The 115,343-nt window shown below is 63.6% G+C and carries 97 protein-coding genes (1 of these 97 only partly in view); 39 read left to right on the plus strand and 58 right to left on the minus strand.

Annotated features, from left to right (window positions below; all coding sequences use genetic code 11):
- The 3 genes in view from QQL28_RS10705 to QQL28_RS10715 are tightly spaced (at most 15 nt apart) and all read right to left on the minus strand, a layout consistent with a single transcriptional unit that may run on beyond the window.
- Window positions 1–592: the beginning of a xanthine dehydrogenase family protein molybdopterin-binding subunit gene (locus QQL28_RS10705; protein WP_284264611.1), read on the minus strand. 1,541 nt of this gene lie to the left of the window's left edge; 592 of the gene's 2,133 nt are visible here — the first part of the coding sequence; it begins with the start codon at window positions 590–592; the stop codon falls past the left edge of the window.
- Window positions 589–1,059 (minus strand): (2Fe-2S)-binding protein, encoded by a 471-nt coding sequence (locus QQL28_RS10710; RefSeq protein WP_284264613.1) that lies wholly within the window; start codon window positions 1,057–1,059, stop codon window positions 589–591. The genes QQL28_RS10705 and QQL28_RS10710 overlap by 4 nt, the downstream gene beginning before the upstream one ends.
- 15 nt (window positions 1,060–1,074) lie before the next feature.
- The gene (locus QQL28_RS10715; RefSeq protein ID WP_284264615.1) at window positions 1,075–2,049 is read right to left on the minus strand and encodes a tripartite tricarboxylate transporter substrate binding protein; all 975 of its coding nucleotides are present in this window, start codon (window positions 2,047–2,049) and stop codon (window positions 1,075–1,077) included.
- Between the two features lie 223 nt (window positions 2,050–2,272).
- On the opposite strand from QQL28_RS10715, the gene QQL28_RS10720 reads away from it, so the two are divergent.
- Complete coding sequence (locus QQL28_RS10720) at window positions 2,273–4,363, plus strand: molybdopterin-dependent oxidoreductase (protein ID WP_284264617.1); 2,091 nt, start codon at window positions 2,273–2,275, stop codon at window positions 4,361–4,363.
- Here QQL28_RS10720 and QQL28_RS10725 read toward each other — a convergent pair.
- Complete coding sequence (locus QQL28_RS10725) at window positions 4,360–5,739, minus strand: caspase family protein (protein ID WP_284264619.1); 1,380 nt, start codon at window positions 5,737–5,739, stop codon at window positions 4,360–4,362. The two genes, QQL28_RS10720 and QQL28_RS10725, sit on opposite strands and share 4 nt — an antisense overlap.
- Before the next feature lie 175 nt (window positions 5,740–5,914).
- On the opposite strand from QQL28_RS10725, the gene QQL28_RS10730 reads away from it, so the two are divergent.
- Window positions 5,915–6,697: an enoyl-CoA hydratase/isomerase family protein gene (locus QQL28_RS10730; RefSeq protein WP_284264621.1), complete on the plus strand. Its 783-nt coding sequence runs from the start codon at window positions 5,915–5,917 to the stop codon at window positions 6,695–6,697.
- A 427-nt stretch (window positions 6,698–7,124) separates the two neighbouring features.
- Here QQL28_RS10730 and QQL28_RS10735 read toward each other — a convergent pair whose 3' ends face one another.
- Together QQL28_RS10735 and QQL28_RS10740 are read right to left on the minus strand one after the other, a co-directional pair.
- A complete protein-coding gene (locus QQL28_RS10735) occupies window positions 7,125–7,553 on the minus strand; it encodes a GlcG/HbpS family heme-binding protein (protein ID WP_254111541.1) in 429 nt (142 codons plus the stop codon).
- The gene (locus QQL28_RS10740; protein WP_284264625.1) at window positions 7,546–10,554 is read right to left on the minus strand and encodes an FAD-binding and (Fe-S)-binding domain-containing protein; all 3,009 of its coding nucleotides are present in this window, start codon (window positions 10,552–10,554) and stop codon (window positions 7,546–7,548) included. Before QQL28_RS10740 ends, QQL28_RS10735 begins: the two co-directional genes overlap by 8 nt.
- Window positions 10,555–10,735: 181 nt before the next feature.
- Between QQL28_RS10740 and QQL28_RS10745 the strand changes: the two genes are divergently transcribed.
- The 6 genes from QQL28_RS10745 to QQL28_RS10770 all read left to right on the plus strand — a co-directional run bounded on the left by QQL28_RS10745 (window position 10,736) and on the right by QQL28_RS10770 (window position 16,993).
- Window positions 10,736–11,935: a pyridoxal-phosphate-dependent aminotransferase family protein gene (locus QQL28_RS10745; RefSeq protein WP_284264627.1), complete on the plus strand. Its 1,200-nt coding sequence runs from the start codon at window positions 10,736–10,738 to the stop codon at window positions 11,933–11,935.
- 35 nt (window positions 11,936–11,970) lie between these two features.
- Window positions 11,971–12,768, plus strand: a complete 798-nt coding sequence (locus tag QQL28_RS10750; protein WP_284264629.1) for an enoyl-CoA hydratase/isomerase family protein — start codon at window positions 11,971–11,973, stop codon at window positions 12,766–12,768.
- Window positions 12,769–12,955: 187 nt separating this feature from the next.
- Complete coding sequence (locus QQL28_RS10755) at window positions 12,956–13,897, plus strand: Bug family tripartite tricarboxylate transporter substrate binding protein (RefSeq protein WP_284264972.1); 942 nt, start codon at window positions 12,956–12,958, stop codon at window positions 13,895–13,897.
- A gap of 66 nt (window positions 13,898–13,963) precedes the next feature.
- A complete protein-coding gene (locus QQL28_RS10760; protein WP_284264631.1) occupies window positions 13,964–14,506 on the plus strand; it encodes a tripartite tricarboxylate transporter TctB family protein in 543 nt (180 codons plus the stop codon).
- Between the two features lie 12 nt (window positions 14,507–14,518).
- Window positions 14,519–16,036, plus strand: coding sequence for a tripartite tricarboxylate transporter permease (locus QQL28_RS10765; RefSeq protein ID WP_284264633.1), 1,518 nt, complete (start codon window positions 14,519–14,521; stop codon window positions 16,034–16,036).
- A 126-nt stretch (window positions 16,037–16,162) separates the two neighbouring features.
- Window positions 16,163–16,993, plus strand: a complete 831-nt coding sequence (locus QQL28_RS10770; protein ID WP_284264635.1) for an outer membrane protein — start codon at window positions 16,163–16,165, stop codon at window positions 16,991–16,993.
- Between the two features lie 149 nt (window positions 16,994–17,142).
- On the opposite strand, the gene QQL28_RS10775 is transcribed toward QQL28_RS10770, so the two are convergent.
- Entirely contained in the window at window positions 17,143–18,336 is a 1,194-nt protein-coding gene (locus QQL28_RS10775) for a CaiB/BaiF CoA transferase family protein (RefSeq protein ID WP_284264637.1), read from the minus strand.
- A 121-nt stretch (window positions 18,337–18,457) separates the two neighbouring features.
- Complete coding sequence (locus QQL28_RS10780; protein ID WP_284264639.1) at window positions 18,458–18,760, minus strand: hypothetical protein; 303 nt, start codon at window positions 18,758–18,760, stop codon at window positions 18,458–18,460.
- Window positions 18,761–18,950: 190 nt separating this feature from the next.
- On the opposite strand from QQL28_RS10780, the gene QQL28_RS10785 reads away from it, so the two are divergent.
- From QQL28_RS10785 to QQL28_RS10810, 5 genes are all read left to right on the plus strand, one after another.
- Complete coding sequence (locus QQL28_RS10785) at window positions 18,951–22,199, plus strand: M10 family metallopeptidase C-terminal domain-containing protein (protein ID WP_348522487.1); 3,249 nt, start codon at window positions 18,951–18,953, stop codon at window positions 22,197–22,199.
- 244 nt (window positions 22,200–22,443) lie between these two features.
- Entirely contained in the window at window positions 22,444–23,388 is a 945-nt protein-coding gene (locus QQL28_RS10795; RefSeq protein WP_284264641.1) for a glycosyltransferase family 2 protein, read from the plus strand.
- Window positions 23,389–23,396: 8 nt separating this feature from the next.
- The gene (locus QQL28_RS10800) at window positions 23,397–24,188 is read left to right on the plus strand and encodes a class I SAM-dependent methyltransferase (protein ID WP_284264643.1); all 792 of its coding nucleotides are present in this window, start codon (window positions 23,397–23,399) and stop codon (window positions 24,186–24,188) included.
- 444 nt (window positions 24,189–24,632) lie between these two features.
- The gene (locus QQL28_RS10805; RefSeq protein ID WP_284264645.1) at window positions 24,633–25,496 is read left to right on the plus strand and encodes a right-handed parallel beta-helix repeat-containing protein; all 864 of its coding nucleotides are present in this window, start codon (window positions 24,633–24,635) and stop codon (window positions 25,494–25,496) included.
- A gap of 154 nt (window positions 25,497–25,650) precedes the next feature.
- Window positions 25,651–26,181: a tetratricopeptide repeat protein gene (locus QQL28_RS10810; protein WP_284264647.1), complete on the plus strand. Its 531-nt coding sequence runs from the start codon at window positions 25,651–25,653 to the stop codon at window positions 26,179–26,181.
- Here QQL28_RS10810 and QQL28_RS10815 read toward each other — a convergent pair whose 3' ends face one another.
- Both QQL28_RS10815 and gspD read right to left on the minus strand, forming a co-directional pair.
- Complete coding sequence (locus tag QQL28_RS10815; RefSeq protein ID WP_284264649.1) at window positions 26,182–26,784, minus strand: prepilin peptidase; 603 nt, start codon at window positions 26,782–26,784, stop codon at window positions 26,182–26,184.
- A 5-nt stretch (window positions 26,785–26,789) separates the two neighbouring features.
- On the minus strand, window positions 26,790–29,177 hold the full coding sequence (gene gspD, locus QQL28_RS10820) for a type II secretion system secretin GspD (protein ID WP_431309590.1): 2,388 nt from the start codon (window positions 29,175–29,177) through the stop codon (window positions 26,790–26,792).
- 135 nt (window positions 29,178–29,312) lie between these two features.
- Here gspD and QQL28_RS10825 point away from each other — a divergent pair, with 135 nt between their 5' ends.
- The 9 genes from QQL28_RS10825 (at window position 29,313) to gspM (ending at window position 36,914) form a co-directional block, all read left to right on the plus strand.
- Complete coding sequence (locus tag QQL28_RS10825) at window positions 29,313–31,001, plus strand: GspE/PulE family protein (protein ID WP_431309591.1); 1,689 nt, start codon at window positions 29,313–29,315, stop codon at window positions 30,999–31,001.
- A 4-nt stretch (window positions 31,002–31,005) separates the two neighbouring features.
- Window positions 31,006–32,217: a type II secretion system F family protein gene (locus tag QQL28_RS10830; protein ID WP_284264655.1), complete on the plus strand. Its 1,212-nt coding sequence runs from the start codon at window positions 31,006–31,008 to the stop codon at window positions 32,215–32,217.
- Between the two features lie 77 nt (window positions 32,218–32,294).
- Window positions 32,295–32,753, plus strand: a complete 459-nt coding sequence (gene gspG, locus QQL28_RS10835; protein WP_284264658.1) for a type II secretion system major pseudopilin GspG — start codon at window positions 32,295–32,297, stop codon at window positions 32,751–32,753.
- Window positions 32,716–33,210, plus strand: coding sequence for a prepilin-type N-terminal cleavage/methylation domain-containing protein (locus QQL28_RS10840; RefSeq protein ID WP_284264659.1), 495 nt, complete (start codon window positions 32,716–32,718; stop codon window positions 33,208–33,210). Before gspG ends, QQL28_RS10840 begins: the two co-directional genes overlap by 38 nt.
- A gap of 16 nt (window positions 33,211–33,226) precedes the next feature.
- Complete coding sequence (locus QQL28_RS10845) at window positions 33,227–33,688, plus strand: prepilin-type N-terminal cleavage/methylation domain-containing protein (protein WP_284264660.1); 462 nt, start codon at window positions 33,227–33,229, stop codon at window positions 33,686–33,688.
- A complete protein-coding gene (locus tag QQL28_RS10850; protein WP_284264661.1) occupies window positions 33,685–34,383 on the plus strand; it encodes a general secretion pathway protein GspJ in 699 nt (232 codons plus the stop codon). The genes QQL28_RS10845 and QQL28_RS10850 overlap by 4 nt, the downstream gene beginning before the upstream one ends.
- A 5-nt stretch (window positions 34,384–34,388) precedes the next feature.
- On the plus strand, window positions 34,389–35,300 hold the full coding sequence (locus tag QQL28_RS10855; RefSeq protein WP_284264976.1) for a type II secretion system minor pseudopilin: 912 nt from the start codon (window positions 34,389–34,391) through the stop codon (window positions 35,298–35,300).
- A 1-nt stretch (window position 35,301) separates the two neighbouring features.
- Window positions 35,302–36,351 carry a PilN domain-containing protein gene (locus QQL28_RS10860; RefSeq protein ID WP_284264662.1) on the plus strand — a complete coding sequence of 350 codons (1,050 nt, stop codon included), beginning with the start codon at window positions 35,302–35,304 and terminating at the stop codon, window positions 36,349–36,351.
- The gene (gene gspM, locus QQL28_RS10865) at window positions 36,348–36,914 is read left to right on the plus strand and encodes a type II secretion system protein GspM (RefSeq protein WP_284264664.1); all 567 of its coding nucleotides are present in this window, start codon (window positions 36,348–36,350) and stop codon (window positions 36,912–36,914) included. Before QQL28_RS10860 ends, gspM begins: the two co-directional genes overlap by 4 nt.
- Before the next feature lie 7 nt (window positions 36,915–36,921).
- Here the strand turns inward: gspM and QQL28_RS10870 are convergent, their stop codons facing one another.
- A complete protein-coding gene (locus QQL28_RS10870) occupies window positions 36,922–40,476 on the minus strand; it encodes an autotransporter domain-containing protein (protein WP_284264666.1) in 3,555 nt (1,184 codons plus the stop codon).
- Between the two features lie 371 nt (window positions 40,477–40,847).
- Between QQL28_RS10870 and QQL28_RS10875 the strand changes: the two genes are divergently transcribed.
- Window positions 40,848–41,561, plus strand: coding sequence for a hypothetical protein (locus tag QQL28_RS10875; RefSeq protein ID WP_284264668.1), 714 nt, complete (start codon window positions 40,848–40,850; stop codon window positions 41,559–41,561).
- 2 nt (window positions 41,562–41,563) lie between these two features.
- Here QQL28_RS10875 and rffA read toward each other — a convergent pair whose 3' ends face one another.
- Entirely contained in the window at window positions 41,564–42,706 is a 1,143-nt protein-coding gene (gene rffA, locus QQL28_RS10880; RefSeq protein WP_284264670.1) for a dTDP-4-amino-4,6-dideoxygalactose transaminase, read from the minus strand.
- Between the two features lie 187 nt (window positions 42,707–42,893).
- Here rffA and QQL28_RS10885 point away from each other — a divergent pair, with 187 nt between their 5' ends.
- Window positions 42,894–44,474 carry a lipopolysaccharide biosynthesis protein gene (locus QQL28_RS10885; RefSeq protein WP_284264672.1) on the plus strand — a complete coding sequence of 527 codons (1,581 nt, stop codon included), beginning with the start codon at window positions 42,894–42,896 and terminating at the stop codon, window positions 44,472–44,474.
- A gap of 15 nt (window positions 44,475–44,489) precedes the next feature.
- On the opposite strand, the gene QQL28_RS10890 is transcribed toward QQL28_RS10885, so the two are convergent.
- From QQL28_RS10890 to QQL28_RS10970, 17 genes are all read right to left on the minus strand, one after another.
- A complete protein-coding gene (locus QQL28_RS10890) occupies window positions 44,490–45,698 on the minus strand; it encodes a glycosyltransferase family 4 protein (RefSeq protein WP_284264673.1) in 1,209 nt (402 codons plus the stop codon).
- Complete coding sequence (locus QQL28_RS10895; protein WP_284264675.1) at window positions 45,695–46,465, minus strand: class I SAM-dependent DNA methyltransferase; 771 nt, start codon at window positions 46,463–46,465, stop codon at window positions 45,695–45,697. The genes QQL28_RS10890 and QQL28_RS10895 overlap by 4 nt, the downstream gene beginning before the upstream one ends.
- Window positions 46,462–47,583: a DegT/DnrJ/EryC1/StrS family aminotransferase gene (locus QQL28_RS10900; protein ID WP_284264677.1), complete on the minus strand. Its 1,122-nt coding sequence runs from the start codon at window positions 47,581–47,583 to the stop codon at window positions 46,462–46,464. The genes QQL28_RS10895 and QQL28_RS10900 overlap by 4 nt, the downstream gene beginning before the upstream one ends.
- Window positions 47,580–48,104, minus strand: coding sequence for a cupin domain-containing protein (locus QQL28_RS10905; protein WP_284264979.1), 525 nt, complete (start codon window positions 48,102–48,104; stop codon window positions 47,580–47,582). Before QQL28_RS10905 ends, QQL28_RS10900 begins: the two co-directional genes overlap by 4 nt.
- A gap of 42 nt (window positions 48,105–48,146) precedes the next feature.
- Window positions 48,147–49,322, minus strand: a complete 1,176-nt coding sequence (locus tag QQL28_RS10910; RefSeq protein ID WP_284264679.1) for a CgeB family protein — start codon at window positions 49,320–49,322, stop codon at window positions 48,147–48,149.
- 5 nt (window positions 49,323–49,327) lie between these two features.
- Window positions 49,328–50,635, minus strand: a complete 1,308-nt coding sequence (locus tag QQL28_RS10915) for a hypothetical protein (protein WP_284264681.1) — start codon at window positions 50,633–50,635, stop codon at window positions 49,328–49,330.
- A gap of 31 nt (window positions 50,636–50,666) precedes the next feature.
- Window positions 50,667–51,629: a UDP-glucuronic acid decarboxylase family protein gene (locus QQL28_RS10920; protein ID WP_284264683.1), complete on the minus strand. Its 963-nt coding sequence runs from the start codon at window positions 51,627–51,629 to the stop codon at window positions 50,667–50,669.
- A 166-nt stretch (window positions 51,630–51,795) separates the two neighbouring features.
- Entirely contained in the window at window positions 51,796–52,545 is a 750-nt protein-coding gene (locus QQL28_RS10925) for a glycosyltransferase family 2 protein (RefSeq protein WP_284264685.1), read from the minus strand.
- A 15-nt stretch (window positions 52,546–52,560) separates the two neighbouring features.
- Entirely contained in the window at window positions 52,561–53,964 is a 1,404-nt protein-coding gene (locus QQL28_RS10930) for a capsular polysaccharide export protein, LipB/KpsS family (RefSeq protein WP_284264687.1), read from the minus strand.
- Window positions 53,961–55,355 carry a surface carbohydrate biosynthesis protein gene (locus tag QQL28_RS10935; RefSeq protein WP_284264689.1) on the minus strand — a complete coding sequence of 465 codons (1,395 nt, stop codon included), beginning with the start codon at window positions 55,353–55,355 and terminating at the stop codon, window positions 53,961–53,963. Before QQL28_RS10935 ends, QQL28_RS10930 begins: the two co-directional genes overlap by 4 nt.
- A gap of 24 nt (window positions 55,356–55,379) precedes the next feature.
- Window positions 55,380–56,312: a hypothetical protein gene (locus QQL28_RS10940; RefSeq protein ID WP_284264691.1), complete on the minus strand. Its 933-nt coding sequence runs from the start codon at window positions 56,310–56,312 to the stop codon at window positions 55,380–55,382.
- Window positions 56,309–57,196: a class I SAM-dependent methyltransferase gene (locus tag QQL28_RS10945; protein ID WP_284264693.1), complete on the minus strand. Its 888-nt coding sequence runs from the start codon at window positions 57,194–57,196 to the stop codon at window positions 56,309–56,311. The genes QQL28_RS10940 and QQL28_RS10945 overlap by 4 nt, the downstream gene beginning before the upstream one ends.
- A 24-nt stretch (window positions 57,197–57,220) precedes the next feature.
- On the minus strand, window positions 57,221–58,744 hold the full coding sequence (locus QQL28_RS10950; protein WP_284264698.1) for a lipopolysaccharide biosynthesis protein: 1,524 nt from the start codon (window positions 58,742–58,744) through the stop codon (window positions 57,221–57,223).
- Between the two features lie 3 nt (window positions 58,745–58,747).
- Window positions 58,748–59,569 carry an SDR family oxidoreductase gene (locus QQL28_RS10955; protein WP_284264701.1) on the minus strand — a complete coding sequence of 274 codons (822 nt, stop codon included), beginning with the start codon at window positions 59,567–59,569 and terminating at the stop codon, window positions 58,748–58,750.
- Between the two features lie 10 nt (window positions 59,570–59,579).
- On the minus strand, window positions 59,580–60,281 hold the full coding sequence (locus tag QQL28_RS10960; RefSeq protein WP_284264703.1) for an acylneuraminate cytidylyltransferase family protein: 702 nt from the start codon (window positions 60,279–60,281) through the stop codon (window positions 59,580–59,582).
- The gene (locus tag QQL28_RS10965) at window positions 60,278–61,186 is read right to left on the minus strand and encodes a Gfo/Idh/MocA family protein (protein WP_284264705.1); all 909 of its coding nucleotides are present in this window, start codon (window positions 61,184–61,186) and stop codon (window positions 60,278–60,280) included. The genes QQL28_RS10960 and QQL28_RS10965 overlap by 4 nt, the downstream gene beginning before the upstream one ends.
- Window positions 61,183–62,232 (minus strand): nucleotidyltransferase family protein, encoded by a 1,050-nt coding sequence (locus QQL28_RS10970; protein ID WP_284264707.1) that lies wholly within the window; start codon window positions 62,230–62,232, stop codon window positions 61,183–61,185. Before QQL28_RS10970 ends, QQL28_RS10965 begins: the two co-directional genes overlap by 4 nt.
- A 196-nt stretch (window positions 62,233–62,428) precedes the next feature.
- Here QQL28_RS10970 and QQL28_RS10975 point away from each other — a divergent pair, with 196 nt between their 5' ends.
- The gene (locus QQL28_RS10975; RefSeq protein ID WP_284264709.1) at window positions 62,429–63,040 is read left to right on the plus strand and encodes an acetyltransferase; all 612 of its coding nucleotides are present in this window, start codon (window positions 62,429–62,431) and stop codon (window positions 63,038–63,040) included.
- On the opposite strand, the gene neuB is transcribed toward QQL28_RS10975, so the two are convergent.
- The 19 genes from neuB to QQL28_RS11070 form a co-directional block, all read right to left on the minus strand.
- Complete coding sequence (neuB, locus tag QQL28_RS10980; protein ID WP_284264710.1) at window positions 63,037–64,110, minus strand: N-acetylneuraminate synthase; 1,074 nt, start codon at window positions 64,108–64,110, stop codon at window positions 63,037–63,039. The two genes, QQL28_RS10975 and neuB, sit on opposite strands and share 4 nt — an antisense overlap.
- The gene (gene neuC / locus QQL28_RS10985) at window positions 64,107–65,276 is read right to left on the minus strand and encodes a UDP-N-acetylglucosamine 2-epimerase (protein ID WP_284264712.1); all 1,170 of its coding nucleotides are present in this window, start codon (window positions 65,274–65,276) and stop codon (window positions 64,107–64,109) included. Before neuC ends, neuB begins: the two co-directional genes overlap by 4 nt.
- Window positions 65,269–66,453: a LegC family aminotransferase gene (locus QQL28_RS10990; RefSeq protein WP_284264714.1), complete on the minus strand. Its 1,185-nt coding sequence runs from the start codon at window positions 66,451–66,453 to the stop codon at window positions 65,269–65,271. Before QQL28_RS10990 ends, neuC begins: the two co-directional genes overlap by 8 nt.
- Before the next feature lie 19 nt (window positions 66,454–66,472).
- Window positions 66,473–67,492, minus strand: a complete 1,020-nt coding sequence (locus QQL28_RS10995) for an NAD-dependent 4,6-dehydratase LegB (protein ID WP_284264716.1) — start codon at window positions 67,490–67,492, stop codon at window positions 66,473–66,475.
- Window positions 67,493–67,637: 145 nt separating this feature from the next.
- Window positions 67,638–68,840: an HAD-IIIA family hydrolase gene (locus tag QQL28_RS11000; RefSeq protein WP_284264718.1), complete on the minus strand. Its 1,203-nt coding sequence runs from the start codon at window positions 68,838–68,840 to the stop codon at window positions 67,638–67,640.
- 25 nt (window positions 68,841–68,865) lie between these two features.
- Window positions 68,866–69,723: a hypothetical protein gene (locus QQL28_RS11005; protein ID WP_284264721.1), complete on the minus strand. Its 858-nt coding sequence runs from the start codon at window positions 69,721–69,723 to the stop codon at window positions 68,866–68,868.
- 56 nt (window positions 69,724–69,779) lie between these two features.
- Window positions 69,780–70,535 (minus strand): class I SAM-dependent methyltransferase, encoded by a 756-nt coding sequence (locus QQL28_RS11010; protein WP_284264723.1) that lies wholly within the window; start codon window positions 70,533–70,535, stop codon window positions 69,780–69,782.
- 195 nt (window positions 70,536–70,730) lie between these two features.
- Complete coding sequence (locus QQL28_RS11015; protein WP_284264725.1) at window positions 70,731–72,140, minus strand: DUF6418 domain-containing protein; 1,410 nt, start codon at window positions 72,138–72,140, stop codon at window positions 70,731–70,733.
- The gene (locus tag QQL28_RS11020) at window positions 72,137–72,790 is read right to left on the minus strand and encodes a hypothetical protein (protein WP_284264727.1); all 654 of its coding nucleotides are present in this window, start codon (window positions 72,788–72,790) and stop codon (window positions 72,137–72,139) included. The genes QQL28_RS11015 and QQL28_RS11020 overlap by 4 nt, the downstream gene beginning before the upstream one ends.
- A 217-nt stretch (window positions 72,791–73,007) precedes the next feature.
- Window positions 73,008–75,575 (minus strand): hypothetical protein, encoded by a 2,568-nt coding sequence (locus tag QQL28_RS11025; RefSeq protein WP_284264729.1) that lies wholly within the window; start codon window positions 75,573–75,575, stop codon window positions 73,008–73,010.
- 180 nt (window positions 75,576–75,755) lie between these two features.
- The gene (locus tag QQL28_RS11030) at window positions 75,756–77,483 is read right to left on the minus strand and encodes a hypothetical protein (RefSeq protein WP_284264731.1); all 1,728 of its coding nucleotides are present in this window, start codon (window positions 77,481–77,483) and stop codon (window positions 75,756–75,758) included.
- Between the two features lie 19 nt (window positions 77,484–77,502).
- Window positions 77,503–78,342 (minus strand): SDR family oxidoreductase, encoded by an 840-nt coding sequence (locus tag QQL28_RS11035; RefSeq protein ID WP_284264733.1) that lies wholly within the window; start codon window positions 78,340–78,342, stop codon window positions 77,503–77,505.
- 14 nt (window positions 78,343–78,356) lie between these two features.
- A complete protein-coding gene (locus QQL28_RS11040) occupies window positions 78,357–79,118 on the minus strand; it encodes an SDR family NAD(P)-dependent oxidoreductase (protein WP_284264735.1) in 762 nt (253 codons plus the stop codon).
- Window positions 79,115–79,963 carry a sugar phosphate isomerase/epimerase family protein gene (locus QQL28_RS11045; protein WP_284264737.1) on the minus strand — a complete coding sequence of 283 codons (849 nt, stop codon included), beginning with the start codon at window positions 79,961–79,963 and terminating at the stop codon, window positions 79,115–79,117. The genes QQL28_RS11040 and QQL28_RS11045 overlap by 4 nt, the downstream gene beginning before the upstream one ends.
- Window positions 79,960–80,721, minus strand: coding sequence for an SDR family oxidoreductase (locus QQL28_RS11050; protein ID WP_284264739.1), 762 nt, complete (start codon window positions 80,719–80,721; stop codon window positions 79,960–79,962). Before QQL28_RS11050 ends, QQL28_RS11045 begins: the two co-directional genes overlap by 4 nt.
- Window positions 80,714–81,403, minus strand: a complete 690-nt coding sequence (locus QQL28_RS11055) for an acylneuraminate cytidylyltransferase family protein (protein ID WP_284264742.1) — start codon at window positions 81,401–81,403, stop codon at window positions 80,714–80,716. The genes QQL28_RS11050 and QQL28_RS11055 overlap by 8 nt, the downstream gene beginning before the upstream one ends.
- Complete coding sequence (locus QQL28_RS11060; protein WP_284264744.1) at window positions 81,403–83,322, minus strand: N-acetylneuraminate synthase family protein; 1,920 nt, start codon at window positions 83,320–83,322, stop codon at window positions 81,403–81,405. The genes QQL28_RS11055 and QQL28_RS11060 overlap by 1 nt, the downstream gene beginning before the upstream one ends.
- A gap of 13 nt (window positions 83,323–83,335) precedes the next feature.
- Window positions 83,336–84,718, minus strand: coding sequence for a GHMP family kinase ATP-binding protein (locus tag QQL28_RS11065; RefSeq protein WP_284264746.1), 1,383 nt, complete (start codon window positions 84,716–84,718; stop codon window positions 83,336–83,338).
- A 207-nt stretch (window positions 84,719–84,925) separates the two neighbouring features.
- On the minus strand, window positions 84,926–86,149 hold the full coding sequence (locus QQL28_RS11070) for a phenylacetate--CoA ligase family protein (RefSeq protein WP_284264747.1): 1,224 nt from the start codon (window positions 86,147–86,149) through the stop codon (window positions 84,926–84,928).
- 84 nt (window positions 86,150–86,233) lie between these two features.
- Between QQL28_RS11070 and QQL28_RS11075 the strand changes: the two genes are divergently transcribed.
- A complete protein-coding gene (locus QQL28_RS11075; RefSeq protein ID WP_284264749.1) occupies window positions 86,234–87,385 on the plus strand; it encodes an AGE family epimerase/isomerase in 1,152 nt (383 codons plus the stop codon).
- Between the two features lie 97 nt (window positions 87,386–87,482).
- Here the strand turns inward: QQL28_RS11075 and QQL28_RS11080 are convergent, their stop codons facing one another.
- The 6 genes from QQL28_RS11080 to QQL28_RS11105 all read right to left on the minus strand — a co-directional run bounded on the left by QQL28_RS11080 (window position 87,483) and on the right by QQL28_RS11105 (window position 94,750).
- Complete coding sequence (locus QQL28_RS11080; RefSeq protein ID WP_284264751.1) at window positions 87,483–88,319, minus strand: ABC transporter ATP-binding protein; 837 nt, start codon at window positions 88,317–88,319, stop codon at window positions 87,483–87,485.
- Between the two features lie 164 nt (window positions 88,320–88,483).
- A complete protein-coding gene (locus QQL28_RS11085) occupies window positions 88,484–89,767 on the minus strand; it encodes an ABC transporter substrate-binding protein (protein ID WP_284264753.1) in 1,284 nt (427 codons plus the stop codon).
- A 43-nt stretch (window positions 89,768–89,810) separates the two neighbouring features.
- Complete coding sequence (locus QQL28_RS11090) at window positions 89,811–90,884, minus strand: branched-chain amino acid ABC transporter permease (protein WP_254104706.1); 1,074 nt, start codon at window positions 90,882–90,884, stop codon at window positions 89,811–89,813.
- A 2-nt stretch (window positions 90,885–90,886) separates the two neighbouring features.
- Complete coding sequence (locus QQL28_RS11095) at window positions 90,887–91,780, minus strand: branched-chain amino acid ABC transporter permease (protein WP_027528551.1); 894 nt, start codon at window positions 91,778–91,780, stop codon at window positions 90,887–90,889.
- A gap of 220 nt (window positions 91,781–92,000) precedes the next feature.
- Entirely contained in the window at window positions 92,001–93,932 is a 1,932-nt protein-coding gene (locus QQL28_RS11100; RefSeq protein ID WP_284264757.1) for a long-chain fatty acid--CoA ligase, read from the minus strand.
- Window positions 93,929–94,750 carry an ABC transporter ATP-binding protein gene (locus QQL28_RS11105; protein ID WP_284264760.1) on the minus strand — a complete coding sequence of 274 codons (822 nt, stop codon included), beginning with the start codon at window positions 94,748–94,750 and terminating at the stop codon, window positions 93,929–93,931. The genes QQL28_RS11100 and QQL28_RS11105 overlap by 4 nt, the downstream gene beginning before the upstream one ends.
- Window positions 94,751–95,087: 337 nt before the next feature.
- Here QQL28_RS11105 and QQL28_RS11110 point away from each other — a divergent pair, with 337 nt between their 5' ends.
- Window positions 95,088–95,762 (plus strand): Crp/Fnr family transcriptional regulator, encoded by a 675-nt coding sequence (locus QQL28_RS11110; protein WP_284264762.1) that lies wholly within the window; start codon window positions 95,088–95,090, stop codon window positions 95,760–95,762.
- A gap of 19 nt (window positions 95,763–95,781) precedes the next feature.
- Here QQL28_RS11110 and QQL28_RS11115 read toward each other — a convergent pair whose 3' ends face one another.
- A complete protein-coding gene (locus QQL28_RS11115; RefSeq protein ID WP_284264764.1) occupies window positions 95,782–97,044 on the minus strand; it encodes an MFS transporter in 1,263 nt (420 codons plus the stop codon).
- Window positions 97,045–97,394: 350 nt separating this feature from the next.
- Here QQL28_RS11115 and QQL28_RS11120 point away from each other — a divergent pair, with 350 nt between their 5' ends.
- From QQL28_RS11120 to QQL28_RS11130, 3 genes are read left to right on the plus strand one after another with little or no spacing between them, the layout of a single operon-like run.
- Window positions 97,395–100,718 carry an adenylate/guanylate cyclase domain-containing protein gene (locus tag QQL28_RS11120; RefSeq protein WP_284264981.1) on the plus strand — a complete coding sequence of 1,108 codons (3,324 nt, stop codon included), beginning with the start codon at window positions 97,395–97,397 and terminating at the stop codon, window positions 100,716–100,718.
- A gap of 21 nt (window positions 100,719–100,739) precedes the next feature.
- Window positions 100,740–101,420, plus strand: a complete 681-nt coding sequence (locus QQL28_RS11125; protein WP_284264766.1) for a redoxin domain-containing protein — start codon at window positions 100,740–100,742, stop codon at window positions 101,418–101,420.
- Between the two features lie 31 nt (window positions 101,421–101,451).
- Window positions 101,452–102,132 carry a redoxin domain-containing protein gene (locus QQL28_RS11130; protein ID WP_284264769.1) on the plus strand — a complete coding sequence of 227 codons (681 nt, stop codon included), beginning with the start codon at window positions 101,452–101,454 and terminating at the stop codon, window positions 102,130–102,132.
- Window positions 102,133–102,248: 116 nt separating this feature from the next.
- On the opposite strand, the gene QQL28_RS11135 is transcribed toward QQL28_RS11130, so the two are convergent.
- Entirely contained in the window at window positions 102,249–103,091 is an 843-nt protein-coding gene (locus QQL28_RS11135) for a uroporphyrinogen-III synthase (protein ID WP_284264771.1), read from the minus strand.
- Between the two features lie 141 nt (window positions 103,092–103,232).
- Between QQL28_RS11135 and purU the strand changes: the two genes are divergently transcribed.
- Window positions 103,233–104,096, plus strand: a complete 864-nt coding sequence (gene purU / locus QQL28_RS11140; RefSeq protein ID WP_284264772.1) for a formyltetrahydrofolate deformylase — start codon at window positions 103,233–103,235, stop codon at window positions 104,094–104,096.
- Between the two features lie 68 nt (window positions 104,097–104,164).
- On the opposite strand, the gene QQL28_RS11145 is transcribed toward purU, so the two are convergent.
- Window positions 104,165–104,458, minus strand: coding sequence for a hypothetical protein (locus QQL28_RS11145; protein ID WP_284264774.1), 294 nt, complete (start codon window positions 104,456–104,458; stop codon window positions 104,165–104,167).
- Window positions 104,459–104,945: 487 nt separating this feature from the next.
- Between QQL28_RS11145 and QQL28_RS11150 the strand changes: the two genes are divergently transcribed.
- From QQL28_RS11150 to QQL28_RS11180, 7 genes are all read left to right on the plus strand, one after another.
- Window positions 104,946–106,124, plus strand: a complete 1,179-nt coding sequence (locus QQL28_RS11150; protein WP_284264775.1) for an ABC transporter substrate-binding protein — start codon at window positions 104,946–104,948, stop codon at window positions 106,122–106,124.
- Window positions 106,125–106,380: 256 nt separating this feature from the next.
- Window positions 106,381–107,250 (plus strand): branched-chain amino acid ABC transporter permease, encoded by an 870-nt coding sequence (locus QQL28_RS11155; protein ID WP_284264776.1) that lies wholly within the window; start codon window positions 106,381–106,383, stop codon window positions 107,248–107,250.
- A 9-nt stretch (window positions 107,251–107,259) separates the two neighbouring features.
- Complete coding sequence (locus QQL28_RS11160) at window positions 107,260–108,288, plus strand: branched-chain amino acid ABC transporter permease (RefSeq protein WP_284264777.1); 1,029 nt, start codon at window positions 107,260–107,262, stop codon at window positions 108,286–108,288.
- Window positions 108,285–109,040 carry an ABC transporter ATP-binding protein gene (locus QQL28_RS11165; protein ID WP_284264779.1) on the plus strand — a complete coding sequence of 252 codons (756 nt, stop codon included), beginning with the start codon at window positions 108,285–108,287 and terminating at the stop codon, window positions 109,038–109,040. Before QQL28_RS11160 ends, QQL28_RS11165 begins: the two co-directional genes overlap by 4 nt.
- Window positions 109,033–109,749, plus strand: a complete 717-nt coding sequence (locus QQL28_RS11170) for an ABC transporter ATP-binding protein (RefSeq protein WP_194403340.1) — start codon at window positions 109,033–109,035, stop codon at window positions 109,747–109,749. The genes QQL28_RS11165 and QQL28_RS11170 overlap by 8 nt, the downstream gene beginning before the upstream one ends.
- Before the next feature lie 18 nt (window positions 109,750–109,767).
- Window positions 109,768–110,886, plus strand: coding sequence for a cobalamin-independent methionine synthase II family protein (locus tag QQL28_RS11175; protein WP_284264784.1), 1,119 nt, complete (start codon window positions 109,768–109,770; stop codon window positions 110,884–110,886).
- Window positions 110,887–110,916: 30 nt separating this feature from the next.
- Window positions 110,917–112,053 carry a flavin-containing monooxygenase gene (locus QQL28_RS11180; protein WP_284264786.1) on the plus strand — a complete coding sequence of 379 codons (1,137 nt, stop codon included), beginning with the start codon at window positions 110,917–110,919 and terminating at the stop codon, window positions 112,051–112,053.
- On the opposite strand, the gene QQL28_RS11185 is transcribed toward QQL28_RS11180, so the two are convergent.
- Entirely contained in the window at window positions 112,054–113,772 is a 1,719-nt protein-coding gene (locus QQL28_RS11185) for a caspase family protein (RefSeq protein WP_284264788.1), read from the minus strand.
- Between the two features lie 171 nt (window positions 113,773–113,943).
- Here QQL28_RS11185 and QQL28_RS11190 point away from each other — a divergent pair, with 171 nt between their 5' ends.
- Window positions 113,944–115,299 carry a hypothetical protein gene (locus tag QQL28_RS11190; protein WP_284264984.1) on the plus strand — a complete coding sequence of 452 codons (1,356 nt, stop codon included), beginning with the start codon at window positions 113,944–113,946 and terminating at the stop codon, window positions 115,297–115,299.
- Window positions 115,300–115,343 lie beyond the last annotated feature (44 nt).

Below are 115,343 nucleotides of genomic sequence, written 5' to 3' on the forward strand. Positions count from 1 at the left end.
GCACGCGGCCGTGCAGCATGTTCGCCAGCGGCGTATCGTGAATGAAGCGCGGCCGCGCGAACACCTTGTCGGGAATGTCGATCCGTTGAACGGATTGCCCGGCCATGCCGCGCGCGGCGGCGGGCTTCGCGACCGCTTCCGCTGTCGCGATGCGATCGAGCGAGACCTCGCCGGCGAGCTCCCAATAGCTGGTCCGGACATTGCCCGGCCCGGACATCGTGCCGTCGTCGATCTCGAGCGTTGATGCGTCGACGCCGAGCCGGTCCGACGCCGCTGCGAGGAACAGCCGGCGCACCTCGGCGCAGATCTGGCGAAGCGCGCGGCCCGATTGCTGGATCGAGAGGCTGCCTGAGGTGACGCCCTCGTTCGGGCTCGCGGCCGTCGAGGCGCGGATCATCGCGATCCGGCCGATATCGACGTCGAGCTCGTCGGCGGCGATCTGCGCCAGCGCCGTGACGATGCCCTGGCCGATCTCGACCTTGCCCGGCGAGATCGCCACGCGTTCGTCGGGCGTGAACTTCACCCAGGACGATAGCCTTGGATTGGTGGCCAGGCTGGGCGGCAGTTGCGGAGCAGGGGGCGGCGTGCTCATGGCGCGGCCATCTCCGACGCTGCGCGCAGCACCGCCCGCACCATGCGGTTCTGCGAGCCGCAGCGGCAGAGGTTGCGATCGAGCGCTTCCCTGACCTCCGCCTCGGTCGGCGATGGCTTGCGTTGCAGCAGTGCCGCCGCGCTGATCAAAATGCCCGGCACGCAATAGCCGCACTGCATCGCCTGCTCGGCGATGAAGGCACGCTGCAGCGGGTGCGGATGTTCGGGGGTGCCGAGACCTTCCACGGTCGTGACCTCCTTGCCGGCCACCGACCACAGCGGCATGTCGCAGGAGGCGAGGGCGCGGCCGTCGACCATCACGTAGCAGGCGCCGCATTCATTGGCGCCGCAGCCGAAATGGCTGCCCGTGAGGCCGAGCCTGCCACGCAGCACCGCGAGCAGCGTCTGATCGGAATCGGCGTCGATCGCGGTGTCGGAGCCGTTTAGGCGAAATCGAATGGTTGGCATTTCCGGATGACGACCTCAGGACTTGTCGAACTTCTTGACGACATCGGCCCATTTCACGATGTCGCTGCGCAGGAATGTTTCGAACTCATTCGGCGTCATCGCCATCGGCACGGCACCTTGTTCGGTCCAGAGCTTGACGATGTCGGGTCGCTTCACAAGGGCTGTGACGGCGGCGTTGAGCTTGTCGATGACCGGTTTCGGCGTGCCCGCCGGCGCCATCAGGCCGAGCCAGATGGTCGCCTCATAGCCGGGTACGCCGGCTTCGCCTGCGGTCGGGACGTTCGGCAGCACCGCGGAGCGCTGCTTGCCCGTGGTCGCGAGCGCACGTACCTGGTTCTCCGTCACATTGGGTGCCATCGCCGGCACCGCATCGATCATCATCTGCACTTGTCCGCCGATCACGCCGCTGCGCGCCTCGCCGCTGTTGCGATAGGGGACGTGCACGACGTCGATATCAGCCATGGCTTTGAACAGCTCGCCGGCCATGTGATAGGGCGTGCCCTGTCCCGATGACGCGTAGTTCAGCTTGCCCGGCTGCGACTTGGCGAGCGCGATGAACTCGGAAAGCGACTTCGCCGGCACGGAAGGGTGAACCACGATGACGAGATCGGAATAGTTCACCGGTGCGATCGGCGCGAGGTCGCGCATCAGATCGTATTTGCGCTGCGCCGGCGTCAGCAGCGATTCGTTCGCGGTCTGGGTGTTGGACATCATCAAGAGCGTGTAGCCGTCGGCCTGCGACTTCGCGGCCTCCAGCGTGCCGATGACGCCGCCGGCGCCGGTGCGGTTCTCGATCACGAAGGGCTGGCCAAAGCTCTCCTGAAGCACGTTTCCGATCAGTCGCGCTGCAACGTCGGCGGGTCCCCCGGCCCCGAAGGGGACGATGATCCGGACCGCATGCGTGGGATAATCCTGCGCGAAGCAGCGCGGCGCGGAGAATAGGGTGAGCAGCCCGGCGGCCAATGCCAGCGCGAATTTTGGGCCCGTCATGCCCGCCTCCCTCTGTCGTTCTTGTTGGCGCGCACTCTAGCGACAAGCCAAGCCGGCTGTCGACGCCTCACAAAGTCGACCTGGCTGGGAATACCTTGCTGGGAATATTGCGCGGTTTCCGGTGTGGCCGCCGGAACAGGCCGGGTCAGCCCCAGCTATTTGCATGGGCAATCCCGGATAAAGGGGCTCGGCTGGCCGATCCTTTGGTGTTACGAATTTGGCCATGAACCAGCACGCCAAGATTGCGATCCGCCATTCCACCTGTCCGCACGACTGCCCGTCGGCCTGCGCGCTCGATGTCGAGGTCATCGAAGGCCGCAGCATCGGCCGCGTACGCGGCTCGAAGCAGCAGACCTATACGGCGGGTGTCGTCTGCGCCAAGGTCGCGCGCTATGCCGAGCGTATCCATCACCCCGAGCGGCTGATGTATCCGATGCGCCGCACCGGGCCGAAGGGCTCGGGCCAGTTCGAGCGGATCTCCTGGGACGAGGCGCTGGACGAGATCGGGCATCGCTTCAACGCCGTCGAGCGCGAATTCGGCGCCGAGGCGGTCTGGCCCTATTACTACGCCGGCACCATGGGACTGGTGATGCGCGACGGCCTCAACCGCCTCACGCATGTGAAGAGATATTCGCGCTTCTATTCGACGATCTGCGCCAACGTCGCGCGCGTCGGCTTTGCGGTGGGCGCCGGCAAGATCGCCGGCGTCGATCCGCGCGAGATGGGAGTCTCAGACCTCGTGGTGATCTGGGGCACCAACCCCGTCAACACCCAGGTCAACGTGATGACGCACGCCTCCCGTGCCCGCAAGGAGCGTGGCGCGAGGATCGCCGCCGTCGACATCTACAACAACGACACCATGAAGCAGGCTGACATCAAGATCATCCTGCGTCCCGGCACCGACGGCGCGTTCGCCTGCGGGGTCATGCATGTCCTGTTCCGCGACGGTTATGCCGACCGCACCTATATGGACAAGTACACCGATTGTCCCGCCGAGCTCGAAGCGCATCTGGAGACGCGCACGCCGGAATGGGCGTCCGCGATCTGCGGCGTTCCGGTCGCCGAGATCGAGGCCTTCGCGAAGGCGATCGGCGAGACCAAGCGGACGTTCTTCCGCCTCGGCTATGGCTTCAGCCGCAGCCGCAACGGTGCTGCCCAGATGCATGCCGCGGCCTGCATTCCCGCGGTGACCGGCGCCTGGCAATATGAAGGCGGCGGCGCCTTCTTCAACAATTACGCGCTGTGGCACTTCGACGAATCCATCATCGAAGGCCACGAGGCGATCGATCGCTCGACGCGCGCGCTCGACCAGTCCAAGATCGGCCGCATCCTGACCGGCGATGCCGAGGCCCTGCACGGCAAGGGGCCGGTCAAGGCGATGCTGATCCAGAATACCAACCCGGTGACGGTTGCGCCGGAGCAGGTGCTGGTGCGCCAGGGCTTTGCGCGCGAGGACCTGTTCGTGGCGGTGCACGAGCAGTTCATGACCGAGACGGCGCAGATGGCCGACATCGTTCTGCCGGCGACCATGTTCATGGAGCATGACGATCTCTATTACGGCGGTGGCCATCAGCACATCTCCGTCGGGCCCAGGCTGATTGATCCGCCCGGAGAATGCCGCTCCAACCACGAAGTGCTGCAGGCTTTGGCGCCGCGCCTCGGCGCCAAGCACCGGGGTTTCGAGATGTCGCCGCGCGAACTGATCGATGCGACGCTGAAGCTGAGTGGCCACGGCGATATCGCGGCGCTCGAAGCGGACATCTGGCGCGATCTCCAGCCGGATTTCCGCACGTCGCACTTCCTTGACGGCTTTGCGCATGCCGACAAGAAATTCCACTTCAAGGCCGACTGGGTGCATCCGCCGTTCGGCCTGATGATGGGCGATTTCGACAAGATGCCGTCGCTGCCGGATCATTGGGCCGTGATCGAAGAGGCCGATCGGGACCATCCGTTCCGGCTTGCGACGAGCCCATCGCGCAGCTTCCTCAACACGACCTTCAACGAGACGCCGTCCTCGCAGGCGCGCGAGGGCAAGCCGAGCGTGATGGTCCATCCCCTGGATGCGGCCGCACTCGACATCGCCGAGGGCGATGCCGTGACGCTCGGCAACACCCGCGGCGAGACGACGCTCATTGCGACGCTGTTCGACGGCGTGCAGCGCGGCGTGCTGATCGCGGAGTCCGTCCATCCGAACAAGAACCACATCGGCGGCCGCGGCATCAACGTCCTGACCGGTGCGGACACGATCGCCCCGATCGGCGGCGCGCCGTTCCACGACAACAAGGTCTGGCTGAGGAAGGCGGCGAACGCCTAAGGCGCGCACTCCGTCACACCATAGCCGGCGAACTCCTTGGCGATGTTCGGGTCCAGCGACTTGGCGAGAGCTATGTCCTTTGCACCATCGCCGCCGCTGCGCTTGGTGGCGATGCCGCGGCCGAACAGCGAAGACGATGCGCGCGGGTTGCGCTGGATGGCGTCCGAATAATCCTTGATCGCCTCAGTCGTCTTGCCGAGCTTGAGGTTGACGAGCCCGCGGCTGTCCAGCGCATCGGTCAAGCCGGGATCGATCTGAAGCGCCTGGTCGCAATCGGCGAGCGCGGATTGCAGATCGCCGATCGCGGCCCGTGTCCAGCAGCGGTTGTTGAGGGCTTCCGCATCCTTGGGATCGAGGCCGAGGACGGCATCGAAATCCGCAACCGCGAGCACATAGAGATGCCGGATCGCATAGACCTGTCCGCGCTGGTAGCGCGCAACCGCGTCGTTGCCATTGGCGGCGATCTTGCGGCTGAGGTCCGCGATCACGGGATCCCTGGCGAGATCTTCCGCGCTCGCCCCGCTGTCCGGCTGAGCTGCCTCGCAGGCGGGCTTTGGCGGCTCTGTCTTTTGCGGCTCGGGCTTCGCGGGAGTTTGATCTGCGGGCTTGTCGGGCGGACGCGCCGCAGGGCCAGTGAACGAAAACTCTGACGTCAGCGACGACGACAACCAGGGCACCTGCTCCTTGTTGGTCGCGTTGACCACGCCATCCTTCGTGTTCGTCAACGCCTGCTCGGCGCTGACGCCGGGCACTGACATCTCGCGCAACAACTCGGTGACGAACAGGCCGTGGTCGTTCTTGCTGTTGGTCACGACCGAGCCGAGCCCGGTCGAGTAGAGCACGAGCGAATTGGCGGGCGTGACGACCGGCGCAAGGCCCGCCGAGTAGCGGCGGAAGCGCCGCTCGAACGGGTTGCGGCGCGAAGCCTCGATCAGCGCGATCTTGATTGCTGCGCCGCGGTTGTGCATCTCGCCCAGGATGGCTTCGAGTGCGAAGCCCTCGCGCGACACGTCCGGCTCGGTCCAGATCTGGGCGTCGACCGGCAGCAGGTAGGTCTGCCGGTTGGACTGCACCCCAAAACCGTCGAAGAAGATCAGCGCGACCGATCCCTGTGCGATCCTGCCATAGAAGCGATCGAGTGCCTTTCGCATGGCGTCGCCGGTCAGGTTAATCGCCTTGTCGACGACGAACCCGTCGTGCATCAGCTCCTCCGCCAAATCATTGGCATCGTTTGCCGCGTCGTTCAGCACCAATTCGTTGTCGGGGTATTTGGCGTTGCCGATCACGAGCGCGATTTTCGCAGGGTCGGCGGCCAGGCCTTCGCCGGCAAAAGCAATGATCAAACCTGTCAGCAACAACGCGACGGTGGCGCGCATGAATTGCTCTTCGGTGATGAAATCTCCTTTCAGGATAGCGGGCATCTCCCATATTTCAATCGCCAAGCGCAGTTGCGCCAAGGCGCTATGACGATTTCATGCCCGAGATTGTCCTTGCGCTCGACGTCCGACCTGCCGCAAATGGTTGGCAACGGGAGCAACGAGCGAGCGGGCCATGACCGACACGAGCAGCGTCATCACCGAGAAGCGCGGGCAGGCGTTCTGGATCACCATCAACCGCCCGGAGAAGCGCAATGCGCTCAACGGCGAGGTGATCGCCGGCATCGCCAAGGGTTATCGCGATGCGCATGACGACAAGGACGTCCGTGTCATCGTGCTCACCGGGGCGGGCGACAAGGCGTTTTGCGCCGGCGCGGACTTGCAGAATTCCGGCGCCGCCTTCGCGATGGACTTTTCCAGGCCCAACGTCGACTACGCCGATCTGTTGCGCCTGTCGCAGGATGCGACGAAACCTGCGATCGCGCGCCTCAGTGGCGTCTGCATGGCCGGCGGCATGGGCCTGTTGTGCATGACCGACATGGCGGTCGCCGCCGATCACGTCATCTTCGGCCTGCCCGAGGTGAAGGTCGGCGTGTTTCCGATGCAGGTGCTCAGCCTGCTCCAGAACATCGCGCCGCCGCGGCTCGTCAACGAATGGGCACTGACGGGCGAGCCGTTCGATGCCAAGGCTGCGCAAGAGGCGGGCCTGCTGAACTACGTGGTGCCGGCGGCCGAGCTCGACGCCAAGGTCGACTGGTTGATCGGCCGCATCGTCGACAAGTCACCGACCGCGATCCGCCGCGGCAAATACGCCATGCGCGCCATCGCTTCGATGTCGTTCGACGAGAGCATCGCCTATACCGAGAGCCAGATCGCGCTGCTTGCGATGACCGAGGACGCCAAGGAAGGCCTGAAAGCCTTCAGCGAGAAGCGCAAGCCATCCTGGACGGGGCGGTGAGGGGAGGAGCTGGAGCCCTCACCACATCACTACCGTCATTCCCCGCGAAAGCGGGGAATCCAGTACGCCGCGGCCTCTCCGTATTCATCACCGCCTCTGGAATACTGGATCGCCCGCTTTCGCGGGCGATGACAGCGAGTAGGTGAATGGCACTTGCCGCAAGCTCGTCATTGCGAGCGAAGCGAAGCAATCCAGGTTCTTACCGCGGCGTAGCCCAATGGCGGCTTGCAGCTTGTTCGATGATGGCATTTTGCCCCTGATTTGCCCGACGCGTCAAGAGAATTCGTAAAATCAGCAATGCTGCGGGCGGTCGTCGCCGACTCCTTTGCATGGGGTTGTTTTTCAGATTTTGTTCTGGCGTCACGGAAGCAAGTCCGTAGGGTGGTTAGCCGAGGGCGTAACCCACCCTACGTCCTGATTTGGCGTCTCAGCCCGCGTTCGCCTTCAGCCCGGCCGCTGTGATGCCCGCGACGGCGCAGGCTTCGTCATTGTCCGAGGTGTCGCCGGAGACGCCGACCGCGCCGAGGAGCGTGGTGCCGTCCTGGATCAGCACGCCGCCGGGGACCGGGACCAGCGCGCCCTTGGCGATGGTGTTCACGGCGTCGATGAAATAGGCCTGCTCCTGCGCTCGCTGGAACAGCGCGCGCGATCCCATGCCCATCGCGAGCGCGCCATAGGCCTTGCCGTGCGCGATCTCGGCGCGCATCAGGCTGGTGCCGTCCTGCGCCGCCGCGAGCTTGAGGACGCCGCGTGCATCCAGGATGGTGACGACGAGCGGCTTCAGCTTCAGCTCCGCGGCCTTCGCGAAGGCGGCGTCGAGGATCTTGCGGGCGGTGTCGAGGGTGAGTTCAGCCATTTGGAATGTCCTTGTGTGATGAGGTCGTTGGATTTGCTTTGGCGCGATCGAGGCTCATGGCGAGCACGCGCGCGACATGCAGGGCGTCGCGCGCGCTGCCGTCATGGATCTGATGCCGGCACGAGGTGCCGTCGGCGACCACCAGCGTTGCCTGGTCCGCACGGCGCACAGCGGGCAGCAGCGACAGCTCGGCCATCTCGAGCGAGGCATCATAAGTGTCCGCGCCATAGCCGAAGGCTCCGGCCATGCCGCAGCAGCTCGACTCGATGGTCTCGACTTTCAGGCCGGGAACGAGGCGCAGCACCTGCTCGACCGGCTTGAAGGCGCCGAAGGATTTTTGGTGGCAATGGCCGTGCACGAGCGCCTTCTCGCCGACCGCTCCGAGCGGCAGTTGCAGGCGTCCAGCTTCCGCCTCGCGTATCAGAAACTCCTCGAAGGTGAGGGCGTGGGCACTGACGGCCTTGGCGTCGTCGTCCTTGCGCAGCGACAACAGCTCGTCGCGCAGCGTCAACAGGCAGCTCGGCTCGAGCCCGATGATCGGTACGCCCCGTGCGGCAAACGGTGCGAAGCTCGCAACGAGACGGTCGAGCTCGGCCTTCGCCTCGTCGACGAGACCTGCGGACAGGAACGTGCGGCCGCAGCACAGCGGCCGGGTGCCGCTGACGGGCTTTGGCAGATGCACGCGATAGCCGCCTGCGACGAGCACACGCAGCGCGGCGTCGAGGTTTTCCCGCTCGTAGATCCGATTGAACGTATCGGCGAACAGCACGACCTCGCAGCCATCCACGGGTCCAACCGCCTCCGTAGGCGGCGCAAACACGTCGCTGCGGAACGCAGGCAACGCGCGGCGCGCGCTGATGCCCGCAAAACGCTCGAACAGCTTTCGCAGCAGAGCGCTGCGGTTGCGCAGGTTCGCGAGCGGCGCGAAGCGCGAGGCGATACCGGCATAGCGCGGCAAATAGCCGACCAGCCGGTCGCGCAGCGTCAAACCGCGAGACGCGACGCGCGCCGCCAGCACCTCGATCTTCATCTTGGCCATGTCGACGCCGGTCGGGCATTCGTGGCGGCAGGCCTTGCAGGAGACGCAGAGTTTCAGTGTCTCCATCATCTCGTCGGAGGACAGCGCATCAGGGCCGAGCTGGCCGGAGATCGCGAGCCGCAGCGTGTTGGCGCGGCCGCGGGTGACGTCCTTCTCGTTGCGCGTCGCGCGATAGGACGGGCACATCACGCCGCCCTCGAGCTTGCGGCAGGCGCCGTTGTTGTTGCACATCTCGACTGCGCCCTGGAAGCCGCCGCCCGCACCGGGCCAGGCAGACCAGTCGAGCCTGGTCTTGAGCTCAGTGATGCGATAGTCCGGCCGGTAGCGGAACAGCGCGCGGTCGTCCATCCTGGGCGCGTCGACGATCTTGCCGGGGTTGAGGACGTTCTCGGGATCAAACCGCCGCTTCACTTCCATGAAGTCCGCGACGAGACGCTCGCCGAACATCGCTGCGTGAAACTCCGAGCGCACAATGCCGTCGCCATGCTCGCCGGAATGCGAGCCCTTGTACTCGCGCACCATGGCGAAGGCCTCTTCGGCGATGGCGCGCATCGCCTTCACGTCCTTCTCCAGCTTCAGGTTCAGGACCGGACGCACATGCAGACAGCCCTCGGAGGCATGAGCGTACATCGTGCCGCTGGTGCCGTGCTTCGCAAAAACCTCGTTGAGCCGCGCGGTGTAGTCGGCGAGATGCGGCAGTGGCACCGCGCAGTCTTCGACGAAGGAGACCGGCTTGCCCTCCTGCTTCATCGACATCATGACGTTGAGGCCGGCGGCGCGGAAATCGGCGATGCCACTCTGCAAGGCAGGCTCGGTGATCTCGACCACGCCGCCCCATTTGCGCTTGTCGTTGGTCCAGCCGAAGCCGAGATCGCCCATCAGCTCGGTGAGCTGCTTGAGCCGCTGCAAATTGGTCGCCTGGTCCTCTTCGGCGAACTCCACCACCAGCACCGCATCCGGATCGTCCCTGATCGCAGCGCCGATAATGGGGCGAAACATCGCGATGTCGCGGCCGAGCGCGATCATGGTGCGGTCGACGAGCTCGACCGCGATCGGCTTGAGCTTGACGAGATGCTGGGCCGCATCCATCGCCTCGTAGAAGCTGCCGAAATGGCAGACGCCAAGGGCCTTGTTGCGGATGACGGGCCACAGCTTCAACTCGACCTTGGTGGTGAAAGCGAGGGTGCCTTCGGAGCCGACGAGCAGATGCGCCATGTTGTTCGGCGCATTGCGCGGTGTGAGCGCATCGAGATTGTAGCCGCCGACGCGGCGCTGCACTTTCGGAAACCTGTCCGCGATCTCGTCGGCCTCGCGCGCGCCGAGATCGAGCATGTCGCGGAACAGGGCCAGCGTCGTCGCGCTTGCTTTGACGTCGGAGAGATCGCGCGGCACGTCGCCGAAGCGCGCTAGGGCGCCGTCGGCAAGTGCGGCTTCCATCGACAGCGTGTTGTCGCGCATGGTGCCGTAGCGCAAGCTACGGCCGCCGCAGGAATTGTTGCCGGCCATGCCGCCGATGGTGGCGCGCGACGCCGTGGAGACGTCGACCGGGAACCACAGGCCGTGCTTCTTGAGCTGGCGGTTGAGATCGTCGAGCACGATGCCGGGCTCGACCACGCAAGTCCGGTTCTCGATGTCGAGCGAGAGGATGCGGTTCAGGTGTTTCGAGACATCGATGACGAGACCGTCATTGACGGTCTGGCCGCATTGCGAGGTGCCACCGCCGCGCGGGGTGACCTTCAGGCCCTCGTCGCGGGCAATTGCCAGCGCCCGCAGCGCCTCGTCCATGCTGCGCGGCACAACCACGCCCAGGGGCATGATCTGGTAGAAGGAGGCATCCGTAGCGTAGCGGCCGCGGCTGAAGGCATCGAACAGGACGTCGCCCGTGATTTCACGGGCCAGACGCCCGGCCAGGCCGCTGTTTTGCGCCGATTTTATCGATTTTTCGGCCACGTCAGCCGCCATGATCCGCTCTCGCTCTTTCGTCGGTGACGTCTTGCCTAGGGTCGGCCGGATTGGCAAGGCGAGCCCTGCTTCTTGCGCATTGGCGGGCCTTCTTAGGCGGGGGACAAGCCCGGCGAATAGTGATATTCGAGCGGCTCGCCGAGACCCCTCGGAAAGACTCTCAAGACCGGGAAGGACGCCGATGACCGTGCACACTGGAAGGCATTTTCTCCAGATTCCAGGACCGACCAATGTGCCCGACCGGGTGCTGCGGGCGATGGACATGCCGACGCTGGACCACCGCGGTCCGGAGTTCGCCGAGATCGGTTTTGCCGTCCTGGCCGCGATGCAGCGGGTTTTCCGCACCAAGCAGCCCGTGATCATCTATCCCTCCTCCGGAACCGGCGCCTGGGAAGCGGCGATGGTCAATGTGCTCTCGCCCGGCGACAAGGTTTTGATGTGCGAGACCGGCCAGTTTGCCGTGCTGTGGCGCGGCATCGCCGACAAGTTCAAGCTCGACGTCGACTTCATCCCGGGCGACTGGCGTCATGGCGCCGATCTCGCCGAGATCGAACAGCGCCTGTCCGCCGACAAGCAGCACAAGATCAAGGCGGTCTGCGTCGTGCATAACGAAACCTCGACCGGCTGCGTGACGCCGCCCTCGGAGGTGCGCAAGATCCTCGACCGCGTGAAGCATCCGGCCTTGCTGATGGTCGATACCATCTCGGGCCTCGGCTCGATGGAATATGAGCACGACGCCTGGGGCATCGACGTCTCGGTCGCAGGCTCCCAGAAGGGCCTGATGCTGCCGCCGGGCCTCGGCTTCAACGCGGTCTCGGAGAAGGCGCTAGCCGTCGCCAAGGCCAACCAGGGCATGCGCTCCTATTGGGACTGGCAGGAGGTCATCGCCTTCAACAAGGCCGGCACCTTCCCCTACACGCCCGCGACCAACCTACTCTTCGGCCTGCGCGAGGCGGTCAAGATGCTGGAAGAGGAGGGGCTCGAGAACGTCTGGACCCGCCACAAGCGCCATAGCGCCGCGACGCGCGCGGCGATCAAGGTCTGGGGCCTGGAGACGCAGTGCGCCGATGCCAACGCGCATTCGCCGGCGCTCACCGGCGTGCGCATGCCCGAGGGCCATGACGCCGACAATTTCCGCAAGGTGGTGCTGGAGAATTTCGACATGTCGCTCGGCACCGGCCTGAACAAGGTCAAGGGCAAGGTGTTCCGGATCGGCCATATCGGCCATTTCAACGATCTGATGCTGATGGGCACACTGTCCGGCGTCGAGATGGGCCTGGATCTTGCAAAGGTCCCGCATCGGAGCGGCGGCGTGCTGGCGGCCATGGACGTCCTCAAGGGACGCGACGTGGTGCCGATGACCAAGGCTCAGGTCGCCTGAACCAACTCGAGTGAAGTGAATAAAGAGAGCGCGCGATGAACGCACCCGTGACTGCCAGTGAAGACCTGCTCTATTCCGTCACGGACGGCATCGCGCGCATCACCTTCAACCGTCCGCAGGCGCGCAACGCGCTGACTTTCGCCATGTACGAGCGCATGGCGGAGATCTGCCTGGCCATCAACGACGACCGTTCGATCAAGGCGCTGATCCTGACCGGCGCCGGCGACAAGGCGTTCGCGTCGGGTACCGACATCTCGCAGTTCCGTGCCTTCAAGACCGCGCAGGACGCGCTCGACTACGAAGCGCGGATCGATCGCGTGCTCGGGACGCTGGAGCAGTGCCGCGTCCCCGTCATCGCGGCGATCGCGGGGGCCTGCACCGGCGGCGGCGCGGGGATTGCCGCCTGTTGCGATATCCGCATCGGCACCGAATCGACCCGCATCGGCTTTCCGATTGCGCGCACGCTCGGGAACTGCCTGTCGATGTCGAACATCAGCCGCGTCGTCTCGCTGGTGGGACCTGCCCGCACCAAGGACCTGATCTTCAAGGCGCGCCTCGTCGAGGCGCCGGAGGCCCTGGCGCTCGGCCTGCTCAACGAGGTCGTGCCTGACGTCGAGACGCTTCGGCGTCGCGCCGACGAGACTGCCAAGCTCGTCGCGAGCCATGCGCCGCTCACGCTCGAAGCCACCAAGGAGGCGGTGCGCCGCATCCGTCGCACGCTCTCGCGTGAAGAAGGCGAGGATCTGATCCTCAAGGCCTATATGAGCGAAGATTTTCGTGAAGGCATGGACGCCTTCCTCAACAAGCGCGCGCCGAACTGGAAGGGCAAGTAAGGCCTGCGAACGCGCCGTCCGTCAGCCGAAAGTCATATGCGGCCGAATGCCCGACTGCTTGAACTCGCCAGCATTCCTCCGCACAATGCGCCGATAAATTTCCCGGCATCACAAAGCCAATAAAAACCAGGGGACGAAACTCGTGCGTATTCCAGTGAAGGCCGTCGGCGCTGTGGCGGCCCTGTTGATGAGCGCGCCGGCCTTGGCCGGCTGGGAGCCGACCAAGCCTGTCGAGATCGTGGTCGCAGCCGGTGCGGGCGGTGCCTCCGACCAGATGGCGCGCATGATGCAGGCCGCGATCCAGAAGAACAATCTGATGAAGCAGCCGATGGTGGTATCGCTCAAGGGCGGTGCCTCCGGCGCCGAAGCCCTGATGTACATGAAGTCCAGCGAGGGCGATCCGAACAAGGTGCTGATCGCCTACTCGCTGATCTACATGCTGCCGCTGTCCGCCAAGATCCCGTTCAACTGGCGCGAGCTGACGCCGGTCTCGGTGATCGCGCTCGACCAGTTCGTGCTATGGGACAACGCGGCGGGTCCGAAATCGGTGAAGGAGTTCATCGAGGCGGCGAAGGCCGCAGGCTCCCCGTTCAAGATGGGCGGCACCGGTTCCAAGCGCGAGGATCACGTGCTGACCGTCTTCCTCGAGCAGAAGACTGGCGCGAAATTCTCCTATCTGCCCTACAAATCAGGCGGCGAGGCCGCGACCCAGCTCGTCGGCAACCACACCGAATCCAACGTCAACAACCCAAGCGAAAATCTCGAAGTCTGGCGCGCAGGCCAGGTGCGGGCGCTCTGCGTATTCGACAAGGAGCGCATCTCCTACACCACCAAGGTGACGGAGACGCAGTCCTGGCACGACATCCCGACCTGCAAGGAGGAGGGGCTGGACATCCAGTACCTGATGCTGCGCGCGATGTTCCTGCCCGGCAAGGTCACGGCGGAGCAGCAGGCTTTCTACACCGACCTCTTCCAGAAGGTGACGCAGACTGCGGAGTACAGGGATTACATGGAGAAGCAGGCGCTCAAGCCGATCTTCCTCACCGGCAAGGACATGGTGCAGTTCCTCGAGGAGGACGACGCGCTGAACAAGTCGCTGATGACGGAAGCCGGTTTCGTTGCGAAGTAGCTGCTCCTCCCTCTCCCCGCAAAGCGGGGAGAGGGAGAATTGACCGCAATCCGTCCCGAACAGCTCATGTCTCAAACCGATATCGAAATCGTCGTCGATGATCCGACGGCACCGGACGAAAATTCACCTGCCGTCGTCGGCACGGGAACGATCGAGATCATCGTCTCGATCGTGCTGCTGCTGCTGGCTGTCACGCTCGGCTACGACAATTGGCGAACCGGCGCCTCCTGGGATTCGACCGGGCCCGAGCCCGGCTACTTCCCGTTCTATCTGTGCGTCGTCCTCGCCGGTGGAAGCCTCTACGGCCTCGTCGCGGCGCTGCTTGCGCGGCGCGCCGGGGGCGAACCCTTCATCACCCGCGCGCAGGCGCGCCGCGTCATGGCGGTGTTCGCGCCGACCCTTCTGTTCTGCCTGGTGACGCAGTTCCTCGGGCTCTATGTCGCGAGCTTCCTTCTGATCGCGGGCTTCATGCGGCTGATCGGCAAGATTGCGCTGTGGAAGTCGCTGCTCACCGCCTTCCTGTTCACGGCGATCATGTTCGTCACCTTCGACATCGCCTTCGACGTCATCATGCCGAAGGGGCCGCTCGAAGCGGCCTTCGGTTTCTAGGACGGACCGGCGATGGAAGCGTTCGGTCTCCTGGTCCACGGCTTTGCCGTCCTGCTCACCTGGAAGACGCTGCTGCTGATGATGGTCGGGCTCGTGCTCGGCATCTTCGTCGGCGTGTTGCCGGGGCTCGGCGGCCCCAACGGCGTCGCTATCCTGCTGCCGCTGACCTTCACGATGGATCCGACCTCGGCCATCGTGATGCTGTCCTGTATCTATTGGGGCGCGCTGTTCGGCGGCGCCATCACCTCGATCCTGTTCAACATCCCCGGCGAAGCCTGGTCGGTGGCGACCACCTTCGACGGCTACCCGATGGCCCAGCAGGGCAGGGCGGCGGAAGCACTCACCGCGGCGTTTACCTCCTCCTTCATCGGCTCGCTGGTCGCGGTGCTGCTCATCACCTTCCTCGCGCCGATGATCTCGTCCTTCGCGCTCAAATTCGGCCCGCCCGAGTTCTTCGCGGTGTACCTGTTGACCTTCTGCTCCTTCGTCGGTCTCGGCCGCGAGGCCAAGCACAAGACCGTCATTTCGATGTCGCTTGGCCTTTTGCTCGCCGGCATCGGCATGGACACCGTATCGGGCCAATTGCGCATGACGTTCGGCTCCGCCGAGCTGCTCCGCGGCATCAACTTCCTCGTCGCCGTCATCGGGCTGTTCGGCATCAGCGAGATCCTCCTGACGATGGAGGAGCGGCTGGCGCTGCGGGGGCACGCCGCGAGCATCTCGCTGCGCGTCGTGCTGTCGGTGTGGAAGGATCTGCCGAAATACTGGGTGACGCTGCTACGCTCCTCCTTCATCGGGTGCTGGCTCGGCATCACGCCGGGCGGCGCGATCGCGGCTTCCTTCATGGGCTACAATCTCGCCAAACGCTTCGCCAAGGATCCCCAAAGCTTTGGCAAGGGGCGCATCGAGGGCGTGTTCGCGCCGGAGACGGCCGCGCACGCCTCCGGCACCTCGGCGCTGCTGCCCATGCTCGCGCTCGGCATTCCCGGTTCGGGGACGGCGGCCATCCTGCTTGGCGGGTTGATGGTGTGGGGCCTCAATCCGGGGCCGCTGTTGTTCGTAGAGCACAAGGATTTCGTCTGGGGCCTGATCGCCTCGATGTATCTCGGTAATGTCGTCGGCCTCGTGCTGGTGCTGACCACTGTGCCGATCTTTGCCTCGATCTTGCGCGTGCCGTTTGCCGCGGTCGCGCCGATGATCGTGGTGTCCTGCGCGATCGGCGCCTACGCCATCCAGAACGCGATGTTCGACATCTGGCTCATGCTGGGCTTCGGCGTCGTCGGCTACGTCTTCAAGAAGATCGGCATTCCCCTGGCGCCCTTCACGCTGGCGCTCGTGCTCGGCAACCGCGCCGAGGACGCCTTCCGCCTGTCGATGATCGGCGCCGGTGGCGACCTCAGGGTGTTCTGGTCGAACGGGCTGGTCGGCTCGATCACGACGCTGGCGATCCTGCTGCTGTTCTGGCCCATCATCGATGGTCTGATCAGGCGTGTCGGGTTGGCACGGGGTGGGGCGTCAACTTCTCGATAAATGGCGCCACAAGCATCAGCGCGTCGTAATTGACAGCACTCCTCGATCGCCTTGTTGCCGATGCGCAACAGCCATCGGGAGCTGACGCGAGTACTCTGATCGCGAATTTGTGCAGAGAGGATTCACATGAAGCGGATGGCGATTGGTGTGGCGACGGTTATTTCGCTGCTTGCAACGAGCGCGATGGCCGCCGACCTGACGGCGCCCAAGCCCTACGTCAAGGCGCCGCCAGTTGTCGCGACTGTCTATAGCTGGACCGGTTTCTACGTCGGCGGCAATATCGGTTATGGCTGGGGCCGGTCGCGCAACTCCGAAACCATTTCGAATCTGGCAACGGGCGCCGCGCTGTTCACCAACACGTCGAGCAACGATGTCAATGGCGTGATCGGCGGAGGTCAGGTCGGCTATAATTGGCAGGTCCAGAACTGGGTGTTCGGCATCGAAGCCGACATTCAGGGCAGCGACCAGAAGGGCTCCAGCAATCTTGTCTGTGTGGGCTGCGCGAACGACGGCTCCGATATCACGTCTACCCTGACTCAGAAGCTGTCTTGGTTCGGTACCGTACGCGGCCGCGCCGGTGTTCTCGTCACTCCGAACGTCCTGCTCTATGGGACCGGCGGCCTCGCCTACGGCGAATTCAAGACCGGCGGTAGCATCACCGGAAACGGCGTAGGCGGCGTTCCCGTCACGGTGGTCTTCCCGGGCGCTTCGTCGACGCAAGTCGGTTGGACCGTGGGCGCTGGCGTTGAAGGCAAGATCGGGGGCAACTGGACGGCGAAACTCGAGTACCTTTACATGGATCTCGGCTCAGTCAGCGCCGGACCGATTGCGACGACCATCCTGGTCCCGCGGCGGACCGACGCCGGCGTTTCCTACTCCTCGGCGTTTCGCGACAACATCCTCCGTGTTGGCGTCAACTATCAGTTCGGTGGCGGCCCGGTCGTAGCGAAGTACTGATTCCGTTCTGAAGTCCTGCTGCAAAGCCCGGCCCGCGCCGGGCTTTGTCACTTGAGCCGTTGCATCTCGCGCCGCCGCGCGCATGCGTGCTCGCGGGTGGGCATCAAGATGCTGGTGGGTTCAGTTGATGTGTCGAGCCCATATGGCCTTCACACGACTTTTGCCTGGCGCAGCCCAGCAATCTCATCGGCGCTGAACCCGAATTCGGCGAGCACCTCGTCGGTTTGCTCGCCGAATTCCGGCGGCCGCGCCACCATCGTGCTCGGTGTGCGCGACAGCGTGACGGGCTGGCCGACCAGGCGAATGTGGCGGTTCTCCGCATTCGGCACGTCCTGCGCGATGCCGAGATGGCTGACCTGCGCATCAGAGAACATCTGGTCGATCGAGTAGATCGGCCCGCAGGGCACGCCGGCCTCGTTGAGCTCCCTGACCCAGGTCTCGGTCGGTTTCGCCACCGTGCGCTTCTCGATCTCGGCGTTGAGCGCATCGCGGTTCTTCGAGCGCGCGGGCGCGGTCGCGTAGTCCGGATTGGCGACGAACTCGGGCGCGCCGATCGCCTGCGCGCAGCGCTCCCAGATCCGTCCGCCGGTGGTGGCGATGTTGATGTAGCCGTCGGAGGTTTTGAATACGCCGGTCGGAATGCTGGTGGGATGATTGTTGCCGGCCTGCTTGGCGACGTCGTTCTCCATCAGCCAGCGCGCGGCCTGGAAGTCGAGCATGAAGATCTGCGCCTGCAACAGCGAGGTCTGCACCCACTGGCCCTCGCCGGAGACGTCGCGCTCGAGCAGCGCGGTGAGAATGCCGATGGCACAGAACAGCCCGGCGGCGAGATCGGCGACCGGAATACCCGCCCGCATCGGACCGCCGCCTGGCGCCCCCGTGATCGACATCAGCCCGCCCATGCCCTGCGCGATCTGATCGAAGCCCGGCCGCTTGTGGTAGGGCCCGTCCTGGCCGAAGCCGGAGATGCTGCCATAGACCAGGCGCGGGTTGATCGCGCGCAGGCTCTCATAGTCGATGCCGAGCTTCTTCTTCACGTCGGGGCGGAAATTCTCGACCACGACGTCGGCCTTGGCGGCGAGGCGCTTGAACACCTCGAGCCCCCTCGCGTCCTTCAGATTGAGCGCCATCGCCCGCTTGTTACGGTGTAAATTCTGGAAGTCCGCCCCGTACCGCGGTCCACCCGGCTGCTCGCCGCCGACCTCCTCCGTGAGGGCGTCGATCTTGATGACGTTGGCGCCCCAGTCCGCGAGTTGTCGCACGCAGGTGGGACCGGACCGGACGCGGGTCAGATCGAGCACGGTAAAGCGCGACAGGGCCTGTGAGGCATGCGGGAATGGCATTTGTGCGAGCTCCGGAGCGAATTGCGCGCCTACCATAGTGCCCAACGATCAGGCGGCAAGCCTCGCAGGGCGCTGGTGTCGTCGGCGAAAAACGTGGGGCGGACGTGCGATGGCGCCCGGCTCAGCGCGACAGGCGCTTCAGGTCGGCGCGAGCCTTCTGCGCGAGCGGGTCATCCCCGTGGCGGGCAATGAAGAGTTCCAGCGCCTCGGCCGTTCCCTTTCGCCGAGCAAGCTCGTACTCCTCGGCGACGGCAATGGAGGGATCGCGCGCGGGCGGCATGATCGCTGCGCGCCCGGGTTTCCCTGCTTCCTGCGCCTCGGCTTTGCGAACCATGACAGGCTGTCCTTCCAGGAGCAGGTGATCCGGGCTGACGAGCGCGGCAAGGGCTACGAAAAGGCCGGCCGCAGGGCGGAACGGTCCCATTGGTTACCTCAAAATTGCTGCAGCAGTCTCGTCCGACCCCCTGTAAACACAGGGAGACGAATTAACAAGTCGTTATCAGGGGGGCTTCGCGCAACCTACCCAAATTAAACTAAACGTATAAAAACAAGGCCTAGAATCGGCGGGGCACCCCCGAATCGGGCATGTGCTCGGCGTTCCCGGGAGAGGATCATTGGCTACCGCGGTCACTATCGGCGCAACCGGCAATGCCGACATCGATGGCATGCTGTCCGGTTATGAATGGACCGGCACGATCACCTACAGCTTTCCGGAATCCTCGAGTGACTATGCGGCCGGCTACGGCAGTGGTGAGCCGACCACCTCGGGTTTCTCGCAGGCGCCAAGCCAGATGCAGGCGGCGATCAACTACGCGATCGGCCTGATCCAGGGTTACACCAACGCCACCATCAGTTACGCCGGCACCAACGGCGCGGACATCATGGTTGCGCAGTCGCCGGCCGCCAATCCGACATCGTACGCCTACTACCCCGGAAACTACGTCGAAGGCGGCGATGTCTGGTTCGGAACAGCCTACAATTATTCGCTGGCTTCGCTCGGCAACTATTATTTCACGACTGCGCTGCACGAGCTCGGTCACGCCTTCGGCCTGAAGCACAGCCAGGAGACCGGCGGCCCCGCCAATGTCGCGGTGCCGACTGCGCATGACGATTCCGAATACACCGTCATGAGCTATCGCAGCTATGTCGGCGGCCCGCTGACCGGGTACACCAACGAGGCCTATGGGTTTCCGCAGACCTATATGGCGAACGACATCCTCGCGCTGCAAACGATGTACGGCGCGAACTACACGACCCACAACGAGAACACCGTCTATACCTGGAGCCCGACCACCGGCCAGGAATTCATCAACGGCGTCGCGCAGCTTGCGCCGGGCGGCGGAGCCGGCGGTTCGGCCAACCGCATCTACGAGACGATCTGGGATGGCGGCGGCGTCGATACCTACGACCTGTCGAATTATACGACGAACCTGACCATCAATCTCAACCCCGGCGCATCGTCGGTGTTCTCGACCACGCAGCTGGCCTATCTCGGAAACGGCCACTACGCGGCGGGCAACGTCTACAACGCCTATCTCTACAACAACGACGCCCGGTCCTACATCGACAACGCAATCGGCGGCACCGGCAACGACACGCTGATCGGCAATGCGATCGCGAACACGCTCAATGGCGGTTCGGGCAACGACACTATCACCGGCGGCGGCGGCAACGACACCATCATCGGCGGCGCCGGCACCGATACCGCGGTGTATTCGGGCAACGAGTCCAACTACGCCATCACGTACAATTCGACCACGCAGACCTTCACGATTAGCGATCAGCGTTCCGGCACCCCCGACGGCACTGATACCGTCACAGGTGTCGAATATCTCCAGTTCGGCGACGGCACGGTCGCCAGCTCCACGCTCACCACGAGCATCATTGAGGTTCGTGGCGCGACCGAGCTGTTCCAGTCCGGTAATGAGTACTTTCTCAATCCGGTTGCCGGGGGTACGGGACCGACGCTTCAACGCGGCGGAGTCGCCGTTTCTGCCGGGCAGTTCGCGCCTTGGACGCCGATCGGTGCGGAGAAGACCTCAACAGGCTACGACATCGCCTGGAAAGTGCCGGGTGCGGATCAATACACGGTCTGGAGCACCGACAACAGCGGCAACTACATCGCCAATATCATCGGCGTGGTTTCGGGCTCCAGCTACGCGCTGGAATCGCTTGAGACCACGTTTCAGCAGGATTTGAATGGCGATGGCGTGATCGGCGTCGTGACCAGCGTGATCGAGGCATCCGGCGCAACCAGCCTGACGCAAGTCGCCAACAACTACTTCCTCTATCAATCGGGCTCAGGCCCTGAACTGATGCGCGGCGGTGCGCCAGTCTATTCTGGCCAGTTTGCATCGTGGGTGCCGATCGGCTCCGAACAGACGTCAACTGGTTACGACGTGGCTTGGAAGGTCCCTGGCGCGGATCAGTACACGGTTTGGAGCACCGACAGCAGCGGCAACTACATCGCCAACATCATCGGCGTGGTATCCGGATCCAGTGACGCGCTTAAGTCCCTCGAATACACCTTTCACCAGGATCTCAATGGTGACGGCGTTGTCGGCTATCCGAGCATTGACTCGGCCGGCACCACCAGTTTGACGCAGGTCGGCACTAATTATTTCCTTTACGACAACGGCGTTGGTCCAGAGTTGCTGCGCGGCGGCAGTCCCGTCGTCGTCGGACAGTTCGCGCCGTGGGTTCCGATCGGCGCCGAACAGACTTCAAGCGGCTACGATGTGGCTTGGAAGGTGCCGGGCGCGGATCAGTACACGGTTTGGAGCACCGACAGCAGTGGCAACTACATCGCCAACATTATCGACGTGGTGTCGGGCACCAGTGTGGCCCTGGAATCCCTGGAGACCACCTTCAATCAGGATTTGAATGGCGACGGGACCATCGGTGTGGTGACCGCGGTGATCGAGCCGAACGGCGCAACCAGCCTGACGCAGATCGCCAACAACTATTTCCTCTACCAGTCAGGCGCGGGGCCCGAATTGCAGAAGGGGGGGGTCGCGGTGGTCGCCGGCCAGTTTGCGCCGTTCGTACCCATCGCTGCCGAGAAGACCGCAACCGGCTATGATGTGGCTTGGAAGGTGCCAGGGTCAGATCTTTATACCGCCTGGAGCACCGACAACAGCGGCAACTATGTCGCCAACATCATCGGCGCGGTGTCGGGATCCAGCGTTGCACTACAATCGCTGGAAACCACTTTCCACCAGGACTTGAACGGTGACTCCATCATAGGAGTCGTGCTCGAGTCCGCCGGCGTTACGAAGTTAACTCAGGTCGATAACAACTACTTCCTTTACAACAGCAGCGGCGTGGGGCCAGAGTTGCAGAAGGGAGGTACGGCCGTTGTTGTGGGGCAGTTCTCTCCCTTTGTTCCGATCGCCGCGGAGCAGACGTCGACTGGTTATGACGTGGCGTGGAAAGTTCCGGGTTCGGACCTGTACACGGCCTGGAGCACTGACGCCAACGGCAACTACACCGGCAATATTATCGGAGCCGTGTCGGGATCGGACGCCTCGTTGGAAGCACTTGAGACGACGTTCCACCAAGACATCAATGGCGATGGCGTGATCGGTGCTCCCACTGCTACCTCGCCGGCTTATGTCGCAGCCGTGGGCGCTGACGGATTTGTATTTGCGCCACAACCGACTGTTGCTCCGACCAACAACTCAGCGGTTGAATTATTGCTGGATCAGCAGAGTTCTTTCGCGTCTCTTTCAGCATGGGAATTCGCGCGTGAAAGTGCACAGGCGACTGTTGCAAGCGTTACCGACGTCCATCTGGATGCGCTCTTCCACGATTGGGCCGCCAAGTTCGCTGATCTGCATGTGAATGGCTTCTTGCTGCGCTGAGCCAGCGCGTTGCGCGAGCTAAGTCGCGGCTTCTCCTCAGCTTTCGGCCTAAGCCGGGGCTTGCCTTGCTGGACAGCCGGATTGCGATGATCTAAGCAAGGGGCCTCGCTCCTGCAGCGTGGGATGAGGAGCCGTTAGCTTCGGATGCTGAACAACTTGGTCGGAGGGATCCGGTGAAGTTGACGGGCAGCACGTCGTAGCTGCCGCGCTTCGGTCTTCGTCTCGAGATTGATGTGGCTGGATCGTGCCAGAGATTTCCGTCGTCGCCCCCGTCTACAATCAACGCGCGCAGACGCTCATCGAGCTCGTCCGAAGACTTTCGCTTGTAATTTCTTCCATCACCGACGATTTCGACATCATCCTGGTCGATGATGGGAGCGAGAACGACGCTTGGTCGACGATCGGGGCAATGGCGAGCGCCGATCCGAAGGTAAGGGGCGTTCATCTTTCGCGGAACTTCGGCCAACACGTCGCCATCACAGCGGGTCTGGACTACGCCGACGGCAATTGGGTGGTAGTGATGGACGCCGACCTCCAGGATCGGCCAGAGGTCATACCCGAGCTCTATGCGAAGGCGCAGCAGGGTTACGATGTCGTGTTTGTCAATCGCGCGCGGCGTCCGGAGTCTTTGTTGTACCGGTCGCTGGCCGCGACGTTTTATCTCGTGCTCAATGCGCTGTCGGGGCAGGACTACAATCGTCTACAAGGCAATTTCTCGATCGTCTGTGCCGACGCAGTTCGTGCATTCAGGCGGGTGCGCGAGCCCGGCCGATTCTATGGCGGCATTCTGCGCTGGGTCGGCTTCAGGCATGCCAGCATCACGGCCGAGCACGCGGCTGCGGATGGCGGCCAGACCAGCTACAATTTTCGCAAGCGGGTTCGTTTTGCCACCAGCCTGATCGTGAGTTTCTCGACGCGACTTCTCTATATTTCGATTTTGATCGGTCTCATGATGGCGATATGCAGCTTCATTGCAGCGGCCATCATCGTCATCGAAAAGATACGCTACCCGGACTATCCGTTGCAGGGTTGGCCCAGCGTGATGACAGCCATATTCTTCACCGCGGGTGTCACCAACGTGGCAATCGGATTCACTGGAATCTACATCGGGCAGATTCTTCAGCAAACCAGAGGCAGGCCGCTCTACGTCGTTGCCGCAACGACGTCAGGGGTGGCGCCCATACGGTGACAACGATCATGAAATTCAGCGACGACCAAATACGCGAGTTCTGGCGTAACCAAGCGGTCAGCTATGGCGACGACCATCGCGCCTCCTGGACGGACATCCATGCTATCAACCTCGAGATCGGGGAGATCTCCAGGCGGTTGCGCGACGGCATCCGTGTGATCGACATCGGCTGCGCAAACGGTTTCTCTACCATCAGCTACGCTCAGCGCTTCCGGATCGACATCAAGGGAATTGACTACATTCCCGAGATGATTGCGGCCGCCAAGGATCGCCTTGGCGCGCAGTCGAAGCCTCTGGTGGGCACGGCCGCGTTCTCCGCCGGAAACATTCTGGCATTGGAGGAGCCGGATGAATTCTATGACACCGCCGTCGTGACACGTGTCATCATCAATCTGGGCCATCGTGACAAGCAGATCGCCGCGATTCGCGAGGCCGCAAGAGTGGTTAAGAGCGGCGGAACACTGCTAGTGTCGGAAGCGACGCGGGAAGGGTTGCAGCGTTTGAACGCCTTTAGAGCGGAATGGGGCCTCGGTGCCATCCCGGAGCCGCAGTTCAATAATTACGTGGACGAGGAGTTGATGCGCACGGCGGCGTCCGACCTCGTCGATCTTGAGGAGATATCGAATTTTTCCAGTACCTATTTCGTCGGCACTCGCTTATTGAAGCCGCTGCTCGCCGGGCTGCTCGGCGACAGGGTTGATCCGTCGCTGCCCGACACGGAATGGAATCGCTTTTTTTCGCTTCTGCCGGCGGGAGGCGACTACGGCACTCAAAAACTGTTCGTTTATCGTCGAAAATAGAAGTGGCGGAATTCGGCGACCTTCCAACCACTTCAGCAGATGTCCCTGTGCGGCACGTCGTCCCGTCTCGCGAACAGCTCGACGGAAATGCAAATAAATCGAAAACTGAATGAACCTCCCTCCGGTTGCGTCGACGAATGTTAGCGCTACACTAATTGTCGGAAGGTGATGGCGATCGTCGTGGAAGGCAAAACTTGCAATTCGTAGTGCCTGGCGCGACTAGTTGTAGTTCTGATAGCGATTGCTGCGGGGGGAGAATCAGACGATTTTCGAGTGATGTAGCTTGGGTGACCAGACTTGGTCACCCGAGAGTGTACGTGCGCAAACAATTCCAATCACAGCCTTCCAATCACAGTCATCGTCAACAATCACAGTCATCGTCAACAATCACAGTCATCGTCAAATTGTCGCTCCGTCTTTTTCGGCGAATTCAGGAGATTGATCATGCGTCGGATCGCTTGGCTAGCTATGGCCGTAGCACTGTTACTTCCCGTTTTTGCGTCCGCACCCGCCCACGCTCAGGCCACCAGAACCTGGGTCTCGGGCGTCGGCGATGATGCCAACCCTTGTAGCCGCACTGCTCCGTGCAAGACCTTTGCCGGCGCTATCTCGAAGACTGCGGCCGCCGGTGAGATCAACTGCCTGGATCCGGGCGGCTTTGGTGCGGTGACCATCACCAAGTCGATCACGATTTCCTGCGAGGCGGGCACGGCCGGCGTGCTGGTCTCGGGGACTAACGGCATCGTCATCAATGCGGCAACGACGGACTTTATCTATTTGAAGGGCCTGGACATCGAAGGTCTCGGCACCGGTCTGGTCGGAATCAAGTTCTTCACGGGCGCCGGCCTCGTCGTCGATAACTGTGTCATCCGAGGCTTCCAGGCAGGATCGGCGCTTGCCATCGGCTTCAATCCCACCTCGAACGCGACGTTGACCGTGACCAACACCGTCATTGCCAAGAACGGAATTTCAGGCACCGGCGGTGGAATTCAAGTTGCTCCGGGCAACGGCACCGCGACCGCCAACGCGATGTTGAGCCATGTGACGCTTGAGAAGAACAATGTCGGAGTCGCCTCCGTCGGCGCTGGCGCCGCCTCGAACGTTCAAATCTATGAGTCGACGATCAACGGCAGCCTGAACACCGGCATCGTAGCCGCTGGCACCGGCGGTGTGGTTCGGATCGGCCGTTCGGCCATCACGGGAAGCGGCGGTGCTGCGACGAGCGGCAACGTGCTGTCCTATCTCGACAACCAGATCAATGGCAACAATCCGGATACCACGCCGGGTACGGCGGGCGGATACCACTAAGTTCGGCCTACTCTGGGAGAGCTCCGGGCGAACGTCGCCCGGAGCTTTTTTGTGCGAGTGAATTTGTACCCGGCTGTCCGTGAGCCTTGCATGCACTATGGATTCCGCGCTTTCCACGGACTAGTCTTGGTCGTGCATGCAGGGAGCGGGTGGGATGGTGACCGTTGAAGGGCGCAACGCGGGGCTGCACCGTGCGTTTCCATGGCTGTCGACTTTGATGATGGCGCTGGTGCTAGTGCTGCCTGACCCCGCCCAGGCCCAATCGCTTGGTCAAGGTGTCTCCGCGTTCAAGCGTCAGGATTATGTAGCGGCCTCGCGTGTTTTCATCCCGCTGGCCGAGCGTGGCAACGCGGCCGCGCAGTCGCATCTCGGCTACATGTTCGAGACCGGCCGCGGCGTGCCGCAAAACTATGCGGAAGCGGCGATGTGGTACCGGCGGGCGGCCGAGCAGGGTGACAGCCTCGCGCAATACTCTCTTGGGCTGCTCTATGACCGCGGGCTCGGCGTGCCGCGGAACATCATCGAAGCGTCCAAATGGCTCAACCTGTCGACCGTTGCCGCACCGCCACAGGCGCGCGACGCGCGCGCCCGGATCCGTGATGCCGTCACCACCAAGATGACGCGTGGGGAAATCGCCGAGGCCCGCCTGCGGGCCCTGGAATGGGCCCCCAGCCGCGAGCGCTAGCTAGCCGGACCAGAGCGCCAGTCGATCGGACAGCCAAGCCTGGCCCAGCCAGCCGATCCAGATCGCCGGCGCGAGGAAGAGGCCGAACGGCAGGTAAGCGGTTGTGCGCAATGGTTTCTTTTGCAGTGCAGCATTGACGGCATAGGCCGCGATGGCGGATAGCGCCGCCAGCTCGATCACCACGACCACCGTGGTGAATTCGAGCCAGGCGCCAGCGACGGCGGCGAGCTTGACGTCGCCGAGCCCTAGCCCGTCGCGGCCGCGCCAGTGCCGGTACAGCAGCAGCAGGAGCAGGAACGGCAGCGCCACGGTGGCGGCCCGAATGCCCGCCCAGAACACGGCGCTGGCGCCGGTCCCGGCGTCGGGCGGAAGCGCTCCGGCGCGCACCAGGGCGAGGGCAAAGGCTGCAGCCGTCAGCTCGTTGGGAATGAGATAGCGTTGCGCATCGGTCGCTGCGATCGCCAGCATCAGGACGGCGAGAGAAGCGCCGAAGAGGCCTTCCCCGCCGGGCGCGGCGACGAGGCTCGCGATCACGGCGGCGCAGAGCGTCAGGCTGACGAGGAGCCGCAGGTCGCGTGGACCGTTCGCAAGTTCCCCGGTCACGTCCTTCAGCGGGCCGTCTTCGGCGGGACGACGACGACGGGGTCGCTGGTGCCGACCAGGCGGCTGTTCATCTTGGTGCGCATCTCCTCGGCGATGACGTGCGCGTCGACGCCGTCCTTGATGACGGTCGGCCGGATGAACAGGATCAGCTCGGTACGGGCACGGGCGTTGGTCTGGTGCGAGAAGGCGTCGCCTACGCCGGGAATCGAATCGAGGATCGGAAGGCCCTGGCGCTGCTTGTTCTCGGTCTCGCTGATCAGGCCGGCGAGCAGCACGGTCTGGCCGCTCGTCACCGCGATCGAGCTCTTGACGCGGCGCTGCGAGATCGTCGGCGTCAGTGTCGCGCTGCCGGCCGCGACGCTCGAGATTTCCTGCTCGATGTCCAGCACCACGTTGCCGTTGGCATTGGAGCGCGGCAGCACGCGCAGGATGATGCCGGTGTTCTTGTAATCGATGGTGTTGACCACTGTGTTGTTCGCGGTCAGCACGGTCGCGGTGCCCGTCGAGAACGGCACCTGGTCGCCGACCTGCAACGTCGCGGTCTGATTGTCGAGCACCACCAGCGACGGATTCGACAGCACCTTGACGTCGGTGACGTTATGCAGCGCATCGAGGACGACGCGCGGGGAGTTTTCCGAGCCGATCAGGAAATTGAATCCAGGCAGCGCGCGCCCGAGCAGGGCGCCGGCTGCGGCATTGACAGCGTTGCTCTGCGGCTCGATGTTGCTGCCAATCGTCGCGCTGTTGCTGATACCCGAGATGGTGTTGGAAACCGAACCCTTCTGGCTCGCCAGGAAGAACTGCACGCCATAGTTCAGCTGATTGTTCAGCGTCACCTCGGCGATGGTCGCCTCGATCGCGATCTGGCGCTGCGGCCGGTCGATCTGACGGATGGTCTGCTCGACGACGCGCTGGGATTCCTGGTTGGCATAGACCAGCACGGCGTTGTTGGTGACGTCGGCAGTGATCCGCACGTTTTGCAGGACGGCGCTGCCGGGCGGCTTCGAGCCGGAGCCGAGCAGCGAGCCGGAGGTGTTATCCTGGCCAGGCACGCCGCTGGCCGCGGGTGCCGGACGGGCGCTCAGCGAGGAGCCGGCAGGACCGGTGACCGGAGTTGCTGCGCCTGCGGCGGCCGTCGGAAGCGCGCTCAGTGAGGCCACCGGATTGGTGCCTGGACCGGACGAGGACATCGAAACGCCGGAGCCCGGCGAAATCTGGCTCGACGAATTGTCGAGCGAAGAGCTGCTCGTCCCGCTCTGGCTGAAGAGCATGTCGTTCAACAGCGCGACCACGACCTTCGCGTTGCCGTAGCGAAGCGGGTAGGCCTTCATGTTCACGCCGTCGGTATCGGAGCGATCGAGCCGCGCGATCCACACCTGCGCGCGCTTGAGATATTCCGGCTTCTGGCTGACGACGAGGATGGAGTTGAGGCGCGTGATCGGCTGGAACTTGATCATGCTCTGGCTCAGGCCGCCTTCGCCCGAATCCATGATCTTCTCGATCTCGCTGATGACCGGCTCGGGCGAGGAGTTGCGCACCGGGATGATGCCGACCGATTGCCCGCGCATCCAGTCGGCATCGAAGGAGAGAATGGTGTCGATCGCCGACGCGCGATCCGTGCCGCTGCCGGTGACGATCAGCGTGTTGCGCGCGTTGTCGGGACGCATGGTCGACGCCTTCGCGCCGAACGCGTCGAGCAGCTTGAAGATGTTCTGCGCCGAGACGTAGCGTAGCGGCACGACGCTGATGCCCTGGCCGGCCTCGGCCGAAACCGAGCGGTCGATGCCGCCGGGGCCTGCTTCCGGCGCGGGGATGAGGCGATAGCTCGCGCCACGATCACGCACCAGCGCAACGCCGGACATGCGCAGCGCATTCTCCAGCACATAGAGCGCATCGGCCTTTGGAACCGGGCGCACCGAGGCCAGGGTGATGGTACCCTGCACGCGCGGGTCGATCGTGTAGCCGACGTTGAGGACGTCGCCGAGGATGACCTTGGCGACGGTTGCGACCGGCGCGTTCTCGAAATTCAGATCGTAGCCGCCACCACCTCCATCGTCGCGTTCCGCGAGCGCGGTGCCCTGCGGTGTCGATCCGTCGCTGAGATAGATGGCAGGCTTTGACGCCTTGGGCTGGGCAATGCCGCCCGCGCCTGCATCCGTAGTTTGCCGGGGCTCCAGATCCAGCGACCGGATCTTGTCAGCGATGTCCTGGGCGCGCGGGTCCTTGGGGCTGCCCTCGATCGATTGATCGGCGGTGACGATGCACGCCGTCAGCAGGAACGCAGATGACAAAAGGATGAACGTTCCAGGCAACGCTGAACGCAGGCGCGAAAGCGGCTGGACCACTTTGAACAAAGTACGCCTACCAACAGCAAGAGTGACTGGAAATAGCATCCGACCCCCCATGGTCCGGATGCGCAATTGTTTGCGCCACGATTATGTTTTTGCTAAGAAATAAGTCAAGGGTAAAGGCCTTCCGTTACCAGCGGAAGCTGTTGCTTTCTAGTAACAAGGCAAGCTGTGAACGCGATGCGAGACCTTTCCGCAGAGAGCTTCCGGCAGCATCTTCTGGAAAAATATTCACTGCCGCCGCGGGCGCGCGCCCGGGTCGAAAAGTCGACCAATCCGGCGCTGACGCGCCCCTTGCGGGAGCTGTGGGAAGCGACCGATCTGTCCGCGGCCGATTTCGCCGACGAGGTCTCCGACTATTTCGGCCTTGCGCGGCTGGGCCTGCCGCAACTGCTCGCGGCGACGCCGTCGCTGGACGGCTTCTCGCGCCGGTTTCTGCGTGAATCCACCATCTTCCCGTTCCGCGCGCCGAATGGGGGTTATCGTCTGGTGGTCGCCGACCCCTCCGATACTGCCGCCATTCGCGCCGCCGAAATCGTGTTCGGCGCTGCGGTCGAGGTCGTCGTGGCCTCGTATGAAGATATTACGACAGTCCTCGATCAACGCGCTGATGCGGACGATGCGAGCGCCGATGGCGCTGCCAAGGGCGCAGTGCAACAATCCGATGACGACATCGAGAGCCTGCGCGATCTCGCCAGCGGCGCGCCGGTCGTGCGCGCGCTCAACGATCTGCTGGAGCGCGCGGTGGAGCTGCGCGCCAGCGACATCCACATCGAGCCGTTCCGCACCGGGCTCGTGATCCGCATGCGCGTCGATGGCCTCTTGCGCGCGCTGCCCTCGCCGCAGGGAATTCCGCCGCAAGCGCTGATCTCGCGGGTGAAAATTCTAGCCGGTCTCAACATCGCCGAGCGACGGTTGCCGCAGGATGGCGCGGCGCGCGTGCGCGTCGGGCGCAGCGAGCTCGACGTCCGCGTCGCGACCATGCCGACGCAATATGGCGAGAGCGCCGTCATCCGCCTGTTGCCGCGCGATCGCGGCCTGCTCGAGATGAGCAAGCTCGGTCTTGCCGCGCGCGATGAGCAGATAATGACGCGGCTGCTCGCCATGCCGCACGGCATGATCGTGGTCACCGGGCCGACCGGCAGCGGCAAGACCACGACGCTTGCCACCATGCTGTCGATCCTGAACGAGCCGACACGAAAAATCCTCACCATCGAGGATCCCGTCGAATACGAAATTCCCGGCATCAACCAGTCGCAGGTCAAGCCGTCGATCGGGTTGACCTTTGCCTCGGCCATGCGCGCCTTCGTGCGTCAGGACCCCGACGTCATCATGGTCGGCGAAATCCGTGACGCCGAGACCGCGCATATCGCGATTCATGCGGCACTCACCGGCCACCTCGTGCTGACGACGCTGCACACCGAGACGGCGGCCGCCGCCGTGCCGCGCCTGATCGATCTCGGCATCGAGGGGTTTTTGCTGAAGTCGACGCTGCGTGCAGTGGTCGCGCAACGCCTGGTGCGCGTGCTGTGCGACCGTTGCAAGGTGCCGCATGCGCTGACCGAGACGGATATTGCCAGGGATCCGCGCTTTGCCGTGATCGGCTTCAGGGCGGGCGAGGTCGTGCACGAGGCCGGCGGCTGCGAACGCTGCGGCGGCACCGGCTATCGCGGCCGCAACGGCGTGTTCGAGATCCTGGAAATGTCCGACGATGTGCGCCGCCTGATCGGGCCGCAAACCGATTCCCACTCCATCGACGCCGCCGCGATGCAGGGCGGCATGACGACGATGCTGGAAGATGCTGTCGCAAAATGCCGCGCCGGGCTGACGACCGTGCCCGAGGTCTTCCGCGTCACGACGGTCCGCTGATCCGATGCCGAACTATCGCTACCGCGCGCTCAATGCCAACGGCGAGCTGGTCTCCGGTGCGATCGCCGCGCCTGCACCCGGCGACGTCGCGCAGCGGATCGAGCGGCTCGGCCTCGTGCTGGTCGATAATGTCACGCTGGAGGAGGGCGGTTCGGGCCGCAGCGCCTTCAGTGTCTTCAACAAGCCCAAGCCCGCGGACGTCACGATCTTCACGGCGGACCTTGCGCTGCTGCTTCGCGCCGGAGCCCGCATCAATGACGGTCTGGAGCTGCTCGCGGCCGACCGCGATCTCGGACGGCTGCGGCCCGTGGTCGCCGACATCCGCTCGCGCGTGCTCGCCGGGGAAAGCTTTGCCGAGGCGCTGCTCCGGCACGGCACGTTGTTCCCGCCGATGTATGTAGCGCTCGTTCGGGTGGGCGAGGCATCGGGTTCGCTCGACCAGGTGCTGGAGGTGCTGGCCAACGAGAGGACGCGAACCGAGGCGCTGAAGCGCAAGCTCGGCGATGCCATGCGCTATCCGGTTTTCGTGCTGGGCGCTGCCTGCTGCGTTCTCCTGTTCTTCCTTACATTCGTGCTGCCGCAGTTCGCCAGCGTGTTGCAGGATTTCGGCGCCAAGGTCGATCCGATGATCCTGGTGTTCCTGAACATGTCGACCTTCCTGCACGACAATTCCGACGCGGTGCTCGCGGGGCTTGCCGCCACCATCGCGGCCCTGTGGCTGCTGTTGCGGCAGGAGCGGGTCCGCCACGGCATCACCGGTGCGATCACGCGGCTGCCGGCGATCCGGGGCATCGTGAGCTCGTACCGCACCGCGCTGTTCTGCCGGAACCTCGGTGTGCTGCTCGGCAGCGGCGTCAATCTGACGACCACGCTGCGAATCCTCGTCGACATGATGGAGACCGCGGGCCCCTCGACGGTGTGGAGCGAGGCCGCCGACCGCGTCCGTCACGGCACGAAACTGTCCGATGCGCTGGCCGAGACGGACGCGTTGCCGGCAATGGCGGTGCGCATGCTCAGGCTCGGCGACGAGACCGGGCAGTTGCCGATGCTGTCCGGCCGTGTCGCCGATTTCTACGAGGCCAAGCTGCAGCGCACGCTCGACCGTGCCGTCGGCATCGCGGGCCCTGCCGCAATCATCGTGATTTCGGTTGTGGTCGGCGGCCTGATCGTGTCTGTCATGACCGCGTTGATGTCGGTCAGTCAAATTGTCGGCTAGAGCATGATCCGGAAAAGTGCGAAGCGGTTTTCCGAAGAGAGCTGCGCAAACAATAGGGCGGTTACGGAGGGGTTGAAGTGACCAGAAATACAGTCGCACTCGCCAAGCGCGGGCGGCGCGCGCGCCGAGGGGAGGCTGGCTTCACGCTGGTCGAGATCCTCGTCGTCATCACCATCATCGGCCTGATCATGGCGCTGGTCGGCCCGCGGGTGCTGAACTATCTCGGCGAATCCAAGGCGAAGGCGGCCAAGATCCAGATCGAGAGTTTCTCGAGCGCGCTCGACCTCTATTACCTCGACCTCGGCCGCTATCCCACGACCAACGAGGGTCTCGCCGCGCTGACGCGCAGCAACAATGTGCCGGGCTGGAACGGGCCTTATTTGCGCGGCGGCGTCGTGCCCAACGATCCCTGGGGACACGGCTATGTCTACCGTGCGCCAGGCGAGCGCGCGCCCTATGACATCATCTCGCTCGGATCGGACGGGCAGGAAGGCGGCAGTGGAACGGCAGCCGACATTGCCAGCGGCACGCGCTAGGGGCGCGCTCGATACGCGCGGGTTCGCGCTGATCGAGATCCTGTGCGTGCTCGCCATCATCGGCCTGCTCGCGGCGATCATCCTGCCGGCGATCCCGCGTACGACGACGCGCGCCAAGCTGGAGAGCTATGCGGTCGCGACCGCGGCGCTGCTGAAGGCCGATCGCAGCACGGCGCTGCGTCGTCAGGTCAGGGTGGCGACGCAGGTGGATGCCGAAGCTCGTGCGATCCGCTCCGGCGTCACCGGGCGGGTTCTCCGCCTGCCGAACGACGTGACCGTACAGGCGATGCTGGCTGCGCGCTGCGCCGACCGTGCCGCCGGGCGAACGATCGATTTCTTCCCGTCGGGAATGTCGTGCGGTGGCGTAATCGCGCTGGCACGGCCCGGCATGGGTTACGAGGTGCGCGTGAACTGGCTGACCGGAGGCGTCGAGATTGTCGCGCAGAAGCTGCTCTAGAGCGTTTTCCAGCGAAGTGGACACCGGTTCGCGTGGAGAAAACGCGTCAAAACAAGAATCCAGAGCCCCGTTCCGATTCAATCGGAACGGAAACGGCTCTAGAGGTACGGCCGGCTTCACCCTGATCGAGGCGCTGGTCGCGCTTGCGATCATCGCGGCCGTGCTCGGCACGATCGGGACGGTCATCGCCACGACGGTGCAGGGGACCCGCTCGATCGATCAGCACCTGGCGCTGGCCGGAACGGCGGAGACGCTGCTGGCGCAATTGCCGCCGCGCGCGCTGTTGAAGCCGGGACGGCAGAGCGGGGAGCTCGCGGGCAGCCGCTGGCGCATGGAAGTCTCGCCGATGAGCGTGCCCGGCGGCGATCCCGCGACCGACCGCTTCGTGCCCCTGTCGGTCAATCTCAGGCTGCAACGTGCCGACGGAGCTGCGTTCCAGATCACGACCGTGAAGCTGGTGCCGAGGGCCGCGCAATGAGGGCGCTGCGCCGCGCATTGGCCGAGGAGGCGGGTTTCACGCTGCTCGAAGTGCTGCTGGCGACGCTGTTGATGACGGTCATTCTCGCGGCGCTTGCGACGGTCACCGCGCAATGGCTGCCGAACTGGAATCGCGGCATCGCGCGCGTGCAACGGGCCGAGCGCGTTGCCACCGGGTTTGATCGCATCGTCGCCGATCTGTCGGTCGCCGAGCAGCTCCCGATGAATGCCGACAGCAAGACCCCGCTGTTCGAGGGTTCCGAGCTGGCGGTGACCTTCGTGCGCACGGCGCTCGGTGCCAACGTGCGCCCGGGGCTCGAGATCGTGCGCCTGATCGAGAAGGCCGATGCGCAGGGGCTCGCGCTGGTGCGCGAGCGCGCGCCATTCGCACCGATGCCGTCCGACGGTCAGATTCGTTTCGTCGACCAGGTGGTGCTGCTGCGCGCGCCGTTCCGCGTGACCTTCTCCTATTCCGGACCGGATCAGGTCTGGCAGCCGACCTGGCGCGACCAGCCGCAGCTGCCCGAGCGGATTCGCCTCACCGTGCGTGACAGCACGACGGGACAGGTGCTCGCGGTTTCAGGCGCGGTGATGCCTCACATCACAACGCCTGCCGAATGCGCGCGCGCCAAGAACCCCGCGACATGCGTGACCGCGCGCGCAAGACCGGAGCAGAAGCAGGAGCAGCAGCTGTGACGCTCATGGCGATCACGCGCCGCCGCCCGAGCGCGGCCGGGGGAACGCGCGGCTTCATCGTCGTCGCGGTGCTCTGGATGTTGGCTGCGCTGGCGGCGCTCGTCCTGATCTACCTGACCTATGTGACCAACACTGCCGTCACGGTGGCCGCCAACACCGATCATGTTCAGGCCGACGCGCTGGTGAATTCCGCGGTCGAGCTTGCGGCCTACCAATTGACGGCAAAGGGCGAGGCGCGCCCCACCAGTGGAACCTTCGACGCCCGCATCGGTGCAGGACGGGTGTCGGTGACGTTCCGCTCCGAAGCCGCGCGCATCGATCTCAATGCCGCGCCCAAGGGGCTGTTGTCCGGATTGATGATCGGGCTTGGCATCAGTGAGACAGACGCGGCCCGCTATGCCGACCGGATCATCGCCTGGCGGGCATCAATCGAGGCAGGCAGCGATGATCCGGAAAATTCCTACTACCGCACGCTCGGCTCGGCCTATCTGCCGCGGCATGCGCCATTTCCGCATGTCGACGAGCTCTGGCTGGTGCGTGGCATCCCGCCGGCGGTGATCGAGCGCATGCTGCCCTTCGTCACTGTCTTCAGCAACATGCGGACCGTGAATCTGCTCGACGCCGCGCCCCAGGTGCTGGCGGGGTTGCCGGGCATGACACCGGAGGCGTTGCAGCAGCTCTTGAGGGACCGGGCCGATCCCAACGTCAATCCGCGCTCCCTGCTCGGTATTGCCGGCGCTGGTAGTGCCACGCTGGAAGGCTCCAAGGCCTACCGGCTGACCGTTGCGGTCGAGTCGGCGCTACGCCGGCGCAGCTCGGCCGAAATCGTCATTCTGCTTCTCGAGGGCACGGACGAACCCTATCGTGTATTGTCGTGGCACAACGACCTGGACGGCTCCGCCGGAAAGCCTCTGTGAGATGAATCTGCTGCAATCGACACGCGCCATCCTCGACGCCTGGACCGGCACCGTCGCCGCGACCATCGTCGCCGGCTTCGAGCGCATGGTGTCGCCGCGCCTCGTCCGGCTCGTCGAGGACGAGACCGGAGAGTTCGCGCTGGAGGCTGCCAACAAGCCGGACAACGTTCCGGCCGGGATCGCCTTTCGCGACGGCGAGTTCGCCGCGGCCAATCTGGCACCGGTGCTTCGCGGAAGCCGCATCGAGATCGTGTTGCGGCCGACGCGCTTCCTGTTCCGCCCGCTCGAACTGCCGGCCCGCGCCGCCGATTTCCTCGATGGCATCGTGCGGGCGCAAATCGACCGGTTGACGCCGTGGAGCGCCGGCGATGCCGTATTCGGCTGCGGTGCGCCGTCGGCAAGTGGCAGCGAGACCATTACAACGGTGATCGCCGCGGCACCGCGCAAGCTCGCGATGGGCTATGTCGACGCGGTGTCCGCCTTCCATCCCTCCGCAATCGCGATCTGTGCCGATGCGGCCGAACCGGACCAGGGCCGGATCAAGGTGTTCGAGCAGAAGTCCCGCGGTGCCATCGACCGGGCTCGCCTGAGCCGTATGCTCCAGATCGTGCTCGGTGTCGCCGCCGTCGCGGCAGTCGTCGCCTCCGTTCTCGCGAGCTATCTGGCCGACAGCCTCGGCGCGCAGGAGAGCGAGCTCGAGCGCCAGATTACCCAGCGCCGCGCCGCGCTTCGCATGGGCACCGATGGCGGCGAACGTTCGCCGCTGGCGCGTCTGGAGCGGCGCAAATACGAGACGGCTGCGAGCGTGATCGTGCTGGAGTCGCTGAGCCGCGTGCTGCCGGACCACACCTATGTCACGGAGCTGCATCTCTCCGGCAACAAGCTGCAGATCGCGGGCATCACGCATGATGCGCCGTCGCTGATTCCGCTCATCGAGCAATCCCAGCATTTCACCCGCGCGACCTTCTACGCCCCGACCACGCGTTCGCCCTCGGATCCCGGCGAGCGCTTTCACATCGAGGCACAGATCGAGCCGAGGAACGTGCCATGAGCGCCCAAAGCACCCTCACTCGCGCTCTGACCACCTCGCCGTTGATTGCGGTGACGCTCTATGCCGCCGTGACCGGCGGTCTTCTGCTCATGGCGGGGCTCTCGGTCGCTGACGTCTTTGCCCATCGCCAGGCGCTGGCGCAGACCTCCGATCTGCTCGACCAGTTGCGCGGCCGCAAGACCGGCGCCGCCGGAAAGGCCGTGTCGTCGGCCGACCATCCGGGCACGCCCTTCCTGGAAGGACCGACCGTGACGGTTGCGGGCGCCAATCTCCTGCAGCGCGTGGCGTCCGCGGTGACCAATGTCGGCGGCTCGGTCCAGTCGTCGCAGGTCGACGTCTCCGGCGTGCAGGCCAAGGACGGATTAGTCGGCCTCGTCGTCAGCTGCGAATTGGAGCAGTCCAGTTTGCAGAAGCTGCTCTACGATCTCGAAGCCGGCATGCCGTTCCTGTTCGTCGACCAGCTCGATGTCCAGGTGCCGCAAACGACGACGCTGAACGATGCCGGCACCGGCCGCGTCAGGGTGATCCTCGGCGTCTCCAGCCAGTGGCAGGCAGGAAAGTAGATTTAATTCACCAGCTGTACTTCACCACGCCCTTGCCGGTGTAGGTCGTGACGTTGCCAGAGAATTCGCCGTCGAAGGTTGCGGCGACGGAGAAGCCGCTCAGCCACTTCATTTCGGCGCTGCCGCTGACGAGCGCGGAATCGGCATCGGGCTTTGCGCCGTTCACTGCGAAAGCGGCGCCGGGCAGGGCGGTGAACAGCGCGGTGACGGCCCGGCTCGGGTTGTAGTCATGCGCCCAGGCGGCGCGGCCGCGCAGCGTCAGCACGCCGTCCTGCATCGCGAAGGATTTGTCGGTGCGCAGACCGAGCTCGCTGCGGGTATCGGTCGTCGTCTGGGCCGCATAGTTCAACGCAAACAGCCCGCCGCCCGTGAGGCTCGTCTCGGTATAGTTCGGCAGGTTGAAATTCGTGACCTGCGCGGCCGCATAGGGCGTGATCCCGATCCAGGGTGTCGCAAAGCGGTAGCCGCCTTCGAACCGAGCGGAGAATGTGTCGGCCTTGAAGCGCGCCTGGAGCTGGTCGATGCCGGCAAGCGCCACGGTGCGGTTGGTGGTGACGTCGTGCCAGCCATAGGCCAGCGCAGCCGCGACATAGGCCGGTCCGAAATTATGCCGGCCGTAGACGCCCGCCTGGAACAGGTCGGCCGAGCCAGAGCCCATGGCGTTGGCAAGCGAGTAGTTCAGTCCGCCGCCGGCGAGTGCAAAGCCGAGCAGTGTGTCGGCGGTGACCCGGTAGTCGGCGCCCGCCGCCGCGCCCCAGATGCGCGAGGTGAGATCCTGCGAGCCCACGGTCGCATTACCGCCGACAGATTCCGAGCCGCCGTAACCAGCCGCCCAGACATTCCAGCGGCTCGCGGGCAGCGAGGCCAGCAGCGGCGCCTTGGTCGCCATTGCATAGGCCTCGCGTTCGCGGGCCGTAGCCGGCCGCATCGATGCATAGGCCGCCATGTCGTCACCGTCCGCGAATTGCGACGCGCTGCCGGGCCGTGCAAAGCCGCTGGCGCGTCCCGAGAGCGTAGGATCGAGCATCAGATTCAGGAACTGGCCGTCCGCGTTGATCGCGGACTGGATGATGCTGGTGCCGAGCTCGCCCGAGGCGACGGTCAATCCCGCCTGCGTCAGTCCCGCAAAGGCTGCCGGAATGCCGCCGGTGGTGTTGAAGAAGTTCGTCAGCGTGTTGGCGACGTTCTGCTGGTTGGTCGTGAGGCTGCCGCTGGCCGGCGTAAAGCTGATGCCGATATTCAGATAGACGTTGTTGGGATCATAGCTCAGCGTGGCGTTGATCGTCGGCATGTTGGAGACGACGGTGGGGTTGAAGGTCGTGCCGCCAAGGCCCCCGGTCGCCGACAGGATCTTGTATTGCTTCTGGATCGTGCCCGACGTGAAGACGGCGTTCACGGTCGCGCCGCCGAGCGTCGCCGTGCCCGTGACGTTGGTGAGGCTGGCCGTCGTCGAGGAAACCTGGATGAGATAGGTCGAGGCTGCGGTGAAGCTCAGGCTGCCGTTGACCGTGAGCGGCCCGAATGGGGTTGCACCGCCTGGTGCAAGCGTGCCCCCGGCGACCGCCACGTCGCCGACCGTGCCGTTGCCAGCGAGCGTGCCGCCGGCATTGACGGTGGTCGCGCTCACGATCGAGCCGTCCACCACGAGCGTGCCGCCGTTGATCGTGGTGTTGCCGTTGTAGCTGCTGGTGCCAGACAGGACTTCCGTACCACTGGCCAGCGTGAGACCGCCGGTCCCCTGAATGCTGCCGGCATAGGTGCCGCTGGCATCGGTGATCGTCAGCGTCTTGTTGCCGAGATCGACCACGCCGCTTGCCGCGCCGGATAGCGATCTGATCGAGGCGCCGCCGAAGTTGAGGGCAATGTTGAACAGGCCGTCGTTGATAACCGCGCTGGATGTTGCGATGCTGCCAGAGGTGATATTGGTCTCGAGATAGAGCGCACCGCCGGCGTCGATCGTGGTCGCGCCCGTGTAGGTGTTCGTGCCGCGAAGGATTTGCGTGGCGCCATTGGCGATCGTCAGGCTGCCGCCGGTGCCACCACCGATGCCGCCGTCCTGAATCACGCCGTCGAAGATGGGGGCAGCCCCGGTGATCGTGAGGTTCTTGGAACCCAGGGAGACGACTCCCGCGCCAGTCACAGAAAACAGTCCGCCGACCGACGCACCCGCGGTGGTTTGCGAAATATCGAGGGAGGCCGTGCCGACGCCACCGCCGAAGAAGACGATCGAGTTCGCGATCGAGCCGCCGCCCTTGAGGGCCAGGGTGGCTCCGCTGGCGATCACGGTGGTGCCGTTGTAGGTGTTGTTGCCCGAGAGCGTTTGCGTTCCGCCGCCGATATCAAGCCCACCGGTGCCCTGAATCGAGCCGGCGAATTCGGTCGAGCCGTTGACGATGTTCAGGGTCTTGGCGCCCATTTGCACGGTGCCGTTGCCTGCTAGCGTGCTGATCGACGCGGATGACGGGGTGACGGCGGAAATGTCGAGCGTGGCATTGACCGTCACGACACTGGATGAGGAGATATCGCCAGTGCCCGACAGCGCCAGCGTTCCAGCCGAGACCGTCGTCGCGCCGGTATAGGTGTTGGTGCCGGTCAAGGTCAGCGTGCCGGTGCCGACCTTGGTCAGCCCGCCGCCGATGCCGGAGATCACACCGTCGACCTGGGTGGAGAGATTGTTGCCGCCGGTCGTGAGCGTGTTCGCGCCCAGCACGTAGCTGCCGGCGCCCTCGATCGAGCCGGCCGTCATGCCGCCGCTGGTCAGACCGGAAATATCGACCGTACCACCGGTCGCAGTGATAAAGCGCGCACTTCCGCCGGTGCTCGTGCCGGCGAAGATCGTGGTGCCGCCATTGTTGGTCGTGATGGTCGCGCTGCCGGCAGTGGCGGAGCCGTCGAAGGTCACTGTTCCGTCATTGACGATAGTCGAGGTACCGGCCGTACTGGTGTTGTGGAAGTTCAGCGTCGCGGATGCCGCGTTGCTGATCGTCGCGCTGCCAGCCGAAGCAGCGGAGAAGAAATCCGTTTGGAAATTGTTGGTGATCTGGGCCGTGCCGGCCGAGCTGGTGTCGTCGAAGGAAAGAAAACTGTTGTTGACGATGCTGGCGGTGCCGGCCGTGCTGTTCTGAATGAAGAAGACATTGCCGCCAGTGTCGTTCGTGATGACGACGGCGCCGCTCCCGCCACTCGCCGTGCTGTTGTTCTGGAACACCAGCGAATTGCCCGACGTCACCTCGAAGTTCTGGGTGTTGGCTGAGCTGTTGATGATGCCGGTGCCGTTGACGATGAACGGGTTGTTGATGGTGACCGAGTAGGCCTGCGCCGTATTCGTGAACTGGATCGTGCCGATGGTTACGACACCGTTGTCGTTGACGACGTTGGTCGCACCGGTATTGGCGAACGTCGCGGTGCCGTCCGGCACGTCCGGATTCGAGCTCCAGTTGGTGGCATCCGTCCACTCACCGGTGCCGCCGGTCCAACTGCCGTCGACGGCGTGAGCCGCAACGACGCCGAGCGCCGTGGTCGTGAGCAGGGTGGCGAGCGCGTGTCGCAGAACGGACCGCATGCCGGATCCGATCCGTTCAGGAAGTCTTGTCGCCCCAACCATCCGCATTTTCAAATCAGCAAAGCAATTGTCCAGGATTCCACAATTGCGGCGCAGCATTGCTGGTCGCAGGAGTCATAGTCCCATGGCGCGGCGCCCCGCTGCAACCAAAGCGCGCAGTTCTGTGTCGGGTTCCTGGCTTTTTGTTTGCAATTTTATCGATAGTGTCTGTGGAGCAACATGCCCCGGGGAAGCGGCATCGCAACACACCGGGAAAACCAGGCTGCATCTTCCACGCGGCCTTGATTCGATGCAGGTTGATGGCGAGCCACATAGGAATTAGTTTGCCCAACCGGCCGCGCCCGCGCGGCGTCGGTCGCAGGGGAGTGTCGATGGTCGGACGGATCGGATTGGCCGCGCTGTGGATCGTCCCTGCCTTGGGCGCAGGGATATTGGGCGCAGGGGTGCCGATGGCGGCGACCTCGTCCCGAATCGATATCCTGCCCGACGATACCATCAGCAATTCGACCGATACGGTCGACGTTGGCGCAGTGCGGCCGATTGCAAAGCTGGCGCAATCCGCAAGCAAACCGGTCCCCCGTGGCAATCCGCTCTGGTCTGTGCCGCTTTCGGCGCTGACGGCGACGGAGGAACGCCCGATCTTCTCGGCTACGCGCCGGCCACCGCCGCGCGCGGTGGCGGCCTCGCCGAGCGACGAAGCCCCGGCGCCGCTGCCTCCGAAGGCGACCGAGGCCCCGCTGCAGCTCGTCCTGGTCGGAGCTGTAGTCGGCGAGGGCGACGCCATTGCGATCCTCATGGACCGCACCGATCAGAAAGTGATCCGCATGCGCCAGGGTGAATCGCGGGCAGGCTGGTCACTGAGCTCCGTTCAGCCGCGCGAAGTCACGTTCAAGCACGGCGACCGCAGCGAGGTGCTGGCGCTACAGCGGCTGGAGGCGCCGGCCCCGCAGCCCGGTCCGGGCGGCGCGGCCGCCATCCCTCCGGGAACAGGGGGCAAGCTGACCACGCCGGCTACTGGCGACACCTCTTTCGCGCCCTTCGTCCCCCGCTCGACGCCGAAGGGCGGCGAGTCGGATGGTCTTTGAGCTCATCGTCCGAGGATTGCGCCCAGCGCCTCAACGACCCGCATTTGCTGCTTCTCGTGCAGCCCGATCCACATTGGCAGCCGGATCACTCGCTCGGACAGCGACGTCGTGAGCGAAAGGTCTCCGTGGGCGCGTCCGAAGCGCATTCCGGCCGGAGACGAGTGCAAGGGGACGTAGTGGAATACGGAGTGGACGCCCTGATCCTTCAGCTTGCCAAGGACCATGCTCCGATCGATCCCTGGCGGGAGCAGGATGAAGTAGAGATGGCCGTTGTGGCGGCAATGGCCGGGGATGATCGGACGTCGCAACAAGCCCCGCTGCTCCAGTGGCGCCAGCATGTCGTGGTACCTGTTCCAGATTGCAAGCCGCTCGCGCGTGATGCGCTCGGCGTCCTCGAGCTGCGCCCACAGGAAGGCCGCCGTCAGATCGCTCGGCAGCAGCGACGAGCCGAGGTCCTGCCAGGTGTATTTGTCGACTTCACCGCGGAAGAACCTGCCGCGATCGGTGCCCTTCTCCCGAATGATTTCCGCCCGCTGCGCCAGCTCGGGATCGTTCACCAGCAGGCAGCCGCCTTCGCCGGACATGATGTTCTTGGTCTCGTGAAAGCTGAAGCTGCCGATATCGCCGATCGCGCCGAGCGGCGTGTCGCGGTAGCTCGCCAGGATGCCCTGCGCGGCGTCCTCGACGATCCTCAAATTGTGGCGGCGTGCGATCGCGACGATCTTGTCCATCTCGCAGGAGACGCCAGCATAGTGCACCGGCGCGATGGCGCGCGTGCGTGAGGTGATGGCAGCCTCGATTTGCCTTTCGTCCAGGTTGAGCGTGTCCTCCCGGATATCGACGAAGACGGGCACCGCACCGCGTAGCACGAAGGCGTTCGCAGTCGAGACGAAGGTGAAGGAGGGCATGATGACCTCGTCACCACTCTTCAGGTCGAGCAGGATCGCCGCGAGATCGAGCGCCGAGGTGCAGGAGTGCGTCAGCAGCGCCTTCGCACAACCGGTGCGTTGCTCGATCCATTGATGGCAGCGCCTCGTGAAAGGCCCATCACCGGACAGATGATGGTTGCGCAGTGCCTCCTCGATGTAGGCCTGTTCCTTGCCCGTCACATAGGGTCGGTTGTATGGAATGAAGTCTGATGCCATTGCCCAAGCTGTCTAACCATCTCACGATGCGCGATCAACGTCTCATTCCGGTTGTGCCACGGTGGCGGTTTCCATTCGGGGAATCAACGGGTCATCGCAGGCCCCGAGCCCGGCACGTGGTCCTGCCTGCCCATGGACGGCGCCCCGGACGGTTCTCGGCTGGCGCCCTTGCCGGGAAGGATGCGGTTTGACCGACACGCGTATCGAGGCGCCACGCAAGGCAACAGACCCGGGGGAGACCGGGGGAACCGGCCGCGCGCGCCGTCTCGTGCAGGGCTGGTCGGCAAATCTCGTTCAGATGGTCTTGGGCCTGACCCAGCAATTGCTGCTCATTCCGGCGTTCCTGCATTTCTGGACGAGCGACGTGCTCGCGGCCTGGCTTGCCGTCTATGCGGCCGGCAGTCTCGTTGTCGTGGCCGATGCCGGATTGCAGTTGCGCGCCATCAACCGGTTTCTCGCGTTCAAATCCTGCGTCGATTGCGATGGACGGACCGCGAGCTTTTACGCGCGCATGCTGCGGATTTATCTCGTCGTCGTGGCCGTGCTCGGTGCTTGTCTGCTCCTCGGCGCCTATGTCGCGCCGCCCTCGGCGGTGCTCGGCTTCCATGCGACAGCGAGCTTCGATGCCGCGCTGCTCGTGATGACGCTCGGCATGCTCATGACCCTGCCTGCCAATCTGGTCTCGGGTCTCTATCGCGTGCGCGGCCGATACAGCCGCACGGTCTGGCTGCAAAACACAGCTCTGCTCCTGGCTCAGATCGCGCAGCTCGTCGCGATAGCGTTGTTCGGCAGCCTGCTCGCCGTCGCGATCGCCTTCGTCGCGATGCAGATCCTGTTCGCAATCTTTCTGGTCACTCATGATGCGCCACGTCTGTTTCCGTTTCTTCGCCGGAACCGGATCCGTCGCGCCCGGTCGGGAACCTTGCGCTGGTGTGCCGGGCAATTCGGCCGAGCTTTTCCTTTTGCTGTGGCCAACATCACGGAGCTCGCGCTCGTCAATCTGCCGGTGCTGCTGGTCAGTGCCCTCGTCACCGATCGCGTGGCGGTCGCGCAATGGGGCCTGACCCGTGTGATCGCGAGCCTGGTGCGCGGTCTCTGCCTCCAGGTCGCCCTTCCGCTCGGCGCGGAGCTCGGCCATGACTACGCGATCGGCGACAGGGAGCGGCTTCGCCGGCTCTACGCCCATGGCTCGGTGTTCGTCACCGTTCTCGCGTGCATGGTCGTTGCGGGCCTGTTGCCGTTCTGGCCCGACTTCTTCGCGCTCTGGACGCGTGGCAGCATTGCCTACGACGCGCCGCTCACGATCACTCTGTTGCTGGGCTCGGCTGCGGTTGCACCCTCGCTGTTTGCACTGGTGTTTGCCAATCACAGCAACCGTGGCGATCTCCTGGTGCGGACCAAGGGGCTGCAACTGGTCGTCTTCCTGGTGCTGTCGTTTGTATTGATCCCCGGCCTCGGACCGCTCGGTGCTGCGCTCGCCGTGGTCGTGAGCGACCTCCTTGTTCAGTTCGGACTGCTGGCGCTTCCGGTCATGGCCCAAACCCTGCGCCATCCGCTGCGGCACACCGCCTTTCTCGTCATGGTCGCCGTGGCGATCGTGCTGTCGGGATGGGGCATCGGCGTCATCGTCACGTCGCGCCTCGCGGGCAGCGGCCTTGCGCATTTCCTCGCGGAATGCGCGCTGTGGCTGGTCGTGGTCGGCATTCTGGCAAGCCCGCTGCTGAGCAAGAGGCTGCGCGATCGCGCGAGGGCGCTAATTCCGATGTAGGCGCGGGGCTGCTTATCAGCGCAGCGAAAGTGCGAGGCGATGCTTCAATCGCTCGAGCTGCCGCGCGAATTCCCGGCGCCCGATCTCGGTCTCTGCGGCGAAGTGCTTGAGCCGGACCTCGCCGGCCGCGCGCAGACGTTCGCGCGTGCCATCTGCGCCGAGACTGATGATCGCGTCGGCCAGCGAACGCGGGTCGTCATAGTCGAACAGGATCGCCGCGTCGCCGGTCTGGGCCTTGAACGCCTCGGGATAGATGACGGGCGTTCCGACCGCCCAGGCTTCGAGCGGTGGCAAATTGGTCGGACCGAAATAGCTCGGCATGACTAGGGCCGATGCTCCACGGTACAGTGCGCCAAGCTCCAAGGACTCGACAAATCCGACGATCGAAACCTGATCGGACAGGCCGTAGCTCGTGATTGCCTTGTCGATCTTCTCGCGTCCGCCGCGATCCGAGCCGCACAGCACCAGCCGTTGCTCGATGCCCTGCTGCTTGAGATGGGCGAGCGCGGCAAGCAATGTGATGTGGTTCTTGTGCGGCCAGAATTGCGCCGGATAGAACAGATAATCGGGTTCAAGCCGATACTTGTCGAGGACAGCTGCATCCGCCGCGGCGTTGCCGATTGATTGGGCGACATAGGCCGACGGCGAGAAGGGGATGCATACCGCGCGCTCACGCTCCATGGCGTAGCGCCGGCAAAGATCGTCGATCAACTCCTGCGCGTTGACGATCACCAGCGCCGCCTTCGTGCTCGCAAGCCCAAACAGGATCTCGCGCCGCTCGAACTCTCCGAAGGTGCGCACCTCCGGGAATTCCGGAGCGTCACGATGGCAGCCGTCGAAGATCGTGATGATGAACGGAAGCTGGTAGAGCAACAGATGCCGCTTCGACGTCGAGGTGAAATGCACGATGTCGATGCCATCGCGGATCAGTGCGCGTTCGAACGGCGATTTGAGCTCGATCGCGATCTGGACGAGATCGAAGGGCCGACAATATTTCAGAAATAGGAAGATGTGGTCGAGGATGCCGAACTTCAGGAGGCGGGCATCGACCCTGAACTCCTTCAATATCGCGAGGGTCTGCGCATGGGGCGAGTAGACCACGATCTCATTGCCCGATTGCGCCGCCCAGTCGCGCAGCCACAAGAGGTCGTTGAGAGGTTGCTGAAAGCCCCCGCCGACGTCGAGGGCCTGCTCCAGCATCACGGCCAGGCGCAACGGTCTCACGGCGTGGTGCTCTTTCTTGCGACCGAATAGGCAGCCCAGGTCTTCGAGCTCGGTGGATCGTTGTCGGAAAGCCAGGCGGTGTGGCTTGCCGGTTGAAAGCCGCTGGCCTCGAGAGCGGCATCGATCTCGAACGGAAACCAGTAACGCATGCGGTGCGTCTCGTCGACGCGCCGGATGGTTGCCTGATCCATGTCCTCACAGAACAGGCTGTAATTCACGAGAACGGTTGCGTTGAGCTCGTCGTGGTCGGACTGCGCAATCCGCGTCAGGCGCAGCGGCGCTTGCTCGACGACCTTGACGCGCGTCTCGACGCCTTGCGCCAGCACGGCGCCGCCATACCAGTAGTCGAAGAAGAACAAGCCGCCGGGTTTCAGAGCCGCATGCGCGGTCCTGAACATGCTCTCGAGCTTCTCATGGTCGTTCTGGTAGCTTGCGACATGAAACAGCGACACCACGACGTCGAAATCGCGTTCGGGACCTGGTTCGCAGGCGTCGCCCTGGCGAAAAGAGATGGCAAGGCCGGCCTGCTCGGCGCGTGCGTTCGCTCGCGCGATCATGTCCCGGCTCAGATCGACGCCGGCGACGCTCCAGCCGCGGCGGGCGAATTCGATCGCATGCACTCCCGTGCCGCAGCCGAGATCGAGCAGCTTGCCCTGGGCCGCGCCATGATCGTGCAGGCGTCGTTCGACGAAGTCCACTTCCGCGGCGTAGTCCTTGTCCCGGTAGAGCAGATCGTACCAGGGGGCATAGTCCGCAAACACTGTCACGGCAGGATCTCCTTGAGCGCCTGCGCCGATCGCGCGATCTCGTCGTCGGTCAAGGCAAGCCCGCTCGGTAGATAGAACCCGCGGCGCGCGATCATTTCCGCATTGGGATGGGACTCGTTCAGCATGAAACCCATGCGGCGCAGGACCGGCTGCTCGTGCATGCACCAGAAGAACGGACGCGTCCCGATGCCCTTCGCGGCGAGACGCCGCATCGCCTCCCTGGCGTCGAACGGTACCTCGTCGCCCAGCACGACGCCGTAAACCCAATAGATGTTGTCGGCATAGTTGGTTCTGGCGACCGGACGGCGGATGCCTGGCACGTCGGCGAGGTGCTCATCGTAGAGACGGCCGATCCGGCGCTTGAGCTCGACCGTCCGGGGCAGCCGCTCGACCTGTGCGACGCCGAGGGCCGCTTGCAAATTGGTCATGCGCGCATTCCAGCCGAGCTCTTCGTGGATGAAACGCTGCTGGGGCTGGAAGCAGAGGTTACGCAGGCTTTGCAGGCGATCGGCGAGCGCGGCGTCGTCGGTGAGAATCATACCGCCTTCGCCGGTCGTGACGTGCTTGTTGGGATAGAAGCTGAAGGTCGAGACATCGCCGAAACTGCCGCAGGGTACGCCGCGATAGGTCTGGCCGTGCATCTCGGCGGCATCCTCGATCACCTTGAGCCCGCGCGCACGCGCGAGCTCGAGGATCGGATTGAGATCGACCGGCAGGCCGTAGATGTGAACCAGCATGATGGCGCGCGTTCGCGACGTCAGCGCTGCTTCCACGCCTTCGATGGTCATGTTCCAGGTTGCCGGATCGCAATCCACGGCGACCGGCACGAGGCCGGCTCGGACCACGGCTGCGGCGCAGCTGATGATCGTGAAGGTCGGAATGATGACTTCATCGCCCGGTTCGAGCCCAAGGGCGTGAACGGCAATATCGAGCGCGACAGAGCCGTTGGTGACGGCGACGCCGTGGCGGCGGCCCGCGGCGCCAGCCATCGCCTCCTCGAAGCGCTTGATGAAAGGGCCTTCGGACGAAATCCATCCGGTGCGGACGCACTCCGCCAGATAGTCAGCCTCGTTCCCGTCGAGCACCGGCGTGTTGACGGGAATGAACGTCTCGCTCACAGGCTTGGACCTTTGATCCGTATCTCGGACGGCGCGGCTTCCGGAAAACGAGTCTTGTCGTTCTCTCCGGCATAGGGGCCTTGCTTGATCTCGAACATCTCGAGCGGTTCGAGGACATGAAAGCCGTGTGCGCCGCTGGAAAGCAGGATGATGTCGCCGGCGCAGAGCACGCGGCTTTCCAGATATTCTTCCTCGACCGTGTAGAAGTCGACCTGAAGCTTGCCCTTCTGGATGAGGAGTACTTCCTGCGTATAGTGCACCTCTCGCGTCACTTTGTTGTGACGGTGGGGCGCGATGCTCTTGCCTTGCGGATGGCTCATGAAGGCGAGCTGCTGCGACAGCTCCGGCGACGAAAAGAAGTGGATGCCCGGCTCGCGAAACGAAGCGCGCACGATGATCGCATAGAGCTCGTCGCCGAATCGAACATGTTCGACGTGTTCCATCGATTGGCCTCGAAAAAACTCTGGAATTAGAGTGGCATAGCCGTCCCGGCGCGGCACTTTGGCCATTTTGGCCTGCACCGTCAAGGGTGAGCGGCGGACGGCGTCCCAGGGCTCCTGGACTTAGCTGGCGAGCTGCAGGATCGTGCCGACACGGTGCCGGAACGTGTGGGTCGCGAGCGTGCGGGCCTGTCCTGCCGCGGCAATGGTCGTGCGTGCCTGATCATCCCTCAGGTAGCGTTCGATCAACGCGCTGCATTCGTCGACTGAACGCCATACCGCGACCTCGCGGTCGGGGTCGAACAGCGTATGCAGATTGTCCTTGAAGTCCGTCAGCAGGAAAGTGCCGACGCCGGTGGCTTCGAACAGACGCATGTTTCCGGCCTCACGCCCGGCCTGGTCGATATGCGAGTTCAGCGTGATGCGGGAGGCGCGCAGCGCCTGATACATTTCCACGCCCCAGACCTCGCCCTGGTAGCAGCGGTGCAACGGCGAGGAGGCGGGCAGCGTGTGCAATCCGCTGCCAAACAGTTTGAGATCGTAGCGCCGGGCGACCGCCTCGAGCTGGGCGACGCGCTGCTGGTGATCGGCCGAGATGGCGCCGACGAACGAGACGTCGATGTCGCGCGGCGGAGCCGGCGGAAGGATGTCGAGGATCTCCGGCTCGAACGCCAGGTGGATCATCTCCGAATGCGCGCCGTGGGCGCGGAAGGACTCGACCACGGCCGAGATCTGCGAGATCAGGAGATCGTAGACCGACCAATCCTCGCCGCGTGATGGCAGAATTCCGACCTGGCCGACCAGGATGGGACGGCCGATCTGCTTGATCCGGCGCGCCAGGCGCGTGTCGACGTGAAACAGATCCTGGTTGAGCACGAGGTCCGGCTTGAAGTCCTCGACCTGGGCCAGCAGGATCTGCTCCGACTGCGCGTCGAGGCGAGGGCTCAATCCGATCTTGCGCGCGAAGGGCCGCAGCGCCGGCTTGAACGGCGCGACAACGCGCTGTAGCCAACCCGGAACGGCGTCGCGAGCGACAGTGCCGGGCGGCGGCGGTGGCTCGACGGCGAGGCCATGTTCGCGCGCCCACGCCGTCTGCATCCAGGCGTTGTTGACGTGGATGTTGGCGGCCGCGTGCCCGAGACCAGCGAAATTGCGCGAGTAAAAGTCGGCAACCCCGAACAGGCTGGCATTGCGCGCCGCCATCTGCGCGTCGTAGGCGGCGCCTTCGAGGCCCGGATGACGCCGGTAGAGCCAGGCGAGAAAGCGCGGATAGTCTGCATTGAGGATGAGGACGCGCACGGCGGTTACTTTGTCCGTTCGAAGTAGCTCCGCGGCATCACATACCAGAGCAGGAAGAGGACGACGGTGCCGTGGGTGAGCAGGGCGACCGTGAGTGGCACGTTGAGCAGAATATGCGGCAGTATGCCGCCAGAGACCAGGACGAAGCGGTCCGGCAGCCCGGCGGAGGCGCGGTTGCCGAGCGCCAGCACCAGGCCCGATATCAGGGCCGTCAGCGGCGCGAGATAGGGGCCGACCGAAGCGATGCCCTCGGTTGCAAAGAGGGACGCGTTGAGGTTTCCAAAGCCGTAGGTGTTCTGCATCACGATCGACAGCGGGTCCTGATAGGGACAATGCGTCACCGTCTTCAGGAACGAGACGTGACAGAACCACGTGAGCGGATGGTAGGAAAAATACTCGTTGTAGATGTCGAGTGCGCTCGATGGCGTCGCTATCATCCGGATGTTGACGACGTCGAAATATCTTCCGGCCAGGCTTTCACCAAGCGACGTCTTGGTCATTGAGATGGCAATGAGGCCCGCAAGTATGGGGAGAAACAGCGACAGGATGACCGATGTCCGCGTCTCGAACAGACGCGCGAGGATGACCAGAACGACCAGCCAAGCCGGCGTGAAGAAAGCGAACTTGGTCAGTGTGATCGGATACAGGAGCAATAGTAGCAGCAGCACGATCAAGGCGCGCCAACGATACCCTCGCAGCCAGCAACAGGCAAAAACGAAGGGCAAGAGCGTGCTGGACGTCATGCCGAGGAGGTAGCGGATCGCGGCCGGGAATTCGAGCTCGTTGCGGTAGTCGTAGATCTGGCCAATCGACACCAGCTTGAAATTGTAGCTTGAGGCCACCGCGATCGTTGCCGCGGATATCGCCAGGACCAGGTTGATAAGGCGCTCGAAGTTCTTGTCCGAAATGGCTACGACCTGCCTGATTGGTGCCCGGATGAACAGTGCCGGGATCAGGAACAGCACGAGCGAGAGCCCTGCCGAAATGCCGGCGGCCATACGGTCGTAGTTGTATTTCGAGAACGTATCGATCCACAGGAAGCCGAGGATCATGGTGTAGAGATAGAAGCCGGCGAAATAGCCGAAGCTGAAACGGGCGGCGACGAAGAGCAGCGACACGGTCGAAAAGCACAGTGCGATCGTCACCGCGAGCCACATCCGCTCTTCGTTGAAGAAGATGTAGAATTGATAGTTCGCGACCTTGATCAGCGACAGGCAGGTGACCGCGCTGTGAAGGGCAACCAGGACAGTCAGTCCGGGCCTCGACTCCAGTCGGGATCGCACATCGGAGATGATGCCGGGAACTGACGCCATGACAGACGGGATGCCTGCGAGCCGGGGCCGATCAGGCCAGTTCGAGGGTGCGTTTGAAATAGGCGATCGTCTCCTTCAAGCCGTCCTCGAGCGCGACCTTCGGCTGCCAATCCAAAAGCGCCTTCGCCTTGGTCAGGTCGGGCTGGCGCTGTCGCGGGTCGTCCTGCGGCAGCGGCTTGAAGATCAGCTGCGAGCGCGAGCCGGTGAGCGTGATGACCTTCTCGGCGAGCTCGCGGATGGTGAACTCCGAATTGTTGCCGAGGTTGATCGGGCCGGTCACGGCCTCTTCAGTTACCATCAGGCGGGTGATGGCTTCGACGAGATCGTCGACATAGCAGAACGAACGGGTCTGCCCGCCATCGCCGAACACGGTGATCGGCTCGCCCCTCAGCGCCTGTACGATGAACGACGACACCACGCGTCCGTCGTTCGGCTGCATGCGCGGACCATAGGTGTTGAAGATGCGCGCGACCTTGATCGGCAGGCCGTGCTGCCGCCAATAGTCGAAGAACAGCGTCTCGGCGCAGCGCTTGCCTTCGTCGTAGCAGGAGCGGATTCCGATCGGGTTGACGTTGCCCCAGTAGTCCTCGGTCTGCGGATGGATCAGGGGATCGCCATAGACTTCGCTGGTCGAGGCCTGGAATATCCGCGCCTTGAGCCGCTTTGCGAGCCCCAGCATGTTGATGGCGCCGTGCACGGATGTCTTGGTGGTCTGCACGGGGTCGCGCTGGTAGTGGATCGGCGAGGCCGGGCAGGCCAGATTGAAGATCGCGTCGACCTCGATATAGAGCGGGAAGGTGACGTCGTGTCTGACCGCCTCGAACATTGGGTTTGCGATCAGATGGGCGATATTGCGCCGGCTGCCGGTGAAGTAATTGTCCACCGAGACCACCTCTGCGCCCGTTTTGAGCAGCCGCTCGCAGAGATGCGATCCGATGAAGCCGGCGCCCCCGGTCACGAGGATGCGGCTGTTCCTGTAGTTTTCAAACGGCATGATCAGTTCCAGATTTGTTCGCGCGGAGCGGCCGGCTGAGTGGTACCGGCAACGGCCGGGCTCGCCAATAGCCAAGTGGCTTTATGGGTATAAGGTGTTTAGATACCGCCCCTTTGCATGGGGTTGTTTTCGATATTTTTGTGGGGCGCAGGAGGACGCGGGACGACTAGAACTCCCGGCGCTTCAGCCAGGCGCGCGCCCCCCAATGACCAAAGCACCAGGCCGATTGGATCAGCGGCAGGTGCTCCACGTTGCGGTAGATGTGCCAGACCCATTTGGCGGAGCGTACGGGACGGCTGGAGACCGAGGCGCCCCTAACGCGGTAGCGGGCCAGATCCTCATTGAGGCCGAAGGCGGTGTGGCCGGGCCTCAGGATCGAAAGCCACAGGCAGAAGTCGTCGTAACCCTCGTTCGTCATGGTGACGGGGCCCGCGATCTCGCGGTCCACCAGCGCCGTCAATGTCGCAATCGAGGTGTTCTTGAGCAGTTGCGCATAGCTGAGCGAGCCCGGCACCTCGATCAGGCGGCCGGTGGTCGTATTGCTCTCGTCGATGCGGCGGAAAGCGGTGTAGCTGAGCGCGGCGCGCTTCTCGCGGGCAAAGACGAGCTGCCGCTCGAGCTTGTTCGGCAGCCACAGATCGTCACTGTCGAGGAAGGCGAGATAGCGGCCCTGCGCGTGGTCGATCGAGGCCTGGCGCGCCAGCGCCGGACCGCCGTTCTTCTCCTGCCGGATCAGCTTGACCCGTGGATCGCGTGCGGAGATCGCCTCGATCAGCTCGGGCGTCTTGTCGGTCGAGCAGTCGTCGGCGATCAGGAGTTCCCAATCCGCAAAGGTCTGGGCCTGGACCGAACGGATCGTCTCCTCGATGAAGCGCTCGACATTCCAGGAGGGCGTGATGATCGAAACGAGCGGCATTGATCCGGTATCCGTTCAGGTCGTGCCAACGGGCTCGGCGATCGCGGTGCGCAAGGACGCCGCGAAGGTATCGAGCAGCTTTGGGTCGCTGATATAGAGTTCGCCAGGATACGACCGGCGCCAGGCGGATTCGAAATAGGGGGCGCCCTTGCCCGGATCGAACGGGCCTGCGCGCAACGCTTCGCGCAATCGCGCGGGCACGTCGCCCAGGCGGTCGACGGCATGGACCAGCGGGCAGGAACGGTAGAAGGCATCGCCCATCACCACGACCGGCTTGCCGAGCAACAGCGCCTCGGCGCCCGATTTGCTGTTGACGGAGATGACAGCGTCGGAGCGGTTGAGCACGGTGTAGTTGTTGGTTTGCGGCGGCAGCAGGACGAAATTGTCGAACCGGCGCGCCAGCTCGAACAGACGGTCGGCCGAGATAGCGCCGATCTGGGCCGGATGCTCCTTCACCACCAGCAGATGCGAGTCCGGGATGGTACGCAAAAGGAAATCGACGGTCGCGACCTGATCGAGATAGTCGGGCGAGCGCAGCGTCAGCGCCATGTCGGCGGGCACGTGGAAGGGATAGTAGACGAAAGGCGTTTCCGGTATCGGCTTGTAGAGCTTGCGCAGCCGCGTCGCATTGAGTGCCATCGCCGCGTGCACGCGGGCATGGCGCAGATTGTGTCCGAACTCCTGATGCTTGCCGAGCGCGAATTGGTCCCAGAGCTTTTCGGCGAGGCGCTGCGCATTGCGCAGGTTCGTGACCTTCTTGAAGGCCGCCGAATATTGATGCTGGTCCTTTTTGGGGATGACGATCGCACGCTGTCTCAGCGTGTCGTCGAGATAGGCCTGGACCTCGGGCGACACGATGTCCGCGGGCTTCGCCATCACGTCGGGCGCGGCGAGGCTGTCGGGCGTGAAATACATCCGGCCGCGAAAGAACGACGGCTCGATGAACCAGTTGCGGAGGCCGCGGCGCTTTGCGGCGTAGAAGCTTGCGATCACCGAGAGGAACCCACCGAGCTCCTGGACCAGTTCGGCGGGTTTACCCTGCGCCTCCAACCTGTCCAGCAAGGCCTCCATGGCGTTGGCATAGATCATGAACCGCCGGCGCAGCGCGGCAGTATCGCGAATGCCGAAGGTGAAGCGCTCGTGGCTGAACAAGAAGTTGCTGCCGTCGAGCCCGTACTGGACGATACGCGCGTCAAAAGCCTCGCGATCGTCGGGAGCCGGCCCGACTTTGAGTCCCCCACGGTACATGTTGGTGACCGGCACGCCTTCCGCTTCCGACATCTCGGCGCTGCGATCGTCGAAGGCGAGCAGCTCGACGTCATGTCCTGCGGCACGCAGCCGCTGCGCCACCGGAATCCAGAACCGGGTCTGGTATTCGGCGAGTGTCGTGATGAGGATGGTCGTCGAAGATGCGGTCATGTCTCTATGCGGTGTTCGATCGCGATGCTGGCCAACGGCAGGCCCGTCGTCACGCAGCGTGCGCGGTTCGCGGCATACTGTGCGGGGTTTGCACTGTCATGGCTGGCGATGCGCCGAAGCAAGGCCTTTACGTAGGCGGGCTCGATCCGCTTGTCGCGCCGGGCCGGATTGACCTGGCCGCGCAGGCGCTCCGTCGCGGCGGATCCGAGCAGTGCGCTGGCCGCGCCCTTGGCGATCTGGCCGAGGCTCGGCTTGGTGCGGGTGCCCTTCACAGTCGCCATCAGCGAGACATAGGGCCGGCGTGAGTTCGGCGCGTTGGTTAGGACGTCAGCGACCCGTTCGGCGGCGAGGCCGTCATTGAGATGGAAGAAAGCCTCGATGTCGGCGGCGTGAACGCGTGCGAAATCGAATGTCTCGGTCTCGCTGTCGATGCGATCGATCGCGCCCAGCAACTCGTCGAACGACGCGACTGCTCGGCTTACGCGCGCCGGCAGCGCAGCGTGGCCCGCGGTGGCCGGCGTGTTGAGATAGTCGAGCTGTAGCGGTAGTTTTCCGAGCAGCACTGATTCAACGGCCGTACCGCAATTGAGATGAACGACCGCGGCAGCGTTGCGGATGCGATCAAGTACGCTGCCGGTGCCGTCGACCCAGACATTGGCGTGGCGGGACAGCGCGTTGCGATAGACGTCCTCGTTCTCGAAGGGATGGGGACGGACGAGGATGTCATGATTGGGCCGGGCCGCTGCCAGGCGGTCGATTTCGATCAGATAGTTGGCGAATACCTGCTTCAGATCCGCCATGAAGCGGTCGACATAGTCGGCGTCCCACCCGGCGCGGATCATGGCCTCCCGTTCGCCGCCCGGCTTGCCGGCGAAGCGCGAATTCACCAGCGGGAAATTGGCATTGACGAGCAGGTAGCCGCGCGGCTCGCCGTCGAGCAGCGCGCGCCAGCGCGGGGCAGCAAAGTCGAAACGCGGGCATCCGGTGAGGTGAAGCTGCTGCGGCTCCATGGCTCCGGCGGACTCGAATGCGTCGTGGAGGCAGCTGCCCCAGAAGAAATAGCCCGAGAGAATGTCTGCATATCCGCTGCTCTTGATATGCGCGGCCATTGCGGGCGGCGAGTTGCCGCCTCGCTCCGCGAGCACGCCGCCCTCGGTATCGAGCACGTAAAGAGCAAGGCCCCCTTGCGCGAAGCTTCGCATCAGGTCGAGATTGGCCGCACGCGCATAGTTGACAACCAGCGCGTCGAGTCCGAGCCGCGGTACGTCGACCGCCTGCTCGTACATCGGTACCAGGACGGCGAGGGCGCCGCGGCGCGCGAGCTGGTAGCCGAGCAGAACGGCTCCCGCCAAATCGCGCTTGGGGTGATCGACGACCAAGCCTATACGCAAGATTTGGCTCCCGGCAGATCCGGCTCAAAGACGCATTGCAGCGCGCTCGAGATCCGTCACGGGCCCGACTGCCCGGAAGCGCGGCGGCGGCTCCGGGAAAATGCGTGGCTGCTGGATATAGGTCGCGGTGTAAAGCAGGCGGTTGTGTTCGGATAGGATGCGGCTACCCATGTGCAGGCAGCGCGCAGTGTTGACGATGAACGACGACAGGCGCGGTGCGATCATCTCCTTCACCACATTCGGGCCGGTCTTGGCGAAAACCTGAGCGTCGCTCATGTGGCTCTTGATCGTATTGCGGAACGGCTTCGACGGCCCCGCTGGAATGAAGGTGAAGGGACCGTCGGCGCTGTCGCGCACGTCGGTCAGGTAGATGAATAGCTTGCAGACACGTTTGTCGTCATGATCGAGATGCCAGAGCTGAGAATAGCTCAGCGCCTGGTTGGGTGTCGGCTGCGACAAGGTCAGGAGAACGTCTGACAGCTGCGGCAGGTCATGCATGAAGTCGCCGATGATGCGCAGCGCGGCCGGCTGCATCGCGTAGCGTACGAAGGGATGGTCCGTCGCAAACGCGCCGTTGACGAGGTCCTCGTCAAGCAAGCTGACCCAGAACGATTTATGTCCGAGCTTCTGCTTTCCAGCGAGCTCGTTGAGCCGATCCACCTTGTCTTCGGTAATGGCCGACACAGCTTCCGCGAGACTGCGGTCCACGATCGATGAGACATCGACGTAGCCGTCTTCGGCGAGCCTGCGGCTGGCGTCGCTCCATTCTGGCTTCGAGGGAAGCTGCTTCAGAAACTCGATGCGCTTGCTGCGTGCGCCCAATTGGAGGCTGGTCAGGGCAGCCTTGGTGACCCAGCCGAGATCCGTGCGGTTCACGTGCCAGAGCAGGCGGCGGAGCTGGCTGATTTTCTGCTTCTTCGGAGCAGAGCGATCTGTCGTTGCATTCACCATCGTCATGGTGTTGGCTCCCAGCAATACAAAAAGCCATCGTTGTGGATCGACGGCGCAAACGGCATGCGTTCGCGCGCGAGAATGCGAACTCGGCCCTGGCGCTCATAGTCGCCGAGCGTGGAGAACAGCTCTGTCTGGTAGTCGACGGACCGAATATAGAGGAAGCTGACGATATCGCGCGGATTGGTCAGGTTCAGAAGCTCGGTGGTCGGCTCGATATTGATGACGCGCTTTGGCCCCGCGGCAATGATGTTGTCCACGACCTCGCGCACGTCGTAGGGGATCTGCTCGATGCAGAAATAGGTGAAGACGACTTGATTCCTGATGGCGGAATAATTTGGGTCCGTGCCATTGGTGAGATCAATTCGGTCGAGCGAAATCCGGTCGGACAATCCGTAGTGCGCCGCGATCTCGCGGCCGGTTGCTATCCCGTTCGGTGCAATGTCGAAGCCCCTCAATGTCCATTCAGGATGATTGAGGTGCAGCGAAAACAAATTGTAGCCAAACCCCGCGCCGAGCTCGACGATCTCGTTGACGCCACCGGCGTGATGCGCGATGAGATCGCCGAGTGCCTTGGCTCGGTAGCGATAGTAGTCGTCAGCCGCAATTCGACAGATCTGGTTGTTGACCTTCCTGAGAGACTGAGCCGGATTTGCAGGGATCAGGAATTCCTCGAGCGTACCGGCACTGGCCCAGGCCTTGGCAGACATCACCCGGTGCCAATTCAGGAGATTGTATTCCGAATTGACGACCTCCGCGGTCCGCTTCACGCGGCGTGTGGCAAGGCGATAGATGCTCTTTGCGGCGTCGAGCGAATAGGTCGTTGCCCGATCCGACAGCGACGCCGGAGCAAGACCTTCCATCATGCTGTTCGCGTCCGTCGTGCTCATTCCGTCGATCCGGCGAATGTCCATTCAATTGCTTTTGGGTACCAGTCCCATCAGTTGGCCCACAGCGGGAAAGATGGTGCGGTGCCGCTTTTCCAGAACCAGAAAGTACTGGAGGATCCAGGTAATCAGGCAGAAAACCATGGAACCGAAGCCGAGCTTTAGCACGCTGTTGAATTGAATGTAACCTGCAATTATCGCTAGAAGAATACTTCCAACAATCAGGATTGCAGCCTGGGTTCCGATCGCCTTTGCGAAGCGTTCTCGCTGAAGATCAAGCGCGCTGCGCAACTCCACGATTTGCCATGGCAGAATCAGGACACTCCCCACGACCTGGCCGAGAATCAGTGCCCGCTCGGCGTAGAGGTGCAGTGTCGCGGCGGACACGACCGCCCAGATCACGAGCTGGATTCCCATTAGCCAGTTGAGTCGAGCCTGGACCTCGGGGCGCGTGAGAAAGATGAGGGTGCCGATCGCGATGTATTGCGTGCAGATCGGAACAAGGAAGCTCAGGCCCATCCAACCGGCATATGGCTCAAGCAGCGGGCCGATCCATATCCGCATGATGTCGGACGACAGGATTGCAGCCGCAACAAACGGTGGCACGGTGAACATCGGCAACATGATGAGACCAAACTCACCCAGGCGTTGGAACGTCGTGGAACTGCCGCGCTCGTCGAGGCGGCTCGCGACCGGGAGCAGGGCCGACGTCAGCAGCCCCACCACCGTCTTCGATACGCGCGATAATCGTACCAGCGCGTCATAGGTGCCGACACCCTGGGGACCGAACAGCAGGCCGATCAGGAAGGGCTGGAATGGCCCGGCAACGCCGCCCATCAACTTGCCCTGCAAGAGGAGCGAGCAACGGTGCAGCAGGTCTCGCCTAATTTCCGAGGTCCAAGGCGCGAACCGGACGCGCTTTTGTCTGAGAGCGACCGTTGCCGCAATCAGGATCGCGAGCGCACGCGCGACGAGCGTGGCGAGATAGATGTAGGCAACAATCTCGAAACCCGTCGGTGCCCGGGATGCCAGAATGGTCAGCCCGACATAACCGACCGTTGAGGTCACCTCAGCGATACGCAGAAGATTGTAGCGCTCGAAGCCCTTTACAATGCCTTCCCACACCAGCGACGGAATGAAGACCAGGTTGGCGATTGCGGTGCAGTGCAGTATCTCCGTGAACTTTTCGACATGGGCGCTGTCGACTTTCATCGCGCTGGTCAGGAGCGGCGTTCCAAACCAGATCGCCACGCTCACGATCAGCGCTAGGACAACCGCGATCATGCTGAGAAAAGATATCTGTCGGCTTGCCAGGTCCCAGTCGCGATGCTCCCTGGCGCGTGCGACTGTCTGGGTGGCGACCTCGGAAAGACCGAGATCGAGCACTGCCATCATGCCGCTCGGTAACAGCAGCCGTGTGATCACGATGAGACCGAATTCTGTGACGCCCCAGGTCCGGATGATCACGGGAATGATCACCAGCCCAAGAATGGCGGCCGCGCCGAAGGCGATGATTGACGTGACCGTATTGAGGATCAGGCGCTTGATCATCAGCTACCAGGCGCTCAGACCGCCGTCGACCGCGATGTTCTGGCCGGTCACATAAGAGGCCGCATCGGACACCAGGAACAGTATCGCGCCCACCATCTCGTCGGCGCGCGCCATGCGGCCGAGCGGAATGCGGTCACCATAGCGCTGCTTGAAGGTCTCGTTCTGTCCGCTCTCGACCCCGCCAGGCGTCAGGGTGTTGACGCGAACTCCCTTCGCCGCCCAATAGGTTGCCAGGTGCTTGGTCAGGCCGATAACGCCGGCCTTCGAGGCCGTGTACACCGCGGGTGTGTTGATGGCGCGGCCGAGATATTCGGAGCCCTCGTAGATGCGCTGGTCGGGCGCCATCAGCCCGTAGATCGACGCGGTCTGCACAATCGCGCCGTAGCCGCGTTCGGCCATCAGGCCGCCGAATACCTGCGCGACATTGAACATGCCGTCGAGATTGATGGACATGATCTCGCGCCAGGTTTCCTGCGAGAATCTCTCGACGGGCGCGAAAAAGGCGTCGACATCGCGTGTCTTGCTTGCGGCATTGTTGAGTAGGATCGAGACCGGTCCGAGATCACTTTCGATGGCGCTCGCCGCGTCGCGCACCGCGTCGGGCCGGGTGATGTCGCACGCATAGCCCTTGGCGCGAATCGAATGACGCGATGCGATCTCGGCCGCCGCACTGTCAGTCGCTGCCTGGTCGAGGTCGACGAGCGCGACATTGGCACCGAATTCCGCAAGACCATCGGCGAAACGTAGTCCGAGAATGCCGCAGCCGCCGGTGATAACGGCCGTGCGGCCGCTGAGGTCGAACAGCGCCTTGAACTTCGTGGTCATCGCTCTGCCCTCAAGCCTTGAGCCGTTGACGGAGCAAGAGCTCCACCAAGGCGAAATCGAGATCGGAATCGATGTCGACCGAACGCTCTTCCGGCATTTCGAACAGGCGGGTGTCCGGATAGAAGACCGCCGGATGTTGCAGGAACGGTTCGACGCGCCAGACATAGATCGACGCATTCATATCGAAGCAGCGTGGCGCGTCCTGGCGTCGCACGATCGGAGAATCGGCGGATTTTGACAGGCCGACGCTGCCGTCGGTGCGCTGCTCGACCAAATTGAAATAGGGCGAGCGTCGTGCCGGCGCGCCGGTGATGACGTTGCGGGCCCCGGACTGCCGCAACAAATCCACGGCGCCGGTTATGTCGGAGGCAAGGCGCAGCGGCGAGGTCACGTCGAGATCGACAAAGATCTCCGCCGTCTTGCCGGTGCGGGCTATCGCCTGTTCGAGGCAGTGGCGAATCGCCGGCAGTTTCGGGGCGGTATCGGTGGCCATCTCGTCGGGGCGCTTGACGGCAATGTCGGCGCCGGCCTTCAGCGCGGCCTCGAGCAACGCATCGGAATCGCTGCTGAAGGCGATCGTATCGAACAACGCGGTTTCGCGCGCCTGTGCGATGCTCCAGGCGAGCACAGGCCTGCCGATCAGATCGCGAGAGTTTTTGCCCACGACCCCCTTCGAGCCGCCCCGTGCGCAGATCGTGCAGATCAGGCTCATGGCGAGATCCAGCTCTCCGAGTGCAGCGCGCGCTCACTCGCGTCGATCAGATGCATGACGCCCAGAGCTTCCGGCAGCGAGCAGACCGGGCTTGTGCCGCGCATGGCCGCGACATGCATGTCGCGATAGCTCTGATCGCGCTCGCTGGCGATGTCCGTTGCTTTCCCGTTGACCGTGAGGCGGCTGCCGACGAGGTCGGCTTCGATCGTGTCACTGTCGAGATTGATGCGGAGGCGGCGGATGCCCTCGCGGTCGAGATAGTCCATGTGGACGTGGACCGATCGTGCCCGCTGCATGTCGAGCAGGAGGTCGAGGTGATCGTCGACGTCGATGTCGCGCGCACCCGACGCGCCGCCGAGTGCTGCGACGCGGTGCCAGGGGCCGAACAGCCACAAGAGATAGTCGAGCTCGTGACTCAGATCCCTGAGCACGCCGCCGCCGGCATCGGCGGTCGCGGAGGCTGTTGCGCGATGATCGCGGCCGGGCCGCCAATCCCTGATGTCTTGTCCGACATAGGCCGTAACCGTGATCACCTCGCGCTCCCTGAGCCTCTCGGCGAGGGCCGTCATCACCGGGTGGAAGCGCAAATTGTAGCCTACGCTGATATGGGCGAATGGATAATTCGGCGCGGGCGCGGGTTTTGCGAACAACGGTTTCTCAACTAGCACCGACCCGCGAAAGCCGGCCCGTGCGAGCGCCTGCAAATCGTCCGCGTGGCGCGCGGTCTCCGTGGCGACGACCGCGTAATCGGGGCGCACCTGTGTGACCGCAGTCTCGATTGACCTATGGTCGCCGCCGTCGCGGCGGCTCACAGTGGCGATTTGCAGACCGAGTTCGCGCAGGACGCGCGCATGCCGGAGTCCGATCGAGCCCAGGCCAATCACGACGGCGGTCTTGGAGGTCACAGGAATACCTCGTGGAACTCCGCGTGTGCCTGCTCGAAATCTTCCATGCGGCCGATGTCGAGCCAGTATTCGCGGATCGGATAGACCGCGACGAGTCCCTTGCTGGCGATAACACGCTCCAGCACGGTCGGCATGTCGATCCGTACGCCGAGTTCGACATGGCGAAATACTGAGCGGCCGATCACATAGATGCCGGCACTGACGAACCAGCTTTCCGTAGGCTTCTCGCGGATGGTCTGGAGAAAGCCTTCGGACGTCGAGACCACGCCATAGGGCACGTGCACCTTGTGCTCGCGCACGGCCATCGTCGCTTCCGCCGTCGTTCCATTGTGGAAGTCGAGAAGCGAGCCATAATTGATCGTGGTGAGGATGTCGCCGTTGGTCACGACCATCGGCAGGTCCGGCGGCGTCGGAAAAAGTCCGAGGGCGCCGGCAGTCCCCAGGCGCTCCGTCTCATGGACATATTGGATATTCGCGCCGAAGGAGGAACCGTCGGCAAAATGGTCCCTGATCATGTCGGCCTTGTAGTTGACCGAGATGAAGATGTTGCCAAAGCCCTGTTGTACGACGTTGCGGACGATAGTCTCGAGGAGCGGCCGGCCGCCGACATTGAGCATCGGCTTCGGCACGTCCCGCGTCAGCGCACCGAGGCGCTCGCCGAGCCCCCCGGCCATGATCAAAACCGGGTTCGGATAGTGGCGCGGCTCAAGCAGTTCATCGAGTGTTTCGACCACGACCAGATGGCCGCCCTCGTCCAGCAGCGGAAGCTGCTTGATCGACTTCTGCCGCATCAAATGCAAACGTTCGTCGCGCGACAGCGTCGACGGAGCTGAGATCGGCGCCCGATTCATCACATCGGTCGCAAGTCCCGTGAGCGAAATGCCGCGGAGCAGGCCGCGCCGGATGTCGCCGTCCGTGACCACGCCAAGCAGGCGATTCCGCTCGTCGAGCACGAGCGCAATCTGAATACTGCCGTTTTCGATCGCAGCAATGGCCTCACCCACAGTCGCCTGCGTTCCAACGACGGCTTTGCGCCAGGATTTCATGGCAATTTGCCTCGTATACGCCGGTTTTCGGGGGCGCCCCACGGGTGATTCAGCTATATCGCGGCTGGACGAGGCGGCGTCAACCCCAAGACCGCCACCTCGGATTGTCCTTGTTAACCTACGCGATTTCCGGTCCGGATCGGTGGTTTGAAGACCCTAAGTCCAGCCGGTAAGATGGGGGCGCAGGGGAGTCGTGATGGACGATCTCATCATTATCGGCGGTGGCGAGCACGCCTTTGTGGTCTACGAGGCGGCGCTGCTGTCCGGCCAGTTCAATCTGGTCGGCTTCATCGATCGCCAGCCGGTCAGGCTCGGCGAGCTTCCCTATCTTGGAACCGACGAGGTCGCGCCGAACTATCCGCACGTCGCCTTCGTGATTGGAATTGGGACGCTGCAGGCCGGGCCGGCGCGCGCGCAGATGGTCGGCCGGATGCTGGTCAAGCGCTGGGCTTCCGTCATTCATCCGCGCGCAATCGTCTCGCCATCGGCCAGGATCGGAATGGGTACTGTCATCCTGCCCGGGGCCATCGTTAACGCGAGAGCCGTGATCGGCGATCATTGCATCATCAATTCCGGCGCCATCGTCGAGCACGACGTGCGCATTGGGCATTGTACGCATCTGTCGCCCGGAGCCGTCGCCGGCGGTGGCACCGAGATCGGCGACAATTGTTTTGTTGGTCTCGGAAGCCGAGTGCGGGATCACATCGCCATCGGCAACGACACGTCCATTGCGATGGGCTCCGTTGTCACGGCCTCCTGTCCCGAAGGATCCGTGCTGAGTGGGGTTCCGGCAAAGCCTCGCGGCTAGACGGGATCGTCCGGCTCGAGCGCGCGCGGGGCCGGCGTTCCGATCAGCGACCAATAGTCGATTGGCGGACGGCCAGAGCCCGGACGTTTGGCGATGATGTCCTCCGCCCCAATGATTTCGCCGGCCTCCAGCGACCGCGCCGCAACGAGGCTCTTGCGTGCCACCGGAACATTGCCGACCTCCGAGTCTTTTGGCGCCTTCACGCCGTCGCCGAGCGCTGTCTCGACATTGCGGATCGCCACCACCATCCGTTTGAACTCTTCCGGCTCGATCGACGCCGCATGATCGGGACCTTCGGCTCTTCGATCGAGCGTCAGGTGTTTTTCGATGGTGGTTGCGCCGAGTGCGACGGCGGCGAGCGAAATCTCGAATCCGTCGGTGTGATCGGAATAGCCGACAGGCAGCTGGAATGCGGTTCGCATCGTTGCCATCGCAGCGAGATTCACATCGGTGGTCGGGCAGGGATATTCGGTGGTGCAATGAAGCAGGCTGACGTGTCGCGCGAGCGCAGCGCGCGCAGCCGGGTCGCGCCACGCGGCGCGGAACGCGGCAAAGCTCGGCGGATCGCTGTGGCGGGCATAACCGTGCGCGAGTACGCTCAGCGCCTCCTCGATCTCTCCCAGGGTCGCCATTCCGGTCGACAGGATCAGCGTCGCGCCGGCCCTCGCCACGGCATGCAGCAGCGGAGAATTGGTGAGATCGCCCGAGCCGATCTTGATGCGCGGCAGCTTCAGCGACACGAGGAAGGCGAGCGAGGCATGGTCGAACGGTGTCGACAGGAACTCGATGCCGCGCACAGCGGCGCGCGCGATCAGCGCCTGGTGCGCAGCCTGCGGCAGTTCGAGCCGCGTGAGCATGGCAAGCTGGCTCTCGGCGGCATCCGTCGTACGTTGCTGATAGTTCGCCTTTCTCGCAGCACTGGCCGCGAGCGACTTTGCATTGAACGTCTGGAACTTGACGACGTCGGCACCGGCCTCGGCTGCGGCATCGACCAGCGCCAGCGCCTTCTCCAGGCTGCCATCGTGATTGACGCCGGCTTCCGCGATGATCAGCGTGCGGCTTGCGGTCATGGGCGCGCTCCAGTCTCGTAAAATCCCTTGCTCAGGAGCGACCTGAAATCGGGAATGCCGGCGACGATGTCCACAAATCGCCGGCTGGATTCGCCGTCACCGTAGGGATTGACCGTCGCTTGGCGCCCGCGGATCAGGGCTTGCGCAATGGCGGTGGCAATCGCGCCGCGCTCGGGAGAGGCGTGAAACACCGACGCCGCGCGTTCGCGGCCCTGCTGGCGCTCACCGACGTCGACCGTGGGAACGCCGAACGAGGGCGCTTCGAGGACGCCGCTCGAGGAGTTGCCGATCACGAGATCAACCTGGTTCATCAGGCTGAGATAGCGAAGCTGGCCTAGCGAAGCGACGGCGATGCTATTCGGTCGTCCCGCGACGAACGCCTCGATCCGGCCATTTAGCGCGCGGCCCTCGGCATCGGCGTTGGCGAGCGTGAATATCAGGCTGAAGGCGGGATCGAGCGTCGAGAGCGCCGCGAACAGCTCCTCCAGATCGGCGACCGAACGTCCCGATTCGACCGTCACGGGATGGAATGTCACCAGCGCATTGCGCCTCCCGAGCGCCATCCCGACCGCGCGGCCGGTGTCGTCGCGATCCAGCAATGCCAGGCGCTTGATCGCGTCGATGCCGACCGAGCCAATGGTATGGATCCGCGACGGATGCTCGCCGAGCTGGATCAGCCGCCGGGTCGAGCCTTGGTTGCTGGTGAAATGCAGATGCGACATCTTACTGATGGCATGGCGCGTCGATTCGTCGATTGCACCTTCGGTGACGTCGCCGCCGAACAGATGCGCCATCGGCAGCCGCATGAACATCGCGGCTTGGGCGGCAGCGAACATTTCAAAGCGGTCGCCAAGCACCACGACCAGATCCGGCTTGAGGCGCGAAAACGCGTCGGCAAATCCAATCACCCCCAGCCCGACCGATTTTGCGACGCCGGCACCCGTGTCGCTGCTGAGCAGCGTTTCGACCGTCTCGTCGACGGCAAATCCTTCGTCGCGGATGTTGTCGAAGGTGTAGCCGAACTCGGGCGCGAGATGCATGCCGGTCGCAACGAGCTGAAGTGTCAGATCGGGGGCTTGCCGGATCGCGCGCATCGGCCAGACCAGCAGCCCGAAATCAGCCCGGCTCCCGGTGACGAAGCAGATCTTGCGCGCGGCGTCACTCATCGCGTGCCCTGATGCTGGCGCTGCTCGGCAAATTGATCAGCCGCCGTTCGATCGATTCCGCCGTCGCCAGGTCGCCGCGCGGACTTGTCGCATACATCGGCAGCTTGTGCATCAGCGTCCATGCCGGACGTGCGCCGAAGCCGGCATTGTTGAGCGCGGCGAGCACATCGTCGCGCTGGTCGGCATGGGCCTCGTCGAGCAGGATCGCATTCAGCCAATAGTTGCTCGTGGTGTCGGCAGGCTCGCGCGAGAAGCGCACGCCGGGAATATGCGCGAAGGCGTGCTCATAGGCTGCAGCGAGCTTGCGCTTGTTCTTGAGGAATCCGTCGAGTTGCTCGAGCTGGGCGCAGCCCAGCGCGGCGTTCAGGTTGGGCAGGCGGTAGTTGAAGCCGACCTCGTCATGCACGAACGCCCATTTGTGCGGCAGCTTCGCGGTTGTCGTCAGATGTTTCGCGCGGCGCCCCAGCTCTTCGTCATTGGTAAGGATGGCGCCGCCACCGCCAGTCGTGACGATCTTGTTGCCGTTGAAGCTGAGCGCCGCCAGGCGGGCCTGCGATCCGACCGCGTGCCCCTTGTAGGTCGAACCGAGCGATTCCGCTGCGTCTTCGACCAGCGCGATGTTCCAGTCCCTTGCCAACGCGGCGATCCCGTCCATGTCGACGGGATGACCGAACGTGTGCATCGGCGCGATCGCCGCGATCCGGCGACCGGTCTCGCGATTGATGGTGCCGTTTGCGGTCCGCCCCGCGACCGCATCGAGGCGCGCGGCGAGCGCGCCTGGGTCCATGCCGAGCGTTTCGAAGGAACTATCGACGAAATGCGGGGTCGCGCCGCAATAGGCGATGGCGTTCGTCGTCGCGATGAAGGTCAGTGCCGGCGAGATCACCTCATCGCCGGGCTCGACGCCGGCGAGCCGGAAGCAGGCGTGCAGCGCTGCCGTTCCGTTGACCACCGCAACGGCGCGCTTGGCACCAGTCACCTCCTCGAGCATGCGCTCGAAGCGGTCCACGAACTGTCCAACCGAGGAGACGAACGTACTCTTGATACATTCTTCGAGATAGGCAATTTCGTTGCCGGCAAAGACCGGCTCGTGCAGGCTGAGCACGCCGTTCGGCGTTCCAACGGCGCGCCGCGCAGCGTCGACCACAGCTCTTACTTCGAAAACGGACCTGGTCACGGCAATGCCCAGCGCCTCCTCAGACATTGTAGACGTCAGCCTTGTAGCGGCTGAGATTGGACGGATTGGTGAACCAGCTCACCGTCTTTTCCATGCCGCGGCGCATACCCTCTACGCCGCCGAACTCCGGAGCCCAGCCGAGCTGCTGGCGTGCCTTGGAATTGTCGGCCCATAGGCGCTCGACCTCACTGTTGGCAGGGCGCAAGCGAGCTTCGTCGGTTTCGATCTCGATGCTCGTTCCCATCACGTCGGCGATCATCTGCGCCGTCGCGCCAACCGAGATCTCGAAGCCGCTGCCGAGATTGATGGTCTGGCCGACGGTCTGCTCCGCCGGTGCAGTAAGGCCGGTGATCAAGCCGCGCGCGGTGTCGGTGACGAAGGAGAAGTCCCGCGTCGGGCTGACGGCACCGAGCCGGATCCTGCGCTTGCCGGTTGCGATCTGGCTGATGATCGTGGGGATGACCGCGCGCGCCGATTGCCGCGGGCCAAAGGTGTTGAACGGCCGGATGACGACGACGGGCATTTCGAACGAGGCCTGGAACGACAGCGCCATCTGGTCAGATGCGATCTTGGAGGCCGAGTAGGGGGATTGGCCCACCAATGGATGGCTCTCCTTGATCGGAACGGTCTGTGCCGTGCCGTAGACTTCGCTGGTGGAGGTTTGCACGAAGCGCCGCACGCCGGCCATGCGCGCAGCCTGCAGCACGTTCACGGTGCCGCGGACATTCGTCTCGATATACGATTCAGGCGCGACATAGGAGAACGGGATTGCGATCAGCGCTGCCAGATGCAGGACGTCGGTGCAGCCGTTCGCTGCGGCAATCATGAAATGAGGATCGCGGATATCGCCGGCGACGACTTCGACCGAACTCATGATATCGGGTGCGACCGTGTCGAGCCACCCCCAGGAGTTGAAGGAGTTGTAGTAGACGACAGCCTTGACGCGGGCCCCGGCCTTCACCAGTTCCTCGACGACATGCGAGCCGATGAAGCCGTCGCTGCCGGTGACGAGGACGCGGGCGCCCTTCAGTTCTTCCATGCCGGACCCCAAACTGCGATTAATCCAGTCTTCGCAATAGGATGGCGCTATAGCACACTAGCGGTCGCGTGCAACAGATCAGCCATTCGCCGGCGCCAAATGCCCGCTTATGCAGCACTTTTTTTGAGCGGGCCGGCCGGCCCGTCTAGGCCTTGCTGGCTGAACTGAGCCGTTCCCTGACGAACGCCTCCAGGTTGCCTCCCGCAAATAGATGACCGGCCACGCCGGCGGCCTGCGCCGCCTCCATGTCGCTCGGCTTGTCGCCGATCACCATGCTGCGCGTCATGTCGATCGGGAAGCGTTTGACGAGGTCGGTAATCATGCCGGGCGCCGGCTTGCGGCGGTCGCTCGCGCGGCAATAGCCCGCGATGGTGCCCTCCGGATGATCTGGGCAATACTCGAAGGCGTCGATATGGGCGCCGACCAGCGCCATCTGGTCCGCCATCCAGCGATGCAGCGCGACGACGTGGTGCTCCTCGTAATAGCCGCGCGCTATGCCGGACTGGTTGGTGATGACGAAGGCAAAATAGCCAGCATCGTTGACGGCCTTTACGGCTTCGCGCGCGCCTTCGATCCATTCGAGCTTGTCGGCCTCGTACGCGTAGCCGGAATCACGGTTGAGCACGCCGTCGCGATCGAAGAATACGGCTGGGCGCCGCAGCCTCTCGTGCAACTCGCGGTCGGCGCGCGCGAGATCTTCAGGGATGCCGATGTCGATGAAATAGCCCCGATAGGCCGTGCCGTGCAGCGCGCCACATGCGGCAAGCTTCGGGAAGACGTCCTGTTCAAGCGAGGCGGGAAGCTTCCCGATGTCTGACACGACGGATTTGTCGACGACATATATGCCGGCATTGACCGGGCCGGTTGCACCAATGCCCGGCGCCAGGAATTCCCGAACGACGTCGGCCTCGAGGACGACGCGACCGTAACGGTCGCCTTCGACGCCGGCCCGCAGCGCCATGTGGACGCCGCCAGTACGCGCGAGAGAGATCAGGTCCAGCAGGTTGAAGTCGAACAGGGAATCGCCGTTGAGCAGCAGGAAGCGGTTGTGCAAGAGGTCACGCGCATGAATCAGCGCGCCTGCCGTCCCGAGCGGCTGCGTCTCGCGCGAGACCGCAATCCGCGCACGGCCGCGCATTACGCCGACATAATGCGCCTCGACGAGCTCGGCCTTGTGGCCGGCGAGGAGCAGAATCTCGTCGAAGACGTCGTAGCGGGCGAGTTCATCGATCAGCGTGTCGAGAAACGGCCGACTGCCGATCTCTAGCATCGGCTTCGGCACGGTCCTCGTGCGTTCGCCAAGCCGGGTGCCGAGTCCGCCAACCAGAATGACTGCTTGTCTGATCATCGCCCCGGATGGACCATTGGCAAGCTCAGAACTGATACCCGACATGCTCGGGTTGATCCCTGTAGGGATCGACGCAAATCCCTGCATTGGTGCTGAGCAGATTGCGGTGTCGCGCGAAGTGCGGGCGCCAGGGAATCTCCGACGGAATCAGCACAAACGTCACGACATCCCGGTGCTCGCGCTTGGGCGAGGTTGCCTTGTGGATGCACCCGCCGTTCTCGAACAGCAAGCGGCTACCTGTCGGTCCCTCGAGCACTTTCGTCGTGCTGGTGTCGGAAAGACGGTCAATGAACTGGTTGATGCGCTTGCGGTCGAAAAAACCCTCCTTGCGCAAATCGTCGCTGAAGGGTTTGTCCTTCACGCTGAAGGCGCCGGTATCGGCGACCACGTCGTCCAGATACACCATCAGTTTGATTTCCTGCTTCGGGCAATTGTCGAGATGCCAAAGGAAGCTCGAATCGGGTTTGTCCGGCGTCGGAAGCGTCCGATAGAAGGAAATCGCGAAGATCTTGAAATGGCTGCCGTAGTAATTCTCAACGGCAGCCTCGAGATCGTCGTCGATGAAGTCGACGATCTCGGGAAGAATCTCCAGGCCGTCGATCAGCCGAGACATGCCGATGCCGAGACCATACCCGTTGCTCTGGTCCTCGAACTGCTTGTCGACGGCCTCCCTGAGTGCGCGCAGCTTCTCCGGGGTCATACCCCTGGGCGGCGGCAACACCTCGAACCCGTTCTTCTTGAAGCGTTCTGCGGTAGCCAACTGCTCCGGCGTCGGCTTGAATCGCGGCTTCCAGCTGCGCCGAGCGGCATTTTCGTAGGCCGCGTACTTCAGATTGACCTTGAACGAATGGTTGTTGCCGAACATGGCCACGCGCGTTTTCATTCGTGCTCGTGAGGCCATCTTGCGAAGCGACTGCATTCTTGATCTCCCCCTTGTATTTAGTGCGCGCCGCCGCTGCGTTTGGTCAGGCGGAAGACGACGGAGGACGTGAAACGACCCTCGCTTTCGAAATCCTCCTTCCAGAACACGTGGCCGACATTGATGCCGAACAGCGCAATCAGGTCGTCCGGGCCATTGCCGAGATTGTTCTTGCCAAAGCGGTTGCCGGCGCCCTGGGCGAGGTGCTCAAAAGCGAAGATGATCAGGGCGCCATCCTTCGCGACACGGATTGTTTCGGCGACCGCCTTTGGAATGTCGTCGCTGTAGGTGATCACGAAAGCGCTGTAGACGGCACCGAACTGGTCGTCGCTGAACTTCAGATCGTGCATGTCCATCAGGCGCACGGCCGGAGAATAGGAAAACAGATCAATCGCCGTCAGTTTCGCCGGATCGAACCCATAGGAGACGAGCAGCATCAGCTCGGCCTCGTTGCGAGGGCCAACGACCAGCGTATCCAGTGCGCGAAGCTTCACTCCTCTGATGGAGCGAAGCAGAGCGATGACGCGCTCGGTTCGCCCGCGATTGATGATATTGATGTTGCCGAGGTTGTACGGCAGGACCTGCTCGGCAACGAAGCCACTTTCAACGCCGTCACCCTTGACGAGCTGTTTGAGCGTGTGGCCGGTGAGTCGCCAGTAGAGTCGCCTGGAATGGAACCGCAACGCAAAAACCGGCGGCAGGAGCATAAAGTAGCGCCAGGGCGACAGCAACACCGGCGATCGCGGGACCAGAAATCGGCCAACGAAATCACGCAACTTTCGCCCGCGCGACGCGCTCACCGCGGCCCCAGCACTATTTGCCGTCGTGTTCATCCTGTCGACCTGGTTGCCCGTTTCCCGGTCTCTTACCGACACTTAACGCCAGTTGCAAGACGTGCGAAGCTAGGCTTTGAGGTAGCAAGAAGGCTGGTCCTCGCGCGGTTTGTCGTCTCTTCGCGGTCTCCAGGCCCATCAACCCCGGTTCCGGACCTGTCTGACCCGGAGCAGTCCGAAGGGAAGCAGTTGCAGCCCGCGGCGGGCCAGCGTTTCTTCGAGAAATAGGGCGAGCGAGAATAGCCCAATCTTGATCCAATAGGATTGGACGGTCACGAAATTGAGCATGCCCCCGATGTACATGATGTGAAAGCCGAACAGCAGGTAGAGCGCAAGAAAAGTGGAGGCATAGTCTCCGCGCAATGTTCCTCGAACCATGACAGCCGACAGAGCAGCCGTGATGCAACCCGCCCCGAATAGGAAGGGCCAGGCGAGATAGGGCCCGAACAACTCAAAGAAAATTTCGGGAAAGCCACCAGCGAATTGAAAGCCTCCTCGAATCTGATCGGACGCGCGCGGCTCGCCGATGGATGCGAACATCAGATACTGAATCGAGGTGTTGCGGCTCGGCTCGATGGGTTCCTCGAAGAGGAAGCGAAACACCGCCGGCGAGTCAGCGTGTCCGCGTTGAAATATGCGTTCGAACGAGTCCCAACCGACCTCGCTCGGCTGTATGAGGACGCGTTCGAACGCCTGATGCCAGATTTCGCTCTGCTGGTAGCCGCGAACGTTGGCCAGGTTGTTATAGATTGCATAAAGAACGACGCCGCCGAGTATGATCGCGATGCAGGATGCTGCAAGTCGCGATTTGCTCGAAGCAAGACTTCGTCCGATCCAGGCGAAAGGTTTGCTCTGGTTTGTCAGTTGATGAGCAACGACCGCGGCCCAGGGTGCAATGAAATAGCTAAGATAGCTGTAATAGGCTGAGAACCTATTGCCGGTCAGGAATGCGTAGACCGCGAGCACGCCGAGAAGGATCAGCATACGCCAGTCGACGCGTCGCCGCCGCAAATACCCGGTAGCGAACATCAATCCCCACCAAAACGTGACCAAATTTCCGTATCGGAACAGCCAGCGATGGGCGACGCCGCCGGCATAATTGAAACGTTCGATCTTGCTGAAGAATGGTATCGTTCCTCGTCGCACGAGATCGAAATAGAGAAAGCCCAGCAGGATCAGCGACGCCGCGAAGGTCAGGTCGGCTAGCGTGATCTCTCCGGGCTGAGCCGCGTCTTGGCGGACATCGGCGCACCACGCCTCCACGGCGCTTCGCCGGAAGAAATACAGAAAAGGAGCCAGAGTCACCAAATACGCGATCGCGTGGACAACTGTCGCCGTTCCGGGGCCGACGGTTCGCACGAGCTGTGAGGAATAGACGGGCCCTTCCAGATCGATGAACATCGTGGCCGCCATGCGCCATGCGAGCGTGAAAATGATAAAGAAGAAACAGACGAAAATGACCGGTCGGCGGCCGGCAAGATAAAAGAGAAAGACGAAGAAGGAGCCCCCGCAAAGAAGGACTGCGGCCTGTTCGCCTGCCGAGATCATGGCTTGGGGTTCCGGCGTTCGCTCGTGACGTGCTCCAGGATGAGCCCGATCAGGATGACGCCGACGAGGATGCCGAGGCCGGACAGCGCCGACAGCCGTACCGTGTTGCCGGTGAGTGGACCATTCGAAAAGACTTCCGATGCTGGCGGGAAGCGGGTGGGGGCAACGAGCGCCTGGGTCGCCTCAAGTTTCCGCAGGTTCTCTCTCGTCTGATTCCAGATCGCTCCAAGGTCCGTCTTCAAAACCTCCGGATCGGGCACCGTATCATGGATGACGCGCAGTCTAGCGTCTTCCCATTTCTGCAGCTGGTTCGAGCGCTCGCGATATTCGTCGATGGTTATCTGCAGCAGCTTGACGTCTTGCTCGAGCATGCGTGCGTGCCGCTGCTCGATCTGGTCTGAGATGACGCGGTAAGCCGCGAGACAGTCCTGTGACGATCCCGCGACGAACTCGATGGCGATATCGAAGTCGTTGATGGCATTCGCCCTGAGAGTGTCGAAGACAAGGAGCTTCGATATCGCAGCGGTGTCCGTCTCAAACTTGCTCGCGCCCACGACGGTCTGACGGAATGCTGCCGACGAGATCAGACCCACCACCGACGTATACCGCTCGATCGTGCTCTGTGGATTTTGTGAGCCTTCGATCAGCAAGATTCGATTCACCGTCGAACCAATGTGAAAAACCGTCCTTGCGCGCCAGACCGGAGGATCTGGCTTGCAGAGAAGCCACACCGCGGCTGCCGCGAGCAAGCTGAAAACGCCGAGTAGCATCAGCTTCCGACTGATAGTCAAATTTTTCATACTCGACACGCACTGAGCAACATTGAGGTCCGCCAAATATGCATAGCCAGTCTTGGTAGCAAGCAATTTAGCGTTGAAGGTCGGTACAGCTGATCACGACGACAACATTTTGGCCATCGGAGAACGGCAACATAAAGGGGCCTCGCCTAAGTCCGTTCAGGACTTCCGGGTCAAGGGGAGCGTTGATCGGAAAGTACGAAAGCCTCTGTCCCCCGCTGAGCTGCAACCAGGACATGGTGCGGGGATTGATGATGGCAATCAAGTTCCATTGGCCGTGTGGTGTCTGCAGCACGTTATTCGCGTTGTTTATGAGATTTTCACGTTCAGATTGTGGCGCTGCAGAGCCCGTCTCCTCCTGTGTGCTCGGCTCCAGCGGGCTTATCTCCTTCTTCAACGGCTCGATTGGCAGCTGCTGGCTAGGCCTGACCGACTTCAGCATGCCTTCCTTCAAGCCCCAGGTGCCCATCTGAGCGCGTGCCTCGAGATTGAGGTTGGACAGCAAGGGCGCCATGGTCGCGCAGGTTCTCATGGCTGTGCGATTCTTATCTTGCTCCGGCCGCACGATCGCCGCGATGATTTCCTTGACGTCGTTGGCGATGATCGGGTGAACCGTATCCAGATTGGAAAACAGATAGAGGCCAGGCAGTCCGCCGACGGCCTTTGCCATGGCCAGTGTGAGGGGATCGGTCACGACGACGGAGTTCGGCAAATTGTCATGCAGCCAGCGATCGGTGGCGAGGTCGCTGGCATCGTAATGCGTTATGATGGCCGCGCCATCTGGAGGCCGGCCATAGCTGTACACCCTGAACAGGTTCATGATCGCGGACCGATCCATCGCAACACTGAGGCCGATAACCGTCGCGGCAGCCAGGATTTGCACCCGCCGCCGGCCCGAAAGTGTCAGTGCCGCGCAAAGCGCGGTCACGGCGAGCGCACCCATCTGCGCCGGCCGCAACATGATCTGATAAGCGCTATACGGCAGATCAGGCCACCAGCTGAACGAATAGACGCCGATGGTGAGAGCGGCGATCAGGATCAACGCAAGACCGCTGACGAGTCGCAATCGTCCGACCCGCGACGGGGCCGAGTCGATAAGCAGTTGGCAGAAGATCTCCGTCGTCGCGATCGTAAAGAGCTCCAGGACGAAAAAGAGGATGCGGTACATGAAGGGGAAGCCGGACAGCACAGCGAGGCTGAAGCCGCACGCTGCAACCCACGACCATAGTAGACGCGCGATAGAGCCGCTTTGGTCCGGATCGGCAGCCGTTCGAATAATCCGGCTCGGTGGATTCTTCAGGCTCCACCACAGGTACATCACGCCGATCATAACTGCGAACAAGGGGCCGATCGCGCGACCGAACTCAATTGCCGCAACCTCCGGTCCGGCGCCGAGCATAATCTCGTCGCCCTCGCTCATCGCCCGGCCGAGCAACACTTGGGTGACGAGAGAGAACAGTCCGTTGGCGCTCACCTTGGGAACGAATCCGACCCGCGCCGCTGCGACGTAGAGCAGAATAAGAACGCACAGCGACGGAAGCAGAAGGCTAGCGACCCACAGGGACTTCAGTCGACGGGGGGCGGGTTGCGAGACGACCTTCAACACCACGAGGTAAAGGAGCCAACTCGCGATCGCGATCAGCACGAACAGATACGAACTTCGGTGGACGAATATCAGGGCCATGGGCCACGCTGCACTCACGAGCAGAATCGGCGCAATCCTTTGCCCCATGTCTCTGCCCAGCCGACAAAGCGCATTGAGGCAGAGGAAGAGCACCGGCAAGGTCGCCAGCAACAGTGCGTTGTTGTTCAGGAGAAAGGCGACTACAGCGCCAGCGAAGGCAGCCATAGCGGGAGCAATAGTCGATGACGGGAAGATTCGACGGATCTCCGCCGGCCGCGCAGTCCTCATGAGGGTCGTCAGGAATACGAGGCTGCTGGCCAGCGCGAGGCTGCCGTTGGTCAAGATTCCGAGCGTGTTTGTGCTGATCGCAAAGAAGACAGCAAACCACTTGCGGTTGGAGTCGACGAATAGGCTGCTGGCAACGGCGTAGAAAAAGATCCCGAGGCAGAGAGACGAGAGGTAGCGATAGGTCCAGTGGAATTGCACCAGGTCAAGGCCGAACGTCCCGGACAGGAGGCCTGCAAGGGCCGCGCGGAGGTCCGAATAGGTCTGATTTGCGTAGGGATTGAGCACGCCAGTGTCGGCGAACTCCTGGGCGATCTTCATCCAGTGGACGTCGGCGCCAATGTCGGTGAAAGGGAAGTTCGAGAAGGCGCCGAACGAGCACCACCACGTCATCGTCGCGAACGGTACCGCGATGGCGGTCCAGAGCGCAATTTCCCGCAGGTCTTGCCGACGCGGCCGCCACAGCCTGTGCGTGGCAATGAAGCCCACGAGAGAGGTCAGCGACAGTACCGCGAGATCGACTTTGAGGTTGCGCTCAACGACGCAGAACAGTTGCAGAAAGGTTCCTGATCCCGGCGCGCCGATCGTAAACCCCAGGATCAGCGTCTCAAGACGACTTAGGCGGGACGCTTCGATCAGCCGGTTTGATGCCAGCATCAAGATGAAAAGTCCAAAGCCGGTCGAAATGATGAAAAGAAGTAGTGTCAGGCCAACCGTGTGTAACCACATGTCAGACCGCCCCAATGGCACTGGAAGCAATCAGTGAGAAGTTGAAAGTGCGGCCGCTCATGGCAACCGCCAATGATGCTCAGTTGGCAAATGGACTTCGATTGCTCGCATCAACGTAGCCCCCGATTTTGTCCGCAGGTCGGGGAACAGGCCGAACGATTTGGGCCGAAGTCGATCATGCTAGTCCAGTTTGGGCCCGAGGACGCGGGGGATAGGTCCCACCTGGACTCTCGTCTCGGCGAGGGCGTCAGTCAGTTTGCCGGTCTCGCAGAAGGAAACCAGGCAGCGATAGTATTGAAGGGACAGCCGGTAGTTGGTCAACACTGGTTCTCGCGGAATCAGCTCGATCCGCGCCTGGAGACCCCACGGATCGACGTTGCTGAAAGCGCTCCCGGGCATTTTTTTCATCTTGTCCACGTCTTGAAGGATCGTCGCCGGCTCGTTGCGGGCCAGGAACCCCAGCAGCGGTCTGTTGTCCCATGCCGCATGCAGGATGCCTGTCACTTCGCTCATGCCAAACCAAGTGTGGGTGGGATGTTCGAGGAAGTAGTCGATCAGGTTGAACACGGCAGCGGGTGGCTCGCGATAGGCGCGCTGCAGGCCATGAATCAGCGCATTTTGCCGGAGCCACCTCGCCTGCTGGTGGAAATAGCCATCCCAGAGGGAACAGAGGTTCACGGTCAGAAGGAGGACGACGGCAGTGAGCGCAAATGGCGTCGTTCCGGGGACCGAACGCAGAATACGGAGCACAGAGACCGCCAGCAGGCCAAGTGGAATTCCGAATAGCAGGAGATGTCGTGATTCGTAGAAGTGGCCGGTCGGTACCGCGCCAATGGCAATATAAGGGAGCAGGAGCACCGCAAAGGTCGTGAGACCGGCGACCATGAGCCAAGCTGCCGAAATCAGGCCGTCTCGCCAAGATAGCCCTGTGCGCTCGACCCGGAATGAAAGGGCGACGAACGCGAGCCCGGCGAGCGCAACGATGGCGAACAGACGATGAGTCTCGCTTGCGAGCGTCGTTGCCTGCTCCAGAAGGCGATATGTTCCCTGTTCGACAAATTGGCCGGCCGCTGCCAGAGTTGTGTCAAGGTCGGGAATACGTGCTCGGTAATATTCGGCATACGGACCTGACCTGGGAAACAGGAGCCTGGTCGAAAACCAGTAAACAAAGGGCAGCGCCAGGAAGTCCACCCAGCGTTTCAGCAGGGGAAGTGAGGCGAGGCGACGGCGATCGCCAAGCGGCGACGCAAACAAGACCGCAAGCAAGCCGATGAGATAGACCACCATCATTGAATTGATGGCGAAGCTGCAAAATAGGGCGATGAGGCTCAGTGGTCTCCACCAGATCGGTGGACTCTTCGAGGCTGCGATCGCGGCAAACAAATTCAAGCCAAGGAATACCAGCGCCAGGCTAAAGATATAGGTCGCGAGCAACTTGGCCGTCCAAACCTGAAAGCCAGCATAGGTCCAGACCAGGAGCGTCAAAAACTGCGCCTCGAAATCGGAAAAGACGCGCAGGCGTCCCAGGAAGGCCCTGAGATTGATTGCACCAATCGCTACTCCGATGATCGCCATCGTTTTCATGAAGGCGATCGGATGGCCAGAGAGATTCGCCAGTGCGCAGTAGACGTACACGATCGGATGGCCGGCGCCGTGGAGCATGAAATCGATTTGTGCCGGGTAGCCCGGCTTGATCCGAAAAATCAGCCAGTCATCTGCGATCAAGCCATTGTTGATGAGGATCGGCGCGTGCGCAAATGCGAGGGCGCATAAGAGCAGGATGACGTCTCGCCGGGGGAGCCCCTTTTGATCGACGAGGCTTTGATCAGGGTGAGACGATGTGCCCGTCAAACCGAGCCGCCCCGCTTGTTCTGGTTCCGCCGCGGCCCCCTCAAGCGAACATTGCATTTTGCCCTCATGCGGCCGCCTACCACACGCTCCTGCCGCCGTCCATCACCAGGTTCTGCCCGGTCATGTAGCTCGATGCGTCCGAGCAGAGAAACTGCACGGCCGCACGATACTCGTCGACGTCGGCCATGCGACCCATCGGGATCAGGCGCGTAAGCCGTTCGACGAAGGCTGGATCCTGGTTGTTGAAGACGCCTCCGGGCGAGATTGCGTTGACGCGGACGCCGTGGTCGGCCCAGTAGGTCGCAAGGTATTTCGTCAATCCGATCAGGCCGTGCTTGATCACGGAGTAGGTCACAGGCTTGACCGGCTGCTCCTCCTCGCGCGTGACGCCGGGCTGGCGATAGAGCCGCTGGTCCGGCGCGATCACGCCGAGATCGGAGGCGATGTTGAGGATCACGCCGCGACCGCGCCGGGCCATCTCGCCGCCGAAGACCTGGGCGCACAGCATCGCGCCGGTGAGACCGACGGCGATTTCGGTTTGCCATTGCGGCACCGGAAATGCCTCGAAGCGCGAGGAGTGCATCACGCCAGGCGCCGACGTCACCTTCGGATCGATCGCGGCGTTGTTGACGAGGATGTCGACGGTGATGCCGCGGCCCGCAAGCTGTTCGTGCGCGGCGCGCACCGAATCCTGCGACGTGACGTTGATCTCGGCCGCAATCAGATCGACCTCGGGCATGTTCTGCTTCAGTGCCGCGATGGCGGCTTCAGCCTGCCCCAGGCCGACGTCGGTGACGACAACGCGTGCGCCTGCTTCCGCAAGTGCTGCGACGTGCTGCTTGCCGAGCAGTCCACCGGCGCCGGTCACGAGCGCCGTCCGTCCGGTCAGGTCGTAGCGGGAGGAGGGGCTTGCCATGAAAATGCTCCTGTTCAGCTCCGCAACTGGCCGCCATCGGCCACCATCACGCTGCCGGTGATGAAGGCGGCACGCGGCGAGGCGAGAAAGGCGACGAGGTCTGCGACCTCCTCGGGTCTGCCGAGCCGGCGCAGTGCCACCTCGCGTTGGAGCATGTCGTCGACGGCTTGCTCGTTTTCGGCGATCTTGTGCGCCCAGGTTCCGTCAGCGGCGAGAATATTGCCGGGCGCCACGGCGTTGATGCGGATGCCTTCGAGCGCGAGTGGCCGTGCCAGCCCGCGCACCGTCGCGTTCAGCGCAGCCTTTGCGGCATAGTAGGTGACGGGCGCACCGATTGCAGCCATGCCGGCGATCGAGGAGATGCAGATGATGGCGCGGTCGCCGCTGCCGCGCGCCATCAACGGACGCGCGGCTTCGATCATGTTGGTCGCGGCGAACAGATTGAGGTCCATCACCCGCGACCATTCCGCCGCGGTTTCCTTGCCGGGCGGAACGGAAGTGCCGTTGCCGACGTTGCAGACGAGGATGTCGATCTGGCCCCATTGCTTTTCGACATCCTGGGCCAGTGCGCTTGCGGCGGCCGGATCGGTGACGTCCGCCACATGAATCGAAGTGTTGCCGCTAATCGTCGCGCGGGCCGCATGCAGCGCGTCCGCCCCGCGCGCGGCAAGCGCTACTTTTGTGCCTTCGGACGCGAGCGTCGTCGCGATCGCAAGCCCGATCCCCCGGCTGGCGCCGGTGACGAGCGCGACGCGGTTCTCGAGCTCGAGCTTCATCGCGCGGCGTCCTCGATCCAGCCCACGGTCATGTCGCGATACCTGGCAAGGGCGCCGGCGTGGTCGCCATCGGCGGCGCGTGCGGTCTGCAGGATGTATTGGCCCTTGTAGCCGGAGCGCTCAATCAGCCGGATCGTCTTGGCGAGGTCTGCGCTCCCCGTGCCGAGCGGCACCGTCGTGCCGCCGCGAATGCGATCCTTCACATGCACGTTGAGAATGCGCGGCGCGTAGGCCGCGATCTCCTCGTCGCTGTCATAGCCGAGCGAGGCGCTGTTGCCGCTGTCGTAATTGATGCCAAACATTTCGGCCGGAAAGGCCTCCATGAAGCGGGCGAGCTCGCGCGGCGGCAGATCGGATTCGAAGACGATCTTGACGTTCTGCGTCGTGAGCGCCTCGCGGCGGGCGAGCAGCACCCGCTTGAGCGTATCGCTCTCGCTCTCGCGCTCGATCTTGCCGTTGTCGACCAGCGGAATCACGACGAATTCGATGCCGAGCCGGCTACAGGCGGCGAGCAGGAGGTCGAGGTCGGCAACGAGCGCGTCGCGCACGACGGCGTCGACCTTCCAGAACGGCGCCTGCATGAAGCAGTCGCCCGTCAGGCTCGGAATGCGCACGCCGTTCTCGCGCGACAGCGCGATGATCTCGTTCTGACCCTGTGCGGTCATCAGTGGATTTTCGCGCAACCGCTCCTGGTCGATGGTCCATTCCATCCGCGTGAGGCCAAGCGCCTTCGCGCGCGAAAATTCCTCGCGCCATTCGTCCCAGGGGAACGCCTGGATCTTGCCGTCGACCAGCGCCGACAGCCTGCCTTGCATGAAGCCGATGCGTTCGAGCGTTGCGGTCACGGTTTCCTGTCCGAGCTGATGGCGAGGCCTTTGGTGGTCCAGCCGCCGTCGACGAAGAGTTCCTGGCCGGTCACATAGCATGATGCTTGCGATGCCAGGAAAACGGCGGCGCCGACCATGTCGGCAGGCTCGCCCCAGCGCCCGAGCATGGTGTGGCGGCGCCGGTCTTCATGCATCGCCGGATCGGCAAAGCTCTTTGCGGTCATCTCGGTCGCGACATAGCCGGGCGCCAGCGCATTGACGCGAATGCCGTCGGCAGCGAAGTCGGCGGCAAGCGCGCGCGTCAGCCCGGCGAGGCCCGCCTTCGCTGCGACATAGCCGGGATTGCCCGGGAAGCCGCGCACTGAGTTGATACTGGTGACATTGATGATCGAGCCGCCGGCCGTCTTCATCAGCGGATGGGCGGCGAGGATGGTCGCATAGACGCCGGTGAGATCGGTCGCGACCGTGCTGCGGAAGCGCGCGAGCTCGCTCTCGGCGCTTTGGGCGGGAAGGCTGATGCCGGCCGCGTTGACCAGCACGTCGAGCCGTCCGTGCTGCGCGCTGACGTTGCCGAACGCATGCGCGATCGCGGCATCGTCGGCGAGATCGCAGGCGATCGGCGTCACGCCCTGCGGCGCGGTGCCGGAGCGGCTGAGCCCGAAGACGTCGGCGCCGGCATCCTTCAGGCCGGCCGCGATCGCAGCTCCGATACCGCGCGAGGCGCCGGTGACGACCGCGATCTTGCCGGCAAGCGAGAAGGCGCTGAGGTCAGGCATAGCCGTAAGCCTGAATGATCGCGGCGCAGAGCTTGACGTCCTCGGGTCGGTCGATCTGGAACATCTTGTGACGCTCCATCACGTGAAAGCCGATCTTGCCGCCCAGGCGGTTGTTCTGCTCGCGCAGGAGCGAGGGGATCAGGACGTAGAACGAGCCGTTTTCGAGATAGCGCTTCTCGATCTGCTGCCGCATGCGGCGGTTGCGGAAGTCGTAGTTGATCGGCTCTGGTCCGCCCGTGCCGATCCGCCAGTTGAAATAGTCCTCGACCTCGCAGACCGAGAGCAGGCTGTCGAGCTCTTCCCGCTCGAAGGTATCAAGCGCCTCTTCGATATCGCGGGCCTCGCGGATCGGAGAGGTCGCCTGGAGCGCGACGATGCGCTCGAAGCGGCCCATGCGCTCGTCGATCGCGTCGAGCGCGTGCAGCCAGGCGGATTCGGACGAGGCGAGATCGCCGGAGATGTCGTCTGGGCGGCGCACGCCGACGGCGCCGGCCGCTTCGGCTGCGGCCAAAATCGTGTCGCTGTCGGAGGACACCGCCACCACGTCGACGCCGCGCGCCGCGCGCGCCTGCTCGACTGTCCAGGCGATCAGCGGCTTGCCGCAGAGATCGAGCAGGTTCTTGTGCGGAATGCCCTTGGAACCGCCACGTGCGGCGATCACGGCCAGCGTCTTGCGCGCCATCAGATGTGCCCCTCAAGCCGCTCGAGCGCCGTCCAGAAGCCTTCGCCCATGTTCTTGTGGCCCTGCCAGATTTCCGGAATGAAGGACGCGCCGGGCGCATGCTTGCGCAGGACATCGCCGACCTCATCGAAATCGATCTCGCCTTCGCCGACCTGGAGGCCTTCGCCGTCCAGCCCCTTGGCGTCGCCGAAATGCAGATGCGCGGTGTGCGGGCCGAGCTGTGCCAGGCCTTGCACGAAGTCGAAGCCGAAATGATTGGCGGCGAGCTTCGTGTGGGAGATGTCGACGCACATCCGCAGATCATGCTTGGCGCAGAACGCCGCAGACTCCTCGGGGAAGATGAAGATGTTCTGGTGACGCTGTCCGCCGAAATGCCAGGGGAACGGCGCCATGGTCTGCGGCGTCAGCTCGACGCCGTCCATGTCGAGCTCCTTCAGGCTTTGCGCAAAGATGCGGTAGCGTTCAGCCTTCTCTGCCGGCGGCAGCGGCTCATCCATGGTGAAACCGCCGATATTGGCGACGATCGGAGGGCGCTTCGTCTTCGGAAAGAATTTCTTCAGGCCGCGGGTGATGTCGATCACCGCCTGTGTCTGCTCGAGCGAGTAGCGCCGCAGCGTCTCGTCGGGCGTCGCGAGATCCATCAGCTTGGAGCCAGCGAACAGCTCCGGTGCATGCACGACGAAGCCGAGATCGTAGGTGCCGGACAGATAGGCCGCCGGATCGCGCTCCATGTCGCTATAGCTGAGATGGAACTCGATGATGTCGGGCTCGCAGATTTCGAGGAAGCGCTCGGTGTCGTGATAGCGCACCGGGACGCCCCACGGCCGGTCGAAGCGGTAGCGCCGGGCTTTCGCGGCGCCCTCGTCGAGGTCGCTCTGAAAGAAATAATCGTCCGCGGCCATCTTCCGCTTGAGGACCTTGCCGATCAGCGCCGGCATTTTCAGCGGCGACAGACCCTGGCCCGGGCTCTTCACGGCAATATCATCGTCGGAAATGACGGTGCCGGGCGCGATGTCGCGCGCGGCGACGAGGCTCTTGGCGAGGTTCTCGCGGTTGATCAATTCGCCCTGGCTGAGCGCACGCTCGGCAAGCTTCTCGCCGCGCGCCGCTTCCACCTCGCGGATGCCGGCGACGAGTGCCTTGAATTCCTCCGGCTCCAGGCTTGCAGCATGGTCCGGGCCTTCCATCTCGCGGTCGAGCGTGATGTGGCGCTCGATCACGACGGCGCCGAGTGCCACCGCTGCCGTCGACACCGCGGTGCCGCGCTCATGCCCTGAGTAGCCGACGATCGGGTGGATATCCCGCAGCGTCTGCATGAAGCGCAGATGGATGTTGTGCAGCGCCGCCGGGTAGGTGCTCTGGCAATGCAGGAGCACGTAGCTCGCCTTGCGGTCGTCGAGAAATTTCGCCGCGGTCCTGATTTCGTCCGTCGTGCTCATGCCGGTCGAGACGATCAGCGTCTTGCGGGTCGCGGTCAGCTTGGCGAGCAGCGGAAGGTTGGTGAGGTCGGCGGAAGCGACCTTGTAGGCAGCAACGCCAAAGCCTTCGAGCGCCGCGACGCTCTTGGCGTCCCAGGGTGTGCAGAGATACTGAATGCCCTTCGAGGCGCAGTAGTCGGCGATCTTCTTCTGCTGCTCCGTTGTCAACTCGAACCGGCGGAGCAGGTCGAGCGTGTATTCGACGGCGAGGTCGTCGTCCTTTCCGGACAGCGAGGAAGCGCGGTAGACCTCGTCGAGCTTGCGCATCTGGAACTTGGCACAATCCGCGCCGGCCGCGACCGCAGCATCGACCAGCGCGATGGCTCGGTCGAAATCGCCGTTGTGGTTGTTGCCGATCTCGGCGATCACGTAACAGGGCTCGCCATCGCCGACCAGGCGGTCGCCGATGCGGATCGGGGCGGTCTTATGGGGCGAAGTCATCAACAATCTCGTCTCACTCGTCGGCCGGCCGGGCCGGGAAGCGCGATTTCCAGGTCCTGAGGCCGTTCTCCTCGAACATGATGCGCGCACAACGCAGGCCTTTCTGCTCCAGCGCGGAGATCAGCGGGTAGCGCTCGAACGGGCGCACGAAAAACATGAAATAACCGCCGCCGCCGGCACCTAGCAGTTTTCCGCCGACCGCACCGTGCAACTTGGCGAAGTCATAGATATCGTCGAGCTCGTTCGAGGAGATCTTGGAACTCAGCTTGCGCTTGGCGTGCCAAGCCTCGTCGATCAGTCGGCCGCATTCGAGAAGCCGGCCGCGCAGGAGATGCTTGCGAATCTCGCGTGTCACTTCCTTCTGCTTGGCGGCGGCGGCGACTGCATCCGAGGTCTCGTGCTGCGCCTTCTGGTCGCGGTGGATTGCGCCGGAGTCATGACCCGAGCCGGTGTAGCAGAGCACCAGGCTCTCCTCGAGCTCGGCGATGATGTTGGAATCGAGGCGCAGCGGCACGATGGTGTTCTGGTCTGACGAGAACTCCATGTGATTGAAGCCGCCGAACACGGTGGCGTATTGATCCTGCCAGCCGCCGGGGATGTTCAGCATCAGCCGCTCGGCCTGGAATGCCATCTCCGCGATCTCGTGGCGGTCCCACTGGTCGCCGCGGAATTCGTTGAAGCAGCCGATGATCGCCGAGGACACCACGGCCGAGCCGCCGAGCCCCGAGCCGACCGGAAAATCGGCGGAGACCTCGAGCTCGAAGCCGTAAGTAGGCTTGATCAGGCGGATCACCGATCTGATCAAGGCGAGATCGCCGCCCGCGCCGAGCTCGGCGAGACTGTCTGCTTCGACCGTGCAGCGGAAGTCGTGCGAGTAGATCCGGATCCGGCCATCGCTGCGTCGCCTGAGCGTCGCATGGGCGTACATCTTGATCGTGGCGTTGATGACCGCGCCGCCGTCGTTCGCTACGAAGTAGTGGGTGAGGTCCGTGCCGCCGCCGGAAAAGCTGATGCGCACCGGAGAGCGGGCGCGCGCGAACACCTCGCTCTCTTCCGACAGGTTGAACAGCTCGCGGCTGAACACGTCGACCAGCCGATCCTCGGCGTCGAGGATCGGAACCACGTGGACACGCTGATCGAGCAGTTTGAGGATTTGCTCGCGCGGTCCGCCGGCACGCGCCCAGACGAAGTTGCGATTGACGCAGGCTGCGACGCTGTCGTGGATGGTGATACCGGTCAACATCCGCCTGCGGATGTCACCGTCCGTCACCGCGCCGACGATCTTCCCACCGGCATCCTGCGCAAACAGGATACCGAGCATGTTCGCGTTGAGGCGGCGAAAGGCCTCCTCAATTGTCTCGGTCTCCGCGATGATGACGAGAGTTCGCTCAAGCACGTCTAAAGGTCCGGAAAAGGCCGATTCCGCGGTCGCAACCAGGACGCGGATTAATCTGCTAATACGGTAGCCCTTGGGGCGATGCAAGGTTCCCGGTCAGCCAGGCTCAGATATATGATCGAGCTCACGAAATCGCCGCGGTGACGTGTTGAAGACCGATGCGAATCTCGTGGCCCGTAGCACGCACCGGGGGCCTGTTAGAGAATGTCAGCGCTCGTCGGCGATCACCTTGCCGTCGTTCGGCAGCGCGCCCGGACTCACCAGCTCGACATTGCCACCGAGCTTCGTCACCGCGCGTAGCGTAGCGGCGATCTCCTCGCGGAGCGCCTCGCTGACCGCCGCCGTCTCGGCCTTCAACGTCATCGCATCCGTCTCGCGCTCGCGGGTGACGACGAGGCGCAGGCGGCCGAGCGCGGGATGACGCTTGCCGATCTCGGCGATCTGCTCGGGGCGGACGAACATGCCCTTGACCTTGGTGGTCTGGTCGGCGCGACCCATCCAGCCCTTGATGCGCATGTTGGTGCGGCCGCAGGAGCTTCTGCCCGGCAACGCCGCGGTGAGGTCGCCGAGCGCAAGGCGGATCCAGGGATGATGCGGGTCGAGCGAGGTCACCACGATCTCGCCGACGTCTCCCGCCGCAACGGGATCGCCGGTGCCCGGCTTGACGATCTCCAGGATCAGGTCCTCGTTGACGACCATGCCTTCGCGCGCCTCGGTCTCGAAGGCGATGAGGCCGAGATCGGCGGTGCCGAACGCCTGGTAGGCGTCGATGCCGCGCGCCTTGATCTCGTCCTGGAGCGAGGCTGGAAAGGCGGCGCCCGAGACCAGCGCGCGCCTGATCGAGGAGACATCGCGCCCCGCGCTTGCGGCGCCATCGAGCAGGATCTTCAGAAAGTCCGGCGTGCCGCTATAGCCGATCGGTCGGTAGGCCTCGATCAGTTCGAACTGCGCTTCCGCGTTGCCCGGGCCTGCCGGGATCACCGCGCAGCCAAGCGCCCGCGCGGAGGTGTCGAAAATGAAGCCGCCGGGGGTCAGATGGTAGCCGAATGTGTTGAGCACGACGTCGCCGGGCCGAAAACCCGCGGCGAATAACGCTCGCGCCCCTCGCCAGGGGTCGGCCTGGGTTCCCTCCGGCTCGAAGATCGGTCCGGGCGAGGTGAAGAGCCGTGCGAATGCCCCGGGCGGATGTGCCACGAAGCCGCCGAAGGGCAGGGAGGCCTTGTGCAGGGCCGGCAGTTCCGACTTGCGCAGCACCGGGAGTTGCGCCAGCGCCGCCCGTGAGGTCACGGAGGCCGGCTCGAAGCCCTTCAGGCGCTCGGCATAGGCCGGTGCGGCCATGGCATGGTGCAGGATGCCCGGCAGGCGCGAGAACAGCTCGGCCTCGCGCTCGTCAGGCGCACGCGTCTCAAGGGCGTCGTAATGGGCGGTCATGGCTGGTCCTCAACTGGTTCGCATCCGTTGCGCCGCCCCGCGCGCGTCGCTATCAGGGCGGCAGCCGGAGCTGGAGAAGGTGGAATGGCCAACGAACAGGGGATCACGACGGAGGAGGCCGCCGATGTCGTCGCCAGGTTGAAGCGGCGGATGATCGACGAGGCGCTGCCGTTGTGGTCGGGCGAGGGCTGGGATGCCGCCTCGGGCGGCTTCATCGACCGGCTGCACAAGGATGGCACGGCGGATCGCGCGGCGCCGCGCCGGGTGTTCGTGCAGGCCCGCCAGATCTACTGCTACGCCAAAGCCGCGCAGATGGGCTGGTATCCGGAAGGCCGTGCGATCGCGCTGAAGGGGATGGAGCACATGCTGGCGCGCGCCAAGGCGCCGGACGGCCGTCCCGGTTATGTGCACCGACTGACGCCGGAGGGCACCGTGCTGGACGGCAAGCGCGACGCCTACGACCACGCCTTCATCCTGCTTGCGCTTGCGACCGTCTACGCGCTGGACAAGGACGCGCAGGTTCGCGCTGAGATCGACGCGCTGCTCGCCTTTATCGACGCGCATCTGCGCTCGCCGCATGGCGGAGTTCACGAGAGCCTGCCGCCCGCGATGCCGCGCCGACAGAATCCGCACATGCATTTGTTCGAGTCGATGATCGCGTGCTTTGACGCGACGCACGATCTGTCGTTCCAGAACCGCGCCGGCGAGTTCTTCGCGTTGTTTCTCGCCAATCTCTACGACAAGCAGAAGCGCGTGCTCGGCGAATATTTCGAGGAGGACTGGTCCAGAATCGAGCCGGTTAGCGTCGAGCCCGGGCACCAGGCCGAATGGGTGTGGCTGTTGAAGGGCTTTGAACGCATCACCGGCTGCCCGACCGCACGGTATCGCGCCGAGCTCCTGGAGACGGCGGTGCGCTGTCACGACACCGCGACGGGCTGTCTCATCGATGAGGCCGACGTCGACGGCAACATCCGCCGGCATTCGCGGCGGCTGTGGCCGCAGACCGAGATCGCGAAAGCCTGGATCGCGCAGGCCGAATCCGGTGAGACGGGCGCGGCGGACAAGGCGCGCGCGGCGCTGGTGCGGCTGGAACGGCACTATCTCAGCCATCCCGTGAGGGGCGGCTGGTATGATCAGTTCGACCGCGAAGGCAAGTCGCTGGTCGAGACCATTCCTGCGTCGTCGTTCTATCATGTTCTCTGCGCGGTGACGGAAGCCGAGCAAGTGCTGGCCTAGGAGGATCGGTTCTGATTCCAGAACCAAGCCTGATTTGTTTTGACGCGTTTTCTTCACGCGAACCGGTTTCCACTTCGCTCGAAAACGCTTTGGATGCTCACAGCCAGCGCTTGCGCCGCTTGAAGCTCTTGAGGTTCTTGAAGCTCTTGCGTTGGTCGCCGGCGCCGCCGAGGTAGAACTCCTTGACGTCCTCGTTGTCGCGCAGCTCGTCGGCGGTGCCGTCGAGCACGACCTTGCCCTGCTCCATGATGTAGCCGTGGCTCGCGACCGAGAGCGCGGCGCGGGCGTTCTGCTCGACCAGCAGGATGGTGACACCGAGGTCGCGATTGATCTTCTTGATGATCGCGAAGACCTCTTTGACGAGCAGCGGCGACAACCCCATCGACGGCTCGTCCATCAAGATCATCTTCGGGCGCGCCATCAGCGCGCGACCGATCGCGAGCATCTGCTGCTCGCCGCCCGAGAGATAGCCGGCAAGGCCCGTGCGCTCCTTCAGGCGCGGGAAATAGTTGAAGACCATGTCGAGATCGGCGTCGACCTCGCGGTCGCTGCGGGTGAAGGCGCCGAGCTTGAGGTTTTCGAGCGAGGTCATGTCGGCGACGATGCGCCGGCCCTCCATCACCTGGAAGATGCCGCGGCGAACGATCTTGTCGGGATCGATGCCGGCGATAGCGGAGCCGTCGAACATGATCTCGCCGCGCGTGACCTCACCGTCCTCGGTCTTGAGCAGGCCGGAGATCGCCTTCAGCGTCGTCGACTTGCCGGCGCCATTGGCGCCCAGCAGCGCCACGATCGCGCCCTTCGGCACCTCGAGGCTCAAGCCCCGCAGCACCAGGATGACGTCGTCGTAGACGACCTCGATGTTGCGCACGCTGAGCAGCGGCGGTGGAACGACGCTCGGGGAGGGGCGCTCGATATGAGCCACGTCACTCATGGTCAGTTACTCTCTCGATGTCGTCACCCGCCTTGTGCGCAATCGCGCACTGGGGCGGGTGACCCAGTATTCCAGAGACGCCCGACGTTCCCTGAGAAGCCGCGGCGTACCGGATCCCCCGCCTTCGCGGGGGATGACAGGTGCGTGTGGGGCGTTAGCGCCGCTCACCATCCGAACCATTCCGGCTTGCGCGGCAGCTCGACGGTCTTCACCTTCTCGAGCTTGATCGTGCCCTTGGCCATGAGGTCATTGAGGTCGCCGTCGGTCGCACCCGTCACCTTGGCGCGATAGAGGTCGACCTTCATCGTGCCGCGGTGATCCTTCTCGGTGTAGGTCGAGGGATTGCAGACGCCCTCCATGCCCGCCGGCACCCAGTCCTTCTTCTGGTAGTAGCCCTTGGCGACGTTCTCGCCGGTCGCGCCGCCGTTCTTGGCGGCCCAGTCCAGCGCCTCCTTCATGTACATCGCCGAACACACGGCTGCGACGTAGTGCACGGGGCGATAGACCTTGCCGGTCGGGTCCGACATCTTCGAGATTTCCATCACCGTCTTCATGCCAGGCGCGTCGCCGCCCCAGCTCACGGAGGTACGCAAGGGAAAGATCACGCCGTCGGCGGCATCGCCTGCGGTCTTGGCGGCGTTCTCGTCCATGCCCCAGACATTACCGAGGAACTGGATGTCGATGCCGGCCGACTTGCAGGCCTTCATCACCGAGATGTTGGAGGCTGCGGTATTGCCGAGATAGGCGTAGTTGGCGCCCGACGACTTCAGGCTCAGGCATTGCGCGCTGTAGTCGCCCGGCGTCAGCGCGAACACCAGCGGCGGCAGCACCTCGAAGCCGAGCTCCTGCGCCAGCGCCTCGCCGGCCGCCTTCGGCGCGTTCGGGTAGGGGTGGTTCGCACCCATATGGACGAACTTCGGCTTGCCGCCCTTGCCCTTGGCCTTCCAGTCGTCCGCAGCCCACATCAGCATCGCTCGCAGTGCATCCGAATAGGTCGGGCCGTAGAAGAAATTATAGGGCGCGGCCTTCGCCTTGCCGCTGGTGCCTTCGGGATCGGTCAGCGCGGCGGCATAGGAGCCGGACATGTCGGGGATCTTGTCCTGCGCGAGGAAGCCGGTCAGCGCCTCGGTGTCGGCCGTGCCCCAGCCCATGATCGCCGCGACCTTGGTGTCGGGTGCCGACCACTTCTTGTACAGCGCGATCGCGCGCGGCACCTGATAGCCGTAATCATTGGTGTCGAGGTTGAGCTGCTTGCCGCCGACGCCGCCGCTCTTGTTGATCCAGGCAAACGTGTCGGCGACGGCCTGGCCGTAGGGAGTGCCGACATCGGATGTGCCGCCGGAATAATCGGCGAGATGACCGATCGCGATCTGCGCCTGCGCGCTGGCCGAAAAGGCTGCGATCGCAAGCGCGAGCGATGCGGTGCCCAAAAGGGATTTTGTCTTCATTGGTTGGTTCCTCCTGTTATCGTTTTGGTCGAGTAACCCGCGCTCAATGCGAGAACGGGTAGAGTTTCCAGTAAGCCTTGATCTGCCGCCAGCGATGCGCGAGCCCATCTGGCTCGAACATCAGGAACGCGATGATGATGAGCCCGATCGCGATCTCGCGGAGGAAGGTGATGTTGGTGTTGAGAGACAGCGCGTGGTCGATGGCGCCGCCCTTCAGGTGCAGGCTGAGCCATTCCATCGATTCCGGCAGCAGCACCACGAAGGCGGTGCCCATCAGGGTGCCCATGATCGAGCCGGTGCCGCCGATGATGATCATGGCGAGGAACAGGATCGAGCGCTCGATGCCGAACCCCTCCTGCGAGACAACCTGCTGGTAGTGCGCATAGAGCGCACCGGCGATGCCTGCGAAGAAGGCGGCCAGCGCAAACGACAGCGTGCGGTATTTCGTCAGGTTGATGCCCATGATCTCCGCGGAGAGATAGTGGTCGCGGATCGCGACCAGCGCCCTGCCGTCGCGCGTGCGCATCAGATTGGTGACGAGGATGTAGCTCGCGAGCACGTAAGCCAGCACGACGTAGAAATATTGCTTATCGCCGCGCAGCGTATAGCCGAAGATCGAGAACGGTTCGGCGCTGGCCGGCACCGAGCCGCCGGAGAACCATTCGGCGCGAGAGAAGAAGTCGAGCAGGATGTATTGCGCCGCGAGCGTCGCGATGACGAGATAGAGCCCCTTCAGCCGCGCCGCCGGAATGCCGAAGACCAAGCCGACGAGCGCGGTGACGATGCCGGCGAGCGGGATCGCGAAGAACACCGGGATCGGCGCGTTGTTGGAGATATAGGCCGAGGTGAAGGCGCCGAGCAGGAAGAAGGCAGCGTGCCCGATCGAGATCTGGCCGGTGAAGCCGACCAGGATGTTGAGGCCAAGCGCCGCGATCGAGAAGATGCCGATCTGGATCAGGATGCTGAGCCAGTATCCGCCGAAGAATTGCGGTGCAAGGCAGAGCAGGAGCACGCCGGCAATCGCAAAGTTGCGGCTGGTCTTGGTCGGGAAGATCGTGGTGTCGGCCGCGTAGGTCGTGCGGAAATCACCAGCAGGGATGAGGGCAGGGCCGGCCATGGTCAAATCCGCTCGATGTCGTGGGTGCCGAACAGGCCGTAAGGCTTGATCATCAGCACGATGATGAGGACGTAGAACGGCGCGATCTCGTAGAGATTGCCCCAGTGCAGATACTGGCTGTCGACGTATTGCGCGATGTTCTCGAGAAGTCCGATGATGATGCCGCCGAGCACGGCGCCGCCGACCGAGTCCAGCCCGCCGAGGATCGCCGCCGGAAACACCTTGATGCCGTAGGCCGCCAGTCCCGACGACACGCCGTTCACCACGGCGACGACGACGCCGGCGACCGCCGACACCGTCGCCGAGATCGCCCAGGCCATCGCGAACACGCTTTTCACGGAAATGCCGAGCGACTGCGCGACCTGCTGGTTGAACGCGGTTGCCCGCATCGCAAGGCCGTATTTGGAGGCGCGGAAGAACCAGGCCATGCCGATCATCATCGCGACCGAGACCACGAGGCTCATGATGTAGACGGTCTGGATCTGAAGCCCGAGCAGGTTCACCGACTGGCTTTCGAACACGCGCGGGAACGGCTGCGGGTTGACGCCGAACATCCACTTCAGCGCGGCCTGGAACACGGTGGAAAGGCCGATCGTCACCATGATCACCGAGATGATCGGCTCGCCGATCATCGGCCTGAGGATCAGCACCTGGATCGCGATGCCGAAGACGAACATGAAGACGAGCGTCATCGGCATGCCGATCCAGAACGGGACCTGGTATTTTGCGAGCAGCGCCCAGCACACCCAGGCGCCGACCAGCAGCAATTCACCTTGCGCGAAGTTGACGACCTGCGTCGCCTTGTAGATCAGCACAAACGACATCGCGACGACACCATAGAGCGTGCCGACCACGAGGCCGTTGACCAGGAGCTGGATGAGGAATGCGGTGTTCATGTCGATATCCGCGCAAAAAGCAGATGCGATGACGCTGCACCCTCTCCCCTTGTGGGAGAGGGTGGCTTCGCGGAGCGAAGCCGGGTGAGGGGTTGTCTCCGCACTGACGGTGCGGAGAGAGGACCCCTCACCGTGAGGCTGTGGCTGATGGCGGTGATGCCCTCTCCCACAAGGGGAGAGGGCGCATCGGCTGGCATCGCATCTTGGGCAGGAACTGACGTCACTCCGCGGCCTCCGCCATGTGGCCATGCCCACCCAGGTCCACCACCCGCAGCGTGGTGCGGACGCGCTGGGTGGTGCCGTCCTGGAAGCGGATCACGGTGTCGACGGGGATGTTGGCGTCGCCGCGATAGATCGCGTCGATGATATCTGCATACTTCTCGTTGATGACGCCGCGGCGCACTTTTCTCGTGCGGGTGAGCTCGCCGTCGTCGGCGTCGAGCTCCTTGTAGAGCAGGAGGAAGCGCGAGATGCGCTGCGCCGGCGGTAAGGTCGCGTTGACCGTCTCGACCTCCTTCTGAAGCAGCTGATACACCTCGGGCCGCGAGGCGAGGTCGCTGTAGGTCGTGAAGGAGAGGCGGCTCTTCTCCGCCCATTTCGAGATGATGGAGTAGCGGATGCAGATCATGGTCGCGAGCGCGTCGCGGCCCGCGCCGAGCACGACGGCCTCCGCGATATAGGGCGAGAATTTGAGCTTGTTCTCGATGAATTGCGGCGAGAAGCGCTCGCCGCGCGAGGTCTCGGCGAGATCCTTGATCCGGTCGATGACCACGAGCTGCCTGTTGTCGTTGAAATAGCCGGCGTCACCCGAGAGCATCCAGCCATCCCTGATGTCGGCGACGCTTGCCTCGGGGTTCTTGTAGTAGCCCAGGAACATGTTGGGATGCCGCACCACGATCTCGCCGACGCCATGAATATCGGCATTGTCGATCCGGATCTCGATCTCATCGGACATGGGAACGCCGGTGGTGTCGGGATCGACCTTGCCTTCCGGGTGCAGCGTGTAGGCCCCTAACAGCTCCGTCTGGCCGTACAGCGTGCGCAATGGCACGCCCATCGCCTGGAAGAACTTGAAGGTGTCAGGCCCAAGCGCGGCACCGCCGGTTGCAGCCGAGCGCAGCCGGGTGAAGCCGAGGCGGTCGCGCAACGCGCGAAACAGGACCATGTCGGCGAGGGTCGAATGCCTGCCGTGCGCAAGCGCAGCCAGCCCACTCTTCATGCCGAGCTCGAACAGGCTCTGCTTGAATGGCGTCGCGTCCATCACCTTGGCGCGGACGTCGGCGGCGATCGACTCCCATACGCGCGGCGCAAAGAGCACGAACGTCGGCGCGATCTCGCGCAGATCGTTCATCATGGTGTCGGGCTCTTCGACGAAATTGATCTTCATCCGGCAGAGCAGGCCTTTGCCGAGCACGTAGACCTGCTCCATGATCCAGGGTAGCGGCAGCACGGAGACGTATTCGTCGTCCGGCCCTTTTGGATCGAACGAAAGATAGGTAGCGCAGTGGCCGAGCACGCGGCCGGCGGCGAGCATCGCGAGCTTGGGATGCGAGGTGGTGCCGGACGTCGTGCAGAGGATCGCGACGTCGTCGCCCCTGGTCGCATCCACGAGCTTGTCGTAAAGCTCCGGCTCGCGTGCGGCGCGCGCACGGCCGAGTTCGGCGAGATTTTCGGCCGGCATCAGCCGCGGATCATCATATTTCCGCATGCCGCGCGGATCGGAATAGATGATGTGCTTCAGTTTTGGCACGCGATCCGCAAGCCCCAAGAGCTTGTCGACCTGCTCCTCGTCCTCGGCGAAGACGAGCTGCGCCTCGCCATAGTTGAGGAGATAGGAGGCCTCTTCGTCCAGCACGTCGCGGTACAGCCCGAGGCTCAAGCCGCCGATCGCGTGCGTTGCCACTTCGGCGGCGACCCAGTCGGGCCGGTTGTCGCCGATGATGCCGATGACGTCGCCACGCCCAAGGCCCAGCTCGACGAGGCCGAGGGCGAAATCGCGCACCCGCCTCTGGTAGTCACTCCAGGTGAAGAGACGCCAGAGCCCAAAATCCTTCTCGCGCAGCGCGACCTCGCTGCCGTGCTCCTTCGCATTCAGCCGCAGAAGTTTCGGATAGGTGTCGGCCTGCGCGACGCGCCCTGCATAGTCCATCATGCCGCGCACTCCGGAGCAGCGGGCTTGTCGTCGGGATCGACCAGCACCTCGTCCTCTTCGCCGAGATAGGCGCGCTTGACGTGGGGATCGGCCAGCACCGCGGCCGGATCGCCCTCGGCGATCTTGCGGCCGAAATCCAGCACCATCACGCGATGGGAAATATCCATCACCACGCCCATGTCGTGCTCGATCATCACCACCGTCATCCCGAACTCCTCGTTGAGATCGACGATGTAGCGGGCCATGTCCTCCTTCTCCTCGAAGTTCATGCCGGCCATCGGCTCGTCGAGAAGAATGAGGCGCGGCTCCAGCGCCATGGCGCGCGCCAGCTCGACGCGCTTGCGCAGGCCGTAGGGCAGGGTGCCGGCTTGCGCCTTTCGAACCGATTGCAGGTCGAGGAAGTCGATGATCTCCTCGACCTTGCGGCGGTGCGCGAGCTCCTCCTTGCGCGCGCCGGTCAGCCAATACAGCGAGCCCGTGATGAAGTTATTTTTCAGCAGGTGATGGCGCCCGACCATGATGTTGTCGAGCACGCTCATATGGTGGAACAGCGCCAGATTCTGGAAGGTGCGGCCGATGCCGAGCGAGGCGCGGGCGTTCGGCGTCAATCCCGTGATGTCGCGGTCCTGATAGAGGAGCTGGCCTTCGGTCGGCTTGTAGCGCCCGGAAATGCAGTTCACGATCGAGGTCTTGCCGGCGCCGTTGGGGCCGATGATCGAGAACAGCTCGCCGTCCTTGATGGAAAAGCTGACGTCGGTCAGCGCGCGGACGCCGCCGAACCGCAAGGACACGCCGCGCACTTCAAGACTGGTTGCCACCAATAATTCCCTCCCCGGCGACGGCGCTTTGGCGCTCTTTCGTCCACTTCCTTGGGCCGATCCTATATCGGCCGTTCGGGCGAAACCATGCAGCCGATGGTCCCGGCCCGGTCACGCCACCGGCGTTGTCCCCATTGGGAACAAAAGCCGCATCGCGCGAGGTGGTCCTCAATAGGGTAAAGCGCTATTTTGAAATGTCTTGTGCCTGACAATTCGTCGGCAAAGTTTTTCGCGAGGGCGGGGGCCTGCTTCTTTCGTCGCACGGCGGACGAGGCAGGTTTGTTGCGGTGCAGCAATCGGGTGGGGGTGACGTTACGGTGCGGTTGGCTTCGGGATCATGATTTCAGAGGATCAATTGAAGCGCGTCGCCGCCTGGTCGCGCGAGCTCACGGAGCGTGAGATCGAGGTTGCCCGTGCAGGGATTATCGAAAAATCCTATGTCAACGGCGAGACCGTCTTCATGCGCGGCGACAAGTTCGACTATTGGGCCGGCGTGGTCAGTGGTCTCGCACGGATGGGCGGGGTCTCGCGCGACGGCAAGGAGACGAGCTTGGCGGGCCTCACCGCGGGAGCCTGGTTCGGCGAGGGCAGCGTGCTCAAGAACGAGCCGCGGCGCTACGACGTGGTTGCGCTCCGCGACAGCCGTCTGGCGCTGATGGAGCGCAGCGCTTTCCTCTGGCTGTTCGAGAACAGCGTCGGCTTCAACCGTTTCCTGGTGCGCCAGCTCAACGAACGGCTCGGCCAGTTCATCGGCATGCTCGAGGTCAACCGCACGCTGGATGCAACCGCACGGCTTGCCCGCAGCATCGCCTCGCTGTTCAACCCGATCCTCTATCCGGACTCCAAGACGCATCTGGAGATCACCCAGGAGGAGATCGGCGCACTCTCCGGCATGTCGCGGCAGAACGCGAACCGCGCGCTGAACCGGCTCGAGAAGGAGGGGCTGTTGCGGCTCGAATATGGTGGCGTCACCATCCTCGATGTCGAGCGGCTCCGCGGGTATGGGGATTAGCGCTTGAGCCGCCCATCCGTCATCGCGCATTGGCCGGCGCGTGTGCCGGCCACAGATCGTCGCGCCAGCGCACTGCAATCGCCATCATCGCGATGAACCCCGAGATCGCATACAGCGAGCCCGTCGCCGAATAGCCGATGCGGTCGATCAAGCTGCCCGCTGCGAGCAGTCCGAGCGGCAAGCCGTAGATCACCATCATGCGCACCCCCATCACGCGGCCCCGGAGATGCGCGCTTGCCGCACGCATCAGGATCACGGCGGCTGATATCATCGACATGCTCTGGGCGATGCCGGCGAGCACGAGGCAGGCCATGGCAACCGGCATGGTCCTCAATCCGACGAACACCAGCAGCATCGCATACCAGGCGAGTGTCGCGCCGATCAGAAGCCGGGCGATGCGCAAGCCGCCCACAAGGCTGAGCGTGATCGAGCCGATCAGCGAGCCAACGGCGAAACTCGCCGACAGATAGCCGAGACCGGTCTGATCGGTATGAAAGATGTCGCGCGCGACGAAAGGCAGCAGCCCGTTCGTCAGCGGAAATGCCGTGAGATTGGCCAGGAATGCGACGCAGAGCGCTGCCCTCATCCCAGGGCCATTCCAGGCATAAACGATGCCTTCCTTGAGGTCGCGCAGCAGTCTCGTGCCGGCGCGGTCGTCCGCCGCGCGATGACTTGCGGCAGCGGACTTTGGCGGCCGGGTCAGGCAGAGCATCAGGATCGCGGCCACGAGATAGAGACAGGCGATCGCCACATAAACGAGGCCGATGCCAAGCGCGGCAAACAGGCCGGCGCCGGTCAAGGCGCCGGCGATGCGCGCGCTATCCTGGGTCGTCCGTGACAGGCTGATGGCACCGACCAGTTGTTCGGCCGGCATGATGCTGGCGAGCAGCGCGCCACGAATGCCGAGATCTGAAGGACGAATCAGGCCCATGACCGCGACGATGATCATGACATTGAGCGGCGCCAGATGGCCGGTGAGGGCCAGCGCCATGATGGTCGAAGACAGTGCCGTATAGGCAAGACGCATGGCGACGAGAAGATCCCGGTGACCCATGCGATCTCCGATCATCCCGAATACCGGCGCAGTCAGTGTTCCGACATATTGCAGCGATGCCAGGATGGTGAGCAGCAGCACCGAGCCGGTCTCCACCATGATGTACCAGCCGAGCACCAGCGTCTCCACCTCGAACGCCCAGGAGGTGAGCAGATCGGATGGCCATTGAAAGCGATAGTTGCGGATGCGAAATGGCGCGAGCGCGGAAGGTCGTGCGGCTGTGTTCAAGATGCGAAGACGGGTTTCACGGCGATTCCCTGCCCTTATTATTTTTTCTGTTCGCCAGCGTAGTGCCGGCAACACGCGTGTCAATTGACGCTGCCGCATGCGGCCATGCTCGCCGACAACTCGCGATACACGTGGGGCCGTCTTCCGATACGCCGGTGCACCCGCAGCATCTGCTCGCGGTCCAGCCCGTTTCGTGGAGGGATAGGCGAGCGGCCGCTTGCTCTTCCGGCGCGCCGAGCCCATTCTGGTCCAAACCCTGGACCCATTCGGCAAGGGTCCAGGGGACTCGCGCCGTCGCGGCTTCCGCGAGGTCTTGGGCCACGAGGTCTTGGCCCATGAGGTCTTGGGCCATGAAGTGCTCGGGGTGCAGTTTCGAGGTTCAGAGCGGCTTTGCCTTCTGCCCGAAGTGCGGCACGAAGCAGCCGAACCCGTGCCCTGCCTGCGGCTTTCCATGCGCGCCGGATTTCGCGTATTGCCCGAAATGCGGCGCTCTCGTCTGTGAGGCGCCCCAAGGCGGCGGGCCGGCATCGGTGCGGACGAGCCCGGTGACACTCCCAATCAGGTCGTCCTCGCCACCGCTCGCGCCGACGGCCGAGGCTCAACACGCATTTCGACCGCAGGCGGATAAAATCGATGGCGAGGCAAATCGCCGTACCATCACCGTGCTGTTTGCCGATCTCAGCGGTTTCACTTCGATGAGCGAGCGGCTCGACCCCGAGGTCATGCAGACGCTTCAGAACGAACTGTTCGAGGAGCTGACGGCCGCGGTGCAAAGCTTTGGCGGCTTCGTCGACAAATTCATCGGCGATGCGTTGCTTGCTCTGTTTGGTGCGCCGGCCGCGCACGAGGACGACCCGGAGCGGGCGGTCCGCTCCGCCCTCGACATGATCGGCCGGACGGCGCGCCTCAGCGAGCGCGTGAAGGCGTATGCCGGCTCACCCCTGCTGCTCCATGTCGGCATCAATACCGGGCACGTCGTTGCGGGCGGGCTGGGCGTGGGTGTTGCCAAATCGTACTCGGTGACCGGTGACACGGTGAATACCGCTCAGCGCTTGCAGTCGATGGCGTCTCCCGGCGAGGTGCTGGTCGGACCGTTGACCCACCGTCTGACGCGGCATGCGTTCTCCTACGATTCGCTTGGCGAGGTCTCGCTCAAGGGCAAGATGGGCAGCGTTCTGGTTCACCGTCTGAACGCGCCGCTCGAGGCGCCCCGTGCGGCGCGAGGCCTCGACACGCTAGGCCTCAATGCGCCGCTGGTCGGGCGCGACGCCGAGCTTGCGCGCGTGATCGGCAGCCTCGATCGGGCGTGCGGTGGTGCGGCTCAATTGGTGCGACTGGTCGGCGAAGCCGGTATCGGGAAAACGCGCCTTGTCAACGAATTCGTGGCCCGCATCCGCGATGAGGATCGCTTCGCAGGCGTGGCGATCCGGCAGGCGGTCTGTTCGCCGCTCGGCGAACAATCCTACGGCACACTCGCCGCTGTGCTGCGCAGTGCCTATGGCATCGCACAGAAGGCCGGCGCGGCAGAGGCGGAGGCGAAGGTTGCCGAAGCGCTGTCGGAGCTGGGCCTCGCGGCCGAGGAGGCGGACCGCCTGATGCCGCTCTATTTGCATGTCCTTGGCCTCGGCGACCCCAACGCCGCGCTGAGGCATGTCGAGCCCGAACAACTCCGCCGACAGATCTTTTTCGCGATCCGCACCGTCTTCGAACGCCGCCTCGCTTTATCACCGCTTCTGATCGTCGTCGAGGACCTGCACTGGGCCGATGCCGTGTCGCTTGAAGCGCTGCGGTTTCTGATGGACCGGCTGGAGCGGACGCGGCTGATGCTGTTGTTCACGCATCGGCCAATGCTCGAGCTGGATCAGTTCGGTTCGGGGCGGATCAGCCAAACGACCCTTCGATTGCTCCCGCTTGGTGATGCCGACGGACAAAGGCTGCTCGCGGCCTATTTCAGTCACGGCTGGTGTGAGCCGCCGGGAAATCTGTTCGGTCGTATCCTCGAGCGCGCGAGCGGCAATCCACTTTTCCTCGAGGAAATCATCCGCGGTCTCATCGAGGCCGGCACCCTCGAGCGTGACGGCGCGCAGTGGCGGATCAAGTCGGATGAAGCCGCCGCCGACATCCCGGCAAGCATTCAGGCGCTGTTGCTGGCGCGCCTGGACCGGCTGCCGCAGGAGGTGCGCCGGCTGGCCCAGGAGGCCGCGGTGATCGGCCCGCGCTTTGATGCGGCACTCCTCGGTGCGACGGCAACCGAGCAGGCAAAGGTCGAAGCGGGGATCGAACTTATGTGCGACGCCGAGATCGTCGAGGAGGTCGCGGGCTCGAACTCGATTTCGTTGCGATCCTATCGCTTTACGCAAACCATGCTGCAGGACGTGATCTATCAGAACCTGCTGTTGCAGCGCCGGATCGAGCTCCATGGACGGATCGGTGCCGCTCTCGAGCGGCTCTATGGCAACGAGCCCGAGCGGCTCGAAGACCTCATCCAGCTCGGACATCATTTCAGTTTGAGCGCGAGCAAGCCGAAAGGCGCGCGTTATCTGCGCGAGGCCGGCGATCGCGCTCGCGCGACCTACGCCAATGACGATGCCATCCGTCTCTACCAGCAGGCCCTCGCCGTGTTGTTGACCGGCGGCGAACCGGAGCCGGAACGCCTGGTCCTGTACGAGCGGATCGCGGACCTCAGTGGCGCGGCCGGCCGCCGAAACACGGCCGAGGAGCACTACCAGAGCGCGCTGGAGGGGCACCGCGCCGCTGCGGATCGCATCGGCGAAGCGCGAATTCTTCGCAAGCTGGGGCGGCTATTGTGGGACGCCGGCAAGCGGATCAAGGCAGAGACGCATTACGCCGAGGCGGCTGAACGGCTTGGAGGGATCGACGCGCCCATCGAGTGGGCGCACCTGCTGCAGGAGCGCGGCCGTCTCGCGTTTCGCACCGGCGATCACGTGGCCGCAGCGGGATGGGCAGACGAGGCGCTTGGCTACGCCCGATCCGTGCCGACGGATGCGGACAAGCAGGCCGGACTCGAGGCGGCGCGCGCCACTGCGGAGGCGCTCAACACCAAGGGGGTTGCACTGGCGCGGCTTGGACGACACCAGGAGGCGGTGCGCGAGGTGGAGCAAAGTGTCGCAGCGGCTGAAGCCGCCGGCCTCCTCAACGTCGCCTGTCGTGGCTACACCAATCTCGGTGTGCTCTACACGATTGTCGACCCGGCGAAAGCCGTGGAGGTTTGCCGGCGCGGACTCGATGTCGCGCGTCGTATCGGCGATCTCGGCTTCCAGGCGCGCCTTCTCGCCAATTTTGCCGTTGCCTGTTGCACCTTCACGGACAGATGCACTGACGAGGGGGTTCCGGCTGCCGAAAAAGCGATTGAAATCGACCGTGCGCTCGATCAGCGCGAGCATCTCTCCGTGCCCTTGATCGTGCTTGGGCAAATCCATCAATGCCATTTTCGCCCCGAGCTGGCCGCCCGCTACTACAATGAGGCCATCGAGGTGGCGAGTGAAACCGGCGAGCCGCAGCAGCTCTTTCCATGCTATGATGGTCTTGCGACGCTGAACCTTGATCGAGGCGACATGCCCGAGGCCGAGCGGTATTTCGCGCTCGCACATGATGTCTGCGCCCGGCACGGGCTCGATCCCGCAGGGCTGATCGTACTGCCATTTCTTGACTAGGTCATGTGAAGGAGTTCGACCATGTCCGAAAGTCACGTCGATGGACCGCTTCAACCGGGCGATCGTGCACCGAACATCGTGCTGGACGCCATCACGCGCGACGGAAAGATCGCGCTTGAAGATTTTCGCGGACAGAGTCCGATATTGATCGGCTTGTTTCGGGGGCTGCATTGCCCGTTCTGCCGCCGTCATATCGCGGCACAGGCACAACTTGGCGCCGCCCTGCACGAGAAAGGCGTCGAAAGTCTCACGGTGGTCAACACGCCGATCGAGCGCGCGCGACTCTATTTCCGTTACCATCCGTTGCCCAATCTGCTCGCCGCGTCCGATCCCGAGCGCAAGTCGCACCGCGCGTTCGGCTTGCCCAATCTCGAGTTTACCGAGAGCGAAACCGAGTGGCCGCACAAGGTCGGCATGGATGTGGTGAGGAACATGCAGGTCGAAATTCCAGGCGAATTGTCCGGACCGATGAATCGACTGGCGGCGTTTGATTACCTCAACAACAAGGACGGTTACGAGATCACGGAAGCCGACAAACGCATGGAAGCAACCGGCTTGGGCCAGTTGTTTGGGCAGTTTCTGCTCGACCGCGAGGGGATTGTGCGCTGGAGCTTTACCGAAGTTCCTGACGGCGGCCAGCGCATGTTCGAGGCGCCGAGCCCTCGGGAGTTGATGTCGGCTGCCTCGCAGGTGGCAGGCTAGGCACCGTTAGCTAACGTGAGGGAGTTCAACCATGTCAGAACGTCATGCCGATGGACCACTTCAACCGGGCGATCGTGCACCGAATATCGTGCTGGACGCCATCACACGAGAGGGAAAGATCGCGCTCGAAGATTTTCGCGGGCATAGTCCGATATTGGTCGGCTTGTTTCGTGGCCTGCACTGCCCGTTCTGCCGGCGTCACATCGCGGCACAGGCACAGCTTGATGCAGCTCTGCGCGATAAGGGCGTCGAAAGCCTCACGGTCGTCAATACGCCGATCGAGCGCGCGCGGCTCTACTTCCGCTATCATCCATTGCCCAATCTGCTCGCCGCGTCCGACCCCGAGCGGGTCTCGCATCGCGCGTTCGGCCTGCCCAACGTCGAGTTCACGGAGAACGAGACCGAGTGGCCGCGCAAGGTGGGCCTGGACGTGGTCATGACCATGCAAGTCGATATGCCCGGCGAATTGCCCGGCCCCATGAACCGACCGGCGGCCTCCGAATACCTCAACAACAAGGACGGTTACGAGATGACCGAAGTTGATCAGCGCATGGCGGCAGCCGGCATGGGCCAACTGTTCGGCCAGTTCCTGCTCGATCGGGAGGGGATCGTGCGCTGGACCTTCACCGAGGTTCCTGACGGCGGCCATCGCATGTTCGGAGCGCCGAGCCCTCAGGAGCTGATGTCGGCTGCCTCGCAGGTAGCAGGCTAAAGCATGATCCGGAAAAGTGTGAAGCGGTTTTCCGAAAAGATCATGCGCAAACAATAACCTAAAGCGCGATGACGATTCATCCTAATCTCATCACGCTTTAGGCACAGGCGTTGTACTCAACGCGCTCCCGCCTTCGGGTGCTTCTCCGCCAGCGCCGCGGCCATTGCCGAGATCAGCGGCCGCATGAAGTAGGAATCTTCGGCCGGCACGATGTCCGGGCGCAGGCCATGTGCGGCGAGCTCGCCCGATACGGCGGGCCCGACCGAGGCAATAAGCGTCCGTTTCAATCCGTCGCGCAGCCTGTCCTCGCTGTCATGCGCCTTGGCGGCTTCGACGAGGCGGCGGACCTGGCCGAGATTGGTGAGCGCGATGGCATCGATCCGCCCCTGTGCCATGTCGTCGATCGCGGTGACGATGTTGGCATCCGCCGCCTTGGGGTCGTAGACGTAAGGCAGCACCGTATCGACCTCGGCGCCTTGCGCCGAGAGTGCGCCGATCAACGCGCTGTGGTCCTTGTCGGGATAGAGCTGCAAGCCGAGCCGGTGGCCCTTCAAATCGATCTTCGATAGCATCTCGATGACGCCCTCGGTGGTCGGCTTCTCCGTGGTCTGCTGCGCCTCCAGCCCAACCTCGCGCAGGGCGCGCCCCGGCTTCGGCCCGCGGGTGAATTTTCGCGGTTTGGCGAGCGCTGCGACAAACGCCTGGTCGATCCCGCGTTCGCGCGCAAGCTTCATCATCCGCCGCAGGCCTTCGCCGGTCATCAGCACGAGATCGTCGAACGGGCTGTCGATATTACGTCGAATCCAGGCCTCGACCGGCGCTGGGTCCGGCGCGTCGTGAATGGCGAACATCGGGCATTGCACGACGTCGGCGCCCTGTTCGGCGAGAAGCTTGGAAAATTGTGCCTCCTCGCGCGTTTCCAGGATCAGGATGCGGTAGCCGTTCAGCCGGTCGGCCATGGTCGAGCCTCGGTTTGGAATTGCAATGTTGCGTTCATCCTGACTCCGGTCTTGGGATTGGCGCAAGGCCAGCTCCGGTGATAGAGCAGGATGCAAAAGCGGCCTGTTCCATATCGTTTGCCCAAACCTTCATCAACGCTCATGCCCGACCATCAATATGTTCTGACGCTCTCCTGTCCGGATCGCCCCGGCATCGTCTCGGCGGTGTCGACCTTCCTCGCCCATAATGGACAGAACATTCTCGACGCCCAGCAGTTCGACGACATCGAGACCAAGAACTTCTTCATGCGGGTGGTGTTCACGGCGGCCGATCTCGCCGTCGAGCTGTCGGCCTTGCAGACCGGTTTCGCCGCGATCGCGGAGCGCTTCGGCATGGCTTGGCAGATGCGCGACCGCGCGGCGCTTCGCCGCGTGATGCTGCTGGTGTCGAAGTCCGACCACTGCCTGGTCGACATCCTCTATCGCTGGCGCACCGGCGAGCTGCCGATGATTCCGACGGCGATCGTCTCCAACCATCCGCGCGAGGCCTATGCCGGGCTCGATTTCGGCGAGATCCCGTTCCATCATCTGCCTATCACCAGGGACACCAAGCGCGAGCAGGAGGCGCAGATCCTCGATCTCGTCGCCAGGACGAAGACCGATCTCGTGGTGCTCGCGCGCTACATGCAGATCCTGTCGGACGATCTCTCAGCAAGTCTGTCGGGACGCTGCATCAACATCCACCACTCGTTCCTGCCGGGCTTCAAGGGCGCAAAGCCCTATCACCAGGCCCATGAGCGCGGTGTCAAGCTGATCGGCGCGACCGCGCATTACGTGACGCGCGACCTCGACGAGGGCCCGATCATCGACCAGGACGTCGAGCGCATCAGCCATCGCGACACGCCCGAGGATCTCGTCCGCAAGGGCCGCGACATCGAACGGCGCGTGCTCGCGCGTGCGATCCGGTACCATCTGGACGACCGCGTCATTCTCAACGGCCGCAAGACCGTGGTGTTCATGGACTAGCGAGTGGCGAATAGCGAACGGAAGGGTACCTTCGCCATTCGCCACTCCCTACTCGCAATTCGCCTTCCCTAACGCACCGCGTTGCCGGAGGTGGAGCCCGTGGCGCCTTTCTGCGCCTGCTCTTCTTTTTCGCGGTCCGCGGCCGGCATCATCCGCTTGCGTTCGCGCTCCTTCATCCAGGCATCGTATTGCGGCGTGCCGGGGCGGGGAGGGGCGTCGGCCGGCAGGCCGCCGGCCCAGTGCGGGACGTAATCACCCATACCGGCGGAAAGCTTCTCGTTGACCGTGCCGCAGCCGGTCAGCCCGGAGGCCAGCAAGGTGATCGCGACGGCGATCGGAAGCGAACGGAAACGCATGGTCATCTTTTCGAAGGCGCCGGCAGCGCATCGGTGGTCTGATGGAGGTTAGGCTTCAACAGGTAAAATTGGCTTATTCGAGAAGGGTATTTCCATACCGAAACTGTGTATCGGCATCCGTCAGCCCATGTTCAAATTGTGCAAATCAAAGGCGGAATGATCCATCCACGCCGCGCCGGGCCTGCTTACAGTCGCCCGGACGCTCGCGACAATTTGGCTTGGCCGGCGAAAAGGATTTTTCGTTGACAGGACCATTTTATTTGTACAAGCGTACAAATCGTCGAAAAGCCAATAACTGGTAATAAAATACCGTGAAATCGGGCCGTGTTGTCCCGCATCGCATCGTCCGGTTGCGCCGAACGTTCGATTGACAACAGGGGCGCGAAAGACGCCATGTGGCCCCCGCCACATGGCGCAGTCTGAGTTATGGTGAGGCAAGAGCCGGGCACTCGGTTCTGGGCGCAAGAGTAGGAAGAAGGGGAGGGACATTTTGATGTTCGGACGTCACAGATTGTCATGGGTCGCCACGCTCGCGGCCGTCGCAGGCCTCGTGGCCGCCATGCCCGCCAGGGCGGAAGATACCGTGAAGGTCGGCCTGATCCTGCCGATGACGGGCGGCCAGGCCTCGACCGGCAAGCAGATCGAGAACGCGATCAAGCTCTACATGCAGCAGAAGGGCGACACCGTTGCCGGCAAGAAGGTCGAGATCATCGTCAAGGACGATGCCGCGATCCCGGACAAGACCAAGACCGCCGCGCAGGAGCTGATCGTCAACGACAAGGTCAATTTCATCGCCGGCTTCGGCGTGACGCCGGCAGCCCTTGCCGCGGCGCCGCTCGCCACCCAGGCCAAGATTCCGGAAGTCGTGATGGCGGCCGGCACCTCGATCATCACCGAGCGCTCGCCCTATATCGTGCGCACCAGCTTCACGTTGGCGCAGTCTTCCACCATCATCGCCGACTGGGCCGTGAAGAACGGCATCAAGAAGGTGGCGACGCTCACCTCCGACTACGCCCCCGGCAATGACGCGCTGAACTTCTTCAAGCAGAATTTCACCGCGGGCGGCGGCGAGGTGGTCGAGGAGGTCAAGACGCCGCTGGCCAACCCGGACTTCGCGCCGTTCCTCCAGCGCATGAAGGACGCCAAGCCCGACGCGATCTTCGTGTTCGTGCCGGCGGGCCAGGGCGGCAACTTCATGAAGCAGTATGCCGAGCGTGGTCTCGACAAGGCCGGCATCAAGGTGATCGGACCAGGCGACGTCACCGACGACGATCTCCTCAACAACATGGGCGATGCCGTGCTCGGCACCGTGACCGCGCATCTCTACTCTGCGGCGCATCCCTCGCAGATGAACAAGGATTTCGTCGCGGCCTACAAGAAGGCCTTCGGTAACCGCCCGGGCTTCATGGCCGTGAGCGGCTATGACGGCATTCACCTGATCTACGAGGCGCTGAAGAAGACGGGTGGCGACACCGACGGCACCAAGCTGATCGAGGCAATGAAGGGCCAGAAGTGGGAGAGCCCGCGCGGCCCGATCTCGATCGATCCCGAGACCCGCGACATCGTGCAAAACATCTACATCCGCAAGGTCGAGAAGGTCGACGGCGAGCTCTACAACGTCGAGTTCGCGACCTTCGAAGCCGTCAAGGATCTCGGCAAGACCAAAAAGTAAGGACGTCTTGTTTGCGTAGTGCGCGCCGCGAACTCGCTGCACCTCTCCCGCTTGCGGGAGAGCGTAGGCCGCCTTCGGTGGCCGTCCTTCAAGAGACGCCGAGGCGAAGCCTCGGCTATCGCAAAGCGCCGGGTGAGGGCTCTCTTCTCATTGGGAGTCTCTCTGTGGAGACACCCTCACCCCACCCCTCTCCCGCAAGCGGGAGAGCGAGCGCAGCTCCACCCTCGGCTACAATTGAGATGACTTCTGCCGCCCGATGACCGCAATCCTCACCAACCTGTTCGATGGCGTTGCCTACGGCATGCTGCTGTTCGTGCTCGCCTGCGGGCTCGCTGTCACGCTCGGCCTGATGAACTTCGTTAATCTAGCCCACGGCGCCTTTGCGATGACCGGCGGCTATATCTGCGCCGTGCTGGTCAACCAGCAGGGCTGGCCGTTCTTCGCCGCGCTGCCGCTCGCCTTCGTCTCCGCGGCTGTGATCGGCATCGCGCTGGAGCGAACGCTCTACCGCCACCTCTATGCGCGCAGCCATCTCGACCAGGTGCTGTTCACGATCGGTCTGACGTTCATGTCGGTTGCGGCCGTCGACTACGTCATGGGATCGTCGCGGGTGTTCATCAATCTGCCGGCCGCGCTCCAGGGCCAGTTCGACCTGTTCGGCGTCGGCATCGGCCGCTACCGGCTGATGATCATCATCATCTGCGGCCTCCTTACTATCGCGCTCCAGCTCGTGCTGGCGAAGACGCGTTTCGGCAGCCGTTTGCGCGCCGCCGTCGACGATCCGCGCGCCGCGAGCGGCCTCGGTATCAACGTGCCGCAGGTGTTCGCCTTCACCTTTGCGTTCGGCTGCGGCCTTGCCGGACTCGGCGGCGCCTTGAGCGCCGAGATCCTCGGGCTTGATCCGTACTTCCCGCTCAAATTCATGATCTACTTCCTGATCGTGGTCACCGTCGGCGGCTCGTCCTCGATTACCGGTCCATTTCTGGCTTCGCTTCTGCTCGGCATCGGTGACGTCGCCGGCAAATACTACGTGCCGAAGATGGGCCCCTTCGTGATCTACACCATGATGATCGTGATCCTGATCTGGCGCCCGAACGGCCTGTTCGGCCGGGCGGCTGCGCGTTGAGTTGAGCCGATGAGCGCTGCATCCGACGTCGGTTATCACGCCCAGCGCCATGCGCGCTGGCACTATGGCGAAGTCGCCTTCTGGCTCATCGTGCTGGCCTGCGGCTTCGTGTTTCCCTCGCGCTATCTGATCATGACCGACATCGTGCGGCTTGCGCTGTTTGCGATGTCGCTCGATCTCATCCTCGGCTATGCCGGTATCGTCTCGCTCGGGCATGCCGCCTTCTTCGGCGTCGGCGCCTATGTCGCGGGGCTGCTTGCGCTGCACGGGATCATCAACGAGCCGGTGATTGCGCTCGTTGTCGCCGGCCTTGCCGCGATGGTGCTGGGGTTTGCCACCAGCTTCCTCGTCATCCGCGGCGTCGACCTGACCCGTCTCATGGTGACGCTCGGCATCGCACTGCTGCTTGAAGCGCTCGCCGAACGCTTCTCCAACATCACCGGCGGCACCGACGGCCTGCAAGGCATCGAGATGCAGCCGATCTTCGGAATGCTGGCCTTCGACATGTTCGGCAAGACCGGGTTCTTCTACTCCCTCGCCGTGCTGTTCCTCTTGTTCCTGCTCGCGCGCCGCATCGTGCATTCGCCGTTCGGCCTGTCGCTGCGCGCCATCAAGAACAATCCGCTGCGGGCCGCCGCCATCGGCATTCCCGTCAACCGCCGCCTGATCGCGATCTATACGCTTGCCGCGTTCTATGCGGGGATTGCGGGCGCGCTGTTCACCCAGACCACCGCGATCGCCTCGCTCGACGTGTTCGCTTTCGAGCGCTCCGCCGACCTGATGCTGGTGCTCGTCATCGGCGGCACCGGCTATCTCTATGGCGGGCTGATCGGCGCGGTTGTGTTCCGCATGCTCCAGGAATGGTTCTCGACCATCACCCCGCAATACTGGCAATTCTGGATCGGCCTCGTGCTGGTCGTGATCGTGCTGGCCGGCCGCCAGCGCCTGCACCGCTGGGTGCTGTTCGTGCCGAACCTCGTGATCAAGCAGATTGCCGGTCGCAAGGCGGTCGTCGCCGTGCCGGAGGGCGATGCATGACCATCGCGCTCGAAACCAAAAATCTCGAAAAGCAGTTCGGCGGTCTGCGCGTGACGCGCGACCTGTCGCTCAGGATCGAGCAGGGCGCGCGCCACGCCTTGATCGGCCCGAACGGCGCCGGCAAGACCACGGTGATCAACCAGCTCACCGGCGTGCTCAAGCCGAACTCCGGGCGCATCCTGCTCGAAGGCCAGGACATCACCGATCTGCCGGTGCACAAGCGCGTGCTGCGCGGCCTGTCGCGCACCTTCCAGATCAACCAGCTCTATCCCGACCTGACGCCGCTCGAAACAATCGGCCTCGCCGTTTCCGAGCGCCTCGGCCATGGCGGCGACTGGTGGCGGCGGATGGGCACCCGTGACGACGTCAATGGCGAGATCGCCGAGTTGCTCAAGCACTTCCATTTGCTCGACGTCATGAACGAGCAGACGGTGACGCTGCCGTACGGCAAGCAGCGCCTGCTCGAGATCGCGGTTGCGATCGCGGCCAAGCCGCGCGTGCTGTTGCTCGATGAACCCGCCGCCGGCGTGCCCGAAAGCGAGCGCCACGACATCCTCGCCGTGGTCGCAGCGCTGCCGCGCGACGTCACCGTGCTCCTGATCGAGCATGACATGGATCTCGTCTTCTCCTTCGCCGACCGCATCTCGGTGCTGGTCTCGGGCGCGCTGCTCACCGAGGGCCCGCCCGACCAGGTCGCGCGCGATCCGCAGGTCAAGGCCGTCTATCTCGGCGAGGAGGCGGTCAATGTCTGACCTGCTCGCAATCGAGGCCCTGCGCGCCGGTTATGGTGAGGCGGTGGTGCTGCCCAACATGTCCTTGCGCCTCGCCGAAGGGCAGGTGCTGGCGCTGCTGGGCCGCAACGGCACCGGCAAGACCACGCTGATCAACTCCATCGTCGGTGTCACCCGACGCTTTTCCGGCTCGGTCGCGCTCGCCGGCACCGACGTCACCTCGCTGCGGCCCGACCAGCGCGCACGCGCCGGCATCGGCTGGGTGCCGCAGGAGCGCAACATCTTCCGCTCGCTCACGGTGGAAGAGAACATGACCGCGGTCGCGCAGCCCGGCCCTTGGACGGTCGAGAGGGTCTACGAGATGTTCCCGCGGCTGAAGGAGCGGCGGAGCAATTTTGGCAACCAGCTCTCGGGCGGCGAGCAGCAGATGCTGGCGATCGGCCGCGCGCTGACCCTCAATCCCAAGGTGCTGCTCTTGGACGAGCCGACCGAGGGTCTTGCGCCCATTATCGTAGAGGAGCTGCTGAAGGCGATCGGGACCATCACCCGGGCCGGCGGCATCTGCTCGATCATCGTCGAGCAGAATGCCCAAAAGATTCTGGGGCTTGCCGACCGCGTTGTGATATTGGAGCGCGGAACGATCGTCCACGACGCCCCGAGCGCCGCGCTGAAGGCCGACCCCTCGGTCCTCGAGCGCCATCTCGGCGTCGCCGGGGCGGCCGCCCATTAGAAATTCGGGAGTGAACCAATGCAGCGAACCAAAGCCCCCTTCCGCGCCGACGAGGTCGGCAGCCTCCTGCGTCCGATCAAGATCAAGGAAGCCCGCGCGAAGCTGGAGAAGGGCGAGATCTCGGCCGATGATCTGCGCAAGATCGAGGACATGGAGATCGAGAAGGTCGTGCACAAGCAGGCCTCGATCGGCTTGAAGCTCGCGACCGACGGCGAATTCCGCCGCTCCTGGTGGCATTTCGACTTCCTGGCGAAGCTCACCGGCTGCGAACTGTTCCACCCCGACACGGGCATCCAGTTCGCGGGCGTCGAGACGCGGCATGACGCGGTGCGGGTGATCGGCAAGCTCGACTTTCCCGACCACCATCCGATGCTCGACCACTTCAAGTTCCTGAAGAAGTACGCCGACCAGGCGCATGTTACTGCAAAGATGACGATCCCCTCGCCGGCGGTGCTGCATTTCCGCGGCGGCCGCAAGGCGATCTCGAAGGACGTCTATCCCGATCTCGACGCGTTCTACGAAGACCTCGGCAAGACCTACCGCAAGGCCGTCAAGGCGTTCTACGACGCCGGCTGCCGCTATCTCCAGTTCGACGACACCGTGTGGGCCTATCTCTGCTCCCAGGACGAATTGAAGAAGGCGCGTGAGCGCGGCGACAATCCGGACGGCCTCCAGCAGATCTATTCGCGCATCATCAACTACGCGCTGGCCGAGAAGCCCGCCGACATGGTGGTGACGACGCATGTCTGCCGCGGCAATTTCCGCTCGACCTGGATCTCCTCGGGCGGCTACGAGCCGGTCGCCGAGACCATGCTCGCCGGCACCAACTACGACGGCTACTTCCTGGAATATGACTCGGACCGCGCCGGCGGCTTCGAGCCGCTGCGCTTCCTGCCCAAGGGCAACAAGGTCGTCGTGGTCGGCGTCATCACCTCGAAGTTCGGCGAGCTCGAGAAGAAGGACGACATCAAGCGCCGTCTCGAAGAAGCCGCCAAGTTCGCGCCGCTGGAGCAGCTCGCGCTCTCCCCGCAGTGCGGCTTCGCCTCGACCGAGGAGGGCAACATCCTCTCCGAGGAAGAGCAGTGGGCCAAGCTCAGCCTCGCGGTCGAGATCGCCAACGAAGTCTGGGGCAAATAAGTCCCTCGAAAATCGTCAGGGGGAGGAGACATGAATCCGAACCCTGATGCCGTCATCGTCGGTGCGGGCCCTGCGGGGCTCGCCTGTGCCGCCACAATGCGCGGGGCGGGCCTCAAGGCCACCGTGCTGGAAAAGACTGCAGAGGTCGGCGCGGTCTGGCGGCGCCACTATGACCGGCTGCATCTGCACACCGACCGCAATCATTCCGGCTTGCCGGGCATGGCGATGCCGTCGAGCTATCCGGCCTATCCGTCGCGCGCCCAGATGGTCGCGTATCTCGAGAACTACGCAGCGCGCTTCGCGATCAATCCCGTGTTCGGTGCCGAGGTTTCGCGTATCAAGCGCGAGGGACCGCAGTGGCGGGTCGAATTTGCAGAGGAGAAGCTCCTCGCACCCATCGTGGTGATCGCGACCGGCATTGCGGATGCGCCTTACCGTCCCGTCTGGCCGGGCATGGACGGCTTTTCCGGCGAGATTCTCCACAGTTGCGACTATCGCAACCCGGCGCCCTATGCAGGGCGTCGCGTGCTCGTAGTCGGCTTCGGCAATTCGGGCGGCGAGATCGCGCTCGATCTCGCCAATGCGGGCGTCGCCGTCGCGCTGGCGGTGCGCGGTCCGGTCCAGATCATTCCGCGCGATCTCCTCGGCTTTCCGATCCTCTCATGGGCGATCCTGTACCGGCGGCTGCCGGCGCGTTTCGTCGATGCGATCAATGCGCCGGTGCTGCGACTTGCGGTCGGCGATTTCGAGAATCTGGGCCTGCAGCGCGCCGCAAAAGGGCCGCGCCGGATGGTCGAGGAGGATGGGCGCGTGCCGCTGATCGACATCGGCACGCTCGCGAAGATCAGGGACGGTGCGATCGCGGTGCGCGGCGGCATCGATCGCTTCGCCGCGGATGGCATCGTGTTCGCGGATGGAACGATCGAAAAGTTCGACGCCGTCATTCTTGCCACGGGCTTCCGTCCGAACCTGCGGGCCTTGATGCCCGACGTTGTTGATGTCCTCGACCGGCACGGCATGCCGCGTGTGACGGGAGCGCCGACCGCTGAAGCGGGTCTTTATTTCTGCGGACAGATCACGGCGCCGACGGGGCAGTTACGCGAGATCGGCATCGAAGCGCAGCACATCGCCGACAATGCGAGGAGATACCTCGCGGAGGCCGCGTAGTCATTTTTCCGCCAGGTAAACTTCGCCCAGCAGCGACGAGTTCGACCACGGCACCTGCTTGTTCTTCGTGCCCGATACCACTTCCGCCCGCACCCGCGTCAGCATCTGCTGCACCTCCAGCCCCGGCGTGCCGATGTGGCGCGACAGCGCTGCAGAGAAGGGGCTGTTGGCACCTTCCCCATCGAGCGCGACTTGCCCTGGGGCCGTCGCGAACGCGATCAGCGTGCCGGCCCCCAGCGTCGCGCCCGCGCCGAGACTGGTCGGCGCCGCAAGACCCGAGGCGCCCTCGATGCCGCGATTGGCGCCGGCGCTCGCCACCTGCGGCGCCATCGGATTGTTGCGACAGGCATCGAAGATCAGGATGTTGGTGCGGACCTGGTCGTCGAGGCCGGCCATGATCGTATCCATGTCGATCATCGCCTCCGTCATGTTGGCGCCTGCCTTCAGCTCGACGTCGATCGGGATGAGATAATTGCGGCCATCGATCTGCACGCCGTGGCCGGCGTAGTAGACCACCGCGACCTGCGCCCGCGCCGCATCGCGCAGGAAGTCGCGCGTCATCTTCTGCATCGCCGCGCGGTCGAGATCGATGCCCTCCGACACCGTGAAGCCGATGTCGCGCAGGCTCTTGGCGACTGCGCGCGCATCGTTGGGCGGATTGGGCAGCGCCTTGACGTGGGCATAGGCGCCGTTGCCGATGATCAGCGCCATGCGCCGGCCCGGACCTGCCGGAGTGGGCGAGGGCGCAGGCGGTGTGCTTGCCTGCTGCTGCGCAGGCTTACTCGTCTGCTGCGCCGTCGAGGTCGGAGCATCGCGAGGCGTCGGCACGGTTGCATCCGATATCAGCGACAGCCGCACCTTCGCGGTCGCCTGATTGGACTTGCTGCCGGCGTCCGAGGCGGTGACGCCGAGCGCGCCCTTGTAGTCCTCCTTGGCGTGCGCGTAGTCGCCCTTGGCCTCATAAGCGAGCCCGCGGAATGTGTAGGCCGAGATCAGCACGCTGTTCGGCGGCGTCATGATGTTGACCGGCGGCTTGTCCTTGGCGAGCCGGATCGCTTCGCTACCGTCGGCGATGGCTCGGTCGAGTTCGCCCTTGGCGCGCCAGATCGTAGTCCGGTGCACCAGCGGCTGCGACAGGCTCGGGTCGATGCGGATGGCCTGGTTGATATCGGCGAGCGCGCCGTCGAGGTCGCCGAGCGCCTCCTTGCAGTTGCCGCGGTTCTGGTAGGAGAAGGCCGATCGCGGGTCGGCCTTGATCGCGGCATCGAAATCCGCGATCGCCTTGGCGTAGTCCTTCTTGCCCTGATAGGCGTTGCCGCGGTTGTGGAAGATGGTCCCGCTCGGCGGCCCGAGCTTCAGCGCATCGTCGAAATCGGCGATCGCGATGTCGTACTCGCCTTTGTCGTAATAGGCCGATCCCCGCAGGTTGTACACGGCCTGGCTCGGCTGCAGCTTCAAGGCCTCGGTCGCATCCGCAATCACCTTGGTGTAGTCGCCCTTCTTGTTCCAGCCGACAGCGCGCCAGAAATAGACGGTGGCGAGTTGTTCGCCCTTGAACACCTTCAGCGCGATGATCTTGTTGCAGGCGTCGATTTGCTGATCGGCCGGCGTGGTGTCGATGGTGCACAGCGGCCCCAGTTGCGCGCGCGACTGCGCGAGGGCGGGCACGGACCACAGGGGTGCGGCGAGCAGGCAGAGCGCGACGAACAGGCGACGCATTGGCGAGGGTTCCGTAGGGAGGAAGAGCTTGTTTGTTGCCCGGCCGTGCCCCGGGGTTCACCGCTCCATCATCGCGACGGCAGCAAAGCGGGGATTTCATCCCTATTCCCTGAGTGGGCAGATTTTGCTAAGACGCAGTTCCAAGTCCTGCTGCCCACCGCTTGCCCACCGATGAAGAACGACGAAATCCTGAGCCAAATCACCGAGTTCTGCCGCAAGGCGAACATGGCGGAATCGACCTTCGGCCGGCGTGCGGTGAACGATGGGAAGCTGGTGCAGCGCTTGCGCGAGGGCAAGCGCATCACCATCGACACCCTGGAGCGGATCCAGGCCTACATGGCCGCATCGATGACCGGCGGCATGCCGCCGCCGCGCGGACTTCAGGTGCCGCCGGAAAAGCGCGATCCGCGCGGCAATTTCCGTTTCTTTGAGAACCGGCAGAAATATCTGCTGTTTGTCCACACCTGTAGCGAAAAGCGGGTGGTCGCAGACAGGGTCGCGCTGGAGCTCGCCACCATTCACCCGCGCCCGCCGGCGCTGCGCGTGTTCGACGCCGGCGTCGGCGACGGCACGGTGCTGGCGCGCGTGCTGCGGTCAATGCATCAGCGCTTTCCGCACATGCCGTTCTACGTCGCCGGCAAGGAGCTCAGCCTCGAAGACGTGCGCCTGACGCTGGAAAAGGTGCCCGACCGCTTGTTCGAGCATCCCGCCTCGGTGTTCGTCTTTACCAACATGTTTTACGCCGAAGCGCCTTGGTTGACGCCAGCGTCACCTGCGGCGGCTGCCGCCACTGTCTGGCACGAAGTTCCGCTCCAGGGCGCTTCATCAGGTGAGTTCGCGACGCAGATCGCGGAGCTGAAGCCGTTCCTGGAGCAGAACTGGCGCGCGGCGATCAGCTCGCGTACGGCGATGCCGTTGTATGAGCGGCCCGTCGTGCTCGTGCTCTACCGCGAGGATCACAGGTTTCTGCTGGATTCGACCATTCCGCGGCCGGGCCAGACCGAGGCCAATTTCGATCTTGTCATTGCATCCCAGCCATACCGAGCACTGTCCTCGGTCAATTTTCGGGCCAAGCGGATCATTGCACCTCTGGCACGGGCGCTGCGGCCAGGCGGCCGCCTGATCGGTATTCACTCTCATGGTCACGATCCCGGCATGGAAATGATCCAGGCGATCTGGCCCGGAGAAAACCCTTTCTCGGTGAGCCGTCATGAGCTATTGCGCGCAGTTAAGTATGAGCTAGGATCGTTGGGCCGAGACCTAAATTTTAATGCTTACGCGGACAACCGTTCGATCTTCAGGTATGATATGGAAGCGCTGCCCAACGAGGTGACGGGGACCATCGGAACCTCGACAGCCTTTGCAGCGTGGAATGCGGCGGTGTATGTCGCTCAGATTGAGGACGACCGATTGACAGAAATGACTCAAAACGGCCGCACTCTGGATGCTGCGAGGGACGTGCTCCGCAAGTACAACGGGCTCTGGTTTTACGACGAATCCTACGTCATCTCGCGCCGGCGTGATTGACATCATCCAAAAGTAAACATCGCAACGACCGCCCAACGGGGCGC

This window comes from Bradyrhizobium iriomotense, from assembly GCF_030160715.1.
GTDB classification, from domain to species: Bacteria; Pseudomonadota; Alphaproteobacteria; order Rhizobiales; family Xanthobacteraceae; genus Bradyrhizobium; species Bradyrhizobium iriomotense.

What these genes read in the sequence shown, in the direction of transcription:
- QQL28_RS10770 (WP_284264635.1), top strand. Translation starts at nt 16,163, where the DNA reads ATGAAGCGGATGGCGATTGGTGTGGCGACGGTTATTTCGCTGCTTGCA.
- QQL28_RS11060 (WP_284264744.1), bottom strand. Translation starts at nt 83,322, where the DNA reads ATGACTTCGCCCCATAAGACCGCCCCGATCCGCATCGGCGACCGCCTG.
- QQL28_RS11125 (WP_284264766.1), top strand. Translation starts at nt 100,740, where the DNA reads ATGTCCGAAAGTCACGTCGATGGACCGCTTCAACCGGGCGATCGTGCA.
- QQL28_RS10715 (WP_284264615.1), bottom strand. Translation starts at nt 2,049, where the DNA reads ATGACGGGCCCAAAATTCGCGCTGGCATTGGCCGCCGGGCTGCTCACC.
- QQL28_RS10830 (WP_284264655.1), top strand. Translation starts at nt 31,006, where the DNA reads ATGCCGAACTATCGCTACCGCGCGCTCAATGCCAACGGCGAGCTGGTC.
- QQL28_RS10855 (WP_284264976.1), top strand. Translation starts at nt 34,389, where the DNA reads ATGGCGATCACGCGCCGCCGCCCGAGCGCGGCCGGGGGAACGCGCGGC.
- QQL28_RS10850 (WP_284264661.1), top strand. Translation starts at nt 33,685, where the DNA reads ATGAGGGCGCTGCGCCGCGCATTGGCCGAGGAGGCGGGTTTCACGCTG.
- QQL28_RS10955 (WP_284264701.1), bottom strand. Translation starts at nt 59,569, where the DNA reads ATGACCACGAAGTTCAAGGCGCTGTTCGACCTCAGCGGCCGCACGGCC.
- QQL28_RS10945 (WP_284264693.1), bottom strand. Translation starts at nt 57,196, where the DNA reads ATGAGCACGACGGACGCGAACAGCATGATGGAAGGTCTTGCTCCGGCG.
- QQL28_RS10960 (WP_284264703.1), bottom strand. Translation starts at nt 60,281, where the DNA reads ATGAGCCTGATCTGCACGATCTGCGCACGGGGCGGCTCGAAGGGGGTC.
- QQL28_RS10710 (WP_284264613.1), bottom strand. Translation starts at nt 1,059, where the DNA reads ATGCCAACCATTCGATTTCGCCTAAACGGCTCCGACACCGCGATCGAC.
- QQL28_RS10875 (WP_284264668.1), top strand. Translation starts at nt 40,848, where the DNA reads ATGGTCGGACGGATCGGATTGGCCGCGCTGTGGATCGTCCCTGCCTTG.
- QQL28_RS11070 (WP_284264747.1), bottom strand. Translation starts at nt 86,149, where the DNA reads ATGACCGCCCATTACGACGCCCTTGAGACGCGTGCGCCTGACGAGCGC.
- QQL28_RS10775 (WP_284264637.1), bottom strand. Translation starts at nt 18,336, where the DNA reads ATGCCATTCCCGCATGCCTCACAGGCCCTGTCGCGCTTTACCGTGCTC.
- neuC (WP_284264712.1), bottom strand. Translation starts at nt 65,276, where the DNA reads ATGAGTGACGCCGCGCGCAAGATCTGCTTCGTCACCGGGAGCCGGGCT.
- purU (WP_284264772.1), top strand. Translation starts at nt 103,233, where the DNA reads ATGCCCGACCATCAATATGTTCTGACGCTCTCCTGTCCGGATCGCCCC.
- QQL28_RS10825 (WP_431309591.1), top strand. Translation starts at nt 29,313, where the DNA reads ATGCGAGACCTTTCCGCAGAGAGCTTCCGGCAGCATCTTCTGGAAAAA.
- QQL28_RS11170 (WP_194403340.1), top strand. Translation starts at nt 109,033, where the DNA reads ATGTCTGACCTGCTCGCAATCGAGGCCCTGCGCGCCGGTTATGGTGAG.
- QQL28_RS10755 (WP_284264972.1), top strand. Translation starts at nt 12,956, where the DNA reads ATGAGCGCGCCGGCCTTGGCCGGCTGGGAGCCGACCAAGCCTGTCGAG.
- gspD (WP_431309590.1), bottom strand. Translation starts at nt 29,177, where the DNA reads ATGCTATTTCCAGTCACTCTTGCTGTTGGTAGGCGTACTTTGTTCAAA.
- QQL28_RS11180 (WP_284264786.1), top strand. Translation starts at nt 110,917, where the DNA reads ATGAATCCGAACCCTGATGCCGTCATCGTCGGTGCGGGCCCTGCGGGG.
- QQL28_RS11160 (WP_284264777.1), top strand. Translation starts at nt 107,260, where the DNA reads ATGAGCGCTGCATCCGACGTCGGTTATCACGCCCAGCGCCATGCGCGC.
- QQL28_RS10720 (WP_284264617.1), top strand. Translation starts at nt 2,273, where the DNA reads ATGAACCAGCACGCCAAGATTGCGATCCGCCATTCCACCTGTCCGCAC.
- QQL28_RS10800 (WP_284264643.1), top strand. Translation starts at nt 23,397, where the DNA reads ATGAAATTCAGCGACGACCAAATACGCGAGTTCTGGCGTAACCAAGCG.
- QQL28_RS11155 (WP_284264776.1), top strand. Translation starts at nt 106,381, where the DNA reads ATGACCGCAATCCTCACCAACCTGTTCGATGGCGTTGCCTACGGCATG.
- QQL28_RS11095 (WP_027528551.1), bottom strand. Translation starts at nt 91,780, where the DNA reads ATGAACACCGCATTCCTCATCCAGCTCCTGGTCAACGGCCTCGTGGTC.
- QQL28_RS10725 (WP_284264619.1), bottom strand. Translation starts at nt 5,739, where the DNA reads ATGCGCGCCACCGTCGCGTTGTTGCTGACAGGTTTGATCATTGCTTTT.
- QQL28_RS11000 (WP_284264718.1), bottom strand. Translation starts at nt 68,840, where the DNA reads ATGATCAGACAAGCAGTCATTCTGGTTGGCGGACTCGGCACCCGGCTT.
- QQL28_RS10915 (WP_284264681.1), bottom strand. Translation starts at nt 50,635, where the DNA reads ATGGCGTCAGTTCCCGGCATCATCTCCGATGTGCGATCCCGACTGGAG.
- QQL28_RS11005 (WP_284264721.1), bottom strand. Translation starts at nt 69,723, where the DNA reads ATGAAAACGCGCGTGGCCATGTTCGGCAACAACCATTCGTTCAAGGTC.
- QQL28_RS11185 (WP_284264788.1), bottom strand. Translation starts at nt 113,772, where the DNA reads ATGCGTCGCCTGTTCGTCGCGCTCTGCCTGCTCGCCGCACCCCTGTGG.
- QQL28_RS10995 (WP_284264716.1), bottom strand. Translation starts at nt 67,492, where the DNA reads ATGGAAGAACTGAAGGGCGCCCGCGTCCTCGTCACCGGCAGCGACGGC.
- QQL28_RS10975 (WP_284264709.1), top strand. Translation starts at nt 62,429, where the DNA reads ATGGACGATCTCATCATTATCGGCGGTGGCGAGCACGCCTTTGTGGTC.
- QQL28_RS11150 (WP_284264775.1), top strand. Translation starts at nt 104,946, where the DNA reads ATGTTCGGACGTCACAGATTGTCATGGGTCGCCACGCTCGCGGCCGTC.
- QQL28_RS11135 (WP_284264771.1), bottom strand. Translation starts at nt 103,091, where the DNA reads ATGGCCGACCGGCTGAACGGCTACCGCATCCTGATCCTGGAAACGCGC.
- QQL28_RS11130 (WP_284264769.1), top strand. Translation starts at nt 101,452, where the DNA reads ATGTCAGAACGTCATGCCGATGGACCACTTCAACCGGGCGATCGTGCA.
- QQL28_RS11190 (WP_284264984.1), top strand. Translation starts at nt 113,944, where the DNA reads ATGAAGAACGACGAAATCCTGAGCCAAATCACCGAGTTCTGCCGCAAG.
- QQL28_RS11035 (WP_284264733.1), bottom strand. Translation starts at nt 78,342, where the DNA reads ATGGCAAGCCCCTCCTCCCGCTACGACCTGACCGGACGGACGGCGCTC.
- QQL28_RS11145 (WP_284264774.1), bottom strand. Translation starts at nt 104,458, where the DNA reads ATGACCATGCGTTTCCGTTCGCTTCCGATCGCCGTCGCGATCACCTTG.
- rffA (WP_284264670.1), bottom strand. Translation starts at nt 42,706, where the DNA reads ATGGCATCAGACTTCATTCCATACAACCGACCCTATGTGACGGGCAAG.
- QQL28_RS10810 (WP_284264647.1), top strand. Translation starts at nt 25,651, where the DNA reads ATGGTGACCGTTGAAGGGCGCAACGCGGGGCTGCACCGTGCGTTTCCA.
- gspM (WP_284264664.1), top strand. Translation starts at nt 36,348, where the DNA reads ATGAGCGCCCAAAGCACCCTCACTCGCGCTCTGACCACCTCGCCGTTG.
- QQL28_RS11030 (WP_284264731.1), bottom strand. Translation starts at nt 77,483, where the DNA reads ATGCAATGTTCGCTTGAGGGGGCCGCGGCGGAACCAGAACAAGCGGGG.
- QQL28_RS11015 (WP_284264725.1), bottom strand. Translation starts at nt 72,140, where the DNA reads ATGATCTCGGCAGGCGAACAGGCCGCAGTCCTTCTTTGCGGGGGCTCC.
- QQL28_RS10870 (WP_284264666.1), bottom strand. Translation starts at nt 40,476, where the DNA reads ATGCGGTCCGTTCTGCGACACGCGCTCGCCACCCTGCTCACGACCACG.
- QQL28_RS10745 (WP_284264627.1), top strand. Translation starts at nt 10,736, where the DNA reads ATGACCGTGCACACTGGAAGGCATTTTCTCCAGATTCCAGGACCGACC.
- QQL28_RS10765 (WP_284264633.1), top strand. Translation starts at nt 14,519, where the DNA reads ATGGAAGCGTTCGGTCTCCTGGTCCACGGCTTTGCCGTCCTGCTCACC.
- QQL28_RS10735 (WP_254111541.1), bottom strand. Translation starts at nt 7,553, where the DNA reads ATGGCTGAACTCACCCTCGACACCGCCCGCAAGATCCTCGACGCCGCC.
- QQL28_RS11050 (WP_284264739.1), bottom strand. Translation starts at nt 80,721, where the DNA reads ATGCCTGACCTCAGCGCCTTCTCGCTTGCCGGCAAGATCGCGGTCGTC.
- QQL28_RS10780 (WP_284264639.1), bottom strand. Translation starts at nt 18,760, where the DNA reads ATGGGACCGTTCCGCCCTGCGGCCGGCCTTTTCGTAGCCCTTGCCGCG.
- QQL28_RS11040 (WP_284264735.1), bottom strand. Translation starts at nt 79,118, where the DNA reads ATGAAGCTCGAGCTCGAGAACCGCGTCGCGCTCGTCACCGGCGCCAGC.
- QQL28_RS11090 (WP_254104706.1), bottom strand. Translation starts at nt 90,884, where the DNA reads ATGGCCGGCCCTGCCCTCATCCCTGCTGGTGATTTCCGCACGACCTAC.
- QQL28_RS11100 (WP_284264757.1), bottom strand. Translation starts at nt 93,932, where the DNA reads ATGATGGACTATGCAGGGCGCGTCGCGCAGGCCGACACCTATCCGAAA.
- QQL28_RS11165 (WP_284264779.1), top strand. Translation starts at nt 108,285, where the DNA reads ATGACCATCGCGCTCGAAACCAAAAATCTCGAAAAGCAGTTCGGCGGT.
- QQL28_RS11075 (WP_284264749.1), top strand. Translation starts at nt 86,234, where the DNA reads ATGGCCAACGAACAGGGGATCACGACGGAGGAGGCCGCCGATGTCGTC.
- QQL28_RS10730 (WP_284264621.1), top strand. Translation starts at nt 5,915, where the DNA reads ATGACCGACACGAGCAGCGTCATCACCGAGAAGCGCGGGCAGGCGTTC.
- QQL28_RS11175 (WP_284264784.1), top strand. Translation starts at nt 109,768, where the DNA reads ATGCAGCGAACCAAAGCCCCCTTCCGCGCCGACGAGGTCGGCAGCCTC.
- QQL28_RS10930 (WP_284264687.1), bottom strand. Translation starts at nt 53,964, where the DNA reads ATGACCGCATCTTCGACGACCATCCTCATCACGACACTCGCCGAATAC.
- neuB (WP_284264710.1), bottom strand. Translation starts at nt 64,110, where the DNA reads ATGACCGCAAGCCGCACGCTGATCATCGCGGAAGCCGGCGTCAATCAC.
- QQL28_RS10860 (WP_284264662.1), top strand. Translation starts at nt 35,302, where the DNA reads ATGAATCTGCTGCAATCGACACGCGCCATCCTCGACGCCTGGACCGGC.
- QQL28_RS11055 (WP_284264742.1), bottom strand. Translation starts at nt 81,403, where the DNA reads ATGGCGCGCAAGACGCTGGCCGTGATCGCCGCACGTGGCGGTTCCAAG.
- QQL28_RS11085 (WP_284264753.1), bottom strand. Translation starts at nt 89,767, where the DNA reads ATGAAGACAAAATCCCTTTTGGGCACCGCATCGCTCGCGCTTGCGATC.
- QQL28_RS11025 (WP_284264729.1), bottom strand. Translation starts at nt 75,575, where the DNA reads ATGTGGTTACACACGGTTGGCCTGACACTACTTCTTTTCATCATTTCG.
- QQL28_RS11080 (WP_284264751.1), bottom strand. Translation starts at nt 88,319, where the DNA reads ATGAGTGACGTGGCTCATATCGAGCGCCCCTCCCCGAGCGTCGTTCCA.
- QQL28_RS10970 (WP_284264707.1), bottom strand. Translation starts at nt 62,232, where the DNA reads ATGAAATCCTGGCGCAAAGCCGTCGTTGGAACGCAGGCGACTGTGGGT.
- QQL28_RS10805 (WP_284264645.1), top strand. Translation starts at nt 24,633, where the DNA reads ATGCGTCGGATCGCTTGGCTAGCTATGGCCGTAGCACTGTTACTTCCC.
- QQL28_RS11110 (WP_284264762.1), top strand. Translation starts at nt 95,088, where the DNA reads ATGATTTCAGAGGATCAATTGAAGCGCGTCGCCGCCTGGTCGCGCGAG.
- QQL28_RS10925 (WP_284264685.1), bottom strand. Translation starts at nt 52,545, where the DNA reads ATGCCGCTCGTTTCGATCATCACGCCCTCCTGGAATGTCGAGCGCTTC.
- QQL28_RS10920 (WP_284264683.1), bottom strand. Translation starts at nt 51,629, where the DNA reads ATGCCGTTTGAAAACTACAGGAACAGCCGCATCCTCGTGACCGGGGGC.
- QQL28_RS10750 (WP_284264629.1), top strand. Translation starts at nt 11,971, where the DNA reads ATGAACGCACCCGTGACTGCCAGTGAAGACCTGCTCTATTCCGTCACG.
- QQL28_RS10940 (WP_284264691.1), bottom strand. Translation starts at nt 56,312, where the DNA reads ATGACGATGGTGAATGCAACGACAGATCGCTCTGCTCCGAAGAAGCAG.
- QQL28_RS10740 (WP_284264625.1), bottom strand. Translation starts at nt 10,554, where the DNA reads ATGGCGGCTGACGTGGCCGAAAAATCGATAAAATCGGCGCAAAACAGC.
- QQL28_RS10950 (WP_284264698.1), bottom strand. Translation starts at nt 58,744, where the DNA reads ATGATCAAGCGCCTGATCCTCAATACGGTCACGTCAATCATCGCCTTC.
- QQL28_RS10760 (WP_284264631.1), top strand. Translation starts at nt 13,964, where the DNA reads ATGTCTCAAACCGATATCGAAATCGTCGTCGATGATCCGACGGCACCG.
- QQL28_RS11120 (WP_284264981.1), top strand. Translation starts at nt 97,395, where the DNA reads ATGAAGTGCTCGGGGTGCAGTTTCGAGGTTCAGAGCGGCTTTGCCTTC.